We start from the raw sequence: 115,343 nt of genomic DNA on the forward strand, positions 1-115,343 counted from the left end.
AGACACATTGGCTTCAAAGATTACTAAAGATTTTGGTTCATTTTCCAATTTCAAAACCGTATTTAAAGAAACAGCAACTAAACAATTTGGATCAGGATGGGTTTGGCTGGTAGTTGACAAAACTGGAGTTCTGCAGTTATCAACTACTCAAAACCAAGACAATCCATTGATGACATATGCCCCAGTTGTAGGATTTCACGGAACACCTATTTTAGGAATTGATCTTTGGGAACATGCTTATTTTTTAGATTACCAATACAAAAAGAAAAATTACATCGAGCATTTTTTCAACATAATAGATTGGGAAAAAGTAAACGAAAATTACAAAGCTACTTTTAAAAGTAAGGAATAAAAAAAAGCTGATATCTAAAAAATATCAGCTTTTTCAGGACTAGACAATTAGCTGTTTTTATAACTGAAAAATAAACGATTCTAATGGCTTAACCGTAATTGACGCTTTACCTTCGCCATTTACAACCAGCAGTTGAACCACACTTTTTCCATACAATTGGTCTTTTATCGTATAACTTCCCTCTTTCAAATTCCATTTACTGATTATATCTGCCGGAATTTTCAAATTAAAACTATTAGTATTATCTGAAGAAAAATTAGTGACAACTATTAATTTTTCATAATCCGACCAGCGAACAAAAGAATATAAATAGTTAGGATCATATCCAAGTCCAGCCTGACGGTTTACCTCTTGAAGATCTTGAAACTGCCCCATCACTGCCGAACTTTTTGCAGAGAAATTAAGCAATCTCTTATAAAATTCACGCAAATCTTTTTCGCTTTGCGATAATTTTCCGCCATCAAATGCGCCGTCATTCATCCACCGCTGATGATTTGGCACTCCTACATAATCAAAAATGGATGTTCTGGAATGAGAACCAAATCCTCCATTTTCATTTCCAGCCTCCCCTACTTCCTGACCAAAATAAATCATAATAGGCGCTGCAGTAATCATGGCAGAAACTACCATCATTGGTTTTCCTTTTTCGGGAGATCCTGCAAATTCCGGACTTGCTAACCGCTGTTCATCATGATTATCCAAAAATTTTAGCATGTGAATATCGATATCAGCTAACCCGCTTTGGATGTATGACAATCCATCTGGAGGCGTTTTCCCCTGAATAATATCTTTTAATTTATCGTAAGTTTCTACTTTATCATACAGGTAATCCATTTTGCCCAAATGAATATAATTGCGGTATTCCTTCGGATTGTACACTTCAGCCATTAAAAAAGCATCCGGATTTACATTTTTTATCGCTGAGTTCATATAACTCCAAAATTCGTAAGGAACCATTTCGGCCATATCGTATCTAAAACCATCAACGCCTTTGGCTGTCCAATATAAAGCAATATCTCTGAACTTAATCCATGAATTAGGTACGCTTTTATCTTTCCAAAAATCAAAATGCTCTTTATAGGATAGTTTATCATAACCAGCAGGTAATTCAGGAAAATCTTTGATACCGTCAGGACGAACACCATAATTTACTTTAACGGTTTCATACCAGTCATTTTTATCCGGTTTTGCCAATCGGGAACCATTTCCTGTCCATTTAGCTGGGTTTTCTTCAAATTTCCCATCAATTAATGGATTGCTTTCCCCATTCAAAGGTTTGTCACCGTCAGGCAACTGAAAAGGCGTATTCGGAATATAATAAAAATTATTATCTCTTTTGTATTCCACAGCAACATCATCATCAGCTCCAAAATCTTTTACACCTTTCGGATTGCTTTTCCCTTCATATTTGCGGGCAATATGATTGGGAACAATATCAATAATTACCTTAAGGTTTGCCTTGTGGGTTCTTTTTATCAATGCTTCAAATTCTTCTAAACGCTTTTCTGGATTTACGGCCAAATCTGGATTGACATTATAATAATCTTTAACTGCATAAGGTGAACCTGCCCTGCCTTTTACCACCTCAGGGTCATCATTTGAAATTCCTATTGCGGTGTAATCACGTATCACTGCATGATGAGGGACGCCTGTGTACCAAATATGGGTAACACCAAGATCTTTTATTTCATGAAGCGCTTTATCTGTAAAATCATTGAATTTCCCGACTCCATTTTCTTCAATAGTTCCCCAAGGTTTATTGGTTGTATTTTTATTGCCAAATAATCTGGTGAAAACTTGGTAAACGACAGCCTTATTTTCTGAAACGGTTTCTTTTTTTTGTACACTCATTTTTACATCTTTAGTTTTACATGCAGCTGCCATAAGCAAAACACTTATTCCTGCCATTACTATTTTTTTTGTGATCATTTTTTTAAACTATAAAAAATTAAAAAATATACAATTGATACTATATTATACTCGCAATCAATCTATAAATTTAATGTTTTTTTCAAAAAATAATCACCCAAACCTGCCGATTCGGGTTATCTTACGGATTAAAAAATCACTACAACGTAATAGCTAATTCTTTTGTTTATAAATAATTTTTTCAGAAAAGGCCTTTATAATTCTAATGGCAAATTATTATAAATAAATCCTAATATATAAAGGGTTTACCTCATTTTTCATAAATTTACAAAAAAATTAAAACCATTGAAGAAATCTTTATATTTCATTATCTATAGTTTAGTATCACTTAGTGCAAATCTTATTTTGGCACAAGCTCCCAAAAAAATTCATGTTGAACAATCTGACTTTGCAGATATGGATAAGGATAAGTATCCAGGTGCTCTTTTACTCACAGGAAATGTAAAAGTAAGCCATGATGGTGTGGTTCTGACCTGCAATAAAGCTTATTTTTTTCAAAAGGAAAATTATTTAAAAGCTTTTGGAAATGTACAATTAGTACAAGGAGATACTTTGTATTTGAACAGTAATTATGCTGAATACAGTGGTGAATTAAAAAAAGCTTTTGCAACCGGTAATGCTGTTATGAGTTCTCCAGACGCCACATTGGCAACAGATACTATCAATTTTGACAGAAATGTTCAAGAAGTATTTTACAATACAAACGGAACAATTATCAACAAAGACAATACTTTAAAAAGTAAATCCGGAAGATATTACGTAAACCAGAAGAAATTTCAGTTTTTGACAGCGGTAACGCTTACCAATAAAACATACGAAATCAAATCCAACCACTTGGATTATTACAGCAATTCAGGTCATTCTTATCTTTTTGGCCCATCTACAATTACTAGTAAAACCAATTACATTTATACCGAGAAAGGGTTTTATGACACCAAAAAAAATCTGGCACATTTCTTAGACAAATCCTATATCAAGTATGATGATCGAGTCATAAAAGGAGACAGTTTGTATTATGACCGGAATAAAGAATTTGCATCGGCAACCCGAAATGTAAAAATAATCGATTCGATCAATCGTGGAGTAATTCGAGGACATTATGCCGAAATGTACAAAAAGAAAGACTCTATGTTTGTGACCAAAAGAGCCTTGGCAGTCAATTTTGTAGACAATGATTCTGTATATATTCATGGTAAAAAACTCATGGTTACCGGTAAAGAAGGCGACAGAATCATTCGGGCTTTCAACAATGTGCGCTTTTACAAAACTGATATGAGCGGAAAATGTGATTCTATTCATTCCAGTTCCAAAATTTCTTTGACAAAATTGATAGGAAACCCAATACTTTGGAATGGAGAAAGTCAGATTACCGGTGATGTGATGCATCTCATTGGAGATAAAAAAACACAAAAACTAGACTCTCTCAAAGTCCTCAACAATACTTTTCTGGTCTCGAAGGACACCCTTGGGACTGGCTATAATCAAGTAAAAGGACTAAACTTATTTGGAAAATTCCAAGACGGAAAAATTCATGAGGTTGATATTATCAAAAATGCGGAAGTGATTTATTACTCGCGCAATGAAGCCAAAGAACTCATCGGAATCGACAAAAGTGTAAGCAGTAAAATCAATATTCTTTTTGATAAAAACGCTATAGAAACCATCACGCGTTTCAAGCAAATAGATGGCATACTTTATCCCGAATCCGAATTGCCAGAAAATGCAAGAACACTCAGGGGACTTAAATGGCGGGGCGATGAAAGGATAAAATCCAAGGACGATGTTTTTAGCAAAGAAGAAAATACCGAAGAACTCAAAGTGATTGAAGAAACGCGAAAAGACAAAGCAAAAAAAAGTGTCCCAATGAAAGTGCGAAAAGAAACTCTGAATTATGACAAGAAGAACTCGGAGAAGTAATCAGAATGCAGTTTTCAGTCCTTATCTTAAACAATTAAACCTTTAAACGGTTAAACAATTTTAAACCCTTACAACAGTGAATCCTGATTTCATAAAATACCAAGCACAAACTTCGCCTTATCCATTAGGCATGGAAGTCTCGCATGCAATTGGCTCTTATATTTTTGACACTACTAACAAAAAATATTTAGACTTTGTAGCAGGAGTTTCGGCTTGTACGCTTGGGCATCAAAATAAAAGGGTAAATGACGCGATAAAAAATCAATTGGATAAATATTCGCATGTTATGGTTTATGGTGAATATTCACAAAGCCCGGCAGTTGAATACTGCAAATTAATGGCCTCTCTCCTGCCCGCTCCGTTAGACAAAACCTATTTGGTCAATTCAGGCACTGAAGCAATAGAAGGCGCTTTAAAACTTGCCAAAAGAGTTACAGGAAGAAGCCAGCTCATTTCCTGCCACAATGCCTATCATGGCAATACAATGGGATCGATGAGCGTAATGGGATTTGAAGAACGCAAACAGGCTTTCCGTCCATTACTTCCTGATATTGATTTTATAACTTTCAATAACGAAGCCGATTTACAAAAAATAACGCCAAAAACAGCAGGAATCTTACTCGAAACCATTCAAGGCGGAGCTGGTTTTATTGAACCTCACAATGATTTTTTAAAGAAAGTAAAAGCCAGATGCAACGAAGTGGGCGCTTTGATGATATTGGACGAAATTCAGCCAGGATTTGGAAGAACAGGTGCTCTTTTTGGATTTCAAAACTATGATGTTGTGCCTGATATTGTTGTCATGGGAAAAGGAATGGGAGGCGGAATGCCCGTAGGTGCCTTCACTGCCTCATCAGCAATGATGGATTTGTTAACTGTAAATCCAAAATTGGGGCATATTACCACTTTTGGGGGACACCCTGTCATTGCGTCAGCTTGTTTGGCTACTTTGAGAGAATTAACTGAAACCAATATCATTACAGATACTTTAGAAAAAGAAAAACTCTTCAGATCGCTTTTGGTACATCCTTTGATACAAGAAATAAGAGGAAGAGGATTAATGCTTGCCGCTATGACTGCAAGTGCAGACATAACAAATGAAGTGATTCTAAAATGCCAAGATCGGGGCTTAATTCTGTTCTGGCTGCTGTTTGAAGGCTGCGCCATCCGAATTACGCCTCCTTTGACTATTTCTGAAGATGAAATTCGAGAAGGCTGCGCCATAATTCTTGAAGTGATGGACGAAATGATGATTTAATTTTAGAAAATAAAGCATAGATTTTAGAATACAAAAACATTGCCTATTTAATTGATATTGACATTTTAATTGACATTGAGAAATCTGTTAATTAAATTGTTCACAACAAATAGAATTCTTCCTCTTTTAAACAATACGTTTCCTTAATTTTAATTTAGGATAATTTAAAAACACACAGTATGCAATTAAGCAACGAAGAAGAAGATTATAACTTATCCCTATCCAAATTTGAGTCCATGTTGAAGACCAACAAAGTGCTCTTTTTTGACTCCGAAGAATTTGAAGAAATTATTCTTCATTATCTCGACATGGGCAAGTCTGCATTGGCCAAAAAAGCATTAAAATTAGCTTTAGAACAACACCCAAGATCCAGTGGGCTCAAATTAGTTCAAGTGGAAATGCTAATTTATGATGACAAACTCGAAATAGCTGAGAAGCTATTGAATGAATTGTTTGCTATCGAACCCACAAACGAAGAAATATACATTCAGAAAGCCAATATTTGCTCCAAAAGGGATCAGCACGAAAAAGCTGTTGAAATGCTTAAAATAGCATTACAATACACAGATGACTATGCCGATGTTTACAACTTAATTGGCATGGAGTATCTTTTTATGGACAATCTCGAATTAGCCAAAGAAAGTTTCATTAAATGTCTTGAAGAAGATTTAGAAGACCAATCTGCTCTGTATAATGTCGTATATTGTTTTGAATTTTTAGACCAAAATCAAGAAGCAATTACTTATTTAAATAAATACATCAACAAAAACCCTTACAGCGAGATTGCATGGCATCAGCTGGGACGCTTATTTTATGGCATAAAAGAATATGAAAGCGCTATTCATGCATTTGAATATGCAACTCTTATTGATGAAGAATTCCTTGGTGCTTTTATGGAAAAAGCAAAGGCATTGGAACGCTTAAAAAAATACGATCTAGCTATTGAAAGCTACAATAGAACATTGGAACTGGACGACGCCACTTCATACGCATTGCTTCGAATAGGGAAATGCTATGAAAAATTAGGCAACAAAGTTTTAGCCCTTAAATATTTCAACAAAACAGTTCATGAAGACCCTTTGCTGGACAAAGGCTGGATCGCTATTACCGATTTTTATGTGCGACAAAAAAACTTCCAAAAAGCATTGTTTTTTGTCAATAAAGCTTTAGCGATAGACAATCAAAACAAATTATATTGGAAACGTTTTGCTGCTATTAATAAGCAAATGAACTTTTTTGAAGAAGCCGAATTTGGTTATCGAAAAGCGGTAGAATTTGGTGATTACCAGCTCGACACTTGGTTGTTTTGGGTTGATATTTTACAGTTTTTGGGAGAATTCGACAGCGCAATACAAACATTATTGCAGGCTTCAGAATATTTTCCTGAAGAAAATGAAGTCGAATACCGTTTGGCGGGATTGTACTTTATGCTTTCAGACAACATAAAAGCCAAATTTCATTTAAGTAACGCTTTGCGTCTGAATTATGACAATTACATTCTATTGGAAGATTTATTTCCTGTTGTTTGGGAGAAAAAAATGGTACGAAATTATATTGACAAACATAAAAAACAATAATGGTTGAAGTTTTAAGAAGACGTTTTGGTTTATTAGGCCGTAATATCAGCTATTCTTTTTCAAAAGGATATTTTACAGAAAAATTCAGTAAGGAACATTTTGAAGGCTGTACCTATGAAAATTTTGATATTCAGGAAATCAATGAGTTTACTGAATTAGTAAAAAACAATCCCGATCTTAATGGAATGAACGTTACTATTCCGTATAAAGAAGCTGTATTGCCATTTTTGGACAAATTATCTAAAAACGCAACCGAAATTGGAGCCGTAAATACCATTAAATTTACCAAAAAAGGAAAATTAAAAGGCTACAATACCGATTATTATGGTTTTCTAAAATCATTGGAACCTCTATTAAAACCTTATCATAAAAAAGCACTTATTCTCGGAACTGGCGGTGCGTCCAAAGGAGTTGCTTTCGCATTAGACCAATTGGACATCGCTTACACTTTTGTATCCCGCGAAGCCAAACAAAACTGCATTGATTACAGCCTGATTAACGCTACTACTTTTGATAACTATCAAATCATAATTAATTGCACGCCAGTTGGAACAAGTCCAAATGTGGATTTATTCCCGCTTATTCCTTACGAATACTTTACAGAGAAACACATTGCCTACGACTTGATTTACAATCCCGCAGAAACCCAATTCCTAAGCAAAGCAAAAGCTCAAGGCGCACAAATTAAAAACGGTTTGGACATGCTTATTTTTCAGGCAGAGAAAGCCTGGAAGATTTGGAATAAATAGGAAACATATTTTTTAAACAAACAGAAAACCCTCAAAAGGACAATTCCATTTGAGGGTTTTCTGCGTAAAAAAGTGATCCTTTTTGAGACTGCTTTGAATGTTTTTTAGTTCACTTTCTAATATTTTGTGTACGCTAAAAATTTGAATAAAATCCATAGAAAAAGGCGAGTCTCCCCGCCTTAAATGTTTTCACAACGGAATAATCCTTATTGTGAATTGCTTCAAAATTGTAATGCAATACTACAATAAAAAAATTATAATTAGGATACGGTTTTCCGTAAAATAATTAATTTTCTTTTGATTAAATTTCGAGAACAATTTAGATAACGAGAAAATCACTATAAAATATAGCACAAAATGAAGAGAATATTAGGATTGGATTTAGGGACTACATCAATTGGCTGGTCTTTTATCAACGAGGCAGAAAATGACAATGAAGCCTCATCTATAATAAATACTGGAGTTCGTATTGTTCCTCTTACAACAGATGAAGAAGCTGATTTTAAAAAAGGAAATACAATTTCTATCAATGCAGATAGAACTTTAAAACGTGGTGCAAGACGAGGTTTACAGCGTTTCAAACAAAGGAGAAATGCTTTAATAGAAATTTTCAATAAAATAAAATTCATTCCTATTAATTTTATTTATGCTGAAACAGGTTCTGCAACCACTTTTTCATCTTATCAATTAAGAGCTAAATCAGCAACTGATGCTGTTACAAAAGAAGAATTAGTTCAAGTTTTGTTAATGCTAAATAAAAAAAGAGGTTACAAAAGCAGTAGAAAAGCAAAAACTGCTGAAGAGGGCGATGCCATTGACGGAATGAAAATTGCCAAAGAAATTTTCGAGGACAATTTAACACCTGGTCAATGGGTTTATAATTCTTTGGTAAAAGGCGGAAAATTCATTCCTGATTTTTATCGTTCGGATTTGCAGAAAGAATTAGAAAGAATTGTTCATTTCCAAAAACAATTTCATTCAGAACAAATAAATGATAAATTATTGGAAGACATCCAAGGCAAACCAAGAACAGCAACTTCTCAGCATTTTTCAAAGACATTAAATATTCCTCTTGCAGAAAATAAAGGAACTAGAGAAGAAATCAAATTACAGCATTACAAATGGAGAAATGAGGCTTTGACAATTGAACTAGATTTAAAAGTTTTGGCATTTATTATTACTGAAATTAACAATCAAATTAATCAATCTAACGGCTATCTTGGTGCTATTAGCGACCGTAGCAAAGAATTGTATTTCAATCAGGAAACCGTCGGGCAATTTCAATACAAACAACTTGAGAAGAATGCACACGCCAAACTAAAAAATCAGGTTTTCTATCGTCAGGATTATTTGGATGAATTTGAAAAAATATGGGAAACACAGTCCAAATTTCATCCCGAATTGGATGAAAAACTCAAATCAGAAGTTCGGGACATTACTATTTTTTACCAACGAAAATTAAAATCTCAAAAACATTTAGTAAGTTTTTGCGAATTTGAAAAAGGGCACAAAGCGATTCCTAAATCATCTCCTTTATTTCAGGAGTTCCGAATTTGGCAGAATTTGAATAATATTATTGTTAAAAACGAAATCACAAAAGAGCCTTTTCTTTTGGATGAAGATTTGAAACAACTCATTGCTCAAGAGCTATTATTTAAAGAAAATATGACCGATTCGCAGTTAATCAGTTTTTGCGGACTTAAAAAAGCAGAATACTCGGTTAATTTCAAGAAAATTGAAGGTAATAGAACCAATACTTCAATTTACAAAGCTTTCGAAAAAATTTTAGTTTTAGAAGGTTACGACGAATTAGATTTTTCAAAATTAGATGCTCTAGATATTAAAAACATTTTCAAATCGGCTTTTTCTGATTTAGGAATCAATACAGCAATTTTGAATTTCGATTCAACGACTCAAGCCAATGATTTCGACAAACAGCCGTATTATCAATTTTGGCATTTATTATATTCAGCCGAAGATGATGATTTTTTGAAAAAAAGTTTGATACGTAAATTTGGTTTCAAAGAAAATCATCTTCCTTTTCTTTTAAACATCAATTTACAAGCCGATTATGGAAGTTTGAGTGCGAAAGCGATTAAAAAGATTTTGCCTCATTTGATGGATGGACAGATTTACGACAAAGCCTGTTTAATGGTAGGCTACAATCATTCGTCATCGTTAACAACAGAACAAAATAATGAACGTGTCCTAAAAGATACTTTAAAATTACTAAAGAAAAACAGTCTGCGAAATCCTGTGGTAGAGAAAATCCTCAATCAGATGATTAATGTGATTAATGCCATAATCAAAGACCCCGCAATGGAAAAACCTGATGAAATTCGAGTTGAATTGGCTCGCGAGTTGAAAAACAATAACGAACAGCGTAGCGAAATGACCAAGCAGATTAACAAAAGTACTGTAGAACACGAGCAAATCAGGAAACTTCTACATTCAGAATTTGGAATTCAGCGTGTAACCAGAAATGATATTATCCGCTATAAACTTTGGAAAGAATGTGATGGTATTTCACTTTACACAGGAAAACCAATAGAACCTTCAAAACTATTCACAAAGGACTACGATATTGAACATATTATTCCAAAATCACGTTTGTTTGATGATAGTTTTTCAAACAAAACTGTTTGTGAACGTCAATTAAACATCGACAAAAGCAACAAAACAGCTTATTCCTTTTTACAAGAAAAATTATCTCTTGAAGAATTTGACCAATACCAAAAAAGAGTGAAAGGTTTATTCGGTAAAATCAGCCGAACCAAACAAAACAAACTCTTGATGGCAGACAATGAAATTCCTGAAGGATTTATTGACCGTCAATTAAGAGAAACACAATACATTGCCAAAAAAGCCAAAGAAATTTTATTGGAAGTTTCTAGAAATGTAACCGCAACAATTGGAAGTGTAACCGATAAATTGCGTGAAGATTGGGAATTAGTTGATGTGATGAAAGAACTAAATTGGGAAAAATATGATAAATTAGGCTTAACACACATTGAAGAAGGCAAAAACGGAGAGCGTTTATATAAAATTAAAGATTGGACAAAACGAAACGACCATCGGCATCACGCTATGGACGCCATAACTGTTGCCTTTACAAAACCTGCTTATATACAATATTTAAATAATCTAAATGCAAAAACACAAGGAGAGAATAAAGCTCGTTCGATTGTTGGTATTGAAGATAAATATTTAAAAAGAGACAAGAACAATAAATTGCGTTTTATTGAGCCTATTCCAAACTTTAGAGAAGAAGCTAAAAAGCAACTCGAAAGTATTTTGATTTCTTATAAAGCCAAAAACAAAGTAGTCACTAAAAATAAAAACGTTACCAAAAAAAGCGGTGGAACTAATCAGAAAATTCAATTAACGCCGAGAGGACAGCTACACAAAGAAACTGTTTATGGAAAATTACAGCAATATGCAACCAAAGAAGAAAAAGTAAATGCGAGTTTTACCAAAGAATATATTCAAAAAGTAGCTAAAAAAGAGTATCGTGAAGCTTTATTAAAAAGATTAGAACAAAATGACAACGACCCAAAAAAAGCTTTTACAGGAAAAAATGCATTGAATAAAACACCTATCTATATCAGTTTAAAAGATAATATTGTTGTTCCCGATAAAGTTAAAATAGTTTGGTTAGAAGCCGATTACACCATTAGAAAAGACATTACTCCCGATTTAAAAATTGACAAAGTAATTGATATTGGTTTAAAAACGATTCTTCAAAAACGATTAGCCGAATTTGGTAATGACCCAAAAAAGGCATTCGTAAACCTTGACGAAAATCCAATTTGGCAAAACAAAGAGAAAGGAATTGCGATAAAACGAGTAACTATTAGCGGAGTTAGTAATGCACAAGCTCTGCATACTAAAAAAGATCATTTAGGCAATGAAATTTTAGACGAAAGCGGAAATCCAATTCCAGTAGATTTTGTAAGCACAGGAAACAATCATCACGTGGCTATTTACAGAGATGAAAAAGGCAATTTACAAGACGAAGTTATTTCTTTTTATGATGCTGTAATTCTTGCAAAGGAAGGTTTATCAGCAATTAATAAAAAGCATAAAAACGGCTGGGAATTCTTATTTACTATGAAACAAAATGAGTATTTTGTTTTTCCATCTGAAGACTTCGAACCAAAAGAAGTTGACTTGCAAAACCCTTTAAATAATGAATTAATAAGTAAAAATTTGTTTAGAGTTCAGAAATTTTCTAAAGTTGAATATGGAAATACTTCCGTTAGAGACTATGTGTTTAGACACCATTTAGAAACAACAATTAATGATGTAAAGGAATTAAAAGATAAAACTTACAAATCTATAAAAAGTCTTCCTTATTTTGAAGGAATAATAAAAGTCCGCATCAATCATTTAGGACAAATTGTTCAAATTGGAGAATATTAGTTATGATAAAGCGAACCCTTTTCTTCGGCAACCCTGCTTATTTAAGTACCAAAAATGAGCAAATTGTAATTTCTTATCCTGACAAGGATCAAGAAACCAAAACCGTGGCTATCGAAGATATTGGAGTCATTGTTCTGGAAAACCAGCAAATCACCATTACCAATGGTTTACTCGAAAAACTAACCAATAATAATGTAGCATTAATTAATTGTGATCAATTCCATTTACCTATTGGTTTATTAATGCCGCTCAATGGACATACGGAACAAACCGAACGTTTTAAAAATCAAATTAACGCTTCTGTCCCATTAAAAAAGAATTTGTGGCAACAAACCATTAGTGCCAAAATTATGAATCAGGCAGGACTACTCAAAGAAAAAGGAATCCCATGCCGAAAAATGGAACTGTGGGCAAAAGAAGTTACTTCGGGGGATGCTCTCAACCATGAATCCAGAGCAGCCGTTTTTTACTGGCAAAACCTCATCCCTATAGAAAATTTCACCCGAGGCCAAAAAGGAATTCCTCCAAACAACTTACTTAATTATGGATATGCTATTTTAAGAGCGATTACCGCAAGAGCCATTGTCAGTTCTGGAATGCTACCCACTTTAGGCATCTTTCATCGCAACAAATACAATGCCTATTGTTTAGCTGATGATATTATGGAACCCTATCGTCCATATGTCGATTTAATTGTATGCCACATCATGGAAACCGAAGATTCTTATGAAGAATTAACAACTGATTTTAAAAAACAGTTGTTGAATATTGCCAGCATCGATGTTTTTATAGATGGAAAAAACAGTCCGTTAATGGTCGCTATGAGTAGAACTACACATTCCTTACACGAATGTTTTGAAGGAACAGCAAGGAAAATTTTATATCCTGTTTATGTATGACGAACATTACACCCGTTTAAACCAATATAGAAGTTTGTGGATATTAGTTTTTTTTGATCTGCCCACCGAAACGCGGAAAGAGCGTAAAATCGCTAGTGGATTTCGCAAGAAATTATTGGACGATGGTTTTTCTATGTTCCAATTTTCAATCTATATGCGATTCTGTGCCAGCAAGGAAAACTCAGAAGTACACACTAAACGAATAAAAAACAACCTCCCCGAACATGGCAAAATTGGAGTGATGCAAATAACCGACAAACAATTTGGGATGATGGAGCTTTTTTATGGCAAAAAACCAATTGAACCAGAAAAACCTTCTCAACAATTGGAATTATTTTAATCAACAGGATTAAAAAAGAACATAACTACCTGAACACCAACACCTAAAACCTATTCTTTTTCGATTCCAAAACAAACTCATAACGACCAACATATCAAACGATTACATCGCAGTATGTTGGGAATTATAAGCTAAAATACAATTTTGAAAGCAATTCACAACGGGTCAATTGACAGGAATAAGGGCAAAACGGTTGGGAATTATAAGCTAAAATACAATTTTGAAAGCAATTCACAACCCACCCCTTTAGTTGCTGGATAATTTTGTAGTTGGGAATTATAAGCTAAAATACAATTTTGAAAGCAATTCACAACCGGTTTTAGATACAAAACACTCTACCCAAAGTTGGGAATTATAAGCTAAAATACAATTTTGAAAGCAATTCACAACTTGAACAAAACAATACAAATGTGGATATGAGTTGGGAATTATAAGCTAAAATACAATTTTGAAAGCAATTCACAACATCAGACAGCACAAAGATGCGAGGGCATCTGTTGGGAATTATAAGCTAAAATACAATTTTGAAAGCAATTCACAACTGTATCTATCTTTTTCCGTTGTAGCTTTTCGTTGGGAATTATAAGCTAAAATACAATTTTGAAAGCAATTCACAACCTTAATGAGATTCAAGAGTTAAAGTACAAAGTTGGGAATTATAAGCTAAAATACAATTTTGAAAGCAATTCACAACGTATTAAGTTATTTAAACAGTTGTAATATGGTTGGGAATTATAAGCTAAAATACAATTTTGAAAGCAATTCACAACCAGCAAGAGTAGTTTTCGCCAGAAAGTTGCGTTGGGAATTATAAGCTAAAATACAATTTTGAAAGCAATTCACAACCCTGAGATCGAATCAACAATTACTTTATCAGTTGGGAATTATAAGCTAAAATACAATTTTGAAAGCAATTCACAACTTAGCAAACAACTAAGGGTTTATATTTTTTGTTGGGAATTATAAGCTAAAATACAATTTTGAAAGCAATTCACAACATAAACAACAACATATTTCCCTTTACTCAAGTTGGGAATTATAAGCTAAAATACAATTTTGAAAGCAATTCACAACGAATTTGATGTTTTAAAAAATGGGTCGTTAGTTGGGAATTATAAGCTAAAATACAATTTTGAAAGCAATTCACAACCAGGAAGGTGTTATGGTTGAAATAAATAAAGTTGGGAATTATAAGCTAAAATACAATTTTGAAAGCAATTCACAACAATGCTCTTTAGTTGCTGGATTAAGAATCAGTTGGGAATTATAAGCTAAAATACAATTTTGAAAGCAATTCACAACTCAGGAGCAGTATCTAAAGAAGATAAAATAGTTGGGAATTATAAGCTAAAATACAATTTTGAAAGCAATTCACAACTTCGAAGATTGACTCCGAGAGAATGTATGCGTTGGGAATTATAAGCTAAAATACAATTTTGAAAGCAATTCACAACTACAAGTGCAAAACAAACTTTAAATTAATGTTGGGAATTATAAGCTAAAATACAATTTTGAAAGCAATTCACAACTAGTGGCGCAAACCTTAGTGGCGCAAAAAAGTTGGGAATTATAAGCTAAAATACAATTTTGAAAGCAATTCACAACTAGTGGCACAAACCTTAGTTACGCAGACCTGTTGGGAATTATAAGCTAAAATACAATTTTGAAAGCAATTCACAACTGCTCTTTACAATATCCATTAATATCCCCAGTTGGGAATTATAAGCTAAAATACAATTTTGAAAGCAATTCACAACTGTATGTTAAATATTCATAATGCTTTCCACGTTGGGAATTATAAGCTAAAATACAATTTTGAAAGCAATTCACAACTGCGGGAGTTAGTTTTTTACCCTCAAATAGGTTGGGAATTATAAGCTAAAATACAATTTTGAAAGCAATTCACAACGTAAGGGATGCAAGGTATTCGGAAAGCTCCGTTGGGAATTATAAGCTAAAATACAATTTTGAAAGCAATTCACAACTTTATGATGTTTGCTAATGCTGATTGCGACGTTGGGAATTATAAGCTAAAATACAATTTTGAAAGCAATTCACAACAAGGAAGCTGACCTTTTCTACCGCCAGAACGTTGGGAATTATAAGCTAAAATACAATTTTGAAAGCAATTCACAACACTAGAGATCCTTATGATAAGCAAAAGAAAGTTGGGAATTATAAGCTAAAATACAATTTTGAAAGCAATTCACAACAGGAGTTAAAGGCGATGATTGAAAAACTGCGTTGGGAATTATAAGCTAAAATACAATTTTGAAAGCAATTCACAACGTACTTGCCCTAACAACGCATATATGCTATGTTGGGAATTATAAGCTAAAATACAATTTTGAAAGCAATTCACAACAAAATTGTACAACAATAACAGATAAGTTTGGTTGGGAATTATAAGCTAAAATACAATTTTGAAAGCAATTCACAACGAGATGAACCATCGCAACCACTAAAAACTGGTTGGGAATTATAAGCTAAAATACAATTTTGAAAGCAATTCACAACGAATTAACTCCTGTTCTGTAATTCTTCCTTGTTGGGAATTATAAGCTAAAATACAATTTTGAAAGCAATTCACAACACTGCAGCTGGACAATCTTACTTTCTTTCAGTTGGGAATTATAAGCTAAAATACAATTTTGAAAGCAATTCACAACAGCTTGCATTAGCATTATATACTTTACAGAGTTGGGAATTATAAGCTAAAATACAATTTTGAAAGCAATTCACAACCAATTCAATGAAGTTATTAAAATCAAACGAGTTGGGAATTATAAGCTAAAATACAATTTTGAAAGCAATTCACAACACTCTATAAAAGTGGGTTTTTTTATGCCAAGTTGGGAATTATAAGCTAAAATACAATTTTGAAAGCAATTCACAACATGAGTTGACAACTTAAAGCGCAATCCTTTGTTGGGAATTATAAGCTAAAATACAATTTTGAAAGCAATTCACAACGGGTGGAGCGGTACTTTGGATTTTGTAATTGTTGGGAATTATAAGCTAAAATACAATTTTGAAAGCAATTCACAACAGGTAATTAGCAGCAGTAGGTACTTTTGTCGTTGGGAATTATAAGCTAAAATACAATTTTGAAAGCAATTCACAACGAAGAATTTGTGGATTTTCAAAGAGAATTGGTTGGGAATTATAAGCTAAAATACAATTTTGAAAGCAATTCACAATTTGTATCAAAACTTGAAAAAGCTAATCCACAAACTAGAATCAAATCAAATAATGTCTTTAAAGAAAGAATTTTCTGCATAACTGAGCTATAAACAAAACTTTTATTTTGTATTTTGGCGCACCTTTAGTATCTTTCGCATTCAAAAAATAAAAACCTTATACATTTACAAAATGTTAGAAGAAAAGAACGATAACCTGTCAATTCAAGAAAATTTGACAGATGGAAATACAGCTAATGAATTGCAGGAAACAGTTCAATCAAACGCGTCTGCAGTGACAGAAAGTGAAATCAGTGATGCGGTGGCAGAGGAAAACACTGTAAATCCTGTTTCTGAAACAGTTATTTCGAATGAAAACGGAATAGACGAAAAGCAAAATGTGATTGACGCCATAGCTGAAACAAATGCTGAAGAAAGTGAAGATGAAACGTTGAAAGAACGTCATGATATCCCAATGCTGGATTACGAAGCATTGCCTATGGATACGCTTGTAAATGAATTGAAAAATTTGGTTACTAATGAAAAAGTGATGTCTATTAAAGAGCATGTTGAGGAAATCCGAAAAGCTTTTTTAGCCAAATACAATCACCTTATCGAAGAAAAAAGAGAAGAATTCAACCAGGAAAATCAAGATCCTAATGAAGAGTTCCAATATCATTCTCCTTTAAAATCAAAGTTCGATCAATACTACACCATCTACAAAGACAATAAAAATGCTCATTTTAAAAGTCTGCAGTCAAATCTAAAAACTAATTTAGAAGTTAGATTGGCAATTGTAGAAGAGCTAAAAGAATTAATCAATCCGCAAGCCAACATCAAGGACACTTTAAATCATTTTAATGAATTAAGAGAGAGATGGAAAAATGCTGGATCTATCCCAAAAGACAAGTACAATCACGTTTGGAATAATTACCATTTTCATGTTGAGAATTTTTACGATTATCTGCACTTAGACAGAGAAGCAAGAGATATTGATTTCAAATACAATCTGGAACAAAAACAAAAAATCGTTGCCCGTGTTGAAGAACTGCTTAAAGAAGCTGATATCAGCAAAGCTTTCAGAGAACTTCAGGATTTACACCGCATCTGGAAAGAGGATATTGGTCCAGTTTCCAGAGAACATCGTGATGAAATCTGGAATCAATTCAGTGAACTGACAAAAAAAATGCACGATAAGCGTGAAATTTTGTTCGAAAACTTAAGAGGAACTGAACTTGAAAACCTAGAAAAGAAAAAAGAAATTATTGCCAAAATTGAAGTCTTGGCAACCGAAAAAGTAAATGCCCACTCTCAATGGCTTGCCCAAATCGAAAAAGTGGAAGCCTTACGTTCAGAATTTTTCTCTGCTGGAAAAGTGCCTTCAGATGTAAATGAAGCCACTTGGTCTGCTTTTAAAACAGCCGTTAGAAACTTCAACAGCTTTAAAAATTCTTTTTACAAGGACATCAAAAAAGATCAAAACGACAACCTGAACAAAAAAATCGCTTTGGTAAAAAAAGCCAAAGAATTACAGGAAAGTGTAGATTTTGCAAGCACGACTCCTATTATGAAGCAAATTCAGGAAGATTGGAAAAAAATAGGACATGTCCCAAGAAAATATTCCGACAAAATCTGGAACGAATTTAGAGAAGCCTGTAATTATTATTTTGACAAGTTAAAAGAACATAAAAACGTTGAAAATGTAGATGAAGTAGAAGCTTTTGATAAAAAGAAAGCCTACTTGGAAACGTTGAGAGAATTCCAATTAACAGGAGATCACAAAACTGATTTGGATGCCATCAAACTACATATAGAAACTTGGAAAAATTTTGGTAAAGTTCCGTTTCCAAGAAGACATATCGAAGGAAAATTCAATAAAATTCTGGATGCTTTATTTGAAAAATTAAGCCTAAGCAAAAAAGATACCGAAATGATGCGTTTCTCCAACAGAATGGAGAATCTTTCTGAAAGCAATGACACTAGAAAATTGGACAATGAGAAAATTTTCCTAATGCGCAAAATTGAAGAAGTACAAAACGAAATTTTCCAACTGGAAAATAACATTCAGTTTTTTACCAATACAAAAAATGCGAAAAAAGAAAATTCAATCGTATTGGAAGTTCGAAAAAACATCGCCATTCACAAAGAGAGCCTCGATGTTTGGAAAGAAAAACTAAAACAGTTGAGAAATTTAGGTCAAGAATAATAGATCCCAATAAAATTCTAAATGACTTAATGTCTTAGCCACTTAGAGTCTAAAAAAAACTAGCCTCAAACCATAATCCGTTTGAGGTTTTTTTATTTCAAACAAATAATTTTAACTTTCATTTACCATAATAGCCTCCCAAATCAAAAACCTATTCTCTATTTTTGCTTCATGAGGAATTTTTGGAAATTTATCGTATTTATTAGTCTGTTGATGCAGTTTGGTTTTGCATATAGTGCAAATAACGATGCTGTGATTTCTTTTCCAAAGGGAAATAATCCTGAAATTAATAAAGAAAGCCTAAACGTTTCTCATTTTGTTCAGCCCAGCATAGAAAGGAGCAATCCTGACCTTAAACACAATAACCGAATCCCTGCCGGTTTAGATGTAAACGCGTTACTTCCATCATTTTCAACTCTTAAAGAAGAAAATAACGTTAAAATAATTTTATCAGACCAAGACATCGACAGATGCACAAAAGTCTCGATTTTACTTTTTCCCTTCCACTATTTTTGGTGATTTAATATCATGATTTCGTTTTGCAAAAGCTAAAACGACTTTTAATCCCTTCTTGATTTCAACTGAATCAAGAAAATAAATCATTATATATAATTACAAAAAATAAAAAAAATGGACACATCCGTAACAATAATAGGTCTTATAATTACAATACTAATAGGCATTCCGCTAACTTTAGTCTTTCGTTCTAACATAACAAATAGAGCAAAAATAAAAGATATAAAGAAACAATACAGCCAAAACGATCATTATAACTTTGAATTAACCGAAACACAGAATAAAAAAATTCTGTCCATAGACAAAAAAAATAAAGGCTTCCTATTTATTGATTTCAGCTATAAAAAAGAAGACGTTTATTTTGTGGATTTGTCAAACATTCTTCTGTGCAGCTTATTAGAAACAACTCAAAGCAAGTTAGGCACAATTTCCAAAGTTGAAATAGAGCTGATTCATAAAGACACTATGAAAAAAGAAATGATTCCAATTTACAATATCAACAATCATTTTTTAGACTTTAATTGTTTATTTGAAGATCATAAACTGGCAAAAAAATGGGTTAGTTTAATCAATGAAAATATATAACAAATCTGCAAAGAGGCTTTTTTAGCCTCTTTTTCAGTATATAGCTACAAAAAAATATGACAATTATCATTTTAATCCATAAAAAGTCAGCCTAATTTTGTCATTTACATTAAATGCGAAATTATGAAAACCTCACTAATTCAAAAATACAATGTACCCGGCCCTCGTTATACAAGCTATCCTACAGTTCCTTATTGGGATGAGTCGGGATTTACCAATGAAATATGGCTTCAAACCCTCAAAAAATCATTTCTGGAAAGTAATGACAAAGAAGGTATTAGTTTATACATACATTTGCCTTTTTGCGAAAGCTTATGCACCTTTTGTGGCTGCAACAAACGCATCACCAAAAATCACAATGTTGAAAATCCATATATTGAGGCTGTTTTAAAAGAATGGACACTGTACCGCGATATCTTAGGCAAAAAACCCAAAATTAAAGAAATCCATTTGGGCGGAGGAACTCCAACTTTTTTCTCCATAGAAAATCTGGAATATTTAATAAACGGAATATTTTCGCTAGCCGAAAAAGCAGAGGGTTATGAATTCAGTTTTGAAGGACATCCCAATAACACAACGCTTGCCCATTTGCAGAAATTGTATGATTTGGGTTTCAGAAGAGTGAGTTTTGGCGTTCAGGATTATTCAGAAAAAGTACAAAAAGCCATCCATAGGATACAACCTTTTCACAATGTTGCCAAAGTTACTTTTTGGGCAAAAAAAATTGGCTATACTTCCATAGGCCATGACATTATCTTTGGCTTGCCATTTCAAGAAGTAGAAGATGTGATTGATACCATCGAAAAAACTAACTCCTTACAGCCCGACCGATTGGCGTTCTACAGTTATGCCCATGTGCCGTGGATAAAAGGCAATGGACAGCGCGGATTTCATGATGAAGACATTCCGAAAGACGATGCAAAAAGAAAACTGTACGAAGTTGGAAAAGAATTGCTTTTTGAAAATGAATATTACGAAATTGGCATGGATCATTTTGCATTAAAATCAGACAGTTTATACCATTCGTTTGAGGACAAAAAATTGCACCGAAACTTCATGGGCTATAGCTCATCAAAAACTCAATTAATGATTGGCTTGGGTGTTTCAGCGATAAGCGACAGCTGGTATAGTTTTGCCCAAAATGTCAAAACTCTGGAAGAATATTACAAAATATTAGAATCAGATAAATTACCAGTATATAGAGGTCATTTATTATCCGCTGAAGATCTGATTGTCAGAAAACACATTTTAAATCTAATGTGTCAATTTGAAACCAGTTGGGATAATTCTGATAATTACATTCCTGAGATTCCTGAAATTTTACTTCAGCTAAAAGAAATGGAAAAAGATGGTTTATTAATAATAAACGACAGCAAAATTATTGTCACCGAAAAAGGAAAACCCTATGTGCGCAACATTTGCATGGCATTTGACTTAAGGCTAAAAAGAAAAACGCCTGAAACGGCATTGTTTTCAATGACAATTTAAAAAGAAACAAGAACAGATTAATCCTTTAAAAACAACAGTATCTTAATTTAATTCATCTTTTTTAAAGCTCTTTGGGCGTGTCCCTCCGTCTCGTCCCAAAAGACGAGACTATGGGTCGTGCTGTACGTTCCCGCTTTTTTTAGAGAGGCAGACCCGATCGGTAGCGAACAGGCGGAGCAAAAAGCCTCTCTAAAAAAGAGCTCCACTGCCATCACTCACGCAAAACAAGAAACTTTTCAATAAATACTGCAAATCATAAAAAAGCCAATTAATGACAATTTGCTTTTTCCTGTATAAACAAACTCATATTAGAAGGAGAAACATAGGGAATTCCAAGTCCCAATCCTCTTAAAATAAATAATACACCTATAATAACGCCGACATAAGGAATAACTTTCTGAATTCGGTTTCGAATTGGAACAGTCAGAAAAGAATTGATATATACCACCAAACTCATCAATGGTACAGTTCCCAAACCAAAAAGCAGCATATACAGCAATCCAAAACCCGCACTCTGCATAGCAATTGCTCCAAATAAAGCGACATAAACCATTCCGCAGGGCAAAAAACCATTGAGCAAACCAATAATAAAAAGCGATTTGAAACTTTTATTTTTGAAATGACTGCCTAGATTTTGCTTAACTCTTGAAATCCATTTATAAACTGGTTTCGAAAAATTATATTGAGCCAAAATCTTTTCAGGAATCAAAATCACTAAAATCATAGCAATACCAATAAATATGGACAATTGTTGCTGAATCCCAGCCAAAAATAAGCCTTTTCCCAACAGTCCAAAAAGCAAACCAATACTTCCATAAGCCGTAAGCCGTCCTAAATGATAAGTACAAATTTGAATTACCTTTTTGGCTGGATTATTTCGTTCTACAGGCAGCATCATAGCAATGGGACCGCACATTCCTATGCAGTGAAAACTACTGATTAATCCGAACAAAAAAGCCGTGTAAAGCATTGTGAATTTAAATTTTAGATTGCAGATTTTAGATTAAAATGATTTAAAAACTAAATTTCATTTTCTCCAATTTATTTATTTCTATCCTCTTTTATCTATTTTCTCTATTCTATTTTCTTCTATTTTATATAAATCTTTTCTTTGGTCAGATATGACTTTCCTTTATATTTCCATTCCATATTGATATACCATTCGCCACTAATCAATTTATCTTTAGGAATAAACAATGAGGCCGAATCCGTAAACGAAAGTAGCACCTGAAAATCAAATTTCTTATTGGAAGCTCGATAAAAAGCAACAGTCCCTTTGATCTCCTTTGGCGAAAAATCAGCAGGAAAAACTATGCTAACTCCATTGGCATTAACCGTAATAACGGGTTTTTCTTTTAAATCATGAGCATTTTGAATACGTGCCATTTCGTCCTGAAAATGCACATCATGCTTGTAATATTCTTCGACAACCAAATCATTATCATACTTGCTATCTGACTGCACTTTTACAACAAAATACATAATAAAACCTATGAATAAAGCAAAAGCAATCACGATATAAGTTCCCCAATTAATTTTCATTTTATCTTTTTTATGTTATTATCCGACTATTAAAACTTTATGAAACAACAAAATTAGTCAAAACTTCGCGGGCTTAAAAAATTAGTATAGGTCGTCTCAATTTTTTTATTTCCTTCATAAAGATCAATTTCTAACTTAGTTCTGTCACTTTCCAACAAAAATCTATTAATTTCTATAAACATAGTTCCGCTGGACATTTCGTGTTTAGGTACTTTTAATTCCTGAACACCAACAACCTTTAGCGCACCTTTAATTCCAACCAATTTAAAATGCAGATTATTGATGTCATGATTCGTTTTATTAATGATTTTAAAAGTATAAATATTACTGATATTCTCCCCTTTGTGCTGGAATAATTGACCTGGCAACCTCAAAATGGTAGCTTCAACTTCTGTTCTTAAAAACAGTAAGCCTGTAAGTATACCGACTAATATAACTAATATTGCCGTGTAACCTTTCATCCTGGCTGTAAATTTAAACTTAGCCTTAGTTTCTATTTCATCTTCAGAGGCATAACGAATAAGCCCCAACGGCAGTCCAACGCTTTTCATTATCGTATCGCATTCATCAATACAGGCTGTACAATTTACACATTCCAGCTGCACTCCATTGCGAATGTCAATTCCTGTCGGACAAACATTTACACATTGTTTACAGTCAATACAATCTCCTTTTCCTGAAGCCTCCCTATCTTCCTGCTTGTTAAATTTAGCTCTGCCGAGTTCTTTTTCGCCACGAACAAAATCATAAGCAACATTAATTGATTTTTTGTCCAATAAAACGCCTTGAAGTCTCCCATAAGGGCAAGCTATAATACAAACTTGCTCCCTAAACCATSCAAAAACAAAATAAAAAACGCCAGTGAAAACCAACAATGACAAAAAACTGCTCGAATGAGCCAAAGGTCCGTCTTCAATCAAACGAAATAATTCATCACTGCCGATAAGATAAGCTAGAAAGACATTAGCGATAAGAAACGAAATCACAAGAAATACAAACCATTTTAAAGTTTTCTTTCTTATTTTCTCACCATTCCATTGTTGTTTTTCCAAACGAATTTGAGCTCCTCTATCCCCTTCTATCCAATATTCGACACGGCGAAAAACCATCTCCATAAAAATAGTCTGCGGGCAAATCCAGCCACAAAATATTCGCCCAAAAATAACCGTGAACAGAATAACAAATACAACCCCAATGACCATAAAGAGAACAAAAATGTAAAAATCCTGTGGCCAAAAAGGAAAGCTAAAAATATTAAAACGGCGTTCCAAAACATTGAACATCATAAACTGATTCCCGTTTATCTTTATAAAAGGATTGACAATAAGAACTATCAATAAAAAATAGCTGACCCATTTTCTATAATCATAAAACTTACCGGAAGGTTTTTTGGGATAAATATATTTTCTATGACCTTCTTTATCAATAGTCCCAATGGTATCTCTAAAAGATTCGTCTAGATTGTTTGACATTTTTTTATTTTTAAATACAAAAAAAGAGCTCTCTCAAAGTATTGAATTTTGACAAAGCTCTTCCTTTTTTTATTATAATTATTATTTTACTTGAGTACTGTCAACAGCAGGAGCTGTTGCTGTAGCTGGCGCACCATCTTCAACCCATATTTCACCATCTGGTGCTTTTGGATCTTTTGGATTACTTCCTCTCAAAGAGATAACATAACTTGCAACCGCCTGAATTTCTTTCGGTTTCAAAGTTCCTTTCCAGGCAATCATCCCTTTGCCATCACGTCCTCCATTGGTAATAGTGTGAAATAAATTTTTAATTCCTCCACCCAATATCCAATGGTCATCCGTCAAGTTAGGCCCAATTTGACCTCCGGCATCTGCCCTGTGACAAGCTACGCAATTTGTTGTGAAAATTGCTTTTCCAGCATCTAAATCAGCTGGATCTGTTAACAAAGTTACTGTTTTTTCATCCATCAAGTCGGGAGCTGTTTTCATATATTCTGCCACTTCGACTTTGGCTTGAGCCAATTCATTTTTCAATTCGGTTTCCTGGTCTGGAGCCCCCATGATTTCATAACGAACCAAATATATTGCAGAGAAAATGATACACGCATAGAATAAATAAACCCACCATGGCGGTAAATTGTTATCCAATTCTTTTATGCCATCGTAATCATGATCCATCAATAATTGTTTTTCATCTTCAATCGGCACTGTTCTCGTCAAGCGCTGCATAAGGTTTTTGTACCAGCTTTTATCTTTTAGGCTTAAACTCTCCTCATGGGCTAATTTTGCTTTCTCTTCCTCTGTCAACAATCTGTACGTAATGGCATTAACGGCATTCAAAGTTACTTCGATTGCAATCAAAAGAAAAAGCAGCACAAACAAAAAGACAGCAACCATAGGGTATTTTATAAATGCTGGCCTATTTCCAGAGTCAATTAGATATTCCAACAACCCAACGGCTGCAAAAAATATGAAGAGGACTCTTATATAAGATGGAATTAATTTTTTCATCATTTATGTTTTTTTGAAATTTTACAATTTAATCTTCTAACGGGATTTGACTTATTTCGTCTATTGTCTCTTTTTTATAGGAGTAAACCCAAAGCCCTAAGCCCAGAAAAAAGAAAAAGAAAATCAGCAATGATACTATTGGAAATATGGCAACACCGGCAATGGTTTCCATATTGTGTTTTATTTGTTCGAACATAACGTTTACTTTTGTTATTCTTTCACTTTAATATCAGTCCCCAATCTTTGTATATAAGCAATCAAAGCCACAATTTCCCTTTCATTCATCGGAATAAATTTCTCCCCTCTCGCCAATGCTTTTTTCTTGCTGTCWTCATAACTTTTTACAAAGTCAGGATCATTTTTAAGGCTCTCCTCAATGGCAATTGCTTGAGTTCGCAAATCCTTCAATCCGTTTGCAATTTGAGCATCGTTATAAGGAACTCCTAAAGTAACCATCGCTTTCATTTTCTTTTCGGTCATAGAAACATCCATCGGTTTATTATCAAAAAGCCATTTGTAGCTTGGCATAATAGAACCTGCCGATATACTTTGAGGACTCCAGAAGTGATTAAAATGCCAATTGTCATTATATTTCCCTCCAACTCTCAATAAATCTGGACCTGTACGTTTTGATCCCCATAAAAATGGATGATCATACACAAATTCTCCGGCTTTGGATTGTGGTCCATAACGTTCTACTTCACTTCTAAAAGGACGAACCGATTGAGAATGGCATCCCACGCAACCCTCGCGGATATATAAATCACGTCCTTCCAATTCCAAAGGAGAATACGGCTTAACACTCGAAATTGTCGGAATATTTGATTTCACCATAATCGTTGGGACAATTTGAATAATTCCTCCAATTAATATAGCGATTGTAGCAAATACAGCCATTTTTATTGGTTTTCTTTCCAACCAAGAGTGGTATTTCTCTCCTTTTAATCTTCCTTCGCTAATAGTTTGCAATGCTGGAGCTTCTGCCAATTCATCTTCTACTTCCTCACCAGCTCTCACTGTTTGAATAATGTTATAAACCAACGTTAACATTCCAAACAAATACATCGTTCCTCCAATGGCTCTCATCCAATACATTGGCATAATTTGAGTCACAGTCTCAAGAAAGTTACCGTATGTTAAGGTTCCGTCCGGATTAAATTGTTTCCACATAGAAGCCTGAAGGAAACCTGCCAAATACATTGGCAATGCATATAATATGATTCCTAGTGTTCCAACCCAAAAATGGAAATTGGCCAATTTAGTGGAATATAAAGTCGTTTTTGTCATTMTTGGAATCAGCCAATAAATAATACCAAAAGACATAAAACCATTCCAGGCTAATGCCCCAACGTGAACGTGAGCAATAATCCAATCCGTATAATGCGCTATTGCATTTACATTTTTAAGAGAAAGCATAGGTCCTTCAAAAGTAGCCATACCGTAACCTGTCATAGCAACAACGAAAAACTTCAACACAGGATCCACGCGCACTTTATCCCAAACACCTCTTAGTGTCAAAAGACCATTAATCATACCTCCCCAAGATGGAGCAATCAGCATCACAGAGAATACAACTCCTAAATTTTGAGCCCAGTTAGGCAAAGCTGAATACAATAAATGGTGAGGGCCAGCCCAGATATATAAAAATATTAATGACCAAAAGTGAATAATTGAAAGTCTATAAGAATATACAGGCCGATTGGCCACTTTCGGCACAAAATAATACATTAAACCTAAAAATGGAGTCGTCAAGAAAAAGGCAACTGCATTGTGACCGTACCACCATTGCACTAATGCATCTTGTACCCCTGCATATACAGAATAGCTTTTCATTCCTGAAATTGGCAATTCCAAACTATTAAAAATGTGTAAAACCGCCACCGTAATAAATGTTGCTAAATAAAACCAAATGGCAACATACAAATGGCGCTCTCTTCTTTTTAGCATCGTTCCAATCATGTTGATTCCGAAAGCTACCCATATTAAAGCTATGGCAATATCAATAGGCCATTCCAATTCGGCATATTCTTTTGAAGAAGTATATCCTAACGGAAGAGAAATTGCCGCCGCAACAATAATTAGCTGCCAACCCCAAAAATTCAGATTACTCAAGAAATCACTATACATTCTGGCTTTTAACAATCGCTGAAGCGAATAATAAACACCAGCAAACATAGCATTACCGACAAAGGCAAAAATTACTGCATTGGTATGTAAAGGCCTTAATCTTCCAAAACTTAACCATGAAATACCTTCGGTCATGTTTGGAAATAGGAACATAGTAGCCAAAATGAGCCCCACCAGCATTCCTACTACTCCAAACAGTATGGTAGCATAAATGAATTTCTTTACAATTTTGTTGTCATAATAAAATTGTTCCATTTCCATATTTATAATTATTTTTAAGGTTGTTTAAAATTGGTAAAATATTAAAAAGATTAAAGAGTAGTTTAACTCTTAATTTCTGATTTCTTTTGGGAAGATTTAATTAATTCATCGTCAAAAAGCATTCTGACTGATGGCGTATAATCATCATCATACTGACCGGATTTTACCGCAAAAACAAAAGCAATAAAAAATCCAATGGCAACGAAAATACTTATGGCAATCAATAAATAGATAACACTCATAATCTTAATTTTAGGTTAACAAAATTATAGGTATCACTTTTTACAAAAAATGACAATTATCATATTTAATTGAATATGTTAAAAATATAAAAAAAAAGGAAACTATTCCCTGTTAAATTATTTTATTTTCCTTGAATAATAATTACTCATTACCGTAACAAAACTCACTATCGTAATGGTACTCAGAGGCATAATAATCGCAGCAACCAGTGGCAAGAGGTTCCCGGTAATAGCAAACGATAATCCAACAACATTGTATAAAAGCGACAATGCAAAACTCATTTTTATAGTCAAAATGGATTTTTGGGATAATTTTAAAAAGTAATGCAGTTTTTTAAACTCCTTTGCATCCAAAATAGCATCGCAGGCGGGAGAAAAAACATTTACGTTTTCGGATATGGAAATGCCTGCGTTGCTTTGTGCCAAAGCTCCTGCATCATTAAGTCCATCGCCTACCATCATAACGTTTTTGCCTTGTTCCTGCAAAGCCTTTATGAACTCAAGCTTTTGTTCCGGTTTTTGATTAAAAATCATTTCGGTTCCCTTTGGCAGAATTGATTCCAGCTGGCTTCGTTCCCCATCATTGTCACCTGATAAAACTTTTAGTCGATACTGAGAGCTAAGCTTTGTAAACAAATCGGATAAGCCTTCTCGATATTGATTATTAAAAACATACTTTCCGAAATATACGCTGCCAATTTTTATGTATACAGCCGTTTGCTGAACCTCATCTTTAGCTTTTGCATCGATAAATTCCGCAGAACCTAATTCTATAGAAACACCGTCAGTTTCAGCCTTGATTCCTTTTCCCGTAATTTCTTCGAATACATCTAACTTCAATCTTTTTGTTTCTGGCAAAAAATCATACAGCATCCTGCTCAACGGATGATTAGAGGCTCGAAGCACACTTTTTAATATCGCCAAATTATTCTCTTCAAGGATTTCGCCTTCATAGGAAATATTCGTTTTTGCATTAGTAGTTATAGTCCCTGTTTTATCAAAAACAATGGTGTCAACTTTGGCTAATTGCTCAATCACCAAAGCGTTTTTGAGATAAAAATGTTTGTTGCCAAAAATCCGTAGCATATTTCCCATAGTGAAAGGAGCGGTCAATGCCAATGCGCAAGGACAGGCAACTATTAATACTGCCGTAAAAACATTGAAAGCTGTATTAGCATCAAAAAATATCCAATATCCAAATCCGGCAAATGCAATCAATAAAAGAATTGGCGTAAAATAACGGCTAATGCTGTCGGTTATCGTTTTGTGTTTTTGCTCTACCTTTTTCTGAAAAACATCATTGCTCCACAATTGAGTCAAATAACTTTGGGAAACCGAATGCAAGACTTCCATCTCGATAACTTTCCCTATTTGCTTTCCTCCCGCAAAAACTTTATCCCCAGATTTTTTAGTAATCGGAATAGCTTCACCGGTAACAAAACTATAATCAATTTCGGCTTTATCTGATATTAAAATTCCGTCAACAGGAATCAGTTCTTGGTTACGAATCAATAACCGGTCACCTTTTTCGATTTCATAAACGGGAATACTTTTCTCAGTAGAATCCGTATTTATTTTGGTAATGGCTATTGGGAAATAGGATTTAAAATCTCTTTCAAAACTAAGAAAACTGTAGGTTTTGATTTGGAACATTTTACCCAACAACATAAAGAAAATCAGTCCCGTTAAACTGTCAAAAAAACCAGAACCGTAATCCATCACAATGTCAAACGTGCTTCTTACAAACATCACAACAATTCCCAACGCAATAGGAATATCAATGTTGAGCATTTTGGACTTTATGCTTTTAATAGCCGAAACATAATACCCGCTTGCCGAATATAAAAAAGAAGGCAAAGACAAGGCAAAAATCAATCCTCTGAAAAAAGGACGGTAATTGTCCAGCCAAAACTCCTTTACTTCAAAATATTCTGGAAAAGACAACAGCATAATATTCCCGAAACAAAAGAATGCAACACCCAGTTTGTAAGTTAAGCTTCGGTCAACATTATTTTTTCCGGTTTCATAATTTTCCAAACTAATATAGGGTTCATAGCCTATGGAACTCAACAAATAGACGATGCTTTTTAGAGAAACAGCTTCGGGATTGTAATTGATTCGAACTTTCTTTTCGGGAAAATTAACCTGAGACGTGTTGATGCCTTTTTGAAGACGCTGTAAATTTTCTAAAATCCAAATACATGAACTGCAATGAATATGAGGAATGCTAAGTGAAATAATAGCGGTTGAATCTTCTTGAAATTCCAACAGCTTTGCAACGATACTTTCATTGTCCAGAAAATCATATTTTCCATTAATATCCTGCGGAGTTGCACCAGGTGATTTTTCAAAGTCATAATAACAGGTCAAATCATTTAGGCTGAAGATTTCATAAACGGTTTTGCATCCGTTGCAGCAAAACTCTTTTTCGTCAAAGAGTATTTCTTCTTCATTTATTATATCTAAACCACAATGAAAACAGTTGTTTTTCTTCATAAATAAAACCTAATTTTTCGAATGCAAATTTCACAAATTGATTGTGCTAAAAACAATGATATTTATCATATAAATGTATAACTTTGTAGTCGAAAATTCAATTTCATTATGAGCAAATGTGAACAATGTATCGTTAGAGAATTTAGTTCTTTAAAAGCGCTAAATAAAGATGAACTTATAAGAATTTCTGAATGCAAAACCTCTAAAACTATCAAAAAAGGGGAAAGCATTTTTGAAGAAGGAGAAAATGTAAATGGTATATTTTGCATTAAAGACGGCGTCTGCAAATTAACTAAACTGAGTCCAAACGGCAAAGACCATATTGTAAAATTGGTTACCAAAGGAGAATTATTAGGCCAACGCTCAATGATAAGCGACGAACCGGCCAATTTAAGCGCCGTTGCACTAGAAGATATGCAGGTTTGTTTTATACCAAAAAATGAAATACTGGGATTTTTCGACAAAAACAATCAGTTTTCTATGAATGTCATGAAAACGATCTGCGGTGATTTAAGATTAGCAGATGATCATATGGTTAACATGGCGCAAAAATCAGTAAAAGAACGATTAGCGGAAACCTTGATTTACCTCCATGAAACTTTTGGCACAAATAGCGACAAAACTTTAAAAATTCAATTATCAAGAGAAGAATTAGCCAGTATGATTGGGACTGCTACTGAAAGCTGTATCCGATTATTATCTGATTTTAATAAATTAGGACTAATTGAATTAGTGGGTAAAAAAATCGTTCTAAAAGACATCAATAAGCTAAAAAAGATTGCTGATTAACGTTTGAAAATTTTCTGAATACTTCTTTCTGATTACTGCCATCTGAAAGCTAAAGCTTCTTTGCTTCATTCCAGAAAATATCCATCTCAGCAAGGGTCATATCCATCAAAGGCTTTCCTAGCTGATCGGCTTTGCTTTCCAGATATTGAAAACGCTTAATAAATTTTTTATTGGTTCGTTCCAATGCATCTTCGGGGTTGATGTTCAAAAAACGGGCATAGTTTATCATTGAGAATAAAACATCTCCAAATTCGGATTCTATTTTATCTTGGTCACCAATTGCAACTTCAACTTGCAGTTCCTGCAATTCCTCTAGGACTTTATCCCAAACCTGATGCGGTTCTTCCCAATCAAATCCCACTCCTTTTACTTTATCCTGAATTCTGCTGGCTTTTACAAGTGCCGGCAAGCTTCGAGGAACTCCTTCTAAAACAGATTTTTTTCCTTCTTTTAATTTTAATTTTTCCCAATTCTGTTTTACTTCTTCTTCATCTTTAACCAAAACATCTCCGTAAATATGAGGATGTCTGTGAATGAGTTTTTCACAAATATCATTACACACATCCGCTATATCAAAATCATTCGTTTCACTGCCAATTTTTGCATAAAAAACAATATGCAGCAGCAAATCTCCTAATTCCTTTTTTACTTCGTTTAAATCATTGTCTAATATGGCGTCTCCTAATTCATAAGTTTCTTCAATAGTAAGATGACGAAGAGTTTGCAGAGTCTGTTTTTTATCCCAAGGGCATTTTTCCCGTAATTCGTCCATGATATTCAATAATCGTTCGAAGGCTTGGAGTTGATTTTGTTTTGGATTCATGGTATTTTGCTTTTTTGTAAAAATAAGAAATCCTGTCAGGAAAACATCATGACAGGATTTTTTTTAATAAATTAGTAAATAGCTTTTGGCTAATCACTATTCACTAGAAACTAATTACTCTTTTTTAGCTTTAGCTTTTTTGGCTGGTGCTTTTACTTTTTCAGCAACAACTACTTCTTCTTTCGCAGGAGTTGCTTCTTCTTCAACAACAGCTGGAGCTTCATCTGCTAATAATCCTTTTGCTTGAAGCGTATTGTACCAATTTACTATCTTTTTCACATCAGATGCATACACTCTTTCTTCATCATATTCCGGCAATACTTCTCTAAAGTAAGACAATAAAGCTGCGTTATCTTCTTTGTGTGAAATCGTTTGCCCTTTATTTTCTTTTTTAGCAATGTTCTGCATAATTTCAGCCAAAGGTTTTTCGCCTTCATATGTATAAATCGAAATTTCAGACAATAGGCTTACATTGCTTTTCAAACTTACCGTTACTTTTTTTCCATCCAATAATGACTCAGCAACAAAACCTGTACGTGTCTGTACTTTTAAAACATATAAACCTGGTTTTCCTGAAATGGATAATATTTTCTCTAAACTCATTTTGTTCTTATTACTTATTTTTTATTTTTCCTCATCTCAATTCTCTCCATACCAGCGATAGCAAACTGCCAAAGCAAGAGAGAAAAGCATTTTTATTATCTTCCCTTTTTGGCAAAAAACTTCATTCTGTAATCTTGAAATGTTTTTCCTTCGGTAATGTTTTTTAATTTATTCTGAATCAGGCGTTTTTTCAAAGATGATATTTTATCTGTAAATAAAATCCCCTCAATATGATCGTACTCATGCTGAATCACTCTAGCAATCAAACCGTCAAAAACTTCTGTTTTCATAACAAAGTCTTCTTCACAATATTCAATCGTAACTGTCGGTTTTCTGTATACGTCTTCACGTACATCCGGAATACTTAAACAGCCCTCATTAAAAGCCCATTCATCACCTTCCTCTTTTATTATTTTGGCATTTATAAAAGTCTTTTTGAAGCCTTTCAATTTTTTTTGTTCATTAGCTTCTAAATCATCGTCTTCACCAAATGGAGTTGTATCGATAATAAATAAACGTATTGCCAATCCCACTTGTTCTGCTGCTAAACCTACACCACTTGCAATATACATGGTTTCATACATGTTTGCAATAATTTCTTTCAGATTTGGATAATCTGGAGTCAGCTCCTCCCCTACTTTTCTTAAAACAGGGTCGCCATATCCTATAATTGGTAATATCATTTGATCAATTTTTTATTAATATCTTGCCTAAATATAGGAAAAAATACACTTAATTTAGGCTGACAAAAGTAGTAAAAAAAAAATAGAGAACAATTTATCTCTTTATAATAATTAGCTTTTTTTGTAATATTACACTACGCTAGATTAAATAAAAATGCACAAAGAAGTTTATAACGTACCTTTGTATCAAATTAAATTACATGATTACCAAAATAGAAAGATTCACCGACAGCACCTATTTTACAAACGCACTAAAAGCTACAATATCTGCGGTGATTCCTGTATTAATCTGTACTTATTTTGATCATTTTGAAATAGGTTTTACTATTGCTCTCGGAACTTTTTTGACGTATCCATCCGATATACCAAGCAGTTTAAAACATAAAATAAACGGAATTATTGTTACCGCTTTTTTGGTAGCAGGAGTCAATTTATTAATCAATCTTATCTATCCTTTCCCTTTTATTTTTTATCTTTTTTTCCCCATATTGATATTTATTTTAGCAATGCTGTCTGTATATGGGCAAAGGGCTACATTTACATCATTTTCGGCATTATTATCTGCATCATTATCATTTGCACATATGCATACCGGATTAGAAATGATTCAGTATTCCGGCTTAATACTTGCAGGAGGATTATTTTACTTATTTATCTCATTGCTTTTTCATTACATAAGACCATACCGCTATGCCGAATTACAAGTTGCAGAATGCATTAAATTAACATCCAAATACCTAAAATTAAGAGGAGATTTATGGAACAGCATTGCTGACAGAAAAGTGATACTTGAAAAACAATTGCATCTGCAGGTCGAACTCAATGACATTCATCATAATATTCGAAGAGTACTTATCGGAAAACAGATTAATTCTGTTTCTTCCAATCAAAATCGAAAAATGCTTATCGTATTTGTTTCTTTGGTAGAAATATTGGAATTAGCCTTATCTACTTCATTCGATCATAATAAATTACATCAAAAATTTGAAAAACACCCCAAGGTTTTGGCAACTTATCAAAACCTGGCCTATAACCTTGCCTCGACTTTAAAGCAATTATCCAAAAATATTGAGAAAAGAACAAAATATGTTCCAAAACATTTTTTATTTAAAGATCTCCAAACGCTAGAACTTGCCATCAACACATACGAAAATGAATTAGGAAAAACTGATGCTTCAGAGGGTGTTTTGATGCTAAAAACCATGCTTGAATATGCTGAAAAGCAAATAGAGAAAATAAAAATTATAGAACGTGCTTTTACATCAGTAACCAACAATTATGATTTTAAGGGAAAAGACAAAGATTTAGAGAAATTTTTAACTCCTCAATATTATCCTATAAGCACTTTTATTGAAAATATCAGTTTTTCATCAACAATATTCAGACATTCGTTACGATTGACTGTCGCGATTATTTTAGGAGGATTAGCTGGTAAATTTCTTCCTTTTCAAAATGTGTATTGGATTCTGATGACGATTATCATAATCATGAGACCGGGTTATGGACTGACCAAACAACGATCCATACAGCGTGTCATTGGAACGGTTATTGGCGGTATAATCGCATTCAGCATTTTATCCATAATACCAAACCATTTAATATTAAGCATTTTAGCAATCCTTTCGATGCTGCTTGGTTTTTCATTCGCACAGACCAATTATACAGTGAGCGCTACTTTTGTAACCATGTATATTGTATTTATATACGGCATATTGACTCCTGATTATCTGGATGTTATCCAGTTTAGAATAGTTGACACATTAACGGGAGCGCTATTAGCTTATTTTGCCAATCATTTTTTATGGCCTTCTTGGGAATATATCAAAGCGCCTGAATACTTAGAAAAATCGATTATCGCAAACAGAGATTATTTAAAAGAAATTTTTACTTATTACACCAAAAAAGGTGAAGTTACTACCTCATACCGCTTGGCCAGAAAAAATGCTTTTATTGAAATTGGGAATCTTATGGCTTCGTTCCAAAGAATGTCACAGGAACCAAAATCGAAACAAAAAAATATCGTATTGCTCTACAAATTAACAGAACTCAACCATTCTTTACTTTCATCGACAGCTTCATTAGGAACTTATACTCAATCACATAAAACCACACCTTCATCAAGAGCGCTTACAATTGTGGTCGAAAAAGTTCTTAAAAATCTTGAACAATCAATTGCGCTTTTAGAAAAAGAAATCATTCCTGATTCTAATGAAATCACTAATGAAGAACTCGCTAATCGATTTATCGAATTGAAAAACATTCGTCAGAATGAATTAAAAGAAAGAAATGAAATAGATGAAGAAGCTTTTGCTTTAAAAATGCAGGAAGCGCAATTGGTGATAGAACAATTAATTTGGCTAAACAATCTTTCAGAAGGGATTTTAAAAAACACCAAAAAACTAATGGAGGATTGAACAAAAACAGAATGACAGCTTTTGGGTTTCTGCTATTCAAATCCAAAAGCTGTCATTATGTATTTATTGGTACGAATTGTTCCTTACTGCAAATTCATTGCAAGTATGCCAAATCTTTATCTTTAGCCCCGATAGAAGTGGAAATCCTTTTTATTTTTTTCTTTAAAAATAAAAAGATTGCAACGAATAGCGGGAATCCTATTTCAAAAAATGCCTTATGTTTGCTTCCAAAAAAGCTATTGAAATAGACCTTAATTTAATTTCAAAACTTCAGCCGTATTGTTTCTAATAGCTGCCAGTAACTCTGGATTTTCATTCAAAGCCTGACCAAAAGAAGGTATCATAGCTTTCACTTTTTCCTGCCATTCTGAAGAATTAAACTGCTCCGGAAAACATTTGCTTACCAGCTCAACCATAATAGAAACCGCGGTTGAGGCTCCAGGAGAAGCTCCTAACAAAACCGCTAACGTTCCATCGTTTGTATTGATGATTTCTGTACCAAACTCTAATTTCCCAATTAGTTCTTCATCTCTTTTAATAACCTGAACTCTTTGCCCGGCTCTTTCCAGTTTCCAATCTTTGGTTCTGGCATTAGGAACGTATTCGCGCAAAGCATTGATTCTGTCTTTTGGAGACTGACGCACTTGCTCAATTAAATATTTGGTAAGCGGAATGTTTTTATACCCGGCAACAATCATCGGAATTACATTGTCTGGCTTTATAGACAAAGGCAAATCTGAATAAGATCCGTTTTTTAAGAAACGGGTAGAAAATCCTGCAAATGGGCCAAAAAGCAATGCTCTTTCTCCATCAATCATTCTGGTATCTACGTGAGGAACTGACATTGGCGGCGCACCAACACTCGCTTTTCCATATACTTTAGCCTGGTGTTTTGCGATTACTTCGGGATTTGTACATTTCAGCCATTGACCGCTAACAGGGAAACCTCCGTATCCTTTTCCTTCGGGCACATTTGCTTTCTCTAATAATGGCAATGAACCTCCTCCAGCACCAATGAAAACAAATTTGGTGTAAACTTTTTTCTTTTGATTTGAAGCTAAATCTGTGATTCTTATCCTCCAAGATTTATCTTCTCTCTGTTTTAATTTTTTAACTTCATGGCTGTAGTGAATAGCCACATTATCCAACTTTGTCAAATAGGCCAGCATATTTCTGGTCAATGTTCCAAAATTCACATCGGTACCAATTTTCATTGAAGTTGCTGCTACTTTTTCTTCTAAATTTCTGCCTTCCATTACTAAGGGCATCCATTTTTGAAGTTCGGAAATATCAGTACTAAAAATCATTTCAGCAAAAAGAGGATTTGACTGCAAAACTTGAAACCTATTTTTTAGAAAGTCAACATTTTTATCCCCCCATACGAAACTTATATGAGGAATACTTTTTATAAAATCTTCTGGAGATGTAAGTTTTCCGTCTTTGACCAAATAAGACCAAAATTGTCTGGAAACCTCAAATTGTTCAGCAATACTTATCGCTTTATTTGGATTTATTGTTCCATCTGCACTTTCAGGAGTATAATTTAACTCACAAAAAGCCGAATGTCCTGTTCCTGCATTATTCCAAGCATCAGAACTTTCTGCTGCTGCAACATCTAATCTTTCGTAAATATCAATCTTTAAATCAGGCTGTAATTCTTTTAAAATTAAACCTAGAGTAGCACTCATAATTCCTGCACCAATTAAAACTACATCTGAATTGGATCGTATTGTTGTATCGGACATTTTTGTGTTTTTTTAAGAAGTTGCAAAATTAGCTCTAAAAATCACAAAAAAAAATTATTTTTCAGTTACAAAACATTTAAAAACCATAACGGTTTGTTAAATTAATCATACTACTTCCGATTCAAATAATCCTGAAGCATAATAGTTGCCGAAATTTCATCGATAAGCGCTTTATTTTGGCGCTGTTTTTTATTGAGTCCGCTGTCAATCATGGTTTGAAAAGCCATTTTGGAAGTAAAACGCTCATCAACCCGAATGACTTTCATATCTGGAAAATGATTGGTAAAATGCGTTACAAAACCTTTGATTATCGAAGCGCTTTGAGAAGGCTCACCATTCATTTGCTTGGGTTCGCCAATAAGCACGACCTCAACTTTTTCTTTGGCAAAATAATCTTTTAAAAAACCTATCGCATCTGCAGAAGGAATGGTCGTCAGACCTGATGCAATAATTTGTAATTCATCGGTAACAGCTATTCCTGTTCGTTTTTGTCCGTAATCTATGGAGAGTATTCTTGGCATTTATTTTCGATTATTTTACAAATGTACGCAAGAAAAAAACAATAGATAAATTTTAAAAAGTGACATCTTGAGAATTCAACTATGTTATTGAAAATTAAAAAACATATATTGAACAAAAGAAGCAAAAATGTTAGTTTGTATGAACGAGGTTGTTTTCAAAAAAATAACCATTTATCTTTGCCAAAAAATTCTACAAAAATGAACGAATTACAATCCATAATAGAACAAGCTTGGGAAAACCGTGCTTTACTACAAGAAACAAAAACTACTGAGGCTATCAGAGAAGTTATTGAATTATTAGATTCAGGAAAATTGCGTGTTGCGGAACCAAAAGGTGACGGATGGCAAGTAAACGAATGGGTAAAGAAAGCCGTTGTAATGTATTTCCCAATTCAGAAAATGGAAACATTAGAAGCTGGAATCTTTGAATATAACGACAAAATGTTATTAAAAAGAGACTATGCTGAAAAAGGTGTTCGCGTAGTTCCTGGAGCTTCTGCCCGATATGGTTCTTATATCTCTAGTGGTGTAATTATGATGCCTAGTTATGTAAACATCGGTGCTTATGTTGATGCTGGAACAATGGTAGACACATGGGCAACTGTTGGTAGCTGTGCTCAAATTGGTAAAGACGTACACTTAAGCGGTGGTGTTGGAATTGGTGGTGTTCTTGAACCATTACAAGCTGCACCAGTTATCATCGAAGACGGTGTTTTCGTTGGATCAAGATGTATTGTTGTTGAAGGTGTTCACGTAGGTAAAGAAGCTGTTCTTGGAGCTAACGTTTGTTTGACTGCTTCTACTAAAATTATTGATGTTACTGGAGAAACTCCTGTTGAAATGAAAGGTTTTGTTCCAGCACGTTCAGTGGTTATTCCAGGAAGCTATACTAAAAAGTTTGCTGCTGGTGAATTCCAAGTTCCATGTGCATTGATTATTGGAACACGCAAGCCCTCAACTGATTTGAAAACATCATTAAATAATGCTTTACGCGAATATGATGTAGCGGTATAAATTCTAAATACCTAATATTTTAAATTCCAAATTCCAATTGATAATCCGATTGAAATTTGGAATTTTTTATTTATAATAAAATCAAATTTTTGATTTCAAAAGCAAAGAAAACTACCCTTTATTTTCCTTCTGAATTTTAATTAGTTTAGAATATTTCATATACGAAAAGAAGCCTTGAACCATAGAAATAGTCAATCCGTCCAGCCCATTCAAAAACCCTTTCTTAAAAAAATAACAACGTACAAATGCAACTGTTCCATTAAGAATTGGCTTATACCTTGACACTCTAACACCTTGATCAAAAATCTGCTGCGCATGCCAAGCTGAATATTGATTTTTTTTGGAAATAATTTGTTCCAAAGATTCCCAGCCATAATGCAATATATGAACGGCAATTTTCTTCTCATTGGCAGCAACCATCGTTTGATGCACTTTTGAATCAGATGGTTTTACTAACTTTTTATTAAAAAAACGCACTTTATAATCTGGATACCAACCTGCAAAATCAATTAATTTATTACCTAAAAAGTTTTTTACTCTAAAACTAAAAACATCATAATTTCCTTTTAGATATTTCTCTTTTAAAATAAAATCTTCAGCATCAGTGTCCAAAAACTCATCAGCATCCAGATTAAGAACCCAGTCGTTTTTACAAAAAAGCAAACCATGAGTACGTTGATGACCATCTCCTAAAAAGGGCTGTTCAATTACAACTGCTCCTTTCGCTTTAGCTATCTCAACCGTTCTATCTTTACTCAAAGAATCGACTATAATTACTTCGTCACAAACTCTAAAAAGTGCTTCAATGCACTTTCCAATCATTTTTTCTTCGTTAAAAGTAATAATCAAACCACTTATTGCCATTCTATTATTTGTTCTCTTAAAATATTCTTTTTAAAACTAAAAACTATCTTTATTATTGTCTTATGTCATTAAAGTTATTGCTGCTTAAACACTCCTTAGCAATAACATCCTTATCTTCGACTCAACATCTCACTCTAATAATCTGAAATAAAAAAACGCTTTGTTATTGGACTCAAATTCATTCTTTAGGTTTAATGCCGTATTGTTATTTAACAAAACCTTAACAACTAATTTGAAATAACATATAACATTACCATCCATTTCTAATTTCAACATCAAACTAAAAAAACCAAATCCCAATTGTAAACTATTGGGATTTGGTTTTTTATTTAAAACTTTTTATTAGGATAAAAGAGAGACCTATAAAACTAAAAACTTATTTTTTATTTTTAATCTGAATTTTAATGAGTTTAGCATATTTCAAATAGGAGAAAAAAGATTGAACCATCGAAATGGTTAATCCGTCAATTCCATTCAGAAAACCTTTTTTGAAAAAATAACATCGTATAAATGCAACTGTTCCATTAAGGATGGGCTTATATCCTGACACCCTTAAACCTTTATCATAAAGTTGTTGTGCGTTCCATGTCGAATACAAATTCTTTTTAGCAATAAATTGATTCAGATCTTTCCATGCATAATGATGGATATGAACATTTACTTTTGCTTTCTTAAGTCCGAAAACTTTTTGATGAACCATATCTTGTGATGGTGATGCTGTTTTTTTATTAAAAAAACGAGACGTTCTATCAGGATACCAACCAGAAAAATTGATTAGTTTATCATCCATATAATTATACAATCTGAAAGCATAAACATCATAATCGTCCTTTTCATACTTTCCTGACAAAATAAACTCCTCCGCATCGGTTGCTAAAATCTCATCAGCATCTAAGTTTAGAATCCAGTCATTTTTACAATAATCAAGCCCAAAAATTCTCTGAGGCCCATCACCCAAAAAAGCTTGCGAAATAACTTTAGCCCCTTTTTCTTGGACAATTTGAACTGTATTATCAGAACTTAGTGAATCTATAACAATTATTTCATCGCACACTCTATAAAGAGCATCTATACATTTCCCTATATGTTTCTCTTCATTATAAGTTATAACTAATCCACTAATTTTCATAATATCTTTTAAAACAATTTAAGCTTTCCTATTTTCAATTTTAATCTAAATCTAAACAAATTATCTTCTCCTTTTATATCTATCCTCTTTACTAAATAGTTATTTTTAAATGGAAAATCATTCACTCTGTTCCCAATTCGCAAACCATATTTTATGCCATTGTCACGCATTATTTTTTCAAAAACAGTAAACTCAGTATTTGATTTAGGATAATTACCAAAAGGATACGCTAAAACAGGTTTTATATCCAATTGATTCTCTTTAATAAAAGCATTGCATTTTACGAAATCAAGTTCCAGTTCTTCTTTAGGCAATGCCTCATATCGTTTATGCTCAAATGAATGATAGCCTAACTCTATAAGATTGCTATCTAATTTCTTTAATTGCTCTACACTCATTATTTTTTCTTTTCCCTCAATCCAATAATCGAAATTTCCAACGAAAGAGAATGGTATAAAAAAAGAAGCTTTTAATTGGTATTTTTCAAGTAAAGGCACCGCATATATAAGCTGGCACTCGGTAACATCATCAAAAGTAAGAATGACACTTTTTTTGGGTAATTCGTTTAAATTTTCTAAATCCTTAAAATGAAATGTTTTGTAATCATTATCATGCAAGAATTTAAATTGCGACTCTAGCTTTGATATGGAAATACTTAAATCTAAAGACTTAGAGTCATCTTCAACAACATTATGGTACATTAAAATGGGCAACTTAGACATTTAGTTTTTTTTTTGTAGTTTTGCTGAATCCCCAAAAGTAATTTTTTTTTTAGTAATTAACCTTAATCTATAATGAAGTTTTTAGTAATTCAACAAAAAAGAGTTGGAGACGTATTGACTAGTACAATCATCTGCAACAATTTGAAAAAAAAGTATCCTAATTCTACAATAGATTTCATGTGTTACCCAAATTGTGTTGATGTACTAATTGGAAACCCAAACATTGATAATGTAATTGTTTTGTCCCATAAAGTCAGAAAAAATTATTTTTCCCTATTTAAATTTATTTTTGAAATTAGAGCCAAGAAATATGATGCTGTAATTGATGTTTATAACAAATTAGAAACAAATTTAATCACCTTATTCTCAGGTGCCAATACAAAGATAGCCTATCATAAATGGTACACTGCTTCATTTTACACCCATAATTTAGAACGTTTTGACAATACAAAAGATACTAATTATGGTTTTGCAATTGAAAATCGTCTTTTATTATTGGATCCACTAAACCTAGATAAAAGCACAATAGATCCTTTTCCAAAATTATTTGTTAGCCCAAAAGAAAATGTGGATACAATTTCTCTTTTTGAACAACACAAAATAGATAAAAATAAAAAAATCATAATGATTAGCTTACTGGGAAGTGAGCAAAGCAAAACTTATCCATTAGAATATATGGCTAAAGTAGTTGAATACGCTGCAAACCATAAAGACGTAACAATACTTTTCAATTATTTTGAAAATCAAATAGAAGATGCCAAGAAAATATACAATTCTTGCTCAAAAAATACCCAAGAAAAAATACATTTTGATTTATTGGGTAGCGATTTAAGATCATTTATTGCCATAATGGATGGATGTGATGTAATTATAGGAAATGATGGCGGTGCAATTAATATGGCTAAAGCATTAAACAAACCTTCATTTACGATTTTCTCTCCTTTTATAGAAAAGAAAAATTGGGCCACTTTTGAGGACGGATTCAAAAACATATCTGTCCATCTTAATGATTACAAACCCGATTTAATTACGAATCTACATCATGATGAAATAAAGAAAAATGCATCTTTGTTATACCAACAATTTACACCTGAATTATTTAAAGACAAAATTGAGTTTTTTATGGATCAAAACTTATAAGCAATTTAGTTTTTATTGAATTCTTTTTTTAATAATTAATAAAAAAACATTGTTTCTATTTTTCTTTTATTCAAACCTATTAAAATCATAGCAAAAAACAGTTTCATCGTATATGGACATTTCAATAATTATAGTTAATTACCGTAGTTGGAAGCCATTACTTAACTGTTTAGAATCATTACTTTTAATAGATAAAACAAAAATAAATTTTGAAGTAATCGTTGTTGATAATTTCTCGAATGACGGAGAATTTGATATTTTTCAAAATAAATTTGAAGACTTTATTTTCATCAAAAACAATATTAATTCTGGTTTTGCGAATGGATGCAATCTAGGTTCAAGAGAAGCCAAAGGATATTACTTTTTATTTCTGAATCCAGACACCATAATTTCACCCGAAGCTCTTAACACACTTTATACAACTTACAAAAACCATTCAGAAATAGGAATATTATCTTGTCTACAGGTTGACAGAAAAAATCGTTTTTTTTATCAAAAAAACATTTTCCCATCACTAATGCATATTTTTGGGATAAGCAGGTTTTTTTACAGAAAAATAATTAAAAAAAGAATAGACACTATTTTCAACACCAAAACAGATTTATTTTATCCTGACTGGGTTACAGGAGCAGTAATTTTTATAAGTAAAGATTGGTTTAAAAAAGTGAATGGTTGGAACGAAGATTATTGGCTCTACTTTGAAGATGTAGAAATTTGCAGAAAAATAACTCAGAATAATGGTAAAATTGCCGTGACAAAAAACACAATTATTTTACATGAACACGGTGGCTCTTCAAGAAACGATTTTGAAACAGAACATATTAGCAAAACAGAAGTAATCATTTCAAAACATGTATATATAAACAATAATTTCAATCCATTAACCAAAGCATTAGCACATGTGCTTTTGATAGTCTTTATACTTATAGAAAAAACTTTTTTATCTCTTTTAAGCTTATTTTTGTTTTTTAATTTGAAATTGAAAACAAATAGATATATCCTCAAAAATCTTTGTTTCTATTACTTTAATGCTATACAGAAACAAACATGTTTAAGTAAAAGATCCGTAAACTATAAGAAATAATTTTGCCTTTATGAAAAATCGCAATACTGAAAAATTGTCTGTATTAATCATAACTTTAAATGAGGAAGAACATTTAAAATCGCTATTATCAGATTTAGATTTTGCAGATGAAATAGTAATTGTAGATTCGTTTAGTACAGATGGAACAGAAATTATTTCAAAATCTTTTCCTAAAGTAAAGTTTACGCAAAATAAATTTGAAAATTTTTCGGCACAAAGAAATTTTGCAATCTCACAAGCTAAAAATGACTGGATACTATTTCTAGACGCCGACGAGGTTTTGACGCCTGAATTAAAGCAAGAAATCATAGAAACACTGAAGAACAATCAAACCTATACAGCTTATTTTTTTGAAAGAATTTTTATGTTTGAAGATACTGTTTTAAAATATAGCGGTAATCAAACGGATAAAATATTTCGCCTTTTCGATAAAAAATCAGCAAGATATGATGATAAAAGACTGGTTCACGAAAAACTAATCGTTAATGGTGAAATTGGATTTTTAAAAAACAAACTAATTCACTATTCCTATTCGAGTTATGATGACTATAAAGAAAAAATTATTTTTTATGGCAGATTTAAAGCTCAGGAAAAGTTTATAAAAAAAGTAAAACCAACCTTTTTACATCAATTTTTCCATCCCATTTATAATTTTATTTACAACTATTTCATCAGATTAGGAATCCTTGATGGCAAAAAAGGAATAATTATTTGTTACCTAAATGCTTATTCTATTGTTGTTCGATACAAAGAATTAAAAAAACTATGGAAACAAAACGGAAATCTTACTTCCAAAACTTAAGTTTCTTTTTCAATCTTTTCTTTCTTTGAAATTTTTCTTGAAAATTTGATGTCAAATTCCAAAGTGTCTCAAATATCAAATCCTCAGGCTCGCCTGATGCTTTTGCATATTCATTACTCATTACCTCGACCATTTCCTTTACAGGAGTTAATCGTCGTAGATTATTCATTCGCTGTTCAAACGACATCTTTTCATGAAAATTCATTCTGTTTAAATCCACCAAAAAGAATTCATATTCTCCTTCGGCACTCTTTTTAATTAATGTATTTCCTGGCGAATGATCCTTGAATTCAATTCCTTTTTGATGCAAAGAATAAGAAAAACGGGTGAACTGGCGCAGAATATTCTCATGATCAGGATAATCCGGAATTTCAACCAATTCTCTATAAGTCAGGTCACATTGAAGGTGTTCGCTGGCATAATAACTATCTTTCAATCCTAACCAATTGTAATTTTCAAGATAAGCAATAGGTTGTGGCGTCCCAATTCCTTTTTCCAATAAAAGAGTGGCATATTCGAAAGAACGTCTGGCTTTAGATTTTCTAAAATACTTGTATGCTATTTTATTAACTAAATTAGGAATCTTAAAGGATTTAATATTTATCGTCTTCCCTTCTAATTCAAATAATTTAATAATGTTTCTTTCTCCATCGCCGAAGAGTGTTCCTGATGATTTGAAATTTTTAATAAAGTTTGACAAATTCGATTGAGAATTCTGAAATTTGGAATTAATATGTACATTCATCAATAGAAATAATTTTCGACAAAAGTATGTATTGCTTTTTGTTTTTCCAATTTAAGCAATACATTTACGCAAATTTGTGAAAATTTATGAAAAAAACCGTATTCCTCGAAACCCATAATATTAAGAATAGAGCATCCGGATTAGGAACTTTTAATTATGAATTAATTAAAGGGCTGTATCAATTGGAGTTAAAAAATATCGATTTGACACTTAATACTTGGAATCCGGAGTCTTTAGAAAGTGAATTTGGGGAAAAATTTAAATACAATAAATATACCCACTGGTCGAGGCACGCTATTTTTAGAAAACGAAAAAAGTATGACTTATGGCATTCTGTAAATCAAAACATTAAAGTAGAACCATATTATGCCAATAACTACTTACTTACAATACATGATGTTAATTTTGTGGAAGAAATTTCATCAGATTTAAATCATAAAATCAATAAGCTTTTTATCCAAAAATTAAAAAGAGCGACAGCAATAACGTATATATCAGAGTTCGCCAAAAAGCAAACTCATCAGTATTTTGATGTTCCGAATATTCCAGAATATATAATATACAATGGAAATCCAATTTCAAATTTATTAGACACTTCTTCATACATAACCGAGATACCTATGGATAAGCCTTTTTTTTATTCTATTGGCGATTTTCAAGAGCGCAAGAATTTTATCTCTATTGTTAATATGATGAAAATAATAAAGGACTACAATTTGATTATTTCTGGAAATAATGATAAAGAATACGGACAAGTGATAAAAAAAATGATTATCGATAACAACTTAGAAAATCAAGTTTTTTTGACTGGTAAAGTAGATGAATTGGGTAAGCAGTTTTTTATGAAAAATTGTTCAGCTTTCTTCTTTCCTTCCATAAGAGAAGGCTTCGGCTTACCTCCAATTGAAGCAATGCGTTTTGGGAAACCTGTTTTTTTGTCCGATAAAACATCTTTACCAGAAATCGGAGGGGATGCTGCATATTACTGGAATGATTTTGATGCTGACTACATGAAAAATATTGTTTTTGAAGGATTAAATAATTACGAAAACAACAAACAAATTTGTGAGCAAAAAATAATTGAGAGAGCCTTGTTTTTTGATTGGAAAAAAGCTGCTGGGGAATATTTAGATGTCTATAATAAGTGCCTATATTAAAATTACCAAATTCAGCAGTTATTAAAAATCTATCGAAACAGAAAAGCGAAATACTAAAACTTACTTTTATCAAAAAAGTATAAATCAATATTAATAATGACTCAAAAAAGATATGATGTTGCAGCGATTTTAATTAATTACAACTCAAGTACTTTTTCAAAAAACTGTATTGAAAGTATTCTTTCAAAAACAAACGATCTTTTGGATTATCAAATTATAATAATTGACAACTGTTCTGAGCAGGAAGATTATTTGAAAATTCAATTATTTGTAAACCAACTGTCTAATCCAAGAATCCAACTAATTAGAAATAATATTAATGTGGGTTTTGGAGCAGGAAATATGCTGGGTGTACATTATAGTAATGCGGAATACTTATCCTTTATAAATAATGATTCTCTTCTTGTAAATGACTGTCTGTCAATAATTATAGACGCAATGAAGAAAAATTCTGATTTTGGAATATGCGGACCGATCAACTTTAAAGAAAACGGAGATTTCCTATCTACCATTGATCATTTTGCCTCGCCTATAAAAGAAATTTTTGGAAGAAAAATTCTAGAAAAAATAAACCCTGCAAAATATCCAAACCGTAAAAAAATATATACGGCTCCTCAAAGAGCACAACTTATTTCAGGGAGTTTTATGGTTATAAAAACGGAAGATTTTAATGCTGTTGGCGGATTTGACACTAATCTTTTTTTGTACTTTGAAGAAACTGATTTATGCAAACGATTAGAAAAAAACTCAAAATATGCTTATTTAATTCCTGATGCCAAATTTATTCATTATCATGGAGCTAGCACTCCTCGCTGTATTCTTATAAAAAAAGAATTAAAAATCTCGTTACTTTATGTCATCCAAAAACATTATGGTTTTTTTGGACACAAAACCGTGATGCTTTTTCTAATTGTAAAATATTTTTTCAGCAGTATTCTTAAACCCAAAAACTGGTCATTATTTTTTTTAGTTTTAAGTGGAGCTCCTTTGTGTAAATCGTTGAAGGTTTCTCAGAAAATTTCTTCTTCAATATTTTAAATAAAAACCTACAAATGATACAACCTTGACGTACAGGTTTTGATAGACATTAACCGAGTAGGACAAAAAGGTCTAACTTTTAGAGTTTTTGAAAATATTAAATTAGAAAAAAACTAATCACTACCAATATTGATATCCAAAATTATCATTTTTACAGTCTAAGCAATATATTTKATTATTGACAAAAGAAAAGTGAACATTCCTAATTGTTTTTTCAGCAGCGAATGCAAAAAATTCATTAGGAAATTTTGAAAAAATACAATTGAAGATTGGATAATCAAGTTAATAAATTAAAATAAGTTTCTATATGAAATTATCTGTTGCATTATGTACTTATAATGGAGAAAAATATATTAAAAAGCAGTTAGACAGTATTTTTAATCAAACCATCCAAGTTGATGAAATCAACATTTGTGATGATGGCTCAAATGACAATACCATTGAAATTATTACTCAAATACAAAAAAAGTACCCATCAATAATAAATTTACATCAAAATACCAAAAATTTAGGTTGTTCTAAAAATTTTGAAAAAGCAATAAAATTGTGTCAAGGGGAGTTCATTTTTTTATCTGATCAAGATGACCTTTGGAGAAAAGATAAAATAGAAAAAACACTGACAATATTTGATCAAAATCCAGAAGCAGAAGGTGTTTTCTCTAATGCTGATTTAATTGATGAAAATGATGATCTAATTCCTTCTCTAACTATTTGGGATTCTGTATTTTTTTTAGAAAAAGAATTTCCAAAACCAATTGATTATTTCAATATAATTTCAAAAAACGGAAATATTGTAACAGGTGCAACCTTATGCATTCGAAAACAAGTAAAAGATTTCATGTTTTCTTTTACTGACAGCATAGTTTTACATGATGAAAAGATAGCTACTTTATTAATTTTAAGAGAATCTCTATATTATTCTACTGAAAATTTAATTTCCTATAGAATACATAATGAACAAAAAGTAGGAATGAAAAACATGAATAAAATCGAATCTAAAAATAATTTGAAAAGAATTATTCTTGATTTAGAAGAGCCATATACTTTTTTAGAATACAGGCATTTAATGAAAAAAAAGTATTTAAAATATCTTAACGCAAAAAAATACCAAACATTCTCAGTTTCTAAAATGGATATTAATTCTTTAATTAGTAAAAGTTTAGTTGAATATAATGACTTTAATCTTATTATAAAAAAGAAATTTTCAATTAAATACCATTTAACATCAATAATTGATAAATTGATAAACAAACGAAAACTTTAAATAAGAAAGTTTTCTACAACTTTCATAAAACAAGAATTTGTATCTTTTTTAATAATAAAACTTTTTTTTTAAAGTTATTCTTTTTACTTATTATAAGAATAGAGAAATAAGGTTTTAAAAATAAGACTACATTTGCATTTTTTCCCTAAAAAAATATTAAATATTAGCTAAACTTCAATATCTATGTGTATCCAATTTCGAATAATTTTTTTACTATTAATCAGCAATACTATACTTTCCCAAAATATCTCAGTAGGTTCTATAGATATGATTGAACAAAGAAGCAGAAACGAACAATTATTAGGCAACGGAAATCCTCTTATTTCACATACTTTAAGACCATTAGCTTTAGAACTTGCAGATACCACCCAAACAACTGAAATTGAATCCAAAAAATTCATTTCAAAAATTCTTCCAATTACATTAACGCAGCAATACAATACTTTTGCCCCTTATGGTTGGAATGATGGTTCTATGATTCCGGCCAAAGGATATCAAACATTTATCAGCGCTGGAATGTATGCACAATATGGAATTTTGAGTATGCAATTAAAACCAGAATATGTATATGCTCCCAATCCTAATTATGAAATTTTCCCTTTAACCGAATCAAGTGCTACCCGAATATCAAATGCCTATTATTTAAATTATACTGATATACCAGCTCCTTTTGGAGACAACCACTATAGTAAATTAAACTGGGGACAAAGTAACATTAAGGTTAATATAAACAAATTTTCCATTGGATTATCTACTGAGAACTTATGGTGGGGACCTGGAGTTAGGAACTCATTAATCATGAGTAATACTGCGCCAGGGTTTTTACATTTTACCTTAAATACTAGAAAACCTGTAGAAACCATAATAGGAAGCTTTGAAGGTCAAATCATCTCAGGAAAACTGGAAGGTTCGGGTTTAACCAGTCCAAAATCGCAGTTTATAATTGATGGTGTAGATTACGAAATACCTAAATCCAACGATTGGCGCTACATCAACGGTATTTCGATAAACTATCACCCTAAATGGGTGCCTGGGCTTTTTGTGGGATTGAACCGTGCTTTACAGGTATATCGCGATGATATGGGAAGCGGTTTTTCAGATTATATGCCAATTTTCACTCCATTTCAGAAAAATAATTTAAGTGGAGAAGATGCTAAAAGCAGAGATCAAGTAGCTTCTCTCTTTTTTAGATGGGCAATGAAAGAATCCAAATTCGAATTTTATGGTGAAAGCGGCTGGAACGACCATTCCTCAAATATTTGGGACTTATTTGATTCACCAGAGCATTCCAGAGCCAATCTTTTTGGATTCAATAAACTATTTATGCTTAACAAATATAAAAACAAGTATTTAAAAGTAAATTTTGAATCAACCCATTTGGAACAAAGCGCCGATCGCATTGTAAGACCTGCAGGTGCTTGGTATATGCATGGTATTATACTTCATGGATATACTAATCAAGGTCAAGTATTAGGAGCTGGAATTGGACCAGGAAGCAATTTACAAACATTAGATTTCAGTGTTTGGGAAAAGGACAAAGTATGGGGAATTCAAATTGAACGCTATGCTCATAATATGGATTTTTATTATGATGCCTATACTGACTCTTCCCAAAAATGGGTTGATTTAAGATTAAACACTTATGCATACCGTAAATTTGGCAACTTCGGTATCCAGACAAAACTTAACTTTGCCCACATGAGAAACTTTCAATATCAATACCACGATGAGAAACTCAACGTGCAATTTCAAATTTCATTACAATATCACTTATAAACTGTAAATTACTCCCATAAAAAGATTTTTTTCACTTCATTAAAAACAGCATATTATGAAATTATCTGTTGCCGTGTGTACATATAATGGAGAGAAATTCATTAAAGAACAACTAGAAAGTATTTTAAACCAAACCATTGCAATTGACGAAATAATCATTTGTGATGACGGCTCCAATGACAAAACCATTCAAATCATAGAGCTATTAAAATTAAAATATCCTAATAAAATTTCTTTATTTAAAAATCAGGTTACTTTAGGAAGTAATAAAAATTTTGAAAAAGCAATTACAATATGCTCAGGTGATTACATATTTCTAAGTGATCAAGATGATATTTGGAAAAACAATAAAGCAGAAAAAATCATTAATTGTTTTGAAACAAACCCATCACTAGAAGGCGTTTTTTCGAATGGTGATTTAATTAATGATAAAAGTGAAAACTTTACTAAAATTAGCCTTTGGAATTCCGTCTATTTTATGGAAGACCAATTAAAAAAAACAATTGATTTATTCTGCCTCATTGGATCCAATAGAAATATGGTAACTGGAGCTGCTCTTTGTTTTAAAAAAGAAGTGAAAAATTTAATTTTACCCATTCCTCACGGGAAAAAATTCTCTCATGATGAATGGATATCAATTATCATTGCTTCTCAAAATAAATTAGGCTATGTGACTGATAAATTAATTTCATACAGAATTCATTCTGAGCAGCAAATTGGCGTAAAATGCAGCTTCCAAAAAAATATAGTCAAAAAACATCTGAGATTCAGTAATTATATATTAGGGAATACTGTCCCGGAATCATATCAGGATTTCAAACAGTTAGCCAAAATTCACTACCGAAATTATTTAAAATATAAGAACGTAGCCGATAGTATTCACCATGGCTTTCATTTGGATTTTAAAGCAATTTCATTAGCTAATTTAGAGTTATTTATAAAATATAACGATTCTCAAAAAAAAGACAATCCTATTCTTTATGCTTTTAACAGCATAATAGACAAGATAAGAGGAAAAAGACAATTAAATTAAAACAAAATGGATATCAATCAAGAAATAATCAACGCATTCGAAGTGATAAAAGAAGGCGGAATCATTCTTTATCCTACTGATACTGTATGGGGAATTGGCTGTGACGCAACCAATCCTGAGGCCGTTGCTAAAATATACAAACTCAAACAGCGAGCCGAAACTCAAAGCATGATTTGCCTGATGAATGGCGAAAAAATGATTTACAATGTTTTCAAAGAAGTTCCTGAAGTAGCTTGGCAAATTATGGATTTGTCCGAAAATCCAACTACACTAGTTTTAGATAAGCCCCGAAATGTAGCTCCCAATTTAATTGCAACCGATAATACTTTGGCCATTCGCATCGTCAAAGAACCTTTTTGTTTTAAATTAATGGAACGCATGAAAAAACCATTAGTATCGACGTCGGCAAATATCTCTGGCCAGCCTACACCAAAAAGTTTCAAAGAAATTAGCCCTGAAATTATAAAAGGCGTTGACTATGTTGTAAATTTGCACCACGATAAAATTGCAGGAAAACCATCCACAATCATTAAATTGACTAATGATTCTCAGGTAAAAGTGATTCGCAAATAATTTAATTAGCCACGAATTCACAAATTTCTTTTAAATAAACATGCTTTCATGACACAAATTATTCACAAAGACGAAAGTTTTCAAATTATGGGAATTCTATTTGAAGTTCATAATAATTTGGGTGGAGGTTTTTCTGAGATTGTATATAAAGATGCGTTGGAATATGAATTTAAAAAACTAAATATTCCTTTCGAAAGAGAAAAGGAATATACTGTTCAATATAAAGACATTATATTAAATCATAAATTCTATGCTGATTTTGTGGTCTATAATACAATTGTTTTAGAACTAAAATCTTGCGAAAAATTAGACTCAAAACATATTGCACAATGCATTAACTACCTAAAAGTATCATCAAACAAACTAGCGATTTTAGCCAATTTCAATAATAAATCACTTGAATACAAAAGAATTGTTTTGTAAAAGTCAAGAATAAATTTGTGCCATTCAAAAAAGAAAATATTAAATTTTAATTCGTGAATTCGTGGCAAAAAAAATATGAACTACAAAGAAGCCTTAAACAATAAAATATTCGAAGTTATTTCGCAAGCATCCCAAGAACTTAATGTCGAAAGTTATGTTATTGGCGGTTTTGTGCGTGACTTACTTTTAAAAAGAGATTTTAAGAAAGACATTGATGTTGTCGCCGTTGGGAGCGGAATTGAATTGGCATTAAAAGTATCTGATTTACTTCCTAAAAAGCCAAAAGTACAGGTTTTTAAAACCTATGGCACCGCAATGCTGCGTTTTGAGGAAACCGAAATTGAATTTGTGGGCGCTCGAAAAGAATCCTACAATCTCGACAGCAGAAACCCTATTGTAGAAGACGGAACGCTTGAAGACGACCAAAACAGACGTGATTTCACCATAAATGCATTAGCATTATCCTTAAGTTCCAATAATTTTGGAGAGCTTTCGGATCCATTCAATGGTATTTCCGACTTGGAAAACAAAATCATAAAAACCCCTCTTGATCCAGACATCACTTTTTCTGATGATCCTTTGCGTATGCTTAGAGGAATTCGGTTTGCTACTCAATTGGGTTTTGAAATAGACCAAAATTCATTGGACTCCATTACCAAAAATGCCGAACGCATCAAAATTATTTCCGGAGAACGCATTGTAGAAGAATTGAATAAAATCCTTTCAACAGATAAGCCTTCCGTTGGATTTTTGTTATTGTTCAAAACTGGGCTTTTGGACATCATTCTTCCAGAGCTAACTGCTTTAAACCAAGTCGAAGAAATAGAAGGCCACACACACAAGAATAACTTTTACCATACTCTTGAGGTTGTGGATAACATTTGTCCAAACACAGACGATATTTGGCTGCGCTGGTCTGCTTTATTGCATGATATTGGAAAAGCGCCAACCAAACGCTTCGACAAAAAACAAGGCTGGACTTTTCACGGACACGAATTCCTTGGCGGAAAAATGGCTAAAAAAATATTTGAACGCCTGCACATGCCATTGAACCACAAAATGAAATTTGTCCAAAAAATGGTTATCATGAGTTCTCGTCCAATCGTTTTGGCTCAAGATATTGTAACCGATTCGGCTGTACGTCGCCTAGTTTTTGATGCTGGCGAAGATGTGGAAAATCTAATGACGCTCTGTGAAGCCGATATCACAACCAAAAACCCTAATAAATTCAGGAAATACCATAGCAATTTTGAAATTGTCCGCAAAAAAATTGTGGAAGTAGAAGAACGCGATCACATTCGCAATTTCCAACCGCCTATTTCTGGCGAGGAAATTATGGAAATCTTTGACTTAAAGCCTTCCCGCGAAATTGGTATGCTAAAAGAAGCAATCAAAGAAGCAATCTTGGAAGGTGAAATCGCCAATGATTATAATGCTGCTTATGAATTTATGATGAAAAGAGCAGAGAAGTTGGGATTGAAAAAAGCGGAAAAATAACAGAAAAAGATTAACATATTTAAAAATGAAAAATAACAAATCCGTAATTATCTGGCTGCTTTCAGGTTGCTTTTTAGTGTTTGTAATGGTTGTAGTGGGTGGCATCACCCGATTGACAAATTCTGGTTTATCCATGACTGATTGGCATTTGGTAACCGACACCCTTCCTCCTCTTACTGAAGCCAAATGGCAGGAAGCTTTCGACCAATACAAACAATTTCCTGAATACCAAAAAATCAACATCCACAATGATTTCACCCTGTCCGACTATAAGTTTATCTATTTTTGGGAATGGTTTCACCGCTTCATTGGACGAATTATCGGTTTAGTTTTCATTGTTCCGTTCTTTTATTTCTTACTGAAGAAAAAAATTGACAAAGCCACACTTAACAAATGTTTTATCCTTTTAGGAATGGGAGCTTTGCAGGGCTTTTTTGGATGGTTTATGGTAAAAAGCGGTTTAGTCGATAATCCCGATGTAAGCCATTTTCGCCTCTCATTACACCTTACATTCGCCTTTATCACTTTTGCATATACACTTTGGGTTGCATTAGATTTAATCTATCCAGATAAAAAAGATGCCATTGTCCCATTGCAAAAAATAGCCCGATTCGCATTAGCCTTTTTACTTCTGCAAATCATATACGGAGGTTTCGTAGCAGGACTAAATGCAGGCTTAATCCACAATCACTGGCCAATGATGAGCGACGGGCAGTTCATTCACGACAGTGTATTTATTGAGCAAAAAACGTTGCTTTTAAATCTTACCGAAGGGAAAAGCGGCGTTCAGTTAGTGCATAGAACATTAGCTTATGTAGTAGTAGGACTCATTTTATTCCTATACTTTAAAAGTAAAAAATACGGCCTTGACGCGCAACAGCAAAAAGGATTAAACGCTTTGATTCTAATTGTTTTTCTGCAATTCACTTTAGGCGTTTTCACACTTTTATATAGCGTTCCGCTGTGGTTAGGCTTAACACATCAAATCGTTGCTTTCTTTCTATTAACAGCAATGACTTACACCTTGCACCGATTGAGCAAATAGAAAATGTGGTTATAAATTTTAGCTCTATTATTTACTTTAGAAGCAATAACACCAAGCATTTCCAGTAAACATGGTACCCTCTATCCGTTACAAACGAAGTTCACTGAACACCCTTAAAATAAAAATTAAATGAAAAAATATTTTTATTTTTAAAGAAAAAACAAAAACGTTTTCTGCTTTATCGGAGGTAGAAGAAAACTATATTACTTCTTTGCCATCAGCTACAATTGGAGCAAAATTAAGCTCATAACAAAAACGCTTTTAGATATATATTAACTCTTATGAAGAGCTATTTCCAAAAGCGTTTGATGCCATTTCAAATTACAATTTAGCAAGATCCTCAAAATAACATTACTTTTGCAGTCTGGCTATATTGTCACATCTCATTGTTTTCAACTAAAAAAATGACTAAACTCGCTACACAAAATCAATTTCTCGACTTATCCGATTATGGCAGGCCGTTTGCGAGATATTTTGCAGATCAATTAAAAAATACTCGTTTTACCCCCATACACATAACGCTTATTTTTGGCGTTTCGGGGCTAATTGCGGTTTATTGCATCTTACAAAAACATTACTATTTAGCCTCTTTTTTTATCATTTTAAAATCAATAATTGATGCTGTTGACGGTGAACTCGCTCGTGCAAAAAACACGCCGTCTTATACCGGAAGATACCTCGATAGCATATTTGATATTATCCTGAATTTTTTGATTTTGATGTCCATTTGCTATGTCTCCAAAACTACATTTTGGATTACAATTTTAGCATTTATTGGAATACAATTACAAGGAACCCTGTATAATTATTACTATGTAATTCTAAGGCATAAATTAGATGGAGGAGACACAACCAGTAAAATTTTCGAAGACAAATCACCTTCTGCATTACCAGGTGAAAGTCAAAAAATTGTAGATATTTTTTTCCTGATATATACTTTCGTTTACGGAATCTTTGATACAATCATACATCGTTTGGACAAAGGAGCTCATAAAGTAAAATCTTTGCCAAACTGGTTTATGACACTTGTTTCGCTGTATGGATTAGGTTTTCAGCTATTATTAATTGCAATACTATTGCCTTTGGGCTGGATAGAAATGATTGCTCCATTTTTCATTTCTTATTCGATATTAATTTTTATTCTAATAGGGATTAGGAAAAATTATTTAACCTAAAAAGAGTTTTTTTACCACTTTTTTGCTCAAAAAACGTCATAAATAAAATCTATACACAAAGTTTAAACAACACAAATTCAGTATTTTAAAATAAATTATATAAATAATAATTTTAAGTCATTTTCAGCCGATCCAATTTTTGAAATCTGAAACCTTTTCCCGGCTTACAATCACCTCATCTTCTCTAAAAGTAGGCAAGATAATCCTTAATCTGGAGTTGCTGTACACTGTAATTTCCTTTATGGCCTTAAGTGGAATAATGAATTTTCGACTGATCCTATAAAATTCCGAAGTGTCTAATTCCTGATCCAAAACTTCCAAAGTTGAATCCAATAAATAATTTCTGTTATCGAAAGTATGAATGTAAGTTCCTTTATTTTCACTAAAAAAACATTCAATTTCATCMGTGGAAATGACCTTGAGGTGCTGTCCTATTTTGACTGTGAATCTTTTTTTAAATACTTTTTCAAAAGGGTTTGAAAACATTTTTCGGATCTGTTCAAAATCCAATTGCATAGGCTGATTTTCATTTGTTTTTGAAATCTGGAAACGGTCTTTAAATTTCAAAACTGCTGTCTCCAAATCATCCTCATCAATCGGTTTCAAAAGGTAATCGATACTGTTTAATTTGAATGCTTTTAGTGCATATTCATCATAAGCCGTCGTGAAAATTACAGCACTTTTTATATTTATTTTTTCGAATATCTCGAAGGACAAACCATCGGATAATTGTATGTCTAAAAAGATTAAATCTGGGTGCTCATTTTTTGAAAACCAGTCAATTGATTCTTCTACAGAATGCAGCATCACTTCCGTCTGAATATTAATTTTTTCCAGTTTGCGCTGTAGTAATCTCGCCGCCGGTTTTTCGTCTTCTATTATTAGTGTGGTCATTTTTTAGGTTAGAAGTTATAGGTTATAAATTAAAAAAAAGAGAATAGATTGTGGTGATTGTAATTTAGACTTTTAAAACATTTAAGCCCTTAAACTCATATTACAAAACTCTTTCTCACTCCCACTTATGATTTTTGTCTTTATCCATCAACTCTTTAATTTTCCTTTCCTCCCAGTCGGCACTAAAAAATATGTTTCTGCCAAAAACTGATAATCCATGCGCCAGCAGTCCTATTCCCCAAAAGAAAGCTGTCGCAAAAGTTTCCCATTTAAAAAAAACTTCGCTCCCTATTACACTTCTATTAAATGTGGATATAATTATAAACGCATTTACAAGTACATAAACTAACGCATGAATGTAAAAGCCTTTGACCCGTTTCACCCGTTTATAAGCCAATTCATATCTCATATCTGGATTGAAATTTTCATCCTGAAAATTTTCAAATAATTGTTTTCTATATCTTCCCATCGTTTTTTGTTATTATTATTAAACAGAAATTAAGATTCTAATTTACTAAGCTCTAAGATTAAAAAAAGATTCTCAGAAACTTAAAATTTCAGCAACTCTATTCCCACTTATTTGTTACTGGTTTTTCTTTTTCCATTAATTCTTTAACTTTCCCGCTTTCCCATTCTTTATTAAAAAACGGTGCAAAATTAAAAACCTCAAGTCCGTGTAAAACAATTGCCATTCCCCAGCCTAACAAGCTAAACCAAAAATACAAAAAGCCCGGTGAAGTCATAAGGTTAACAACTATTATAATTGGGGTACAAAGAAGATAAACCGTCAAATGCTGATAAAATTTTTTAATTTTTTCTACTCTTTTTTGAGCTCGATAATAACGTTCTTCTTCAATATAATTTGTTTCCATTTGCTGTTCTGTAAAGTTATTATTCCCATGTTTTTTTTGCCTGATCTTCTTTTTCCATAAATTCCTTCACTTTTCGTTCTTCCCAGTCTCTGCCAAAAAATGGCAGCCAATTAAACACTTTTAATCCGTGAAAGACCACACCTGCACCCCACCACAACAAAGGCCAGTAAAACCATAAATGATTCGGAGTCGTAATTAAATTTATTGCAATCAAAAGGATATTTACCATAATGTAGGATCTCAAGTTCTCATAAAAACCTTTAATTTCCTCCATTCTTTTTCTCGCTATGCCATAACGCTCTTCTTCTGTATATTGAGTTCTCATTTTCAGCTGTTATATTAAGTTACTCCCAAGTTTTTTTTATCTGTTCTTCTTTTTCCATGAATTTTTTAATTTTTCGCTCTTCCCATTCCTTATTAAAAAATGGTGAATAGTTAAAAACTTTTAATCCGTGAAAAAAAACTCCAATTCCCCATCCCAGTAAAGGCCAAAAGAACCATAAATACTCTGGCGATGTTGTTAAATTCAACACCATCAAAAAGCAGTTCACCACAATATAAGAAATTAGGTTCCCATAAAAACCTTTAATCTCCTCTACTCTCTTTTTCGCTTTATAATAACGTTCCTCTTCTGTATATTCATTTTCCATGACTATTGAAATTTTAGATTTTAAAATTATAAAACCACACTAAAAAACTGAACCTTCCAACACTATTTCCAATTCTGTTTACTTTCTTCTTTGTTTAATATTTCCTGTATTTTTCTTTCCTCCCAGCTGCTTCCATATCCAAATATCTTAAAAGCATGCATAATCAAACCAAATCCCCAACCACAAGCAGAAAACCAAAACCAATGAAATTGCGGCATATAAGTAAGATTGACAAATATTATTATCGGAATCACGCAGCAATAGGAAATCAGGTTACCGTAAAATCCTTTAAGTTCTTCCACTCGTTTTTTGGCTCTATAATAAGCCCCATTTTCCATAGTATTAAAAGTTGTTTCCATAACACTGATTTGTTTCGTTAAAATTGGAATCTTAACTGTAAATGTTTTTTCATTCTGCTCTATCAAAACCTTTCTTCCAGTTATAATTCCGTAGCGGTCGACAATATTCTGTAATCCTACTCCCTGACGGCTTTGTATCACTTCTTTCTTTTGAAAATCATTTTGAACGGCCAAATAATCACTCTCTATAAATATTCTGATATGCAGCGGTCTTTGTTCGCTTACAACATTGTGTTTAACCGTGTTCTCCAATAAAAGCTGCAGTGAAAGCGGTACCACTTTGGCATCAGGATTTATAACTGTTTCCGGTAATTCATAAAAAAGACTGTTCTCAAAACGCATTTTCAAAAGATTCATATACGTTTTGGCAAAAGACAGCTCTTCAGCAACCGAAACCAATTCTTTGTCTTTTTGTTCCAATACATACCGGTAAATCTTAGACAAAGAAGTGGTAAACCGTTGCGCATTTTCAGGATTTTCCTCAATCAATGAACTCAAAACATTCAAGCTGTTAAAAAGAAAATGCGGGTCAATTTGGTTCTTTAAGGTCTCAAACTTTGCATTGGCGGTTCCGGCTATAATTCTCTGTTGGGTTACTTCGGTTTTGGAAGCCTGTTTCCATTTGACCATAAAGCTTCTGGCCTGCATAAAAGTCGAAACTCCCAAAGATAAAATGATGTAAAAAAGATGTACCCAAATCATTCTTTCGCTAAAAAAATTTCCTAAAGGCTGATTTTGAATAACCACAAAAACAATATAATTCACACCTAAAACTGCAGGAACTGTGTACAAAACTGTAACCACGATTCCAAAATATACTCTTAAGTTAGTTTGCTCCAGCCAATCCCATTTTTTATCTAAAAGAATATTAAGAAAGCCATTCCCAAAACCAAGCCCAAAAGAATAAAGACAGCTTAAACAGAACGTCAATAAAACATTTTTTATAGTTAAATCAGCACCCAGAAAAGCTGAAAATATTAATGTAAAAACCATAGAAATCTTGAAACACATAATCGTTCCGCTTCTCAAATTTCCAAATGTATTTCTATGATCTTTCATAAGTAAGCTTAAGGAGTTTATTTACAGTTTTTTTGCGATTCCAGAGCTCTTTCCAATCCCCATTTTGGAGAGAAAGAAGTTTCAGGTTTAAAAGTACCAAAAAGTTCAACAGCTTTATCAATCTGAGCACATAATGGTTTTGTATCAACACCTGTCCATTTTGCTCCTCCCAGCTGATAATCCGCTTCACCAAAAACAACTCTTGGATTGTTAGGGTCTATCGCCTTTCCTTTTGCGTAAGCTTCCATTACTTTAGCCGAGTATTTTTGTCCATTTGTCATCGGGTCTGCTACCACATAAGCTGTGTAGATTAATGCCTGCATTGCATATAGTTCGGCATTGTTTTGGTCTTTTATCATTTCAATGTCTAAAGCATCTTGTGCTTTTGTCAGCATCAAATCGAGTTTTGTTTTATCTTTCTCAGTAAAAGCTGCAGTTGTGTTTACCAAGGCAATATAATAGTTTGGGAGCCAGCTGTTTTTTTCAGCAGAAGCAATTCTTTCGAACATTGCCGATGCTTCTGTATTTTTTCCTTCTTTCCAAAGCCCAAAAGCTTTACCCATTCCTTGTTCAAATYGTGTTTGTGCAGATAATAAACTGCAGATAAAAAAAGCGATTGTAGTGATAATTTTAGTCATAATTTCTAGTTTTTTTTTATTAATTACTAAGTTTTTGAGATACTACTCTCTAATTTTTTTGATGATTGAAACGTTTATAAATTTATACTTCAAAAGTATTTCAGTTCTAGCGGATTTAAAATTTAAAACTGCTCAACTGTAGATTTTTGAGGATGAATTGTTTTTTTTAAGCTTTTGAGTCTCTAAGTTATTCTTAAACAATTAAACCCATTTCTAAAGGTTCTTTAGCTGATTATCGTTTTTATTGTCACTGATTGTCCAGAAGAAACCAACGAAAAAGAATCTGTCTGCGGTTGGTGTAACGGCTTGCCTGTTATAAACTCCGTTTGCATCAGGTAATTTGGCATAATCGTATCCAAAAACATTTTGGCTTCCTAAAATATTTGAAACTGAAAAATAAAGAATTTTTTGTGTTGTCAATAAATATGCCCAGTTAAAACTCAAACTGTTATATGATTTTGTTTTTCCGTTCATGAATTTCGTTTCATTTGGATTATTATACGGTCTTCCTGTGCTGAAACTATTCGTGAACCCGATTTGTGATTTCCAGTCGGTGATGAAATATTTAGTCACTACAGACAAACTGTGATCTGCTATAAAACTTGGAGTTGCCATAGTCGGGAAATTTTTATAATCCCTTTCCGAATCGATATAAGAATAAGATATCCAATACTCTAAGTTTTTATACAAATTGCTGTCTCTCCAAAATAAATCCAATCCTTTTGCATAACCAGAACCATTATTACTGAAAAATGAATTATACTGAATGTCTTTCGTATCATATTGAACCAAATTGCTGTAATCTTTATAATAAGCTTCGGCTCTAAAAGTCTGTCCAGGTTTAGTAAATTGGTAATTCAAAATATAATGTCTTGCCTTTTCGCTCTCAAACTGATGGTATTTTGAATATTTGATGTAATCCGCCACAGGAGTTTGAGTAAAATCGCCATAAGCAAAAGAAAACTGACTGCTTTTTGAAACTTTATAGGCAATCGAGGCTCTTGGAGCAATATTGGTTTCCTCTAATAAACTATTATTTGAAAGTCGTAAACCAACCTTTAAAGCTAAATACTTAGAAAACAGAATATCACCTTCAGTATAAAAAGCGGCAATGTTCGAGTCGTAGCCATTTGAAGTTTTAAACGCAATATTGTCATCAAAATTTTCATTGAATTTTGTAATAAAGTAATCTGCTCCAAAAGACAATTTGAAATAATTTGAAACATTTTTTCGCAGCTTCAGTTTCAATTGCGCAGCATTTTCATCACTGTCAACATCATTTGCATTATACTTTACTTTATTAGTATTATAACCATAACTTATTCCAGAAATTAACTGCCAGCCTGTTCCAAAAGTTCCAGTGTAAGAAGCATTCAGATAGAAATTATTATTATTTAAATCAGTTCTGATTTTATCCTCGAAGTTTATATTTTTCTGATTCAAATCGAATTTCGATGAATCAAACGCAGCATATAATTTGAAGATTCCGTTTATAAAATGATAACGGTATACCGTTTCGCCGGATAATGACTGATACGGACTGTTCCAATCTACATTTTGAGGAATCAGTGCCTGATAAGGCGCAAGATTTATATAAGCAGTGTTTACGCTCAACGAACTTTTTTTCCATTTTTGCGTATTTCCTAAACCTAGCCCTACAGTCATAAAAGAAATATCAGTTTTATTTTGATCCGGTTCGTCTTGTGTATTCAAAAGCAGCACACTTGACAAAGCCTCACCATATTCAGCAGAATATCCTCCGGTAGAAAAAGCGATTCCGCTAAACAAAAAAGGAGAAAAGCGGCCACGTGTCGGCAAATTGTTAGTGGATGCTCCATAGGGCTGCGCTACCCGAATTCCGTCAACAAAAGTTTGGGTCTCGCTTGCTTCTCCCCCACGCACAAACAAACGGCCGTCTTCACCAACAGTTTGTGTTCCTGGCAAAGTCTGCAACGCTGCAATAATATTCCCTGCAGATCCTGCAGTAGTAACAATATCCAGTGGTTTAAGGACTGAAACTCTGGCTTTATTGCCAGATTCTAATGTCCCAGCCGTAACAACAACCGCATCAAGAGCATTTACATTTTCTCTTAATTTAACCGTTTGATTTTTAAAATTAGCAACATCTATTTCCTGTTTGTATGTATCATAAATTAAAAAACTCACTATCAGGAACTGATTCCCTTTTGCCGTTGTTTCAAAAGAAAATTCACCTGTTCCAGAACTTGTCGCCCCGTCATAAGTCCCTTCAATGTAAATACTGGCTCCTGCAATTGGTTTTCCTTTTTCATTGGTAATTTTGCCCGAAATAATGTTTTGTGAAAATAATGCTAAACTAAATAAAGAAGCTAATGCTAAAAAAATGGTTTTCATAAATATTGATTTTGATGAGGCAAATGTATTTTAACAGTTTTAGTTAAAAAACATTTAAAAACCCAATTGTAGAAATTCATGGATGAGTTGTAAATTACTTATTTGTATCTTGGCTATTGTTTAGAAATAATTAAAAAATACCGTTCGATGTAATTCTGTTTAAATAAAAAATGAATCACATAGGCACATAGATTTAATATCAAATCATTAAAAAATGAATAAAAATAGCACTATTTTTCACATAGATTGACTATGTAAAAAGTAAAACGTCTATCAAGCTCTTTTAAAACACCATAAATTCTATGTTTCTATGTGTTAAAATGCACCCAACAAATTAAAAAAACACAAATGAACATAAGCATTGCACAAATAAAACCAGTTAAAGGAGATATTCCGGCGAACATTGAAAAACACATTCAATTTATTGATCTTGCTGTTTCTCTAAAAGCTTCTTCTGTTTTTTTTCCTGAGCTTTCATTAACTGGGTATGAACCAGAACTTGCAAAGGAACTCGCTGTAGACCATAATGACAGCCGACTTGATAAATTACAGCAGATTAGTAACCGGAAAAAGATTACTATTGGGCTTGGAGTTCCTACCGTTCATCCAAAAGGAATCCGCATTAGTATGATTATTTTTCAGCCCGAAAAACCAAGGATCACGTATTCAAAACAACAGCTTCATGAAGATGAATTTCCGTATTTTGAAAGCGGAGATGAGCAAATTTTAATCACTATTGAAAATCAAAAGATTATACCGGCAATTTGTTTTGAAAGTTTACAAATCGATCATGCAGATAAAGCTGCTGAACTTGGAGGACAAATTTATATTGCCAGTGTTGCAAAATCACAAAATGGAATAAACAAAGCTTACGAACATTATCCTAAAGTGGCTAAAAAATACAAAATACCAGTTTTAATGTCAAATTGTATTGGCGAATGCGGCAATTTTATTAGCACAGGCTACAGTTCCATTTGGACAAAAGAAGGAAAACTAATCGCTCAATTAGAAAATCAGCATGAAGGCATTATCATTTTTAATACTGAGACAGAAAAAGTCACAAAACAAGTTATTTAGCTAAATCTATTTTTTATATCTTTAGAAAACAAACAGTTAAACAATACTACAATGTCAGAAAGCAAAAGAATTTCAAATCTGTATCAGTCCATTTACAATGGCAATCCGTGGCTTGAGGTCACTTTGGCAGACACTTTAAAAGATATAAATGCACAACAGGCATATAAGAAAATCAATCCCGATGTGAACACAATCTGGGAAATTGTCAATCACCTCATACAATGGAGAAGAAATATTTTGAGGCGCGTACAAGGAGAAGCAATCACCACTCCCGACCATAATTACTTTGTACCTGTTTTAGACCCATCTGAAGTGGCTTGGCATCAATCACTCCAGAATCTGGCGAAATCGCAGGAATCATGGAATACTTTTTTTGAGGGTTTTAACGACAAAGATTTCGAAAAAATATACGTCAACAACAATCACACCTATTACGAACATATCCACGGAATAATCCAGCATGATGTGTACCATCTTGGACAGATTGTTATTCTCAAAAAGTTAGTTTAATATACTAAAAAAAGAAATTTACATGAAGAAAAATATTCTCACTGTCCTATTTTTATGCATCGCAGCAATTGGATTTTCGCAGGAAACCGAATCTAAATATGACGAAAAACTAGCAAAATACCTAAACGCTGACGAACGCGGCATGAAGCAATACGTATTTTGCCTTTTGAAAACCGGAAGCAACACCACCGCAACTGCCGAAGAAAAAGACAATCTATTCAAAGGTCATATGGCGAATATTGGCCGATTGGCAAAAGAAGGAAAACTTGTCGTGGCCGGCCCTTTCATGAAAAACGACAGAAACTATCGGGGAATTTACATCTTTAATGTTACTACAATCGAAGACGCAAAAGCGCTCGTTGCCACTGATCCTGCTATACAATCAAACTTACTTGAAGCCGAATTGACTCCTTGGTACGGTACTGCAGCATTGCAGGAAATATTGAAGATTCACGAAAAAATAACGAAAAAATAGTTCTAGTTTTTTAATTTAAACCAAAGAATTCATTATCATTCAAGGAAGCACAAACTTTAAACTTAAAAATATGCCACATCTTTTAGCAACACTCAGAAATGTTCCTTTTGAAACCATAAAAGAAGTTTTGGAAAATGACAGAGCCTTTCATGCTTCGGAGGAAATGTATTTGGAACATATTTGGCAAAATGCCGACGATGAAAACGAAGTATTGTTCATTTTTAGAATCAATTCTATTGCCAACACAAAAAAACTTATTGAGAAGTTACATAACAAAGCATTAGAACAAGATCCAAATGCTAATTTACCTAATATGACATATCTAAAATGATTACATTAAACAAAATACACCATATAGCTTTAATTTGTTCGGATTACGCAAAATCAAAACATTTTTACACAGACGTTTTAGGATTGACCGTAATTCAGGAAATCTATCGTGAAGAACGAGAATCCTACAAACTTGATTTGGCTCTCAACGGAGATTACATCATCGAATTATTTTCATTTCCCAATCCGCCAAAACGCCCATCCAGACCAGAAGCCACAGGCTTAAGACATTTAGCTTTTGAGGTTTCAGATCTGGATGAAACAGTTGCTTTCCTAAACTCCAAAAATATCAAATCAGAACCCATTCGAATTGACGAAATGACTCAAAAACGCTTTACTTTTATCGCAGATCCTGATGAACTTCCCATTGAGTTTTATGAACTATAAATTTCCAATTCGATAATTTTAACATTTTAAATAACACCATTTTATCTTTAATTATGAATTTGAATGCCTAAATTTGCGAATCGCATAAAAAATGCGATTCAAAAAACTAAACTTCTGATGAATAAAACGGCGCAAATCAAAAAAAATCATCAATTCATAAAACTCCGAAAATTAGTTATCGTTTCCGTTTTAATAGGCTTTCTTTCAGCCTTTTTAGGAATTTCACTCAAAAAAATAACGGAGTATTACGAAGAAATCTTCTTTCATCAGGTTTCAGTTAATCCCCTTTTTTACATCTTATTTCCAGTTTTTGGCCTTTCGGTAATTTATTTTTTAAGACAATATCTTTTCAGAAAAAAAGAAAACAAAGGCATAAAAGAAGTTTTTGAAAGCACTCAGTCAGCATCAAAAAACTTACCCACTTACAAAATCCCATCACACTTTATAAATGGTTTACTAACTGTAATTTTTGGCGGTTCAACCGGAATTGAAGTATCAACGGTTGTTGCTTCGGCCACTATCGGTTCTGTAGCCCAACAAAAAGAAAATGTATTTCGCCAATACAAAACGGAGTTAATCTGCGCTGGAGTGGCTGCAGGAATCACTGCTTTGTTCAGCAGTCCTGTTGCTGGAATTTTATTTGCTGTCGAGGTTATCTCCAGAAAAGTAACCCGTGCTTTTATCATTTCAAATGTAATTGCGGTTTCCATTGCTTTTGGATTGCTTTCGATATTAAATGAAAAACCATTATTTACAGTTTCTATTACTACTTGGCATCTAAAAGCAATTCCTTATTTTATCCTTTTAGGAATTCTGGCAGGGATAAATTCGGTTTATCTTACAAGATGCGTGCTGTTTTTCAAATCCCAATTTTCAAAAATAGAAACCCATTATTACAAAATTATATTAGGTTCAGCAATTTTAAGCATTTCCTTATTTATTTTTCCGCAATTATATGGAGAGGGATATCACTCGATAAAAACAATTTTTGGCAATTCAGCCGAAATTCCGTTAACAATAACTTTGGCTCTGACTTTTATCGGAATCTTGATTCTCAAACCTATCGTAACTTCCATAACATTAGCCTCTGGCGGTGATGGAGGCGTATTTGCGCCCAGTCTTTTCATTGGTGCATTTTTAGGATTATTATTAGCTTCCGTTTTAAACACTTTTTTCAGCACACAGGTGATTCCGCTTAACTTCATGATTATCGGCATGGCCGCTGTCCTAAGCGCCAGTATTCACGCGCCTTTTACAGCCATTTTCTTGGTTTGCGGATTAACGAATGATTATACTTTATTCATCCCAATTTTGGCGGTTTGCCTAATTTCAAAATACACTGCAAAAATGATTTATCCATTTACGGTTTATTCCTACTCATCTAGTTTAGCAAAATAATATATTTTCCATGCCTGTTCAAAAAATAAAGCGAACGTACCGCAAAACGAAATACATCCTTTACAAAGAAACTTTAGTCGATTATAAAGAACAATTTTGGTCATTTTTAGGCTCGTTTGTCGGCATTGGAATTCTGGCATATATCCAGTCCATCCATTTCAAAGGAAACGATGCGGTGTATTTAATTGGTTCTTTCGGAGCTTCGAGCGTCTTGGTTTACGGCATCATCCAAAGTCCGTTTTCACAGCCCCGAAATCTCGTTGGAGGACATTTAATTTCAGCCTTAATAGGTGTTACCGTCCATAAATTAGTTCCCGATATTATTTGGATCGCTGCTCCCCTGGCCGTTTCCTTTGCTATAATTTTAATGCAGATCACTAAAACCCTGCATCCTCCGGGTGGAGCAACCGCGCTTATCGCCATCATCGGTTCCGACAAAATAAAAGCCTTAGGCTATATGTATGTGTTCTCGCCAGTGCTTATTGGCGTCCTTATTTTACTGCTCACGGCTTTAATCTTTAACAATATGACTCCAAGCCGAACCTATCCAAGCCATAGCACCTACCACAAACACTATCATAAAATCAGAAAAAGACTGAGCAGAAAATAGTAAATTCCATTTTAAACCGAGCTCAATTATTGCTTTTGGAGCAGAAAGATCTGTTTTTTTTGTGCCTGCATTGGTTCCGCTATCCGTTGCAATCTTATAAGCCGAACACCGGCTTATAAGGATTTTCACTGCTATCGGTGCTAAAGGGAAACATTTAGCATTTTTGCCATTATCCTAAAAATAGTCTCGCCCGAGATTCCTCAATAGGGATAAATTTCACGAAGATGCCCAAAGGAGACACAAAGATTCGCAAAGAAAAATTCTTGAGATTGACCTAAAAAACTTCGTGAAGCTTTGTATATTCTTCGCGTTCCTCTGTGAAATAAATTCTTTGCATCAATCAAATCAGCTCCCGTCAAAATCTTTTCAACAAATCCCAATTCATAAATTTAAAATCTAAAATTAAACTTTACATTTGCTCTTTCAAAAAACAAAGATTATGGTTTATAAATTCAGAGTCATTCTAGATGCCGAAGAAGACATTTTTAGAGACATAGCAATACTTGCTGAAGACACTTTAGAAGATTTACACAATGCTATTTTCAATTCATTTGGCTTTGACGGAATGGAAGTAGCCTCTTTTTATACTTGTGACGAAACTTGGAATCAAGAAGATGAAATTCCTATGTTTGATACAGGAGATGTTCCCGGTGAACAAAAAATCATGAGTGATTATAAGTTATCCGACATATTAGACGAACAAAATACCAAGATTATTTATGTTTACGATTTCATCAATATGTGGACTTTTCTAGTAGAATTGGCCGCAGTTGAAGAACAAGTTGTAGGGAATATTTACCCAGAAACTATATTCTCCCACGGAGAAATGCCAGACGAAGCCCTAGAAAAAAACTTTGAAGCCGATGATATGCACAACGACATCTACGGCGAATTTGAAGACGATTTGGACGAAGACGACCTAGACATGTTCGAAGGAGACGACAGCTTTGAAGACTATGGGTTTGAGGAGAATTGGAATTAGAACGAAACGACAATAAGAATCAAGAGCCAAGAGTAAAGACTTTAATTCTGTCTTTTTCTTGGCTCTTTCATCTATCATCTAAAAAACAAAAATAAATGATCAACCTGTACAACACGCACATTGAAACGTTATCCATACACCGTGTGGGAAACATGAGTCGCAACGAGCCTCTTTTTTTATCAGAAGAACCATTTAAATTGAACGATGAAATCGTGCCTTTGATGAAAGAGTTTTTCTTTAAGCCGTTTAAAGAAAAAGAAGAAAACTACTTTCAGTTTGCTCATGAAGTGGATTTGGACTACAATGACATGTTTAAATATGCTACCGAAATTTTCAGCAATCCAAATTCTTTGCATGAGGTTTCCAAAAAGATTACCAACCACCTTTTTGAGCAGTCCAACCACCCGCATATCAAAAATGGTGAGGTATATGTGACTTATTTGACCAATTTAAGCATTGACAATAATGTTGTGGATGCCATTGGTATTTTCAAAAGCGAAATCCAATCCGACTTTTTACAGTTTGAAGAAAAAGGAACGCAATTGGAAATGATTTTGCAGCACGGGGTAAGCTTAAACAAACTGGACAAAGGCTGTTTGATCTTTAATTATAAAAAAGAAGAAGGATACAAAATTCTTTCTGTTGACAGCAATCGTTATGATGCCAGATATTGGCTAGAACACTTCCTATCTGTTGATGCTTTTGAGGATGAAAATTTCATTACCAAAAAATACTTGAAATTTTGCCAAAACTTTGCCAAAGACGTTGTTTTCCCTGCCGAAGATAAAAAAGAAGAGGTAATGTTCATGAACCGTTCTGTGAATTATTTTGCAAAAAACGATCAATTTGAAGAAACTAATTTCTTAAATGAAGTACTTGATAATCCTGATTTGATTCCTGAATTTAAAAATTACAAAGTTGACAAAGGAGAGAAATATAGCATCGAAGATGTTACCTCTTTCCCAATTGCGAATGCTGCAGTAAGCGACGCAAGAAAATCAATCAAAAACGTAATCAACTTAGATACGCATATCCAAATCAAAATGGATTTTATCAATCCAGAAAGTGCTGAGAAATTTGTAGAAAAAGGCTGGGACGAAGAAAAACAAATGTATTATTATCTAGTTTATTTCAACAAAGAACAAAAATCCTAATTTTTTTGCTCTTGAAATAAGAGAAACTTCTAAATAGAAATTATAATTCATAATCCTCGACGGCTTAGGCAGTTGAGGATTATTTTTTTATAACAATAAATCATTCAGGCAAGACAAAAAAAACATTACTGTAAGATTTTGATTTCATTTAAATAAAAAAAGTGTTTTTTATCGGTTTTATTTGAAGAATAACAAAAAATAATTTATGTTTGTTAAAACATATATCCCCCACATTATGAGCTTCTTAGATTTAATGTCAAAATTTGTTGACAAAAAAACCGCATGTTCCATTTTTGGACATAAAATAGTGACTGTCAGAAACGTTACTAATCATTTTAAAGAATACAAATGCACAGTTTGTCAAATAGAATTAACAAACGATCTGCAGGATAAAAAAACATTTTTGACGCCGCGGTTAAAAGAAATAAATGAGACTTTATTAAATCATTATACAAGAAAGCATCTTTCTTCTATGTAATTTTTTCCGTTGTTAAAATCCCGGTTTGAATAAATTGGCGCTATTGAAGTTTCTGGTAACAAATTCAAAAGCGGCACTCAATACATTCCCCATCGATTTTGCATTTTTAAAATTCATGTCGTTTGTATAACGGTACAATTCCAGTTTTAACTGACTAAGATTTTCATCATTAGAAATAAAGTCATTACCCATAATTTTCATCAGAATCTTAATCCGGTTTTCAGCGGTATTGATTCTTTTGGCTAGAGCAGAACGCTCTTCATTTTTATATTGCTCAATAGATCTGTCTTGGAGTTTTTCTTTAACATTTTTAATCATAGGATAATTTTCCTTGAAAAATTGTGGCCGATACACTTTAAAATTTCCTTCAAAACATTGCTGATCAAAATCAATTGGTCTGATTTTATAGACCACCTGATCAAAATCGTGAATCGGGATCACTACATAATTATACGATCTCATATCGCCCAATAAACGAATCATACAGCGTTCGTTAAACTTTACAAATTCTTTTGCTATTTGAGCCTTTTCAGTTTCACTGCATTTATCCAATAGCGTCTGCATAAAAACATCGCCGGGGATTCCGGTAATATGCTCTTCGATCAAAGTATCTTTGAAAACTAAAAAATTAATTTTGTAGGGTGACAATAAATGCTCCAATTCCAATCCATACACTCTGGAAGCATCTGCCTTTTTGATATAAAAATAAGTATAATTGTCATTTAGAATGTTTCGCACTTTGATTCGGAATGGTTTTGAGTTTCCAAAAGTACAATAGTCAATTGCATCCACATTTAAGTACTGCAGAATATCGGTATTCCCGTCTGAATACAATAATGAATATACTTTCTTTAAATTTAAATCAATTTCATCCCTTTCAAATTCATTGTAATAAACCCTAATCCATAAAGTATCTTGGTCGTTTTTATCAAAAACATTAATTGAACCCGAAAACCGCAAAAGATCATCATAAATTATTGGTTCTTTTGATACAAGATCAAACCGTTCCAAGTAATTCAAAAGTGCATTATTGATAGGATAACAAGGTTTTTTAAAAAACATTAAGGGCTCGCTCATTTTGGATACATTTATTACAAATTTACATTAAAACCCTTGTATATTCAAGGCATGACGCTATAAAAATCATTAAAATTTGAATACAAAAAGCATAATTTCTAAAATAAACATATTATCTTATTCATCGGTAATTTTTGCGTGAGGGATTGAAGTGGAGCTCTTTTTATATTTAGCGATTTTTCTTCGCCAAATATAAAAAAGCGGGAACGGAAAGCCCGACCCGACTTTTTTGAGGGTCACGCACGCATGAACTTAAACGAACTAGTGAAATAAATCGAAATGTTGCTGTTTTAGAATTAAACAACAAAAAATCAACGGCATGAGTAACAAAAAACAAATTAGCTCGTCCTATACAAAAAACGATATACTTTGGAAACAATACTTTCAATTCAGAACCTCAACAAGCGTTATGGAGGCCTTCAAGCTTTAAAAAATGTTTCATTAGAAATAACAAAAGGCAATGTCTATGGTATTCTGGGGCCAAATGGAAGCGGAAAGTCAACCACTCTGGGCATTATTCTTAATGTAGTAAACAAAACTTCGGGAGAATACAGTTGGTTTGGCGGTAATCTTCAAACGCACGAGGCTTTGAAGAAAGTGGGAGCTATTATTGAAAGACCCAACTTTTATCCCTACATGACTGCTGAACAAAACCTGAAATTAGTTTGCAAAATAAAAAACATTGATTATTCCAAAGTTGATGAAAAGCTGGAATTAGTAGGTTTGACCGAAAGAAAAAACAGCAAATTTAGTACGTTCTCTTTGGGTATGAAACAGCGTTTAGCAATTGCTTCTGCCTTACTGAATGATCCTGAAATTTTAATTCTGGACGAACCAACAAACGGATTAGACCCACAAGGAATCCATCAAATTAGAGATATTATAAAACACATTGCTTCCAAAGGAACAACCATTTTATTGGCTTCCCACCTATTAGACGAAGTCGAAAAAGTATGTTCGCATGTATTGGTTTTAAGAAAAGGCCAGGTACTTTATTCTGGTCCTGTTGACGGCGTTTCGGCAAATGAGGGCTTCTTCGAACTGCAGGCTGATGATACCGAAAATTTAATCCGTGTTTTACACACACACCCTGCAATTGATAAAATTACAACTGCCGATGCTAAAGTTTTAGTGTATTTAAAAAGCAAATTAGAATCAAAAGATCTGAATCAGTATCTCTTTGCAAATAACATTTGCTTGAGTCTTTTGGTAAAACGCAAAAACAGCTTGGAAGAACAATTTTTAGAATTAACGAAGCAATAGCAAAAGTCAATTTCAATTTCAAAAAACAATAATAACGTGCTAAGTACTTTTGTACTAATCACTAAGTGCTATTCACTAATCACTCTCCAACATGAAACGATTACTCTCTATAGAATTACAAAAAATTTGGCTAAACAAAGCCAGCCGTGTATTGACTTTGACTTATTTTATACTGTTATCATTTATTGCTTTGATAGCCTCCATCAAATTTGAAATTGGGTCGCTTCATTTTCAGGTTGCCGAAATGGGTATTTTTAACTTTCCATACATCTGGCATTTCAATACCTATGCAGCAGCTGTCTTAAAACTCTTTTTGGCAATCGTAATTGTCTCGATGATGGCAAATGAATACAGTTATGGCACTTTAAAACAAAACCTGATTGATGGTTTGAGCAAAAAGGAATTCATACTTTCAAAATTTGTAACTATAGTTCTGTTTTCGCTATGTTCTACAGTTTTTGTTTTTATAATGACCTTAATTCTTGGCTATAGTTTTTCCTCTTATACAGAGCTAAGTATTGTTTTCTCCGATTTGGATTATCTTTTAGCTTTTTTTGTAAAACTGGTTGGTTTCTTCTCTTTCTGTTTGTTCTTGGGAATATTAGTAAAAAGATCTGCTTTTGCATTGGGCTTCCTTTTGGTTTGGAGCATAATAGAAGGAATTGCAAAAGCATTTTTGAACTTTCGTCTCTTCCCAGAAGGTAAAACCGCAGGTTACATCACCCAGTTTTTCCCTTTGGAAGCGATGTCAAACTTAATAGTAGAACCTATTTCCAGATTATCATTTATTAAATCAATTGGCACCCAAATGGGCGTTGAAAACATCAAAGATTACAGCGTTCACTTTTTTGATATTACAATCGTTTTAGGCTGGACAGCAATTTTTCTAATCCTATCTTATAGAATTTTAAAAAACAGAGATTTGTAGTATCTTTGTATACCATGAATTTTCCAAAATCATTAGTACTAGCTATTCTTTTGTTTAACTTGGATATTGCATATGCTCAAGTTATTACAGTAGATGACACCAAATCAGCTCAAGAATTAATTGAAAATGTTTTGGTAAAAAGTACTTGTGCCAATGTTTCTAATTTTAAAATTAATGGCGATACTTTTACTGCTGGACAAAACAGCTATGGTTATTTCAACGCCGGAAGCAGTAATTTCCCACTTAAAGAAGGCGTAATTTTATCTACTTCCAGCAGTAAAACTGCAATAGGTCCTTATGTAAGCAATCAAACTGGAGGCGGAAATAAATTATGGCTTGGTGATGCCGACCTTGATCAGGCATTGGGAACAAAAAGCGTAAATGCTACAGTGCTCGAATTTGATTTTGTACCCTTGACCAATTTTATCAGTTTCAATTATATTTTTGCTTCCAATGAATATCAGTCATATTTTCCTTGTGAATACTCAGATGGTTTTGCTTTTTTAATTAAAGAAGCAGGAAGCACTGACAATTATAAAAATATTGCAGTTATCCCAAACACTAGCATTCCTGTTTCTTCTAAGAATATTCATCCTATTATAAATTCGGTAATTGATTCACAAAATATTACCCACCCTGGCTGTAATTCAATTAACGAAACGTATTTTAATGGTTTTAACAACAGTACGAGTCCAGTCAATTATAGTGGCCAAACTATAAAACTGAATGCTCAGTCCGAAGTAACTGTCGGAAAAACCTATCATATAAAATTGGTAATTGCAGATGATGGCCCAGAATATTATGATTCAGCTGTTTTTCTGGAAGCGGGTAGTTTTTCTGCAAAAATGGATTTGGGATCAGACCGCACAGCTACAAACAACGATCCTATTTGTTTTGGCGAAAACTATATCATCAATACCAAACTATCTGCCAGTTATACATACGAATGGTACAAAGACGGTGCTATAAGTCCAATTCCAGGAGAAACAAAACCATCTCTTACTGTTACTGATACAGGAACTTATAAAGTAAAAGTCACTTTATCTCCTTCAGTTTGTACTGTCGAAGATGAAGTAAGAATTGAGTATGCTCCTCAAATTGTATTAAATAATGCTGCTTTATATCAATGTGATGATGATAATGACGGCATTACTGTTTTTGATTTAACCAAAATGGATAATCAGATTAAAAATAATAATCCAAAACTAACAAATTTGACTTATTATACTTCATTAGCAAATGCCCAAGCAAAAATTAACCCAATAGTAAATCCAGCCTCTTTTAAAAATACAACGATCAATCAAACATTATTTGCCCGTGTAAATAATGAATTTGGATGCGTCAATTATGCTCAGTTAGCTTTAGCAATATCCAATAACCCTATCGCTCCCCAAAATCCAATTGAAACTTGTGACACGGATGCAGTACAGGATGGAATAACTCAATTTGACTTAAACGCAAAAATTACTCCTCAAATCACTAATGGACTGCCTGCCGGCTTAACCGTCGAATATTACGCAACTCAAGCTGACGCTATTTTGCAAAAAAATCAATTACCCAATTTATTTACTAATACAGCTCCTAAACAGCAAATAATTTATGCCCGAATTGTAAACGGTACTGATTGTTACAAAATCACCCCAGAAACAATTATCGTTCATACATTTGAACCTCCAAATTTTGAAGAGACAGCATCTTTTTTATGTGATGGCTCTAGTGTGGTTTTAACTGTCGATAGCGGTTATGCTGACTATTTGTGGAGTAACGGAAACAAAACAAATACAACAGCTGTTACAGCTCCAGGTCAATATACAGTTACTGTTACAAATACAGAAAAATGTCAAAAGACCAAAGAATATATCGTAAAGCCTTCTGGAATTGCGACAATTACCGATGTAAAAGTTAATAATTTTGCTGGTGCCGAAAATATGGTTTCAATTCACTATATTGGCAATGGAAATTTTGAATTTTCATTAGACGGAAATTTTTATCAGGACAGCCCAATTTTCAATGGCTTGGAAGCAGGAACCTATTGGGCAGCTGCGAGAGACAAAAATGGTTGTGGCACATCCGCTTCATACAAAGTTTATGTACTTGATTACCCTCGTTTTTTTACTCCAAACAATGATGGTTACAATGATACTTGGAAAATAAAAAATTTAGATGTCTTTCCAAAATCTGTCATAACTATTTTTGATCGTTATGGAAAACTAATAAAACAGCTGGATCCTACTGGCAATGGCTGGAATGGCACATTTAATGGAAAAGAATTACCTGCTGATGATTATTGGTTTGTTATAAATTTTGATGATGGAAAAACAATGAAAGGACATTTCTCTTTAAAGAGGTAGATTAAAAATATTTATATCTGATGAAAAAAAAATTACACTTATTTTTTATTCTTTTAACTATAAACTGTTTTGCCCAATTTAGCAAAACCCACTACATTCCACCATTAGTCGCAGCTTCAGGATTAGCAGAAGACCATTATTTATACATATCAACACCTAGTCTCATAAATGTAAATTTTAAAATCATAGCCAATGGCGGCAATGTGATTTATGGAACTGTAAACAGCACTAATCCTTATCGGTATACTATTGGAACCGGTGATAATACCCAATTATTTACTCCAGCAACAATAACAGGGATTATAGCCAATAAAGGATATATAGTAGAAGCCGAAGATTTAATATATGTAAGCGTCAGGGTCAATTCCGGATTAATTAATGGAAATTACAACCACGCCGGAGGTTTGGTTTCTAAAGGAAATAGCGCACTGGGAACTACGTTTAGGCTAGGTGCAATGCTGAATCCTCTTCTTGATCCAACATTACTGAACTTTGCCTCAATACTTGCTACTGAAAACGGGACAAAAATTGTCATTTCAAATCTTCAAAACGGAACCAGGATTTTAAATAGACCAAGTGTTACTGGTCCAATTACTGTTACTCTTAATAAAAATGAAAGTTATGTCTTGGCTTTACAAAATTATTTTGATGATGGTCTCATTTCAAATAGTTCAAAAATAATTGGTGCATTAGTTCAATCAGACAAACCTGTTGTTGTAAACTCTGGTTCATTTGGAGGCAGTAACAGTAAAGAGGTAAGAATCCAAAATGGCGTTAGTCTGCCGGTAGGAAGAGATGTAGGTTTTGACCAAATTGTTCCCCTAGAAAAAACAGGAAAAGAATATATTTTTGTAAAAGGAATAGGAACAAATGAATTGGAACGTGTTTTATTGGTAGCCCATTCAGACCAAACGCAAATTTTTTTAAATGGAGACACAACAGTTCCAATTGCAACACTCAATAGTGGAGAATATCTTGCTCTAGACGGAAGCCAATACATAAATGGCAATATGTATATTACTTCAACCCAAAATTTATTTGCTTATCAAAGCATAGGAGGATCAACTTCTCCAGCCAATCAAAATTTATTTTTTGTACCTCCTATTAATTGTTCTACTCCCAATACAGTAGATAATATCCCAGAAATACAAGCTATCGGCAACACAACTCTAATGGGAGTTTTAAATATTGTAACCGAATCCGGAGCTACCGTTTTTTTAAACAACACCCTCATTACAGATTCCCCGGTTGCTATCACAGGGAATCCAAAATTTGTACGGTACATTATAAATAATTTATCTGGGAATATTGCTGTAAAATCAACTAAACAGGTATATGTTTCCTATTTTGGAACAAATGGCGCTGCAACTTACGGAGGTTATTATTCGGGTTTTGATCTAAAACCTGAAATCGCCTACAGCAAAATAGCACTTACCAGCTCCGCCTGTATTCCGAATGTTTCCTTGAAAATAAATACATTATCATCTTATGACACCTTTCAATGGTATAAAGATGATATTGCAATTCCTTCAGCTGCCAACAATACTTATACACCAGCTACACCTGGCTATTACCAAGTTAAAGGAAGCATATCCGGATGTTTAAGTGACGTGTACTCCGATAAAATTCCTGTCAGTGAATGTCCTTTAGACTCTGATAATGATGGAGCTAATAACAATATTGATATTGATTTAGACAACGATGGAATTTTAAATACCGTCGAAACTTATTTTTCATTAATAAACCAATCAAATCCCCTTGCTGGTACAGATTATACTGCAACAGCCACGGGAGATGGAACAATCTCCGGTAAACCAAATTTTGGTTTCATATCACAGCTTCCTGCTGGTAAAACTCAACAAAACACCTATACGATTAATTTCAACAGTAAAAGACAATTAACCTTTACCTATATATCTTTAGACGTACCGAATCCGCTTCCTTTGGGTGAATATATGAATAGTGACAGCGATTTTATTTTGAAAGTACCTGCCAATGAAACATTAACAATTTTAGATCCAAACGGCCAATTATTGATAGACACTAACTATGACGGTATTTATGAAAGCGGCGTTACACAGTTTTCCTCTTTCGAAATCCGTTTTCGTTTAAAAAGCGTAGCTACATTACCCTTATATACAGGAACTTTTAGCATTTCCACCGATTCATCAAACCAGCTGACTTTTATTCATCGCAATCTTTCCGAAACTAACCCAAATCAAAGCGCTTTCCAAATAAACACAAGAGAACAAGTTGATTCAGATAAGGATACAGTTCCCGATTTTCTTGATTTGGACAGTGATAATGACGGTATTCCCGACACTATTGAAGCACAAGGAAAAGGGTTTAAAACTTATTCCAGTATAGACACAAATAAAGATGGATTAGATAATGTTTTCGAACCGGGACTTCAGAAAATAAATACCGATAACGATGTCAACGGCACAGCATACTTTGTTACAGATGTTGTTGATCTTGACAGCGATAACGACGGAATTTACGATTTAACCGAATCTGGGAGTAATGCTCCAGATGCCAACAAAGATGGTGTCATCGATGGTCCGCCTGCTGCCTTCGGTCCAAATGGTTTATTCAATGCTATTGAAACAGCTCCCGAAAGCGGTAAATTGATTTACACGCTTGCTGATACTGATACAAAAGGTGATTTTAATTACATAGACTTAGACAGCGATGATGATTTATGCAGCGATGTCATTGAAGCTGGATTTACCGACTCCAATTTTGACGGACAGCTGGGAGCGAGTCCGATAACGGTAAACAGTAATGGAATTGTAAGTGGCACAACAGACGGTTATACAACACCAAATGGCAATTATATCATTGCAACTCCAATTCTTGTAACCAAACAGCCCGAAAATCAATCCAACTGTGAATTACAAAACGCCACTTTTAGTATTCAATCAAATGCTGATAAATTTCAATGGCAGTTATCAACTGACGGAGGAAGCAATTGGAGTCCATTAGTAAACAACGCTGTTTACTCAGGAACCAGCACAGCATCTTTAATTATTACCAAAGTGACTACTTTATTAAATGGTTACGAATACCGTGTCCTTTTAAGCAGAACCAATAACAGTTGTGGACTGACTTCTTCAAAAGCCACCTTATCTATTCTTAATTTACCCGTTGTAAACACACCTGTTTCTATTGTACAGTGTGATGATGACACAGACGGCATTTCTAATTTTAATATAACAGAGAAAAACAGCTTTATTTCTGCCAATTATGCTAATGAAACTTTTAGCTATTATACCACTTTGGCTGGTGCAAATACAAAAGATACAAATACACGTATTCCAAATCCAATTGCTTTTACGAGTACAAATAATACCGTTTGGGCAAGAGTAGAAAACTCAAATGGATGTTTTAGCGTTGCGGAGTTGAACCTAATTGTTTCCACTACACAAATCAACTCTTCGTTCAAAAAAATTATTGAAGTTTGTGATGATTTTATCGACACTGCAAATGATGATAAAGATGGTATAGCTACATTTGATTTTAGTGCTGCAGCTACAGATATTAAAAACTTACTGCCTTCGCCTTCCTCAAACTACACTATTAAATTCTATGCAAATGAAACCGATGCCTTAGCAGAAACTAATACTATTCAAAATCCATCCAATTATAGAAATACAACAGCAAACCAACAAGAAATTTGGGTACGGGTAGAAAGTAATTTAGATAATGCCTGTTTTGGGTTAGGTGCTTACATCACTCTTCTTGTAAACCCAAAACCCAATATTGACACCAACGACAATAAAGCAGAAAATCAATTAGTTTGTTCTAATTTACCAAATTTTTTTATCACTCTCGATGCCAGAATTATTGATGGCACACCAATTAGCAATTACAATTATATTTGGTCAAAAGATGGCATAACGATTCCTAACGAAAACAATTATACTCTTGATATCAATGAAGAAGGCAAATACGAAGTAACTGTACTCAACCAAAAAGGCTGCGACAGAACCCGAACAATTACAGTTACCGCTTCCGATATTGCCCATTTAAACTCTGTATCAATCTCAGATTTATCCGACTCTAATAGTGTAACTGCAAATATTTCGGGACAAGGTAATTACGGATACAGCCTTGATTTACCTAATGGCCCATTTCAGGAATCCAATTACTTCGATAATATTTCACCTGGAATTCATGATCTCTATATTAGCGACAAAAACGGATGCGGAACTATTAAAAAAACCATTGCTGTACTTGGTATCCCAAAGTTTTTCACTCCAAATAATGACGGTTATAATGATTACTGGAATATCAAAGGAGCAGATGAAACTTTCAATACTGGTGCACAAATTTTTATTTACGACCGATATGGTAAACTAATCAAACAAGTTGTATCCTCTGGCAGCGGTTGGGACGGAACTTACACAGGAAACCCAATGCCCGCCGACGATTATTGGTATACCATAAAACTGGAAGACGGACGCGAGGCCAAAGGACATTTTTCGCTAAAAAGATAATTAATCATTTTTTTAAATATCTAAATCAATAAAATAATCATGACAAAGTTTCTCATCATAGCCTTATTATCTATTTGCAGTTTGGGATTCGCTCAAAATTCAAGCCTTACCATCAATGTTTCGGGTTTAAAAAACACCGCTGGAATATTAACTGCTGAACTATACAGCTCTAAAGAAAAGTTTCTTAAAGCATATTATAAAAAAGGATCGGCTGCAATAAAATCAAATGCGTCTTCAGTAACTTTTTCTGATATTCCAAAAGGAGAATACACTGTTATGGTATATCATGATGAAAACAACAATGGCAAACTAGACAAAAACTTTATAGGAATGCCCAAAGAACCTGTTGCCTGTTCCAATAATGCCAAAGGATTCATGGGACCTCCAAAATATGAAGAGGCAAAATTCAAAATTACCTCTGATTCCAAAATTAACATCAAAATGAGTGATGCACATTAATCCAAAAAAAATCCCAAATTCCAGTGTTTAGGAATTTGGGACTTTTTAAATATTGAAATTTAAATCTTTTAGATTTTAAATCTTTTTCTGTCAGTTTCTGTCAAATAGATTTTTCTCAAACGTATAGATTTTGGAGTAACCTCTACGTATTCATCTTTTTGAATATACTCTAAAGCTTCCTCTAAAGAGAAAATAATTGGAGGGATAATTCTAGCTTTATCATCATTTCCAGACGAACGAACGTTAGATTGTTTTTTCTCTTTAGTTACGTTTACACACATATCATCACCACGAGAGTTTTCTCCAATTACCTGACCTTCGTAAATTTCGGCATTTGGTTCAACAAAAAACTTACCACGATCTTGCAATTTATCGATAGAATAAGGAATAGCTTTTCCTTTTTCCATAGAAATCAATGAACCTTTGTTACGTCCAGCAATTTCTCCTTTGTAAGGCTCATATCCTATAAAACGGTGTGCCATAATAGCCTCACCAGCAGTAGCAGTAAGCAATTGATTACGCAATCCAATAATTCCACGTGATGGAATATTAAATTTTACAATCATACGTTCACCTTTAGTTTCCATACTCAGCATTTCACCTTTACGCATAGTAACGAACTCAACAGCTCTACCTGAAAGAGTTTCTGGTAAATCGATTGTCAATTCTTCAATTGGCTCACATTTTTTACCATCAATTTCTTTGATGATAACTTGTGGCTGACCGATTTGCAACTCATACCCTTCTCTTCTCATTGTTTCAATAAGAACAGACAAGTGAAGTACACCACGACCGAAAACCATAAACTTATCAGCTGAATCAGTTTCACCCAATTTCATTGCTAAGTTTTTCTCTAATTCCTTTGTCAAACGCTCTCTAATATGACGAGAAGTTACAAATTTACCCTCTTTTCCAAAAAAAGGAGAATCGTTAATTGTAAACAACATACTCATTGTAGGCTCATCAATATCAATTGTTTTCAACGCTTCTGGGTTTTCAAAATCAGCGATAGTATCTCCAATTTCAAACCCTTCAACTCCAACAATCGCACAGATATCACCAGCAATTACTTCAAGCACTTTTTTACGTCCAAGACCTTCAAAAGTATGAAGCTCTTTAATTCTTGATTTCATTATTGTACCATCTCTTTTAACCAATGAGATTGGCATACCCTCTTTTAAAACTCCTCTTTCTAGACGACCAATAGCAATACGGCCTGTAAAAGCTGAGAAATCTAAAGATGTAATCAACATTTGTGGAGTTCCTTCAGATACTTTAGGAGCAGGTACATTTTCAACCACCATATCCAACAATGCTTCAACATTATCAGTTACGTTTTCCCAATGATCAGACATCCAGTTATTTTTAGCTGAACCATAAACGGTTGGGAAATCCAACTGCCATTCTTGAGCGCCCAATTCAAACATTAAGTCAAAAACTTTTTCATGAACTTCTTCAGGAGTACAGTTTTCTTTATCTACTTTATTGATTACAACACATGGTTTTAATCCTAAATCAATAGCTTTTTGCAATACAAAACGAGTTTGAGGCATTGGTCCCTCAAAAGCATCTACCAAAAGACAAACTCCATCAGCCATATTCAAAACACGCTCTACCTCACCGCCAAAATCGGCGTGACCTGGAGTATCAATAATATTAATTTTCGTACCTTTATATTGAACCGAAACATTCTTTGAAGTAATAGTAATACCTCTTTCGCGCTCTAGATCGTTGTTATCAAGGATTAAGTCACCTGTGTTTTCGTTGTCACGAAATAACTGACAGTGATACATAATTTTATCAACCAAAGTTGTTTTACCGTGATCGACGTGGGCAATAATTGCAATATTTCTAATAGCTTCCATCTGTGATTTTTAGGGTGCAAAGGTACACTTTATTTTGATATAAAAAATCTTTATGCAATAGTTTGCTATTTTGTTAACATATAGGCAATTAACTAAATACTAAACAAATAGTGTCAGAATTTATTTAAAATGAAGTTTTAAATTTTAACATTAAATTAATTATATTTGATTAATGAAAGACAGAGCCAATCAAACAACTTTAACTTATACACTCATTGCACTATTTATTGCTATTATTAGCTATAAATTAGCAAAACATTATTCCCTCTATTTAAATGCCTATACTTTTAGCTTTATTAAAGACATCTTTTTCATAATAACTACAGCTCTTCTTTTTAGATATATCTTATACAAAAACAGCAAAAGATACACAGAAATATACAAAAACCTCAAACATACCAACGGCAAACTAATAGAGTCTAACGAGAAATATGACATCGTTGCAAAAGCTACCAGCGATACAATTTGGGACTGGAAGATACCGGAAGACGATTTCACTTGGAACAAAGGAATCGAAGTAATATACGGTTACAATCAAAATCAAGTAACTAATAATTCCAAATGGTGGTTCGACAATATACATCCGGAAGACAGCATAAAAATGTCTATCAAACTCTATTCATTTCTTGAACAAAAGACTGAAAAATGGCAAGACCAGTACCGTTTTAAATGTGCAGACAATAAATACAAATATGTATTGGACAGAGGCTTTATTTTAAAAGACGAAAGCGGAAAAGCCATTCGGATGATCGGTGCCATTCAAGATATCACCAAACAAAAAGAGGAAGAAAACAGGCTAAAACTGCTTGAAACAGTCTTTACCGAAGCCCGCGATTCAATCATTATCACGCAAGCAACTTCTGATAACCACCAAATACCAAAAATAGTTTTTGCAAATCCTGCATTCAGCAAAATGTCAGGCTATGAACATTCCAAAATTATAGGAAAATCTCCTAATTTTTTCATGGGAAAAAATTCAGATCCCTGTCAAATCGAAAAACTAACACAAGCCATAAAAAACAGAGAAGAATGTTTTCTTGAAATTATACTCTATAAAAAAGACCATTCGGAATATTGGGTGAGCCTCTCATTCATTCCCGTATACAATCTGGAACAGGATCTGTCGCACTGGATTTCCATACAGAGAGACATCACTGAAGAAAAAAAATTAGAGAAAGAAAAAGAAATACTCATCCGGGAATTAACCCGTAACAATAAAGATTTAAAACAATTTTCATACATTACATCCCACAATTTAAGAGCTCCATTATCAAATTTAACAGGCTTATTAAATTTAATCGACCATGTCTTAATTGAGAATAAGGACTTAGAAGAAATCATAAACGGATTCAAAATATCCACTCACCTGCTAAATGAAACTGTCAATGATTTATCCAAAGCAATCACAATAAAAGACAGTCCCGCCATGCAAAATGAAGAATTGCTAATACAGGATATTTTCAAAAACATTCTCAGCCAGCTAAATTTAAGCATCGAAACGATAAAACCAAAACTAAACATCAGCTATGGAAACGTTACAAAAATAAATACTAATAAAGTCTATCTTGAAAGCATCTTACTCAACTTATTCACTAACTCTCTTAAGTTCAAATCAAAAAACAGAGATTTAATTATTGATATTGCCATTTCAGAAGCCGACCAAATAATTTCGATCAGTTTCAAAGATAATGGCATCGGAATAGACTTAAAAAGACACAAAAACAAAATATTTGGTCTCTATCAGAGATTTCACGATTACCCGGACAGTAAAGGGTTAGGGCTATTTTTAGTTAAGTCCCAAATAGAAACTATGGGCGGTACAATAGCTATTCGGAGTGAAGTCGAAAAAGGAACTGAATTCATACTAACGCTTAAATCTTTTTAAAATGTTAGACTTAATTATGTGCATCGATGACGACCCAATTACATTAATGCTATTTAAAAAAGTGGTACAAAGAGCTTCTTTTGCAAAAGAAATAATATACGCTTACAATGGTCAGGAAGCTATTGCATTTATTGACAATATCAAAAATGAAGACACAAAGCCCCAATTGCTCTTTTTAGACCTGAACATGCCAGTAATGGGAGGTTGGGAGTTTCTTGATTTATTTAATAACTCCAATTATTATCTTTCAAACAATACCAAAGTTATCATTTTAACTTCAACAATAGATCCCGAAGATATTAAAAAATCAAAATCATATCCTAATGTCATTGAATTCTTATCCAAACCCATCACAGTAGAAATGCTGCATTATTTAGAGTCAAGAATCTAATTACAATTCATCAAACATAGCCTCATAATTAAAAGAAATAAGGCATAAAAAAAAGCTCCTTAAAAAAGGAGCTTTTTTATATAAATTATATTACTTACAATTTAGCAACATGCTTAGTTAACTTAGACTTCAAGTTTGAAGCTTTGTTATCATGAATGATGTTTTTCTTTGCTAATTTATCAATCATTGATATTACACTTGACAATTTTGAAGTCGCATCAGCCTTATCAGTTGCAATTCTTAATGCTTTAATAGCATTACGAGTAGTTTTATGTTGGTATCTATTTAATACTCTTCTCTTTTCGTTACTTCTAATTCTTTTTAGAGCTGACTTATGATTTGCCATTGTGTTATCTTTTTATCTTAATTATTTCATTTTTTGTAGTCCGTAAGGGAATCGAACCCCTGTTACCAGAATGAAATTCTGGCGTCCTAACCCCTAGACGAACGGACCATTATCCCTCTAAGTTCTGGAATATTCTAGATCAAAAAAATTTGTAGTCCGTGGGGGAATCGAACCCCCCTTACCAGGATGAAAACCTGGCGTCCTAACCGATAGACGAACGGACCGTTGTTTTTTATTCTCAGAATTTTTTCAATCTAAATACTTCTTGTAGTCCGTGGGGGAATCGAACCCCCCTTACCAGGATGAAAACCTGGCGTCCTAACCGATAGACGAACGGACCCTACTTCTGTAATGCGGATGCAAAAATACAACTATTTTTGAGAAGCGCAATAGTAGAGGCAAAAAAAATTTATTTTTTTTAATATGCCTTCGCAAAAAGCACCCTTCCGACTGAAGGACTCCCAGTAAACACACAGCTTCCCGCCTGTTCTACTCTATCCAAAGGAATACATCTTATCGTTGCTTTTGTCAATTCTTTAATCTTCTCCTCGGTAGCCGCAGTTCCATCCCAATGTGCTGAAACAAAGCCTCCTTCACCTTCCAAAACCTCCTTAAATTCATCAAAACTATTTACTTCAGTAATATGAGTATTTCTATAATTTAATGCTTTTCCGAATAAATCTTTTTGAATTTGCTCCAATAAATCACTAATGTAAGTTGTGATTCCGTCTTTGGCCACTACTTCTTTTGTTAAAGTATCTCTTCTTGCTACTTCAAAAGTTCCGTTTTCTAAATCTTTTGGACCAACAGCAATTCGAACCGGAACTCCTTTTAATTCCCATTCAGCAAATTTAAATCCTGGTTTCTGAGTTGTTCTATTATCAAATTTCACAGAGATATTTAATTTTCTTAAAGCCATAACCAAAACATCCACTTCATTAGAAATCGCGTCTAATTGCTCATCACTCTTATATATAGGAACAATAACAACTTGGATCGGAGCCAAATTAGGCGGCAATACTAATCCCTGATCATCAGAATGAGTCATTACTAACGCTCCCATCAATCGTGTTGAAACTCCCCATGATGTCCCCCAAACATGTTCTTGCTTACCTTCGGCATTCGCAAACTTTACATCAAAAGCCTTAGCGAAATTTTGCCCTAAAAAATGTGAAGTCCCTGCCTGCAATGCTTTGCCATCCTGCATAAGGGCTTCAATACAATATGTTTCCTCAGCACCTGCAAAACGTTCTGTTTCTGTTTTCAATCCTTTTATAACGGGAATAGCCATGAAATTCTCAACAAAATCAGCATATACATTCATCATTTTCTCTGATTCTTCTATTGCTTCTGCTCTAGTTGCATGTGCTGTATGTCCTTCCTGCCATAAAAACTCAGCTGTTCTCAAGAACAAACGGGTTCTCATTTCCCAACGCACCACATTGGCCCATTGGTTTATTAACAAAGGTAAATCTCTATAGGATTGCACCCATCCTTTATATGTAGACCAAATAATAGCTTCACTTGTAGGACGTACAATTAATTCCTCTTCCAGTTTTGCATTTGGATCCACCATTAATTTCCCTGGTTTATCAGGATCATTCTTTAATCTGTAATGTGTAACTATAGCACATTCTTTTGCAAATCCTTCTGCATTTTTCTCTTCTGCCTCAAACATGCTTTTGGGAACAAATAAAGGAAAATAAGCATTTTGATGTCCTGTCTCTTTAAACATTCTATCAAGTTCAGCTTGCATTTTTTCCCATATAGCATACCCATAAGGTTTTATTACCATACAACCTCTAACCCCTGAATTCTCTGCTAAATCGGCCTTAACAACCAACTCATTGTACCATTTTGAATAATCTTCTGCTCTTGTTGTTAGGTTCTTGCTCATTTTGAATAATTTGGCATAATATTTGTTTCTTAATAATTTAACTAAATAATTACGCAAAACTAACTAATTTTGTATTGTCCAACAATAAAATAATCTGCCGAAATGAAAACAAATGCATTAATTACTCGGAAAACATCACTTAATTCCTTAATTGTATTTTTAGGCTTGATAATAACCTCCTGCGGTTCTTATCAAAACAGCTCCTATTATGATAGTGACGGTATTTATAGCACAAATGAGGGAAAAGTTGTTGTAAAAAATAATCAAGCCGCTCAATCTTCAGTTCAATATAAACAATATTTCAATTCATTACAAAACACCGGAGCATCTGACGAAATATTTACTGACGTAAACAGCTACAGCAGCGACTACAATACAGAAAACGATTCAATACAAGCGCCATCTACCGGATATGCTTCTTGGGGCAGTTCTCCTCAAGAAACCACTATAACAGTCTATCCAAACACTTCTTGGTATTTGGGCTATGGCTGGGGCTACCCATATTACGGCTATGGCTATGGTTACGGTTACCCATACTATGGTTATGGTTACCCATACTATGGATGGAGTTATCCTTATTATGGATGGGGTTACTCTGGGTACGGTTGTGGTTATCCTAACTACAGATATTCAGGTTATGGTTATGGTTACGGCCATGCTAATCCATATTCCTACAATTATAATTATAGCAGAAGAGGATCGTCTTACGGAGGAAACTACACCTATAACAGGACTAACGCTTACAACAACACAAGAAATAGTTTTACCAGCAGAAACAGTACTACTGGCAGAAACAGCATATACAATAACAATACCTACAATAGAAACAGCACTAATGATATAGTAAACAGAAGGGCTTCATCTTTTACAAACAGAAATGACTATACTAATTTTACAAACAGAAATAGCTATACTAATCCTGCTTCTAGAAATTACACACAAAATCAATCACAATACAGAAATAGCAATTACACACAAAGCAGAGCAAATACCTCAAATCAAACCACCCAAAGATCAAGCTACACTCCAAGTAACAACAGTTCATACAGAAGCAGCAGCAGCAATATGTCTAGCGGAGCTGGCAGAATGTCCAGTGGCGGTGGCAGTAGCAGTGGTAGTAGCAGTGGCGGAAGAATGGGTGGCGGAAGAAGATAAAAAACACTAATCAAAAAATTATAACTAACCTTAAGTTCAACCCCATGAAAAAGAACCTTTTGTTATTTTTAGCAGCAGGATTAACATTCTCTACAGTACACTCACAAGAAATGAAAGACGCGATGCGTTATGCTCAAAGCGAATTGCAAGGAACCGCTCGATTTACATCCATGAGCGGCGCTTTTGGAGCATTAGGAGGCGATTTATCATCCATAAATCTAAACCCTGCGGGATCAGCCGTTTTTAACAATAATCAATTTGCCGCGACAATGGGAAGTTATGATATTGATAATAACTCGAAATATTTTGGCGGTTCTACTTCATCTGGCCAGAATAATTTTGATATTAATCAAGCGGGAGGTGTTTTTGTTTTTAAGACTAGAGATCCTGATAATGATTTGAGAAAAATTTCTTTCTCTATTAATTATGAGAACACTAATAATTACGACAACTCATTATTCTCTGCAGGAGTAAATCCAATTCATTCTATAGACGAATATTTTTTAAGTTATGCCAATACCAACAATGTTTCGTTAGGACTTATAACAAATAATAATTATGCCGACCTAGATAATGGCCCACAACAAGCTTACCTAGGATACTACGGATTCGTTATAAATCCTGTTTCAGATACCGACTCTAATACTTTATACACTTCAAATGTTCGCTCAGGAGGAAATTATTATCAGGAAAACAGTGTTTACTCCAATGGACATAACGGAAAACTGATTTTTAACAGTGCTGTTCAGATTAAAGACTTCTTGTATATTGGATTAAACTTAAATTCTCATTTTACGGATTACGTTCAAAATTCGAATTTCTATGAATCCAACAACAATCCTTCAGATATAAATTATAAAATTAGTAATTTAAATTTTTCAAACAATCTTCATACTTACGGCTCAGGATTTTCGTTCCAAGCAGGAGCAATTGCAAAATTAACTAATGAAATACGTCTGGGTTTTGCTTATGAATCGCCAACATGGTACAATTTGAAAGATGAATTTTCACAAAGACTATCCGCTGTCAGCACCAACAATGCAAACTCATTACCGCCTGATGTAGTGGATCCTCTTACGACTAATTATTATGCACCTTATGATCTGCAGACTCCGGGCAGTCTGACTGGAAGTTTTTCTTATGTTTTTGGAAAAACGGGATTAATCAGTGTGGATTATAAATACAAAGATTATAGTCAAACTCAATTTGGCCCTGAAAACGACCCTTATTTTAGAGGTTTAAATAACACCATGCACAATGCCCTTGGAAGCTCAAACGAAGTAAGAGCTGGTGCCGAATACAGAATACAAAATTTAAAGCTGAGAGGCGGTTACCGATTTGAAGGAAGTCCTTATAATGACTCAGTAACAATAGGAGATTTGAACAGTTTTTCGGGTGGATTAGGTTATAGTTTCGGAGCTATAAAACTTGATTTTTCTTATGTTCATGCTCATTCTACATCTCAAGAACAGTTTTTCTCACAAGGATTTACAGAGAGAGCCAGAATTAATACGTATAAAAATAATTTTACTATGACTTTTACTTTTGAAATGTAAAATACACATAATGTAATAACAAAAACCACTTTTGAGATTGTTCAAAAGTGGTTTTGTTTTTTATACTAAGAATTTTAAGACTAGATATTACGAAACTTTTTTGGGAGATTTTTTTATAAAAACTAAACATCTTTAATCAGCCCCGATGGGAGCAAGTATCCTTTTATGCCGTCTCGTCCCAAAAGACGAGAGGTATAAAAGATACTGCAGACAGCGGGAGAAATGTTCTTAAAAAAATGAAATATACTGCTCCAAATCATTTTTATACAAACAAAACGTCCATTTTAAAAGGAAACAGACAGGGTTTCAGCAAAAAATTGTAATTTTGCAGATTCCTAAATTATCAGGAATATAATATTATGAGAACGAAGTCTTTAAAAAAGAACAAAATAAATGTAATCACCCTAGGGTGTTCTAAAAATGTATATGACAGTGAAGTGCTGATGGGACAGCTTAAAGCCAGTGGCAAAGATGTGACTCATGAGGCCAAAGCAGAGGATGAAGGGAATATTATCGTGATAAATACCTGTGGTTTTATTGATAATGCCAAGGCTGAATCGGTAAACATGATATTGGAATATGCTGATAAAAAAGAAAAAGGACTTGTAGACAAAGTTTTTGTAACCGGATGTTTATCTGAAAGATACAGGCCTGATTTAGAGAAAGAGATTCCAAATGTAGACCAATATTTTGGAACTACAGAATTGCCGGCTTTATTAAAAGCTTTGGGCGCCGATTATAAGCATGAATTACTAGGAGAACGCTTGACTACTACTCCAAAAAATTATGCCTATTTGAAAATTTCGGAAGGCTGTGACAGACCTTGCAGTTTTTGCGCCATTCCGTTAATGAGAGGAAAAAACGTTTCGCAGACTATTGAAAAACTAGTTAAAGAAGCTGAAGGATTAGCAAGAGACGGCGTAAAAGAATTGATTTTGATTGCTCAGGATTTAACCTATTATGGTCTTGACTTGTACAAAAAAAGAGCTCTTGGCGAATTATTGGAAGCTTTAGTAAAAGTTGAAGGCATTGAGTGGATTCGTCTGCACTACGCCTTTCCTACCGGATTTCCGATGGATGTGCTTGAAATCATGAAACGCGAACCTAAGATTTGTAATTATATTGATATTCCGCTACAGCACATTGCAGATTCTGTTTTGAAATCGATGCGACGCGGGACTACACAGGAAAAAACTACACAATTATTAAAAGACTTTAGGGCAGCGGTTCCTGGAATGGCTATCCGTACAACTTTGATTGTGGGTTATCCAGGAGAAACACAGGAAGATTTTAATATTTTGAAAGACTTTGTTCAGGAAATGAAGTTTGACAGAATGGGCTGTTTTGCCTATTCGCATGAAGAAAACACACACGCTTTTTTACTGGAAGATGATGTTCCTGCCGATGTAAAACAAGATCGTGCCAACGAAATTATGGAATTACAATCTCAAATTTCCTGGGATTTGAACCAAGAAAAAGTTGGAAAAACTTTCAGATGTATTATTGACAGAAAAGAAGGCGGTCATTTTGTAGGCAGAACCGAGTTTGACAGCCCTGATGTTGATAATGAAGTATTAATTGACGCTGCAAAACACTATGTAAAAACAGGTGATTTTGCAATGATCAAAATTATTGAAGCAACAGAATTTGATTTATACGGAGAACCAGTTTAAATTTTTTAATTTTCAACATTGTATTTTATGAAAACATTTAAAACAGCATTGTTAATAGCATTTTTACTTTTGTCAGCTAACACTATTTCGGCTCAATATAATAATGGTTACGGCGGCGGATACGGTGGCGGTTATGGCGGGAATGGTTATGGAAACGGCTACGGAAACGGCTATGGAAGATCCAACCAAATGAACCAAATGCAGGCCAGTCAGCCAAGTGCGCCAAAACCTGTACCTGTAGAGGAAACCGCTGGAAAAATAGTTGCCTATTATAAAAAAGAACTTAATCTGGACGCCCTTCAAGAGGTTGTTGTAAAAAATATTTACATCAAATCGTTAAAAAAAGAAGAAATTTTAATGAAAAAAGAAATTAACGATGATGATAAAAAAGAGGAGTTTAAAGTTCTAAGCGAAATGACTGAAATGGAAGTTAAAGAAATTTTAAACAAGGATCAAAAAGAGAAATTTAAGAATCTGATTGAGGAGAGAAACAGCAAAATGGAAGCTCGAAAACACTAAAACTCAAGATCAGATACTTTTGAAAATATTCCAAAATCATGACAAAAACCATTTACTGTCTCATTCTAGTCCTTTTAATCGCTTCGTGTGGCACAACAAACCCGCACAAATCAAGCGAAAAAGTCTATAATGAACAAATAAAATCCTTAAAAGAAACCATTGCCACAAAAGAAGCCATACCTCTAAAAAGCGAACCGTTTGTTGTCATTGACAGCATTGCTTATAGATACAATAACCAATTGCTCAATTATAAGGACACGCTTTCTAAAACTGATACTAAGATTTTACAAAACGGCATTGTCTCTGAATGGGTAGGTACGGTTAATTTCAATTTAAGAAAACCTAATTTTATTATTATCCATCATACTGCGCAAGACTCTGTTCAGCAAACTCTTAAAACTTTTACATTAAAACAAACCAATGTAAGCGCCCATTATGTGATTGCGAGAGACGGAAAAGTAATTCATATGCTTAATGATTATTTAAGAGCTTGGCATGCCGGGAATGGATCATGGGGTAAAAATACTGATATTAACTCCAGTTCTATTGGAATTGAATTGGACAATAATGGTACCGAGCCTTTTTCAGATTTACAAATCAATACCTTACTGGCTCTTTTGACCAAATTAAAAAAAGATTACAACATTCCTACACAAAACATAATCGGACATGCCGATATTGCACCTACAAGAAAGAAGGATCCAAGCGCTTTATTCCCTTGGAAACTTTTGGCTGTAAATGGTTTTGGCGTTTGGCCAGAAGATGAGCTTCCTTGTCCTCCGCCTGAATTCAATGTAAARCAAGGTTTGCAAGTGATAGGGTATAATACTGAAAATCTCTCTGCAGCTGTTATAGCTTTTAAACTTCATTTCATACAGACAGAAGTTAATGATATTTTGGACGAAAAAACAATTAGCACTATCTATTCAGTTTACAAAAAATAGAAATGTAATACCTTATAAAAAACGCTTTTTGATTTGACCAAAAAGCGTTTTTATGTTTATATTTATTAGGTTAAAAAAAAACGCATATTTATACCATTTAGAAATATTGAGCAAGAAAAGCATCAACCAAAATCATTTTTTGAATTATGCGATTTTAATGTCTTAAACAATGATCAAACCAAAAATATGGTTATCTTCTCCACACATGGGAGGTTCCGAACTTAGTTATGTACACGATGCTTTTGATTCAAATTGGATTGCTCCATTTGGAGCAAACATAACTGAATTCGAACATAATTTAGAAAAATATCTATCTAATGGAGTTTTTGTAACAGCGCTAAGTTCAGCCACTGCAGCTATTCATTTAGGATTGATACTCTTAGGTGTAAAATCTGGCGACGCAGTAATTTGTCAATCCTTGACATTCGCAGCATCAGCTAATCCTATTTTATATCAAGGAGCAATTCCCATTTTTATTGATAGTGAACAAGAAACCTGGAATCTTTGCCCCATAGCTTTAGAAAATGCTATTACGGATACAATTAACAAAGGTCAAATTCCAAAAGCAATAATCACGGTTCATTTGTATGGAGTTCCCTATAAAATAGATGAGATTAGAGCGGTAGCCAACAAATACAATATTCCAATCCTTGAAGACAGTGCCGAAGCTTTAGGAAGCAGCTACAAAGGACAAAAATGCGGTACTTTTGGGGATATCAGCGTTTTTTCATTTAATGGAAATAAAATTATAACAACCTCTGGTGGCGGAGCCATTGTAACTTCGAGCCAAAAACAAAAGAAAAAAATACAGTTCCTTGCCTCCCAAGCCAAAGACGAAGCACCGCATTACCAGCACAGCGAACTGGGTTTTAATTATCAGATGAGTAATATTTGTGCAGGTATTGGCCGCGGTCAAATGAAAGTCCTCGACGAACATATTTTACTGCGTAGAGCTATGCATGATTTTTATGTATCTCTTTTTGAAAATATTCCGGGAATTACCGTTTTTACAACAGAAAATCCAGACTATTTTTCCAATTATTGGCTTACTTCCATACTTGTAAATCCTGCTGAAACTAAAAACGGAATCGACAAAGAAACCATCCGATTGACTTTACTGGATTCTAATATAGAATGCAGACCTTTATGGAAGCCCATGCATCTTCAGCCATTATATAAAAATTATCCTTTTTATGGAGAAAAAATTGCCGAAACATTGTTTGAGAATGGACTGAGTCTGCCTTCAGGGTCTAATCTGACAGATTCTGACAAAGACCGTATCCGAACCTGCTTATTAAATTTATTAAGCTAATTACATTTTTTATACGTTGAAATAAAAAAGCTGCCAAAACCACAGAGGATTTTGACAGCCAAAAAAAAAATATCTTTTTATTGTTTTTTATCAATCTAAACCAAAGAAACCTCCTTGACTAGAATCCGTAAACCACAGCTAAAAGCACTTGAGTGGCAGAACTAGTTGGAGCCAAATTCGAATCAACGAACATAACATCATCCGAATTATTATCAAATCTAAACTCTGGAATAATAGTCAAACCGCTTACTTTATAGTTACCTGACAAAGTAAAAGCTGTTACATCCGTATCTAAAGAACCTTCTTTCGATTTAAAATATTCCGCACGTAATCCCAAAGCAAAAGCATCAGTAAGAGCATAAGAAGGATAAATAGCCGCTCCAGTATAACCTACATCTCCCTCATTTGAAAAATCAGCAACGTTTAAACCTAATTTGAATTTTTTAGAAAGCTGGAATGTTGCAGTCAAATCCACAATAGTACCGCTTACTGAACCATCCATGAAATTAAGGTAAGCACTAACTCCTTCTGTTGCAAAAGACAATTGGCCTCCTACTGCATTCAAACCTTTTACTGGATCGGCTTTATAAGAATTCCAAGAATCATTAAACACTCCTAGCATTGCCCCAAATTTGTCTGATATTTTATAATTTGCTTTAACACCCGCATTTTGGAATGGGCCGTTGGTAAACAAATAGGAAGTTGAATAGGCGAAATTACCTAATGGAGAAATCACCTCATAACCAATAAAAGTTCCCATATAACCAGCTGTAAAACTAAACTTATCTGAAACTGCATAAGTCGCATATAAATTTTGAATATGGAATGAATTTACATCAGTTCCGTCGCCGTTTGGTATTGATTGATATTGCCCTCTTGGCCCAAAAGAAACTTCACCAACAAAAGACACTTTCTTTATACTTTTCTTAAAAGCAATATCTAGCATCCCCAAAGAAACTGAATTCTGATCTGTTCCAAAGCTTGTTTTAATATTTTGTGTTTTTGCAAAATCATACTTATAATATAAATCTCCAGAACCTGTAATCTCTAATGGTGTAGATTCTGGTGCATCTTGTGCAAATGAAATACTCGTCGTTAAGGCTAACACTAAAACTGCTAATACTTTTTTCATGTTTTAATTTTTTTTAATTAGTAATCGATGAATGGCTTTCCAGCCAAATGTTGGTTATTTTTTTCTTTCTTAATAGCGAAATTATTAACTTTTCGTTAACATAAAAACTTTTTTAAAAGTTTCTGAAAAGAATTATTAATATCCGAAAATCATCACTAAAATATAATCAAATTACGTTTTTTTTGAACTTATTTTACAAATTCAATAATCAGTGTTTTTACAAATATACCCGTTTAAATTCACAGTATAAAATTGTTTTTAAATGCAAAAATAGCATTTTAATCCCTGAAAAATAAATTTAAAAAATTTAACCCCTATAAAAAACAGGGTTGTTCTGAAAAATATAATTTTACAGTCAAATATTTTATACAAAAATCAAAACAACGTTTTTATCATTTGAACTGAACAAAAAATCTTTAAACTCATTATCAAATGGCTTAAGGATTTCAGAAAAAAACATTTCAGAAAAAAAGCACTTAAGCAAGACTGCATGCTCTTCTATCCATTGCTCCCAGCAGATATTTAAAAACAGAAATAACAATACACATTAATCTTAAATAGTGCAAATTTTTTGATTTTTGAGTAAGAAAATAACACAAAATCAATTAAAACCGAAATAATATTAAAATACATGATTATTATTTTTGTATATTTAGTTTTCTAATTAACATAACCAGCTCAATATGACACGAAAAGCTAACATCCAAGACTTAGATCAATTAACAAATCTATTTGATCAATATGTTGTTTTTTACAAAGGTCCCTCCAACTATGAAAAACACCATGCCTTTCTAAAGGAAAGATTAGAAAATAATGAAGCCACAGTTTTTGTTGCCAGTGATGATGAAAATCCTGATAAAATTATTGGTTTTGCGCTCATATACGTCACTTTTTCTTCATTGGCACTCAATAAAATAGTAATCCTAAACGATCTTTTTGTAGATCCTTCGGCACGAAAAAAAGGAATAGGCGAAAAATTAATTTCACAAACGGAAGCATTTGCTAAAGAGATCGGTTCTCATACCATCCGTTTAAGAACGGCTAAAAGCAATAATGTTGCCCAAAAATTATATCATAAAATGGGCTTTGTAAGAGAGGACTATCTTTACAGCTATGATCTCACTGTCTCATAATTACAGCTTACAATACTGACCAAAGAGCAAATTATAGTCCCGTAAAGAATTTCGACAATTTTCATAACTGCCACAAGCCGCTGCAAGACTAGTGATAATAGAAAAAATGAAAAACCATCTAAACAAAAATGAGGGCTTTCTCTATCGAAAGCCCTCATTTTTTTGCTTAAAAAAACAAATCTAACCACTAACATTGTTTTGAAATACTTTGATAATTATTTCATAGATTTTTTCTTTATCCAAAGGTTTTGTAATATAGCCTGAAAACCCGGCTTTCATTATTCTTTCTTTCACTTCAGATGAAGAATGAGCTGTTTGAGCAATTACAATTAAATCAGGATTATCTTTTTTAATCATTTCAAAAGCCTCGTAACCATCCAAAACAGGCATTTTAATATCCATAAAAATCAAATCTATTGCTGGATTTGATCTGCTGATATCTACTACTTCCTGACCATTCCTTGCTCTTAAAACGATGTGTCCTTTTAATTCTAATATTGTTTTTAATAATAAGAAATTGATATTATCATCTTCAGCCACCAAAATAATTTTGGCATCAGCATTTTTATTTAGGCTTTCTTCATTGACTGCATTGTTTTCAACAATGTATTCTTCGTAAATTAACGGAATAGTAAATTTAAAAACAGATCCGCCTCCATAAACCGACTCAACATTAATTTCTCCTCCAAGCATTTCTACATAAGCCTTGGAAATGGACAAGCCCAATCCTAATCCGCTAAGTGACATTGAATAATCATCTTCGACTCTTCGAAAGCGGTCAAAAACAACTTTCAAATCATTCTTACTGATTCCAATACCTGTATCTTCAACTCTAAATTCTAATAACTGTTCCTCTTTATTTATTGAATAGCCAAACGCAACATGCCCATTATCAGTAAATTTTATTGCATTCGTAAGCAGATTAACAATTATCTGTTTCAGCTTCACCTCATCAGTTAAAATATTATTCTCTAATTTATCGGTGCTTTCGATAATATAAAAATCAATGCTTTTATCATCAGGCACAGTCACCTTTAGCGTATTATAAAGCTCTTTAACACATTTTTCAATATCCAGGCCTTTATAATTAGGAACTATTAATTTGGCATCAATTTTGGACATTTCTATTAAATCTTCAATAATAGACACTAAGCTTTTGCCACTGCTGTTGATGATTTTCAAATATTTCATTTTTAGATCTTCACTTAAATTTTCATTTAAAAGCAAATCTGAAAACCCGATAATAGCATTCATCGGCGTTCTAATTTCATGAGATAAATTAGCAAGGAAAGTCGACTTTAACTTATCGCTTTCTTCGGCTTTCTGTTTGGATTTTTCTAATTGAAATCGATTCCTTCTATGATCTTCAAACAAATTTCCGATGTGACCAAATTCGCCTGGTTCTCTTTTCAGCAGACTAATTGAAATCTCCCTGTCGGTCTCTAAGATATTGGTTACCAAACGCAATGGCCTGTAAACCCATTTTCTGGAATAATAAACCGCAGCTATAAGCCCTACCAATGTAGTAATAACAATGATTAACAATAACTCTTTGGTTCTTTCAAAATTAAGATAAGAAGACCTCTCAAACAATAATTGTCCGACTTCATGATTATTGTAATCTTTGAGTTTTATTAATGAAGTTACTTTTTTATCTCCAATCGTATCGGTAATTACATTATTTAAAAGCCGAACATCAGAACTGCAGATGTCTTCTAAATTTTTAAAATAAGCTTTATCCAATAACCGGGCCATGAACATATATCCAGCTGGTTTTGTTTTTATTTTTCTAGGATCGTTTGAACCATGAATTGTCCCGCCTAGCACTTCGACCACCCCCTCAGGGACTCTCATATAAAACCTGCAACCTTTAGTTTTATATAAATTTTTCATAGCCTGTCTTACTATAAAATCTTTGGATTTAAAATAAGGCTTTGCTACACATGCAATAAACTTTTTATCTAAACCATAAACTGAAATATAATCTACCTCATAAGTAGGAAATTCATTTTTGATATATTTTTTAAACCAAAGTGTATCTTTAGATTTTGTAAAATTGACTAAAGCATCCCAATAGGTAAGATCATTAATGGTAACTATCTGCGTTTTCGAATTAAAATCAAATAATCGGTTAATCTCCGTTTTATACTGATTAGAATTAGCTTTGAAAACATCATTTTCCTGCTGTACTGTATATAAATAAAGAGAAAGAAACAACAATATAAAGAGCGAACAAATACTAATGATTAACAGTACCAATTTAAAATAAGTCGTTAATTTTAATGTTAATTTCATATAGTTAATATCAATGTAGTCAGTCCAATGTGGCCAAAAAAGAGGCGCAATATACTTCTTTTTAGAACACAAAAAAAAACCAACTCATTGAAAAGTTGGTTTTTATGTTTTTTTCAAATCTAATTCTTACTATTGTATTTTCGTAGTAATTCCTTTGTTTTTAAACCTGATTCATTAAGATCTTCATTCTTCCAGTTGCCATCGGAATTGGCTGATTTTTTTAACATGGAACAAGTTTCAACCTTATCAGAAACAGACCAAACTATCCAGCTCAGTTTTTTCCCCTCCATCCAGTCGATATATTCCTGCCATGCAGCATAATTCATAGGACCATCTCCTGAAGCTTCCATTCCTGCAGATTCAGAGATAAAAATTGGCAAGCCGTTTTTAATAGCTTCATCCGTTCTGTCCCTAAGCTCTTTTTGATGCGTTGCTGCATAAAAATGCATGGTGTACATCAAATTATCATAGCCTTTTATAGGATCCTGAGCAGGCAGATGAACATCCTGATCCCATTTTGGACATCCTACTAAAATAATATTATCCGGATCATTTGCTCTAATGACTTTAATCACCTCTTCGGCATACATTTTTACTTCCTGCCAAGTTTCGTAGTCGGGCTCATTAAAAACCTCGTAGATTACATTTGGATACTTCCCATATTTCTTGGAGATTTTATCAAAATACTCTTTGGCTTCTTTCAAATTAACATTATGGCTGTGCCAATCTATTATGACATAAATATCGGATTTGATTGCTCCTTTAATAACAGATTCTATTTTTTCTTTGGAAAATTCAGGTTCTTTTACATAAGCATGCTCTCCTATTTCGATACCCATTGCTGCACGGACAATGTTGCAGTTGAAATCTTTTTTTAACCAGTCCACCGCCTTTTCATTATAAAATCTGGGCCACATACTATGCCAGCCAAAGCTTACGCCTCTTAAAACAATTGGAGTTTGATTTTTATCGACCAGCTGTGTACCTTTCACACTAAGCTGTCCGTGCTTTTTGACGAATTGCGCGTTTGCCATGCTACAGCTCAGTGCAAGCAGCAGCAAAATAATTTTAGATTTATAGTTCATGTTTATATATTTTTTTCTCCTGAAAAACCAGGAGGATATTTTATTTGATTGCGGTTTAATATATTTTAAAACCTGAGTTTCTACTGTTAATTTTGGAATAGAAATATTTGGTTGTTTTTATCAAAATTTAGCCACTTGACAATATGACCGTTGTAAGAGCATCATTATCTTCGTTTACTAAATTTTATAACTCTTTCTATTCTTGGCCGATTGTAACGCTGAAGGAAAATTGGATACAGGTTTAGTAGAACATTTAATGCCAGCAACCACAAAGATTTGAGAATTCCCAACTTGAATGCCACAAAAACATTAAATCCTAGGACTATAAAAAAGATAATTATGTGCCCTAATTCATCTTGTTTTGTTCGATAATGCAGATGTATTAAAGCTTTGGCATTCTTTTCTACTGGTTTAGATTTTTTATTCAGTTTTTCCCAACCAGTCCAAACCAATAGTTTCCTGTAAAAATTTATTCCTAAAGACTCATATATTTTTCCTCTCCGTTCCCATTCCCTTTCATTAAAGTAAGGAGAATTAAACTGGCTTTTTAGCGCTTGAGTAAAAGCAAGCACACCTATCATCAAAAGGAAGTTCAGAGTCCAGGCGAACGAAAAACCATCCATTCTAATATAACAAACCAAACCACAAATTGAGCCAATTGTAATTATTGCTATTAAAAATAAAATTAAGGTTTTTCTCATTGGTTATTTTCGTTTGGGTTATAGAATGTTATATAACTCGATGTTGGCCATTTCAGAAGATGATTTTAATGCAATAATGTTCAATCATTTATGTTTCTCGTGTTTTGTAATTGGCTATAATTCGTTAATAGACCTGATAAATTTATTCCAATCTATGCTAACTTAAGTAGATCGGCAAATACCAAATTGCATGTTTTCTCAAATATAGAAATTTAAAGTTATAATTCTGCAAAGTATGAAACCTAACCGGTTTTTAATTAAGGAATCAACCGCAGCGTAATTACATCGTGAGAGGCAATATCGGCAGTGAAATTCTTTTTGGTAGTTCCTGCTTCTTTGTTTTTCCAAAGATCTTTGATTTTGAAGATTGTTTTATTAAAATCTGTTTCAAAGCCAAAGTCAGGATCTTTGATTGGATTTTTTTTCCAATCGTAATTGATTTTTTTAGGGGCTTCAGTTCTGTTCAAGAAAGTAACTGCCCAATTCCCGTCGGACAAAGGTTTTACCCAAACTTCCAGTCCATCCTCGGCAGAAAGCTTGAATCCTTGGATTCCTAATTTATCCTGGTTTACTGCTATAAGTTCTTTGTTGGTTAGAATCGCCAATGTTTCTTTGGACATTTTTCTGAAATCATTTCCAGCAATCAAAGGAGAAGCCATCATACACCACATGGCAAAATGAGTTTTATCCTCGGTGTTGGTCATTCCGTCTCCTACTTCCATCATATCAAAATCGTTCCAATGGTCTGGGCCTGAAAATTTACGGATTTCTTTGCGCATTTCGGCAATTTTCATAAATCCCCATGACGACCAATTTCCTTCTTCGTGGTGGAACTCGCAATCAAAACATGGATAAATATCTCCCGAAATTCTCCAAAGATTTCCTATTGGTTTTCCCCAATCCCAAGGTTTGTTATCACCCCATTCACAAAGACTGAAAACGATGGGTCTTCCAGCTGTTTTTAACGCGTTGCTCATTGTTGCATACGCTTCTGGGGCGTTGATTCCTGCGGTGTTGCACCAATCGTATTTTAAGAAATCTATTCCTAAATTGGCATAAAAACGGGCATCTTGGTACTCATAACCTCGTGTGCCCGGGTAACCTGCACAAGTGTGCGTTCCGGCGCAATTGTACAAACCAAACTTTAATCCCTTTGAGTGTACATAATCGATTAAGGATTTCATTCCGCTTGGGAATTTTATTGGATCTGGAACTAAATTTCCATCGGCATCACGGTTTTTGGCCATCCAGCCATCGTCGAGAACAATATAGTTGTATCCTGCAGCTGCCATTCCAGTAGAAACCATAATATCGGCGGTTTCTTTTACGAGTTTTTCGTCAATGTTGGTCTCGAAAGTGTTCCAAGAGTTCCAACCCATTGGCGGGGTCATGGCTAAGCCTTCAAATTTTCCGGTTCCTTGTTTGTAAACATTTCCTTGTGAGAAACCTTGAAATGCTATACTGCTTAAAAATAAGCTGAGAAGTATTTTTTTCATTTTTTATATTGTTTTCTTTTTTGTTATTGACTTTTTTAAAATATTGTCACGCAGATCTTCCAGATTTTCTTAAAAAACGGAATGATCTTATTTTGCACAATTTGCGTGAGGGATGGCAGTGGAGCTCTTTTTATAACTGGCTTTTTTACCAGTTATAAAAAAGCGGGAACGTACAGCCCGACCCTTGTGGTCACGCCCAAAATTTATTAATTATGAACAGTATTTATTTTTATTTCGGCTTTTTTGAGTCCGTTACTGGTTGCGGTCAACGTAATTTCGCCCGCTTCACCAGTGGTTTGAATGATAACTTGAGCCAAGCCGTTAAATAATTTGCGCTTGTAATTTTCGGCTTTGGTAATAATCTGAATCGTTCCCGGGTTTTGATTCACCACATCCCATTTATATTTTTTTAATAAAGGCTGGGCAATCACTGCGATGGTGTTTTTCCCCGAATGCAGTATTTTTTTGTCCAGGACAAATGAATCTCCCTTTTTGTTTTCAGGAATTTCATTGCTGATTTTATGTCCATTGATAAAAATGGATTGTTTTTTTCCGAGACTATTGTAAAACAAACTAATTGCCGTTTCGTTATAGTTAGCTGGCAATTCGAACTCGGTTCTGTAAACGACTGCTTTTACTTTTTTGCCAAAAATAGTATCTCTATCGTCTGTAAAGGCTTTTTGCCAAGATTCGTCAGCAACATTTTCTTGAGTTACTTCTGAAACATTGAAATCGGCTACTATTTTTTCTTTTAGGTTTTCAATATTCAAAACAGTGTTTGTCTCTAAATATTGATCGGGTTCAAGTGAAGTTGGATTTCCGTTTCCAACACCGATAATTTTTCCTGGACCTGTGATTGAAAAGGTTACTTCATTATCCGCAATTGGTACAAAGAGTCCCGATTTATCTTTGGTACTGACCGTAATCATTGCAATATCATTTTTGGCAACCTCAATACTATTTTTATCGGATGCTAAATTTAAAACGACAGCTGCACCAGTAGTTTTCACGACATCGGTTATGATTTTCTTTCCGTTTTTGTATCCGATTGCCTCAAGCGTTCCGGGAGCATAATTGACATTCCATTCGAGATGTCCGTCTTTTTCCATTGTTTTTTTGCCTAAACTTTTCTTGTTTAAAAAAAGCTCAACTTCGTCACAATTACTGTACGCCCAAACTTCAATATTTTGATTCTCCATTCCAGCCCAGTTCCAATGCGGTAAAAGATGCAAAACTGGTTCATTTTGCCACCACGCTTTCAAGTACCACGCGGTATCTTTATAAAACCCGCATTGATCTACCATTCCGAAATAAGAACCTACAGAAGGATATTCGAATGGAGTTGGCTCCCCGCGATAATCAAATCCTGTCCAAACAAACATTCCAGACAGATACGGGCGGGAATTATAATGTTTCCAACCGTTTTCTATACTGATAAAACTGGAACTTGGCGCTTTGTCATAAGCCGGCATAATGTGTTTTTGATTGTCGCGATAATACTCGCCCCGAGTGGCATTAGTGCTTCCTTCTTCGGTTCCCCAAATGGATTGATTTGGGAATAATTTATGCTGTTCATCAGTGTTTTTATTCACGATATAATTAATTCCCAGCAGATCCATCACCGTTGTAATTCCGTTACTGCCAATACCTCCGCTAAAAGCGGCAGTTGCAGGTCTGGAAGCATCTATAGATTTCACATAGGACTGCATGGAACTGGCAATTCGAGCGCCTACAATATCATTTTCTATTCCCCATTCTTCGTTTCCGATGCTCCAACTAATAACTGAGGGATGGTTTCTATCACGTTCAATCATTTTTTTCACATCATCCAATTGGATTTGGGTACTTCCCATCAAACGATTTTCGTCAATAACCAGCATTCCTAAACGGTCACAAGCTTCAAGCAATTCTGGAGTTGGCGGATTATGAGAACAGCGATAGGCATTGCTCCCAAAGGATTTTAAGGTTTTGATTCTGAAATCCTGTAAAGCATCTGGCATGGCGGCTCCAACTCCAGCATGGTCCTGATGATTGTTTGTTCCTTTTATTTTGACATGTTTTTCGTTAAGAAAAAAACCTTCATTGGCATCAAAACGGATAGTTCGGATTCCGAAAGAAGTCTGGAAAGTATCCACTAATTTATCCTCTTCATAAACCGAAGTAATCATTTTATACAAATAAGGATTTTCAAGCGACCAAAGTGTAGCATTCTGTACACTTAAATCTGCAGAAAAATCTTTTGTTTCTCTTGGGTTTAAAGTACAGGTATTGATTGTTTTTTCGGAAACGCTTTTCCCAGTTGCATCCAAAACCTTTTGGTTAATTTCGAATGATTTTGAAGTCTTGCCTTCGTTTGTAACTGTTACTAATGCATTAATGGCTGTTGTATTATCCTTTGTTTTCGTTTGCACAAAAGTGCCGTTATCCGGTACATGAAGTTCATTGGTTTTATTAAGCCAAACATGACGATAGATTCCCGCTCCTTCATAAAACCAGCCTTCTTCCATAGTCGCATCAACACGAACGGCGATTGTATTTTCTCCTCCATAATTAATATAATCAGTGATATCATATTCAAAACCCAAATAACCGCTGTCGTGATTTCCTAAATAATGACCGTTTACCCAAACAACCGAATTGCGAAAAACACCATCAAATGCGATATGAATTCGGCGACCTAAATCACTCTCGGGAATGGTTATTTTTTTGCGGTACCAGCCGATGCTTTTGTCTGGAAAATTTCGCCCAATGGTTTTGAATCCGTGGCTAAAACTAGCTTCATTACTAAAGCCTTGTTCTGCAGCCCAATCATGAGGAAGATCCAGCTTTCGCCAAGAGCGGTCATCAAAAGAAGCATTGGATGCACCATCACCAAAACCCGCTTTGGCCAAATAGGAAAAATAAGCCGTTCCTGTATTATAATCTTTCTTGGTATCGGATGGATGACCAAAAGCAAATTTCCAATCTTTGTCTAACGAAATATGTTCTCTAGGAGAAGTATTCAAAGCTGATTGTGAAAAAACAGGAAAGCTAAAAGAAATCAGTACTAAAAAAAGTGATGTTTTAAAATTTTTCATTAACATTTATAAAAGGTTTGTCAAAAGTTTAATTCTCAAAAATAATGAATAGAAGTCAAGTATATTGATACTTTTTTTTCATAATCCATTTAAAAAAGGCACAATAGAGAATTAGAGTATTTCAAATTTAAGCTAACAAAAACTGTTGTAAAAAAAATATTCCCTAATTTTTACACCAGGGAATATTTTAACTAACTCAAAATAATAATTTTATTTTAATACAAATCCCATCTCATCCATTAATATGGTATTACCTCCAAAATTACCGGATTCTTGAAATGTCAATTGATCAAAAGTTGTAGGATTTCCTATTTCTGAAAAAGGAATCTCAATAGTGGTCCAATTTGAATTTATCGATTTTACTATTTGATAAGCCCATCCTCCAAAAACAAATTTTAACTTTGCATCAGGGTTTTCAGAGATACTTTTAATTTTAACTCTAAATGCTTTATATTTTGAAACATCTCTAGAATTAAACTTCAAATCTGCACCATCCCAACCTCCAAAAACGATTTTTAAAGATGCATTGCCTTGCGCTTTATCTACAGTATAATTTGTATTAAACTCATTACCACTCCAAGTCCAATGTCCTGCGTCACCTTGTATTGCATCGTCATAAAGTGCCGCACCAACTGCCAGAGCAGAAGCTGCAGTACCTGTAATGTTAGAAACAGTCACTAATTTATCAGCAGAATTGGCTGGCATCTTAAACTTAATCTCTGTCAATGTAGAAGAAATTATAGTAGCTTGCTGTGTTCCAACTGTTACAACAGGATTTAAAAAATACTTTCCATCGATTGTAACTACATCTCCTGTTGCGGCATTTATTGAATTGAACCAATTAAAAGTTGGAGGTGGCGGCGCAGTGACAAAGTCATAAAGAACAGTGCCATAACTGGTAACTACTTTCAATTTATTAGAAGCATTAGCATAAGGCGTATTTTCATCAATCAATATAACTATATCTGTATCAGTTACAAAAGTTGGTCTAAAATAAGTGTCATAATCATTAAAGTATACTTTCTGTGTTGTAAGCAATCCTGTACCATGAATAATGTAATAACTTTTAGGATCTCCCTTAGTAACTGGAGCCAAAGGCAAAACATTACCATCTTTAGTATAACCTGATGGCATTACCGATTCTATAACTGGAGGTCCAGCACTATCTGAAGTATTAGCATCATCGGAGCATGAACTAAAAAGCATTAAAGATAACATCAATGCAATACATGCTGTTAACGTAACAATTTTTATATTTTTCATATTTTTCATTTTGAAATTATTTAAAAGTATACGGAGCTACTTCTGTCAATTTTGGATTTTTAATCAAATCATCTGCTGGATAAGGCAATAAAAGACTTGTAGCAGTGATTACAATATGTTTTGGAGCATCTTTATCACCTCTGTCCTGAGCCTCTAATATTGCTTTAGCTTTTGCAAATGGTAAACGTCCCAGATCAAAATAGTAATCTCCTTCACAAGCTAATTCTGCACGTCTTTCTCTAAATACATCATCAAAAGTAATTGATGTTTTTATTGGCAAACCAGCTCTTTTACGAACTGCATTATACGATTTAAGTGCCAATGCATCTGTAGTGCTTCCTGTTTGTGAACCAATAACAGCCTCTGCATGAATCAATAATAACTCTGCATAACGCATTTGATAAGTGTTCATACTGCTTTCGCCATTAAAAGGCTTGTTAAACTTCCCTGTAACCGGTAAATTTTCTTTTCCTATTACGTATTTTTTTAATCCTGCTCCAGAATTTTGAACTCCATTAAGTGTAGGATTAGCTGTTTTTCCATCAGGTAAAGTTGCTGATAATGCATCAAATGTATATCCCAAAATATAAGGAGCATCAACAGTAAGATCTTTAGCATAAGTTAAATTTGGATAATAATCACCCGTAAGCATAAATGTCTCTTTTCTTCTTCGGTCTCCATTCTCAAAACCGTTCTTAATTAAATCCTGTGATGGTGCAATCTGAGCAGAATAAGTAGTTTCTACTAATCTATTTTCTGGAGCGAATGTTGTATTAGAGAAGTTACCATCAAAATAAGTTGCTGTCCCTGTCCATTGCCATGCAAAGATTGACTCTTCATTATTATTGTTCATTTGCAAAAATAAATCAGCAAAAGATTTTGAAGGCAATTCATCTCCACCTAATAATTTAAACTCTCCACTATTAATTACTTCCAGTGCTTTAGCTTTAGCTAGGTCATATTTTTTCTCATATAAATATACTTTTGCTAGAAAAGCCTTAGCAGAACCGCTTGATACATGCGCATTAGCAGAATAGTTGGACCCTCTAACTTTAGTATGCAAATTTGCTTCAGCAAATTTTAAATCATTTTCAATAAATTTATAAACATCTGCAACTGGATTACTTGGAGTGACAAAATTCGCAGAATAATCAGCAGTGTTTTCAATAATAGGCACATTACCCCATAATCTCACTAAGAAAAAATAAGAAAAGGCTCTGATAAAATGTGCTTCTCCTAGTGCATTATTTAATGCTTCTTTACTAACTTCTGGACCAACACCTGTAGGCAAACCATTGATAAAGGCATTAGAATTTGCAATAGCACCATAACATGATCTCCATGAATCTGAAATATATGATGCCGTATTGGTAAAACTCAAATCGGTAAATTTACCAAAATCATTATACGGAGCGGCATACATATTACCCGAAATCACATCAGTAATACCATAATAACCCGCTTTGTTCATATTAAACCACACTAGACCATATAATCCATTAGCGGCATTATCTAATTTCAAATCTGAGTCATAATAGTTCGTTAAAGTAGGTGTTCCCTGTGCTGGCACATCTATAAAATCCTGAGAACAAGAAGATGAAACCAATAACATTAATGTCATGGCAACAACACTGCTTCTTTTTATTATATTTTTCATATTAATATGTATTAAAATTCAACATTAAAACCAAAAGTTATCTGTCTAGGCGTAGGATAACGTCCATTATCAATACCAGATAATAATGCATCTTGGTTATAAGAACCTACTTCAGGATCATAACCTTTGTATTTGGTAAAAGTATATAGGTTTTGCGCAGAGGCATAAAATCTCAATCTTGATAATTTAATTTTAGAAATAATATCAGAAGGTAAAGAATATCCTAAAGTTACATTTTGAATTCTCAAATAAGATCCATCCTCAATAAAACGAGACGATACCGCATTATTTATATGATCATAAGCTGAAGGTCTTGGTAAAGCAGCATCTAAATTATCAGCTGAATAAAAATCTGCCGCATCAGTTAAATAATTTGTTCCAACACCATTGTTCATTGTACCAGATGCACGGGTTAAATTCATTAATTTATTCCCGGCAGTTCCTTGAAGGAAAATAGACAAATCAACATTTTTATATTTAAAATTATTAGTAAATCCGTAAGTTAATTTTGGATTTGGATTTCCAATCGGAACTAAATCTTTCGAATCGATAATACCATCATCATTTACATCTTTGTAAATTACATCTCCTTTTTGAAAATTTGGCAATAACGAATTTGTTCCATTTTTCAAAGGCACTTTAGTACCGCCATTATTATGTCCATAAGTTAATAAATCATCATCTGTTCTATAAATGCCTTCAGCCTGATAACCTACAAATGACCCTATTGGCAAACCTTCCATTGTTCTAGAAACTGTAACTGTACTATAAGCAAGCGTATTCATTGTTTTAACAATGTTTAATCCAGCCATATCAGTTACCTCATTTACATACTTAGATAAATTCAAACTAGCATTCCATGAAAAGTTTTCAGAAAAGTTATGAGAATAACCAAGTGCAACCTCAATTCCTCTATTTTGCATGCTTCCAAGATTAAAATATGGAGGATTTACGCCACCTTCATAATCTCCACCACCAGAAAGGAAGTTTGGCAAAGGAACTTGATACAAGAAGTTTTTAGAAACTTTATTATAAACATCCACAGAAGCGGTAAGTTTAGAATCAAACATTGTAAAATCTAAACCTAAATTAGTTTGCTCCTGAGTTTCCCATTTTAAATTTGCATTATTCGTGTTTGACGGTAAATAAGAATTCCCCATTGAGCTATTAACCAAATGTAAGTTAGAATCATATAAATTATTAGGAATTTGATTGTTACCAGTTTGTCCCCAACCAAATCTAAATTTTATATTATCAACATACTTTTTAGTACCTTCCATGAAGGTCTCATTAGAAAGTTTCCAAGAAGCCCCAAATGAACCAAAAACGCCCCATTTTTTACCTATGTCAAACTTTGAAGATCCATCTGCTCTAACTGCTCCAGAAATCCCATATTTATCTGCATAATCATAAACAACCCTTCCTAAATAAGAAGATAATGTTTGTACTCCTTCGTATGGACTGCTTATGATTGCTTTGGACAAATCAGAATAAGCCAATTCATGATGACTATTGTCTTTAAAACCAGTAGCATTAATAGAATACCCTTCCCAATGCGCTCTATTAGATTCTTGTACTGCCAAAACTGTAAAATTGTGTTTGCCAATAGTATTTCTATAGGTAAGCATGTTTTTTAAGTTCCATGAGTTACCTGAAGATGGATTATAATATAAATTAGCATAGCTTTTTACAGCATTCCCTAAAGAATACATTGGGTCATAATTCTGTCCTAAGTTGTCATAGATATATCCACCCGCCTCAAAACGATAATCCAATCCTTTGAACAAATCAATTTGAGTATAAAAATTTCCAGAATAATTTTTTCTAACCAATGTATTAGATCCTAATAAAGAAGTTGCTACAGGGTTTACAAATGAAGTTGCTCCTCCTGCCGGCGGCCCTGCAAAAGATCCTGACAATTCCCTAACTGCAACATCCGGAGTCGATAATAAAGAAGTAGCAACAACTCCATTAAACTGACCATTTAAAGTTAATTTTTCATCTGTTATTGACCCACTAACATTAGCACCTACTTTTATAAACTTATTAAGTTTGGCATCAATATTAGATCTAAAATTATATCGTTTGAAACCTGATTCAATTACAATACCTTCTTGGTTTAATGCACCTCCAGATATATAATAATTCACGCCGTCTTTTCCTCCCGAAAAAGATAATTGATTCGATTTCATAATCCCTGTTTGATAAATTTCTTTCTGCCAGTCTGTACCTTTCCCTAAAAACTCTGGATGAGCAAATTCAGGTCGAAGGCCAATACCATATACAGCTGCTAAAGCATTTTGATGAGCTGCATATTGCTGCAAATTCATAGAAGGCAATTGTTTAGGTAAATTACTGATAGAATAAGAATTCTCAAAAGTTAATTTCCCTGTTCCTTTTTTACCGCTTTTTGTAGTTACAATAACAACACCATTTGCACCGCGTGAACCATAAATAGCAGTAGCAGAAGCATCCTTAAGAATATCAATTGATTCTATATCACTAGGATTAATCAGTGATAAAGGGCTATATGTAATATTTCCTGCATTAGAAAAATTAGAATTTCCAGATGCATTTCTTCCAGATGTAGATGAATTTCTGGCATCTCCAGAAATTGGCACTCCATCGATTACATACAAAGGCTCATTTGTTCCTGTTAAAGATGATGCCCCTCTAATTTTTACGGAAACATTTCCTCCTGGCTCACCAGAATTATTATTTACAACAACACCAGCGGCTTTACCTTGCATCATTTGATCAAAAGAAGCGACTTTTATATTTTCGATATCTTTTGAGCTAATACTGGAAATAGAACTGTTTACATCTTTTCTTTTTACAGTTCCATAACCAATTACTACTACATCCTTTAAATCTTCAGCACTAGATTTTAAGATTACGTTTATAGTTGTTCTCCCGTCAACAGCAATTTTTTGCGTATTAAATCCAATAAAAGAGAACGACAATGTAGCATTTGAAGGAGCATCTACAGCGAATTTCCCATCAAAGTCAGTTGAAACTGATTTTCCCGAACCTACAACTGTAATATTTACTCCAGGAATAGTAATCCCTTTATCATCTTTTACAATTCCTTGCACTTTAGTTTGTGCCGCAATGTAATTGCATGATAACAATAAAAACAAAATCAAAGGAATCGTTCTGTGATTGACTTTCCAATGAATTAAATTAGACAATAGTTTTTTCATAATAAAAATTTGTTAGTTAAGTTCGATAATTCCCTAAAGGGTTATTCGGCAATTATCTTTGGTATTAATAAATATGATTTATAATTAACAAATTTATAACAGTAGTTAACATCAAATTAATATTATTATATCATTTAATGATAATATATTTTCAAAATGAAAAATATAATTACATATAATAAAAATTAGACAGTATTTTTTTATGTAATTACTATTTAAACCTTAAAATATGAGTGATATATATAATTACCAAAAACAAAAAGCGCTTTGAAGCAATACATCAAAGCGCTTTCCTAACAGAAGATCGCAAACTTGTTACAAAATTCGTTTTAATCCCGAAAAATCGTCACGATATTGACTTGGAGTACATTTTTTAAACGCTTTAAAACTTCTATTAAAATTTGCAATATTATTAAACCCAGATTTGAACGCAACCTCAGATATACTAAGGTCTTTCTCTACTAACCACCTAGCCGCATAACCAATCCGGATGTCATTAATATAATTGACAAACGTCTTACCGGTACGCTTTTTTATGAATCGATTAAAAGAAATGGTAGTCATACTAGCCACACCTGCAACTTCTTCCAATGATAATTTCTCAGCAAAATTCTTTTGAATATAATCATAGATTAATTTCATTTTATCATACTCCTCAAAAGTATCACTTTCAACAGTAAACGTAGACAAAAGCCTTTGATTACGTGAGTTTGCGAGATCATAAAGTATAGATATAATTTCAAGAAAATAATCCATCCCATCCAGCTTGGATATCTTTATTATTCGAGAAGTGAGCATTTGGGCTACTTGTTTTGAAAATAAAATACCATGTACAGACCGGTTAAACATCTCCTTTATAGGTGTCATAATCCGTCTGGACAGCAAAAATTCATGAAAAAGATCATTATGAAATTGAATTGTTATTTCGTGAATATCTTTATTTTTACACTTATATTGTTCCCAGCCATGATACAAATTAGGCCCTACCAATACCAGCTCAACATCGTCAATCTCTTCTATATTGTCGCCTACCACGCGTTTAACCCCTTTTCCGTTCAATATAAAATTGATCTCAAATTCGGGATGATAATGCACTGGATAGTCAAATTCATCTTTAACTCTATCAAAAACCAAAAAGCTATCTTGAGCTGCAAGTGGCACTATTTCTCTTTGAAAACTTTTAAAATTGCTCATAATTTGTTTTTTTATTTGCAATAATAAGATATAAAATTGATAAAATAATATTAATTCAAAAGATGTTATTACTTTATCTTTKAAAAATGAATTTATGTATTTGAATGTAAAAATATCCTTAAAAAATATAAATCATTTTAAAACCATATTTTTTTTAACATTCTATCAAAAAATTAATATAAATATAAAATCACAGCTTTCAAAACACAACTCTTTAATACTTAATTCATACTGATTGAACTTTGATTAAAACTATCCAAAACCTTATAATATAAATTATGGCAAAAACAAACTACATACTGTCTTTTTTATTCACTTTCAGTATATTTTGCTCATCTCAATCTCAGAACAATGATACTAAATTATCATTATCTGACAAGAAAGCAACAAAAAACACTATTCTATTATACCAAAACTTATACAAAACAGCCAATAAAGGAATCCTTTTTGGTCATCAGGATGATTTGGCGTATGGCGTAAACTGGAAATATGAAGAAGGACGAAGTGATGTTAAAGACGTCGTTGGAGATTATCCTGCCGTTTACGGATGGGATTTGGGCGGTCTTGAAAACAAATCAGACAAAAACATCGACGGCATTCCTTTTGACAAAATGAGGCAATACATCATTGACGGTTACAAAAGAGGCGGTGTTATCACCCTCAGCTGGCATTCGAACAATCCTCTAACTGGAGGAAATGCATGGGACACAACTCCAAAATCATTGGCTTCGGCTTTACCGGGAGGCGTAAGCCATGAAAAATTCAAAACTTGGCTGGATGAAGCAGTAAAATACATTTTAACATTAAAGGATGATAAAGGAAATTTAATTCCAATATTATACCGTCCTTATCATGAACTTACCGGAACTTGGTTTTGGTGGTGCAAAAACAACGGAAGCCCGGAAGAGTTTAAAAAACTTTGGAAATTTACTATTGATTATTTTCAGAAAAAAGGGGTTCATAATTTAATTTATGTGTACAACACCGCTGATTTTACTTCTAAAGAAGATTTTCTGCAATACTATCCAGGGTCCGAATACGTTGATGTTTTAAGTTTTGACAAATACATTTTTAATGACCCTCTGAAAGACAATTCCTTTGTAGAAAACTGCCAAAAACAATTTGGAATAATAGATCAAATTGCCAAAGAGCAACACAAAATTATTGCTTTTGCCGAAACAGGTTATGAAGCTATTCCTTATGACAAATGGTGGACAGACACTTTAATGAAGGCAATGGGAGCGTATAAAATATCGTATGTACTGGTTTGGAGAAATCACGGCTGGCAGGAAAAAGAACAAAAAATGCATTATTATGCTCCGTTCAAAGGACAAGTCAGTGAAAAAAATTTTGTGCAATTTTACAATCTGGACAACATTCTTTTTGAAAGAGATGCGGCCAAAATAAATTTATATAAAAAATAACCCCCATAAAATGGAAGAAAAAATTAAATTGAAAGAAAAAATCGGTTACGGATTAGGAGATGCCGCTTCCTCAATGTTCTGGAAAATTTTCAGCATGTATCTAATGTTTTTTTACACAGATGTATTTGGAATAGCGCCTGCTGTAGTTGGAACTATGTTCTTAATTACCCGTATCTGGGATTCCTGCTTTGATCCTTTGGTAGGTATTATTGCAGACCGTACCAAAAGCCGTTGGGGAAAATTCAGGCCTTATTTATTGTGGACAGCAATTCCTTTTGCAATAATCGGAGTACTTACTTTTTACACACCTGATTTTGACGAAAAAGGAAAAATAATCTATGCATACGTTACTTATTCCTTAATGATGATGATCTATTCGGTAATTAATGTACCATATGCATCCTTGCTTGGCGTAATGTCTGGTGACCGTAAAGAACGCACCACTCTATCCTCATATCGCATGGTTTTTGCCTTTGGCGGCAGTTTACTGGCACTTTGGTTAATAGAACCTTTGGTTAATCATTTTGGAGGAAGCTTAAATTCTAAAACAGGCTGGTTATATACCATCATTGTTTTTGGAATGATCACTACAATTTTCTTTTGGGGTTGCTTTTTCCTTACTAAAGAAAGAGTACAGCCTATAAATGGTGAAAAACCTAACTTAAAAGAAGATTTAAATGATCTCCTTAA

General features: G+C 33.4%; 93 protein-coding genes, 3 tRNA genes and 1 CRISPR repeat array (2 of these 97 cut by a window edge). Of the genes, 53 read left to right on the plus strand and 43 right to left on the minus strand.

The genetic code is table 11. From position 1 onward, the window contains the following. Positions 1–352, plus strand: the 3' portion of a protein-coding gene (locus AC1DVP_RS07890; RefSeq protein ID WP_477182952.1) for a superoxide dismutase. It extends 431 nt beyond the left edge of the window; only the last 352 of its 783 coding nucleotides appear in the window; its start codon lies off the left edge, out of view; it ends in the stop codon at positions 350–352. 57 nt (positions 353–409) lie between these two features. Here the strand turns inward: AC1DVP_RS07890 and AC1DVP_RS07895 are convergent, their stop codons facing one another. Then, entirely contained in the window at positions 410–2,281 is a 1,872-nt protein-coding gene (locus AC1DVP_RS07895) for an alpha-amylase family glycosyl hydrolase (protein WP_477182953.1), read from the minus strand. A 285-nt stretch (positions 2,282–2,566) separates the two neighbouring features. On the opposite strand from AC1DVP_RS07895, the gene AC1DVP_RS07900 reads away from it, so the two are divergent. The 11 genes from AC1DVP_RS07900 (at position 2,567) to hemN (ending at position 21,417) form a co-directional block, all read left to right on the plus strand. Further along, on the plus strand, positions 2,567–4,198 hold the full coding sequence (locus AC1DVP_RS07900) for an OstA-like protein (RefSeq protein WP_477182954.1): 1,632 nt from the start codon (positions 2,567–2,569) through the stop codon (positions 4,196–4,198). Between the two features lie 76 nt (positions 4,199–4,274). Continuing rightward, positions 4,275–5,456: an aspartate aminotransferase family protein gene (locus tag AC1DVP_RS07905; protein WP_477182955.1), complete on the plus strand. Its 1,182-nt coding sequence runs from the start codon at positions 4,275–4,277 to the stop codon at positions 5,454–5,456. Between the two features lie 179 nt (positions 5,457–5,635). Further along, positions 5,636–7,033, plus strand: coding sequence for a tetratricopeptide repeat protein (locus tag AC1DVP_RS07910; protein ID WP_477182956.1), 1,398 nt, complete (start codon positions 5,636–5,638; stop codon positions 7,031–7,033). Beyond that, positions 7,033–7,782 (plus strand): shikimate dehydrogenase family protein, encoded by a 750-nt coding sequence (locus tag AC1DVP_RS07915; RefSeq protein WP_477182957.1) that lies wholly within the window; start codon positions 7,033–7,035, stop codon positions 7,780–7,782. Before AC1DVP_RS07910 ends, AC1DVP_RS07915 begins: the two co-directional genes overlap by 1 nt. Positions 7,783–8,139: 357 nt before the next feature. Further along, the gene (gene cas9 / locus AC1DVP_RS07920) at positions 8,140–12,204 is read left to right on the plus strand and encodes a type II CRISPR RNA-guided endonuclease Cas9 (RefSeq protein ID WP_477182958.1); all 4,065 of its coding nucleotides are present in this window, start codon (positions 8,140–8,142) and stop codon (positions 12,202–12,204) included. A gap of 2 nt (positions 12,205–12,206) precedes the next feature. Continuing rightward, complete coding sequence (gene cas1 / locus AC1DVP_RS07925) at positions 12,207–13,103, plus strand: type II CRISPR-associated endonuclease Cas1 (protein WP_477182959.1); 897 nt, start codon at positions 12,207–12,209, stop codon at positions 13,101–13,103. Further along, a complete protein-coding gene (gene cas2 / locus AC1DVP_RS07930) occupies positions 13,096–13,443 on the plus strand; it encodes a CRISPR-associated endonuclease Cas2 (RefSeq protein ID WP_477182960.1) in 348 nt (115 codons plus the stop codon). The genes cas1 and cas2 overlap by 8 nt, the downstream gene beginning before the upstream one ends. Positions 13,444–13,559: 116 nt before the next feature. Continuing rightward, positions 13,560–16,644: direct repeats of the CRISPR family, unit length 46 nt; unit sequence GTTGGGAATTATAAGCTAAAATACAATTTTGAAAGCAATTCACAAC. A gap of 171 nt (positions 16,645–16,815) precedes the next feature. Then, a complete protein-coding gene (locus AC1DVP_RS07935; RefSeq protein ID WP_477182961.1) occupies positions 16,816–18,828 on the plus strand; it encodes a DUF349 domain-containing protein in 2,013 nt (670 codons plus the stop codon). A gap of 171 nt (positions 18,829–18,999) precedes the next feature. After that, positions 19,000–19,347 carry a hypothetical protein gene (locus AC1DVP_RS07940; protein ID WP_477182962.1) on the plus strand — a complete coding sequence of 116 codons (348 nt, stop codon included), beginning with the start codon at positions 19,000–19,002 and terminating at the stop codon, positions 19,345–19,347. Positions 19,348–19,458: 111 nt separating this feature from the next. After that, the gene (locus AC1DVP_RS07945) at positions 19,459–19,929 is read left to right on the plus strand and encodes a hypothetical protein (RefSeq protein ID WP_477182963.1); all 471 of its coding nucleotides are present in this window, start codon (positions 19,459–19,461) and stop codon (positions 19,927–19,929) included. Between the two features lie 123 nt (positions 19,930–20,052). Continuing rightward, the gene (hemN, locus tag AC1DVP_RS07950) at positions 20,053–21,417 is read left to right on the plus strand and encodes an oxygen-independent coproporphyrinogen III oxidase (RefSeq protein WP_477182964.1); all 1,365 of its coding nucleotides are present in this window, start codon (positions 20,053–20,055) and stop codon (positions 21,415–21,417) included. A 268-nt stretch (positions 21,418–21,685) separates the two neighbouring features. Here the strand turns inward: hemN and AC1DVP_RS07955 are convergent, their stop codons facing one another. The 8 genes from AC1DVP_RS07955 to AC1DVP_RS07990 form a co-directional block, all read right to left on the minus strand. Continuing rightward, complete coding sequence (locus AC1DVP_RS07955) at positions 21,686–22,387, minus strand: sulfite exporter TauE/SafE family protein (protein ID WP_477182965.1); 702 nt, start codon at positions 22,385–22,387, stop codon at positions 21,686–21,688. A gap of 119 nt (positions 22,388–22,506) precedes the next feature. Continuing rightward, positions 22,507–22,959 carry a FixH family protein gene (locus AC1DVP_RS07960; RefSeq protein ID WP_477182966.1) on the minus strand — a complete coding sequence of 151 codons (453 nt, stop codon included), beginning with the start codon at positions 22,957–22,959 and terminating at the stop codon, positions 22,507–22,509. Positions 22,960–23,012: 53 nt separating this feature from the next. Beyond that, a complete protein-coding gene (gene ccoG, locus AC1DVP_RS07965; RefSeq protein WP_477182967.1) occupies positions 23,013–24,431 on the minus strand; it encodes a cytochrome c oxidase accessory protein CcoG in 1,419 nt (472 codons plus the stop codon). A gap of 81 nt (positions 24,432–24,512) precedes the next feature. Then, positions 24,513–25,442, minus strand: coding sequence for a cbb3-type cytochrome c oxidase N-terminal domain-containing protein (locus AC1DVP_RS07970; protein WP_477183117.1), 930 nt, complete (start codon positions 25,440–25,442; stop codon positions 24,513–24,515). A gap of 28 nt (positions 25,443–25,470) precedes the next feature. Then, on the minus strand, positions 25,471–25,638 hold the full coding sequence (locus AC1DVP_RS07975) for a CcoQ/FixQ family Cbb3-type cytochrome c oxidase assembly chaperone (protein ID WP_116797649.1): 168 nt from the start codon (positions 25,636–25,638) through the stop codon (positions 25,471–25,473). A 14-nt stretch (positions 25,639–25,652) separates the two neighbouring features. After that, complete coding sequence (ccoN, locus tag AC1DVP_RS07980) at positions 25,653–27,830, minus strand: cytochrome-c oxidase, cbb3-type subunit I (protein ID WP_477182968.1); 2,178 nt, start codon at positions 27,828–27,830, stop codon at positions 25,653–25,655. A gap of 62 nt (positions 27,831–27,892) precedes the next feature. Then, positions 27,893–28,072 (minus strand): cbb3-type cytochrome oxidase assembly protein CcoS, encoded by a 180-nt coding sequence (ccoS, locus tag AC1DVP_RS07985; protein WP_100430019.1) that lies wholly within the window; start codon positions 28,070–28,072, stop codon positions 27,893–27,895. Positions 28,073–28,189: 117 nt separating this feature from the next. Beyond that, positions 28,190–30,568: a heavy metal translocating P-type ATPase gene (locus AC1DVP_RS07990; RefSeq protein WP_477182969.1), complete on the minus strand. Its 2,379-nt coding sequence runs from the start codon at positions 30,566–30,568 to the stop codon at positions 28,190–28,192. A gap of 108 nt (positions 30,569–30,676) precedes the next feature. Here AC1DVP_RS07990 and AC1DVP_RS07995 point away from each other — a divergent pair, with 108 nt between their 5' ends. After that, entirely contained in the window at positions 30,677–31,357 is a 681-nt protein-coding gene (locus AC1DVP_RS07995; RefSeq protein WP_477182970.1) for a Crp/Fnr family transcriptional regulator, read from the plus strand. 49 nt (positions 31,358–31,406) lie between these two features. Here AC1DVP_RS07995 and mazG read toward each other — a convergent pair whose 3' ends face one another. From mazG to def, 3 genes are all read right to left on the minus strand, one after another. Next, positions 31,407–32,180: a nucleoside triphosphate pyrophosphohydrolase gene (gene mazG, locus AC1DVP_RS08000; protein WP_477182971.1), complete on the minus strand. Its 774-nt coding sequence runs from the start codon at positions 32,178–32,180 to the stop codon at positions 31,407–31,409. Positions 32,181–32,294: 114 nt separating this feature from the next. Then, positions 32,295–32,783, minus strand: a complete 489-nt coding sequence (locus tag AC1DVP_RS08005; protein WP_477182972.1) for a DUF5606 family protein — start codon at positions 32,781–32,783, stop codon at positions 32,295–32,297. Positions 32,784–32,878: 95 nt separating this feature from the next. After that, a complete protein-coding gene (gene def, locus AC1DVP_RS08010) occupies positions 32,879–33,466 on the minus strand; it encodes a peptide deformylase (protein ID WP_100430014.1) in 588 nt (195 codons plus the stop codon). Between the two features lie 200 nt (positions 33,467–33,666). Here def and AC1DVP_RS08015 point away from each other — a divergent pair, with 200 nt between their 5' ends. Then, on the plus strand, positions 33,667–35,880 hold the full coding sequence (locus AC1DVP_RS08015) for an FUSC family protein (RefSeq protein ID WP_477182973.1): 2,214 nt from the start codon (positions 33,667–33,669) through the stop codon (positions 35,878–35,880). Positions 35,881–36,131: 251 nt separating this feature from the next. On the opposite strand, the gene AC1DVP_RS08020 is transcribed toward AC1DVP_RS08015, so the two are convergent. Beyond that, positions 36,132–37,625, minus strand: a complete 1,494-nt coding sequence (locus AC1DVP_RS08020; RefSeq protein ID WP_477182974.1) for a malate:quinone oxidoreductase — start codon at positions 37,623–37,625, stop codon at positions 36,132–36,134. A 110-nt stretch (positions 37,626–37,735) separates the two neighbouring features. Then, on the minus strand, positions 37,736–38,146 hold the full coding sequence (ruvX, locus tag AC1DVP_RS08025; RefSeq protein ID WP_477182975.1) for a Holliday junction resolvase RuvX: 411 nt from the start codon (positions 38,144–38,146) through the stop codon (positions 37,736–37,738). 198 nt (positions 38,147–38,344) lie between these two features. Here ruvX and AC1DVP_RS08030 point away from each other — a divergent pair, with 198 nt between their 5' ends. Beyond that, positions 38,345–39,160, plus strand: a complete 816-nt coding sequence (locus AC1DVP_RS08030) for a 2,3,4,5-tetrahydropyridine-2,6-dicarboxylate N-succinyltransferase (RefSeq protein ID WP_477182976.1) — start codon at positions 38,345–38,347, stop codon at positions 39,158–39,160. Positions 39,161–39,271: 111 nt separating this feature from the next. On the opposite strand, the gene AC1DVP_RS08035 is transcribed toward AC1DVP_RS08030, so the two are convergent. The 3 genes from AC1DVP_RS08035 to AC1DVP_RS08045 all read right to left on the minus strand — a co-directional run bounded on the left by AC1DVP_RS08035 (position 39,272) and on the right by AC1DVP_RS08045 (position 41,854). Beyond that, positions 39,272–40,024 (minus strand): glycosyltransferase family 2 protein, encoded by a 753-nt coding sequence (locus AC1DVP_RS08035; protein ID WP_477182977.1) that lies wholly within the window; start codon positions 40,022–40,024, stop codon positions 39,272–39,274. 376 nt (positions 40,025–40,400) lie between these two features. After that, entirely contained in the window at positions 40,401–41,153 is a 753-nt protein-coding gene (locus tag AC1DVP_RS08040) for a glycosyltransferase family 2 protein (protein WP_477182978.1), read from the minus strand. An 8-nt stretch (positions 41,154–41,161) separates the two neighbouring features. Next, the gene (locus AC1DVP_RS08045; RefSeq protein ID WP_477182979.1) at positions 41,162–41,854 is read right to left on the minus strand and encodes a polysaccharide deacetylase family protein; all 693 of its coding nucleotides are present in this window, start codon (positions 41,852–41,854) and stop codon (positions 41,162–41,164) included. Between the two features lie 93 nt (positions 41,855–41,947). On the opposite strand from AC1DVP_RS08045, the gene AC1DVP_RS08050 reads away from it, so the two are divergent. From AC1DVP_RS08050 to AC1DVP_RS08060, 3 genes are all read left to right on the plus strand, one after another. Next, complete coding sequence (locus AC1DVP_RS08050) at positions 41,948–43,015, plus strand: glycosyltransferase family 9 protein (protein WP_477182980.1); 1,068 nt, start codon at positions 41,948–41,950, stop codon at positions 43,013–43,015. Between the two features lie 112 nt (positions 43,016–43,127). Next, positions 43,128–44,099 (plus strand): glycosyltransferase family 2 protein, encoded by a 972-nt coding sequence (locus tag AC1DVP_RS08055; protein ID WP_477182981.1) that lies wholly within the window; start codon positions 43,128–43,130, stop codon positions 44,097–44,099. 10 nt (positions 44,100–44,109) lie between these two features. Then, positions 44,110–44,901, plus strand: a complete 792-nt coding sequence (locus AC1DVP_RS08060; protein ID WP_477182982.1) for a glycosyltransferase family 2 protein — start codon at positions 44,110–44,112, stop codon at positions 44,899–44,901. Here the strand turns inward: AC1DVP_RS08060 and AC1DVP_RS08065 are convergent. Beyond that, positions 44,885–45,646, minus strand: coding sequence for a lipopolysaccharide kinase InaA family protein (locus AC1DVP_RS08065; protein ID WP_477182983.1), 762 nt, complete (start codon positions 45,644–45,646; stop codon positions 44,885–44,887). The genes AC1DVP_RS08060 and AC1DVP_RS08065 overlap by 17 nt on opposite strands. Positions 45,647–45,732: 86 nt before the next feature. On the opposite strand from AC1DVP_RS08065, the gene AC1DVP_RS08070 reads away from it, so the two are divergent. The 10 genes from AC1DVP_RS08070 to AC1DVP_RS08115 all read left to right on the plus strand — a co-directional run bounded on the left by AC1DVP_RS08070 (position 45,733) and on the right by AC1DVP_RS08115 (position 56,627). Next, positions 45,733–46,803 (plus strand): glycosyltransferase family 4 protein, encoded by a 1,071-nt coding sequence (locus AC1DVP_RS08070; protein WP_477182984.1) that lies wholly within the window; start codon positions 45,733–45,735, stop codon positions 46,801–46,803. A gap of 96 nt (positions 46,804–46,899) precedes the next feature. Further along, positions 46,900–47,841, plus strand: coding sequence for a glycosyltransferase family 2 protein (locus AC1DVP_RS08075; RefSeq protein WP_477182985.1), 942 nt, complete (start codon positions 46,900–46,902; stop codon positions 47,839–47,841). A 307-nt stretch (positions 47,842–48,148) separates the two neighbouring features. Then, complete coding sequence (locus AC1DVP_RS08080) at positions 48,149–49,105, plus strand: glycosyltransferase (protein ID WP_477182986.1); 957 nt, start codon at positions 48,149–48,151, stop codon at positions 49,103–49,105. Between the two features lie 183 nt (positions 49,106–49,288). After that, positions 49,289–50,881 carry a capsule assembly Wzi family protein gene (locus tag AC1DVP_RS08085; protein ID WP_477182987.1) on the plus strand — a complete coding sequence of 531 codons (1,593 nt, stop codon included), beginning with the start codon at positions 49,289–49,291 and terminating at the stop codon, positions 50,879–50,881. Positions 50,882–50,936: 55 nt separating this feature from the next. After that, the gene (locus tag AC1DVP_RS08090) at positions 50,937–51,914 is read left to right on the plus strand and encodes a glycosyltransferase (protein ID WP_477182988.1); all 978 of its coding nucleotides are present in this window, start codon (positions 50,937–50,939) and stop codon (positions 51,912–51,914) included. A 6-nt stretch (positions 51,915–51,920) separates the two neighbouring features. Next, complete coding sequence (locus AC1DVP_RS08095) at positions 51,921–52,487, plus strand: L-threonylcarbamoyladenylate synthase (RefSeq protein ID WP_477182989.1); 567 nt, start codon at positions 51,921–51,923, stop codon at positions 52,485–52,487. A gap of 48 nt (positions 52,488–52,535) precedes the next feature. Beyond that, positions 52,536–52,910 (plus strand): GxxExxY protein, encoded by a 375-nt coding sequence (locus AC1DVP_RS08100; protein WP_477182990.1) that lies wholly within the window; start codon positions 52,536–52,538, stop codon positions 52,908–52,910. Between the two features lie 75 nt (positions 52,911–52,985). Beyond that, entirely contained in the window at positions 52,986–54,407 is a 1,422-nt protein-coding gene (locus AC1DVP_RS08105) for a CCA tRNA nucleotidyltransferase (RefSeq protein ID WP_477182991.1), read from the plus strand. A 25-nt stretch (positions 54,408–54,432) separates the two neighbouring features. After that, complete coding sequence (locus AC1DVP_RS08110) at positions 54,433–55,452, plus strand: COX15/CtaA family protein (protein ID WP_477182992.1); 1,020 nt, start codon at positions 54,433–54,435, stop codon at positions 55,450–55,452. 404 nt (positions 55,453–55,856) lie between these two features. After that, on the plus strand, positions 55,857–56,627 hold the full coding sequence (locus AC1DVP_RS08115) for a CDP-alcohol phosphatidyltransferase family protein (RefSeq protein ID WP_477182993.1): 771 nt from the start codon (positions 55,857–55,859) through the stop codon (positions 56,625–56,627). Positions 56,628–56,750: 123 nt separating this feature from the next. Here AC1DVP_RS08115 and AC1DVP_RS08120 read toward each other — a convergent pair whose 3' ends face one another. From AC1DVP_RS08120 to AC1DVP_RS08155, 8 genes are all read right to left on the minus strand, one after another. Then, positions 56,751–57,521: a LytR/AlgR family response regulator transcription factor gene (locus AC1DVP_RS08120; RefSeq protein WP_477182994.1), complete on the minus strand. Its 771-nt coding sequence runs from the start codon at positions 57,519–57,521 to the stop codon at positions 56,751–56,753. 115 nt (positions 57,522–57,636) lie between these two features. Then, the gene (locus AC1DVP_RS08125) at positions 57,637–57,990 is read right to left on the minus strand and encodes a 2TM domain-containing protein (RefSeq protein WP_477182995.1); all 354 of its coding nucleotides are present in this window, start codon (positions 57,988–57,990) and stop codon (positions 57,637–57,639) included. Between the two features lie 97 nt (positions 57,991–58,087). Beyond that, positions 58,088–58,393 (minus strand): 2TM domain-containing protein, encoded by a 306-nt coding sequence (locus tag AC1DVP_RS08130; RefSeq protein WP_477182996.1) that lies wholly within the window; start codon positions 58,391–58,393, stop codon positions 58,088–58,090. A 19-nt stretch (positions 58,394–58,412) separates the two neighbouring features. Beyond that, entirely contained in the window at positions 58,413–58,718 is a 306-nt protein-coding gene (locus AC1DVP_RS08135; RefSeq protein ID WP_477182997.1) for a 2TM domain-containing protein, read from the minus strand. A 19-nt stretch (positions 58,719–58,737) separates the two neighbouring features. Then, complete coding sequence (locus AC1DVP_RS08140) at positions 58,738–59,043, minus strand: 2TM domain-containing protein (RefSeq protein ID WP_477182998.1); 306 nt, start codon at positions 59,041–59,043, stop codon at positions 58,738–58,740. A gap of 62 nt (positions 59,044–59,105) precedes the next feature. Continuing rightward, entirely contained in the window at positions 59,106–60,461 is a 1,356-nt protein-coding gene (locus AC1DVP_RS08145; protein ID WP_477182999.1) for a histidine kinase, read from the minus strand. Between the two features lie 17 nt (positions 60,462–60,478). Then, complete coding sequence (locus AC1DVP_RS08150; RefSeq protein ID WP_477183000.1) at positions 60,479–61,099, minus strand: hypothetical protein; 621 nt, start codon at positions 61,097–61,099, stop codon at positions 60,479–60,481. A 213-nt stretch (positions 61,100–61,312) separates the two neighbouring features. Then, positions 61,313–63,472 (minus strand): TonB-dependent receptor, encoded by a 2,160-nt coding sequence (locus AC1DVP_RS08155; protein WP_477183001.1) that lies wholly within the window; start codon positions 63,470–63,472, stop codon positions 61,313–61,315. A gap of 348 nt (positions 63,473–63,820) precedes the next feature. Here AC1DVP_RS08155 and AC1DVP_RS08160 point away from each other — a divergent pair, with 348 nt between their 5' ends. The 9 genes from AC1DVP_RS08160 (at position 63,821) to AC1DVP_RS08200 (ending at position 70,395) form a co-directional block, all read left to right on the plus strand. After that, positions 63,821–64,549: a carbon-nitrogen hydrolase family protein gene (locus AC1DVP_RS08160; protein ID WP_477183002.1), complete on the plus strand. Its 729-nt coding sequence runs from the start codon at positions 63,821–63,823 to the stop codon at positions 64,547–64,549. Positions 64,550–64,600: 51 nt separating this feature from the next. Beyond that, positions 64,601–65,059, plus strand: coding sequence for a DinB family protein (locus AC1DVP_RS08165; protein WP_477183003.1), 459 nt, complete (start codon positions 64,601–64,603; stop codon positions 65,057–65,059). 22 nt (positions 65,060–65,081) lie between these two features. Further along, complete coding sequence (locus AC1DVP_RS08170; protein WP_477183004.1) at positions 65,082–65,534, plus strand: YciI family protein; 453 nt, start codon at positions 65,082–65,084, stop codon at positions 65,532–65,534. A gap of 70 nt (positions 65,535–65,604) precedes the next feature. Further along, complete coding sequence (locus tag AC1DVP_RS08175) at positions 65,605–65,865, plus strand: hypothetical protein (RefSeq protein WP_477183005.1); 261 nt, start codon at positions 65,605–65,607, stop codon at positions 65,863–65,865. Then, positions 65,862–66,251 (plus strand): SMU1112c/YaeR family gloxylase I-like metalloprotein, encoded by a 390-nt coding sequence (gene gloA2, locus AC1DVP_RS08180; protein ID WP_477183006.1) that lies wholly within the window; start codon positions 65,862–65,864, stop codon positions 66,249–66,251. Before AC1DVP_RS08175 ends, gloA2 begins: the two co-directional genes overlap by 4 nt. A 117-nt stretch (positions 66,252–66,368) precedes the next feature. Next, positions 66,369–67,649, plus strand: coding sequence for a chloride channel protein (locus tag AC1DVP_RS08185; protein WP_477183007.1), 1,281 nt, complete (start codon positions 66,369–66,371; stop codon positions 67,647–67,649). A gap of 10 nt (positions 67,650–67,659) precedes the next feature. Continuing rightward, positions 67,660–68,259 carry an HPP family protein gene (locus AC1DVP_RS08190; protein ID WP_477183008.1) on the plus strand — a complete coding sequence of 200 codons (600 nt, stop codon included), beginning with the start codon at positions 67,660–67,662 and terminating at the stop codon, positions 68,257–68,259. A gap of 439 nt (positions 68,260–68,698) precedes the next feature. Then, complete coding sequence (locus AC1DVP_RS08195) at positions 68,699–69,241, plus strand: IS1096 element passenger TnpR family protein (protein ID WP_477183009.1); 543 nt, start codon at positions 68,699–68,701, stop codon at positions 69,239–69,241. 95 nt (positions 69,242–69,336) lie between these two features. After that, positions 69,337–70,395: a nucleoid-associated protein gene (locus AC1DVP_RS08200; RefSeq protein ID WP_477183010.1), complete on the plus strand. Its 1,059-nt coding sequence runs from the start codon at positions 69,337–69,339 to the stop codon at positions 70,393–70,395. 490 nt (positions 70,396–70,885) lie between these two features. Here the strand turns inward: AC1DVP_RS08200 and AC1DVP_RS08205 are convergent, their stop codons facing one another. Further along, positions 70,886–71,950: a hypothetical protein gene (locus tag AC1DVP_RS08205; RefSeq protein WP_477183011.1), complete on the minus strand. Its 1,065-nt coding sequence runs from the start codon at positions 71,948–71,950 to the stop codon at positions 70,886–70,888. 369 nt (positions 71,951–72,319) lie between these two features. Between AC1DVP_RS08205 and AC1DVP_RS08210 the strand changes: the two genes are divergently transcribed. The 5 genes from AC1DVP_RS08210 (at position 72,320) to AC1DVP_RS08230 (ending at position 81,450) form a co-directional block, all read left to right on the plus strand. Further along, positions 72,320–73,213, plus strand: coding sequence for an ABC transporter ATP-binding protein (locus AC1DVP_RS08210; RefSeq protein ID WP_477183012.1), 894 nt, complete (start codon positions 72,320–72,322; stop codon positions 73,211–73,213). A gap of 91 nt (positions 73,214–73,304) precedes the next feature. Continuing rightward, positions 73,305–74,141 carry an ABC transporter permease gene (locus AC1DVP_RS08215; RefSeq protein ID WP_477183013.1) on the plus strand — a complete coding sequence of 279 codons (837 nt, stop codon included), beginning with the start codon at positions 73,305–73,307 and terminating at the stop codon, positions 74,139–74,141. Positions 74,142–74,155: 14 nt separating this feature from the next. Next, the gene (locus AC1DVP_RS08220) at positions 74,156–76,492 is read left to right on the plus strand and encodes a choice-of-anchor L domain-containing protein (RefSeq protein WP_477183014.1); all 2,337 of its coding nucleotides are present in this window, start codon (positions 74,156–74,158) and stop codon (positions 76,490–76,492) included. Between the two features lie 20 nt (positions 76,493–76,512). Continuing rightward, on the plus strand, positions 76,513–80,991 hold the full coding sequence (locus AC1DVP_RS08225; RefSeq protein WP_477183015.1) for a T9SS type B sorting domain-containing protein: 4,479 nt from the start codon (positions 76,513–76,515) through the stop codon (positions 80,989–80,991). Between the two features lie 39 nt (positions 80,992–81,030). Next, positions 81,031–81,450: a DUF2141 domain-containing protein gene (locus tag AC1DVP_RS08230; protein ID WP_477183016.1), complete on the plus strand. Its 420-nt coding sequence runs from the start codon at positions 81,031–81,033 to the stop codon at positions 81,448–81,450. 68 nt (positions 81,451–81,518) lie between these two features. Here AC1DVP_RS08230 and typA read toward each other — a convergent pair whose 3' ends face one another. Then, positions 81,519–83,315 carry a translational GTPase TypA gene (gene typA / locus AC1DVP_RS08235; protein ID WP_477183017.1) on the minus strand — a complete coding sequence of 599 codons (1,797 nt, stop codon included), beginning with the start codon at positions 83,313–83,315 and terminating at the stop codon, positions 81,519–81,521. Between the two features lie 172 nt (positions 83,316–83,487). Here typA and AC1DVP_RS08240 point away from each other — a divergent pair, with 172 nt between their 5' ends. Together AC1DVP_RS08240 and AC1DVP_RS08245 are read left to right on the plus strand one after the other, a co-directional pair. After that, entirely contained in the window at positions 83,488–85,200 is a 1,713-nt protein-coding gene (locus AC1DVP_RS08240) for a PAS domain-containing sensor histidine kinase (RefSeq protein ID WP_477183018.1), read from the plus strand. Between the two features lies 1 nt (position 85,201). Further along, positions 85,202–85,591 carry a response regulator gene (locus AC1DVP_RS08245; RefSeq protein ID WP_477183019.1) on the plus strand — a complete coding sequence of 130 codons (390 nt, stop codon included), beginning with the start codon at positions 85,202–85,204 and terminating at the stop codon, positions 85,589–85,591. Positions 85,592–85,685: 94 nt separating this feature from the next. On the opposite strand, the gene rpsT is transcribed toward AC1DVP_RS08245, so the two are convergent. The 5 genes from rpsT to proS all read right to left on the minus strand — a co-directional run bounded on the left by rpsT (position 85,686) and on the right by proS (position 87,834). Then, positions 85,686–85,937 carry a 30S ribosomal protein S20 gene (rpsT, locus tag AC1DVP_RS08250; protein WP_073371796.1) on the minus strand — a complete coding sequence of 84 codons (252 nt, stop codon included), beginning with the start codon at positions 85,935–85,937 and terminating at the stop codon, positions 85,686–85,688. Between the two features lie 36 nt (positions 85,938–85,973). Further along, positions 85,974–86,045 (minus strand) — tRNA-Glu (locus AC1DVP_RS08255). A gap of 44 nt (positions 86,046–86,089) precedes the next feature. Further along, positions 86,090–86,161, minus strand: a tRNA-Glu gene (locus tag AC1DVP_RS08260). 44 nt (positions 86,162–86,205) lie between these two features. Beyond that, positions 86,206–86,277, minus strand: a tRNA-Glu gene (locus AC1DVP_RS08265). A gap of 78 nt (positions 86,278–86,355) precedes the next feature. Beyond that, positions 86,356–87,834: a proline--tRNA ligase gene (proS, locus tag AC1DVP_RS08270; protein ID WP_477183020.1), complete on the minus strand. Its 1,479-nt coding sequence runs from the start codon at positions 87,832–87,834 to the stop codon at positions 86,356–86,358. 102 nt (positions 87,835–87,936) lie between these two features. Here proS and AC1DVP_RS08275 point away from each other — a divergent pair, with 102 nt between their 5' ends. The 6 genes from AC1DVP_RS08275 to AC1DVP_RS08300 all read left to right on the plus strand — a co-directional run bounded on the left by AC1DVP_RS08275 (position 87,937) and on the right by AC1DVP_RS08300 (position 94,993). Beyond that, complete coding sequence (locus AC1DVP_RS08275; RefSeq protein ID WP_477183021.1) at positions 87,937–88,989, plus strand: hypothetical protein; 1,053 nt, start codon at positions 87,937–87,939, stop codon at positions 88,987–88,989. 44 nt (positions 88,990–89,033) lie between these two features. After that, positions 89,034–90,545 carry an OmpP1/FadL family transporter gene (locus tag AC1DVP_RS08280; protein ID WP_477183022.1) on the plus strand — a complete coding sequence of 504 codons (1,512 nt, stop codon included), beginning with the start codon at positions 89,034–89,036 and terminating at the stop codon, positions 90,543–90,545. Between the two features lie 359 nt (positions 90,546–90,904). Next, positions 90,905–92,218 carry a 30S ribosomal protein S12 methylthiotransferase RimO gene (gene rimO, locus AC1DVP_RS08285; RefSeq protein WP_100429965.1) on the plus strand — a complete coding sequence of 438 codons (1,314 nt, stop codon included), beginning with the start codon at positions 90,905–90,907 and terminating at the stop codon, positions 92,216–92,218. Between the two features lie 27 nt (positions 92,219–92,245). Beyond that, entirely contained in the window at positions 92,246–92,737 is a 492-nt protein-coding gene (locus AC1DVP_RS08290; protein ID WP_477183023.1) for a hypothetical protein, read from the plus strand. Between the two features lie 38 nt (positions 92,738–92,775). Next, positions 92,776–93,681, plus strand: coding sequence for an N-acetylmuramoyl-L-alanine amidase (locus tag AC1DVP_RS08295; RefSeq protein WP_477183024.1), 906 nt, complete (start codon positions 92,776–92,778; stop codon positions 93,679–93,681). A gap of 169 nt (positions 93,682–93,850) precedes the next feature. Next, positions 93,851–94,993: a DegT/DnrJ/EryC1/StrS family aminotransferase gene (locus tag AC1DVP_RS08300; RefSeq protein WP_477183025.1), complete on the plus strand. Its 1,143-nt coding sequence runs from the start codon at positions 93,851–93,853 to the stop codon at positions 94,991–94,993. Between the two features lie 118 nt (positions 94,994–95,111). Here the strand turns inward: AC1DVP_RS08300 and AC1DVP_RS08305 are convergent, their stop codons facing one another. After that, positions 95,112–96,125 carry an outer membrane beta-barrel protein gene (locus AC1DVP_RS08305; RefSeq protein ID WP_477183026.1) on the minus strand — a complete coding sequence of 338 codons (1,014 nt, stop codon included), beginning with the start codon at positions 96,123–96,125 and terminating at the stop codon, positions 95,112–95,114. A 683-nt stretch (positions 96,126–96,808) separates the two neighbouring features. Between AC1DVP_RS08305 and AC1DVP_RS08310 the strand changes: the two genes are divergently transcribed. Next, complete coding sequence (locus tag AC1DVP_RS08310; RefSeq protein ID WP_477183027.1) at positions 96,809–97,258, plus strand: N-acetyltransferase family protein; 450 nt, start codon at positions 96,809–96,811, stop codon at positions 97,256–97,258. 180 nt (positions 97,259–97,438) lie between these two features. On the opposite strand, the gene AC1DVP_RS08315 is transcribed toward AC1DVP_RS08310, so the two are convergent. From AC1DVP_RS08315 to AC1DVP_RS08355, 9 genes are all read right to left on the minus strand, one after another. Further along, positions 97,439–99,553 carry an ATP-binding protein gene (locus AC1DVP_RS08315; RefSeq protein ID WP_477183028.1) on the minus strand — a complete coding sequence of 705 codons (2,115 nt, stop codon included), beginning with the start codon at positions 99,551–99,553 and terminating at the stop codon, positions 97,439–97,441. Between the two features lie 119 nt (positions 99,554–99,672). Next, complete coding sequence (locus AC1DVP_RS08320; protein WP_477183029.1) at positions 99,673–100,638, minus strand: glycoside hydrolase family 5 protein; 966 nt, start codon at positions 100,636–100,638, stop codon at positions 99,673–99,675. A gap of 164 nt (positions 100,639–100,802) precedes the next feature. Then, positions 100,803–101,339, minus strand: a complete 537-nt coding sequence (locus tag AC1DVP_RS08325) for a glycosyl-4,4'-diaponeurosporenoate acyltransferase CrtO family protein (protein WP_477183030.1) — start codon at positions 101,337–101,339, stop codon at positions 100,803–100,805. Between the two features lie 257 nt (positions 101,340–101,596). Then, positions 101,597–102,835 carry a glycoside hydrolase family 27 protein gene (locus AC1DVP_RS08330; RefSeq protein WP_477183031.1) on the minus strand — a complete coding sequence of 413 codons (1,239 nt, stop codon included), beginning with the start codon at positions 102,833–102,835 and terminating at the stop codon, positions 101,597–101,599. A 206-nt stretch (positions 102,836–103,041) separates the two neighbouring features. Next, on the minus strand, positions 103,042–105,912 hold the full coding sequence (galA, locus tag AC1DVP_RS08335) for a beta-galactosidase GalA (protein ID WP_477183032.1): 2,871 nt from the start codon (positions 105,910–105,912) through the stop codon (positions 103,042–103,044). A gap of 210 nt (positions 105,913–106,122) precedes the next feature. After that, a complete protein-coding gene (locus AC1DVP_RS08340) occupies positions 106,123–107,175 on the minus strand; it encodes an IPT/TIG domain-containing protein (RefSeq protein ID WP_477183033.1) in 1,053 nt (350 codons plus the stop codon). A gap of 16 nt (positions 107,176–107,191) precedes the next feature. Then, on the minus strand, positions 107,192–108,832 hold the full coding sequence (locus AC1DVP_RS08345) for a RagB/SusD family nutrient uptake outer membrane protein (protein WP_477183034.1): 1,641 nt from the start codon (positions 108,830–108,832) through the stop codon (positions 107,192–107,194). Positions 108,833–108,843: 11 nt separating this feature from the next. After that, complete coding sequence (locus AC1DVP_RS08350) at positions 108,844–112,035, minus strand: SusC/RagA family TonB-linked outer membrane protein (RefSeq protein ID WP_477183035.1); 3,192 nt, start codon at positions 112,033–112,035, stop codon at positions 108,844–108,846. 315 nt (positions 112,036–112,350) lie between these two features. Further along, on the minus strand, positions 112,351–113,229 hold the full coding sequence (locus AC1DVP_RS08355) for a helix-turn-helix domain-containing protein (protein WP_477183036.1): 879 nt from the start codon (positions 113,227–113,229) through the stop codon (positions 112,351–112,353). 278 nt (positions 113,230–113,507) lie between these two features. On the opposite strand from AC1DVP_RS08355, the gene AC1DVP_RS08360 reads away from it, so the two are divergent. Both AC1DVP_RS08360 and AC1DVP_RS08365 read left to right on the plus strand, forming a co-directional pair. Continuing rightward, complete coding sequence (locus tag AC1DVP_RS08360; RefSeq protein ID WP_477183037.1) at positions 113,508–114,653, plus strand: glycoside hydrolase family 26 protein; 1,146 nt, start codon at positions 113,508–113,510, stop codon at positions 114,651–114,653. 10 nt (positions 114,654–114,663) lie between these two features. Then, a protein-coding gene (locus tag AC1DVP_RS08365; protein ID WP_477183038.1) for an MFS transporter crosses the window boundary here: on the plus strand, positions 114,664–115,343 show its beginning. Its footprint extends 712 nt past the window's final position; 680 of the gene's 1,392 nt are visible here — the first part of the coding sequence; the start codon lies at positions 114,664–114,666; the stop codon falls past the right edge of the window.

It is taken from the genome of Flavobacterium sp. P3_A6 (assembly GCF_056403035.1).

What these genes read in the sequence shown, in the direction of transcription:
- AC1DVP_RS07895 (WP_477182953.1), bottom strand. Translation starts at nt 2,281, where the DNA reads ATGATCACAAAAAAAATAGTAATGGCAGGAATAAGTGTTTTGCTTATG.
- AC1DVP_RS07910 (WP_477182956.1), top strand. Translation starts at nt 5,636, where the DNA reads ATGCAATTAAGCAACGAAGAAGAAGATTATAACTTATCCCTATCCAAA.
- AC1DVP_RS07915 (WP_477182957.1), top strand. Translation starts at nt 7,033, where the DNA reads ATGGTTGAAGTTTTAAGAAGACGTTTTGGTTTATTAGGCCGTAATATC.
- cas9 (WP_477182958.1), top strand. Translation starts at nt 8,140, where the DNA reads ATGAAGAGAATATTAGGATTGGATTTAGGGACTACATCAATTGGCTGG.
- cas1 (WP_477182959.1), top strand. Translation starts at nt 12,207, where the DNA reads ATGATAAAGCGAACCCTTTTCTTCGGCAACCCTGCTTATTTAAGTACC.
- cas2 (WP_477182960.1), top strand. Translation starts at nt 13,096, where the DNA reads ATGTATGACGAACATTACACCCGTTTAAACCAATATAGAAGTTTGTGG.
- AC1DVP_RS07935 (WP_477182961.1), top strand. Translation starts at nt 16,816, where the DNA reads ATGTTAGAAGAAAAGAACGATAACCTGTCAATTCAAGAAAATTTGACA.
- AC1DVP_RS07940 (WP_477182962.1), top strand. Translation starts at nt 19,000, where the DNA reads ATGAGGAATTTTTGGAAATTTATCGTATTTATTAGTCTGTTGATGCAG.
- AC1DVP_RS07945 (WP_477182963.1), top strand. Translation starts at nt 19,459, where the DNA reads ATGGACACATCCGTAACAATAATAGGTCTTATAATTACAATACTAATA.
- hemN (WP_477182964.1), top strand. Translation starts at nt 20,053, where the DNA reads ATGAAAACCTCACTAATTCAAAAATACAATGTACCCGGCCCTCGTTAT.
- AC1DVP_RS07955 (WP_477182965.1), bottom strand. Translation starts at nt 22,387, where the DNA reads ATGCTTTACACGGCTTTTTTGTTCGGATTAATCAGTAGTTTTCACTGC.
- AC1DVP_RS07960 (WP_477182966.1), bottom strand. Translation starts at nt 22,959, where the DNA reads ATGAAAATTAATTGGGGAACTTATATCGTGATTGCTTTTGCTTTATTC.
- AC1DVP_RS07970 (WP_477183117.1), bottom strand. Translation starts at nt 25,442, where the DNA reads ATGAAAAAATTAATTCCATCTTATATAAGAGTCCTCTTCATATTTTTT.
- AC1DVP_RS07975 (WP_116797649.1), bottom strand. Translation starts at nt 25,638, where the DNA reads ATGTTCGAACAAATAAAACACAATATGGAAACCATTGCCGGTGTTGCC.
- ccoS (WP_100430019.1), bottom strand. Translation starts at nt 28,072, where the DNA reads ATGAGTGTTATCTATTTATTGATTGCCATAAGTATTTTCGTTGCCATT.
- AC1DVP_RS07990 (WP_477182969.1), bottom strand. Translation starts at nt 30,568, where the DNA reads ATGAAGAAAAACAACTGTTTTCATTGTGGTTTAGATATAATAAATGAA.
- AC1DVP_RS07995 (WP_477182970.1), top strand. Translation starts at nt 30,677, where the DNA reads ATGAGCAAATGTGAACAATGTATCGTTAGAGAATTTAGTTCTTTAAAA.
- mazG (WP_477182971.1), bottom strand. Translation starts at nt 32,180, where the DNA reads ATGAATCCAAAACAAAATCAACTCCAAGCCTTCGAACGATTATTGAAT.
- AC1DVP_RS08005 (WP_477182972.1), bottom strand. Translation starts at nt 32,783, where the DNA reads ATGAGTTTAGAGAAAATATTATCCATTTCAGGAAAACCAGGTTTATAT.
- def (WP_100430014.1), bottom strand. Translation starts at nt 33,466, where the DNA reads ATGATATTACCAATTATAGGATATGGCGACCCTGTTTTAAGAAAAGTA.
- AC1DVP_RS08015 (WP_477182973.1), top strand. Translation starts at nt 33,667, where the DNA reads ATGATTACCAAAATAGAAAGATTCACCGACAGCACCTATTTTACAAAC.
- AC1DVP_RS08020 (WP_477182974.1), bottom strand. Translation starts at nt 37,625, where the DNA reads ATGTCCGATACAACAATACGATCCAATTCAGATGTAGTTTTAATTGGT.
- ruvX (WP_477182975.1), bottom strand. Translation starts at nt 38,146, where the DNA reads ATGCCAAGAATACTCTCCATAGATTACGGACAAAAACGAACAGGAATA.
- AC1DVP_RS08030 (WP_477182976.1), top strand. Translation starts at nt 38,345, where the DNA reads ATGAACGAATTACAATCCATAATAGAACAAGCTTGGGAAAACCGTGCT.
- AC1DVP_RS08035 (WP_477182977.1), bottom strand. Translation starts at nt 40,024, where the DNA reads ATGGCAATAAGTGGTTTGATTATTACTTTTAACGAAGAAAAAATGATT.
- AC1DVP_RS08040 (WP_477182978.1), bottom strand. Translation starts at nt 41,153, where the DNA reads ATGAAAATTAGTGGATTAGTTATAACTTATAATGAAGAGAAACATATA.
- AC1DVP_RS08045 (WP_477182979.1), bottom strand. Translation starts at nt 41,854, where the DNA reads ATGTACCATAATGTTGTTGAAGATGACTCTAAGTCTTTAGATTTAAGT.
- AC1DVP_RS08050 (WP_477182980.1), top strand. Translation starts at nt 41,948, where the DNA reads ATGAAGTTTTTAGTAATTCAACAAAAAAGAGTTGGAGACGTATTGACT.
- AC1DVP_RS08055 (WP_477182981.1), top strand. Translation starts at nt 43,128, where the DNA reads ATGGACATTTCAATAATTATAGTTAATTACCGTAGTTGGAAGCCATTA.
- AC1DVP_RS08060 (WP_477182982.1), top strand. Translation starts at nt 44,110, where the DNA reads ATGAAAAATCGCAATACTGAAAAATTGTCTGTATTAATCATAACTTTA.
- AC1DVP_RS08065 (WP_477182983.1), bottom strand. Translation starts at nt 45,646, where the DNA reads ATGAATGTACATATTAATTCCAAATTTCAGAATTCTCAATCGAATTTG.
- AC1DVP_RS08070 (WP_477182984.1), top strand. Translation starts at nt 45,733, where the DNA reads ATGAAAAAAACCGTATTCCTCGAAACCCATAATATTAAGAATAGAGCA.
- AC1DVP_RS08075 (WP_477182985.1), top strand. Translation starts at nt 46,900, where the DNA reads ATGACTCAAAAAAGATATGATGTTGCAGCGATTTTAATTAATTACAAC.
- AC1DVP_RS08080 (WP_477182986.1), top strand. Translation starts at nt 48,149, where the DNA reads ATGAAATTATCTGTTGCATTATGTACTTATAATGGAGAAAAATATATT.
- AC1DVP_RS08085 (WP_477182987.1), top strand. Translation starts at nt 49,289, where the DNA reads ATGTGTATCCAATTTCGAATAATTTTTTTACTATTAATCAGCAATACT.
- AC1DVP_RS08090 (WP_477182988.1), top strand. Translation starts at nt 50,937, where the DNA reads ATGAAATTATCTGTTGCCGTGTGTACATATAATGGAGAGAAATTCATT.
- AC1DVP_RS08095 (WP_477182989.1), top strand. Translation starts at nt 51,921, where the DNA reads ATGGATATCAATCAAGAAATAATCAACGCATTCGAAGTGATAAAAGAA.
- AC1DVP_RS08100 (WP_477182990.1), top strand. Translation starts at nt 52,536, where the DNA reads ATGACACAAATTATTCACAAAGACGAAAGTTTTCAAATTATGGGAATT.
- AC1DVP_RS08105 (WP_477182991.1), top strand. Translation starts at nt 52,986, where the DNA reads ATGAACTACAAAGAAGCCTTAAACAATAAAATATTCGAAGTTATTTCG.
- AC1DVP_RS08110 (WP_477182992.1), top strand. Translation starts at nt 54,433, where the DNA reads ATGAAAAATAACAAATCCGTAATTATCTGGCTGCTTTCAGGTTGCTTT.
- AC1DVP_RS08115 (WP_477182993.1), top strand. Translation starts at nt 55,857, where the DNA reads ATGACTAAACTCGCTACACAAAATCAATTTCTCGACTTATCCGATTAT.
- AC1DVP_RS08125 (WP_477182995.1), bottom strand. Translation starts at nt 57,990, where the DNA reads ATGGGAAGATATAGAAAACAATTATTTGAAAATTTTCAGGATGAAAAT.
- AC1DVP_RS08130 (WP_477182996.1), bottom strand. Translation starts at nt 58,393, where the DNA reads ATGGAAACAAATTATATTGAAGAAGAACGTTATTATCGAGCTCAAAAA.
- AC1DVP_RS08135 (WP_477182997.1), bottom strand. Translation starts at nt 58,718, where the DNA reads ATGAGAACTCAATATACAGAAGAAGAGCGTTATGGCATAGCGAGAAAA.
- AC1DVP_RS08140 (WP_477182998.1), bottom strand. Translation starts at nt 59,043, where the DNA reads ATGGAAAATGAATATACAGAAGAGGAACGTTATTATAAAGCGAAAAAG.
- AC1DVP_RS08145 (WP_477182999.1), bottom strand. Translation starts at nt 60,461, where the DNA reads ATGAAAGATCATAGAAATACATTTGGAAATTTGAGAAGCGGAACGATT.
- AC1DVP_RS08155 (WP_477183001.1), bottom strand. Translation starts at nt 63,472, where the DNA reads ATGAAAACCATTTTTTTAGCATTAGCTTCTTTATTTAGTTTAGCATTA.
- AC1DVP_RS08160 (WP_477183002.1), top strand. Translation starts at nt 63,821, where the DNA reads ATGAACATAAGCATTGCACAAATAAAACCAGTTAAAGGAGATATTCCG.
- AC1DVP_RS08165 (WP_477183003.1), top strand. Translation starts at nt 64,601, where the DNA reads ATGTCAGAAAGCAAAAGAATTTCAAATCTGTATCAGTCCATTTACAAT.
- AC1DVP_RS08170 (WP_477183004.1), top strand. Translation starts at nt 65,082, where the DNA reads ATGAAGAAAAATATTCTCACTGTCCTATTTTTATGCATCGCAGCAATT.
- AC1DVP_RS08175 (WP_477183005.1), top strand. Translation starts at nt 65,605, where the DNA reads ATGCCACATCTTTTAGCAACACTCAGAAATGTTCCTTTTGAAACCATA.
- gloA2 (WP_477183006.1), top strand. Translation starts at nt 65,862, where the DNA reads ATGATTACATTAAACAAAATACACCATATAGCTTTAATTTGTTCGGAT.
- AC1DVP_RS08185 (WP_477183007.1), top strand. Translation starts at nt 66,369, where the DNA reads ATGAATAAAACGGCGCAAATCAAAAAAAATCATCAATTCATAAAACTC.
- AC1DVP_RS08190 (WP_477183008.1), top strand. Translation starts at nt 67,660, where the DNA reads ATGCCTGTTCAAAAAATAAAGCGAACGTACCGCAAAACGAAATACATC.
- AC1DVP_RS08195 (WP_477183009.1), top strand. Translation starts at nt 68,699, where the DNA reads ATGGTTTATAAATTCAGAGTCATTCTAGATGCCGAAGAAGACATTTTT.
- AC1DVP_RS08200 (WP_477183010.1), top strand. Translation starts at nt 69,337, where the DNA reads ATGATCAACCTGTACAACACGCACATTGAAACGTTATCCATACACCGT.
- AC1DVP_RS08205 (WP_477183011.1), bottom strand. Translation starts at nt 71,950, where the DNA reads ATGAGCGAGCCCTTAATGTTTTTTAAAAAACCTTGTTATCCTATCAAT.
- AC1DVP_RS08215 (WP_477183013.1), top strand. Translation starts at nt 73,305, where the DNA reads ATGAAACGATTACTCTCTATAGAATTACAAAAAATTTGGCTAAACAAA.
- AC1DVP_RS08220 (WP_477183014.1), top strand. Translation starts at nt 74,156, where the DNA reads ATGAATTTTCCAAAATCATTAGTACTAGCTATTCTTTTGTTTAACTTG.
- AC1DVP_RS08225 (WP_477183015.1), top strand. Translation starts at nt 76,513, where the DNA reads ATGAAAAAAAAATTACACTTATTTTTTATTCTTTTAACTATAAACTGT.
- AC1DVP_RS08230 (WP_477183016.1), top strand. Translation starts at nt 81,031, where the DNA reads ATGACAAAGTTTCTCATCATAGCCTTATTATCTATTTGCAGTTTGGGA.
- typA (WP_477183017.1), bottom strand. Translation starts at nt 83,315, where the DNA reads ATGGAAGCTATTAGAAATATTGCAATTATTGCCCACGTCGATCACGGT.
- AC1DVP_RS08240 (WP_477183018.1), top strand. Translation starts at nt 83,488, where the DNA reads ATGAAAGACAGAGCCAATCAAACAACTTTAACTTATACACTCATTGCA.
- AC1DVP_RS08245 (WP_477183019.1), top strand. Translation starts at nt 85,202, where the DNA reads ATGTTAGACTTAATTATGTGCATCGATGACGACCCAATTACATTAATG.
- rpsT (WP_073371796.1), bottom strand. Translation starts at nt 85,937, where the DNA reads ATGGCAAATCATAAGTCAGCTCTAAAAAGAATTAGAAGTAACGAAAAG.
- proS (WP_477183020.1), bottom strand. Translation starts at nt 87,834, where the DNA reads ATGAGCAAGAACCTAACAACAAGAGCAGAAGATTATTCAAAATGGTAC.
- AC1DVP_RS08275 (WP_477183021.1), top strand. Translation starts at nt 87,937, where the DNA reads ATGAAAACAAATGCATTAATTACTCGGAAAACATCACTTAATTCCTTA.
- AC1DVP_RS08280 (WP_477183022.1), top strand. Translation starts at nt 89,034, where the DNA reads ATGAAAAAGAACCTTTTGTTATTTTTAGCAGCAGGATTAACATTCTCT.
- rimO (WP_100429965.1), top strand. Translation starts at nt 90,905, where the DNA reads ATGAGAACGAAGTCTTTAAAAAAGAACAAAATAAATGTAATCACCCTA.
- AC1DVP_RS08290 (WP_477183023.1), top strand. Translation starts at nt 92,246, where the DNA reads ATGAAAACATTTAAAACAGCATTGTTAATAGCATTTTTACTTTTGTCA.
- AC1DVP_RS08300 (WP_477183025.1), top strand. Translation starts at nt 93,851, where the DNA reads ATGATCAAACCAAAAATATGGTTATCTTCTCCACACATGGGAGGTTCC.
- AC1DVP_RS08305 (WP_477183026.1), bottom strand. Translation starts at nt 96,125, where the DNA reads ATGAAAAAAGTATTAGCAGTTTTAGTGTTAGCCTTAACGACGAGTATT.
- AC1DVP_RS08310 (WP_477183027.1), top strand. Translation starts at nt 96,809, where the DNA reads ATGACACGAAAAGCTAACATCCAAGACTTAGATCAATTAACAAATCTA.
- AC1DVP_RS08315 (WP_477183028.1), bottom strand. Translation starts at nt 99,553, where the DNA reads ATGAAATTAACATTAAAATTAACGACTTATTTTAAATTGGTACTGTTA.
- AC1DVP_RS08320 (WP_477183029.1), bottom strand. Translation starts at nt 100,638, where the DNA reads ATGAACTATAAATCTAAAATTATTTTGCTGCTGCTTGCACTGAGCTGT.
- AC1DVP_RS08325 (WP_477183030.1), bottom strand. Translation starts at nt 101,339, where the DNA reads ATGAGAAAAACCTTAATTTTATTTTTAATAGCAATAATTACAATTGGC.
- AC1DVP_RS08330 (WP_477183031.1), bottom strand. Translation starts at nt 102,835, where the DNA reads ATGAAAAAAATACTTCTCAGCTTATTTTTAAGCAGTATAGCATTTCAA.
- galA (WP_477183032.1), bottom strand. Translation starts at nt 105,912, where the DNA reads ATGAAAAATTTTAAAACATCACTTTTTTTAGTACTGATTTCTTTTAGC.
- AC1DVP_RS08340 (WP_477183033.1), bottom strand. Translation starts at nt 107,175, where the DNA reads ATGAAAAATATAAAAATTGTTACGTTAACAGCATGTATTGCATTGATG.
- AC1DVP_RS08345 (WP_477183034.1), bottom strand. Translation starts at nt 108,832, where the DNA reads ATGAAAAATATAATAAAAAGAAGCAGTGTTGTTGCCATGACATTAATG.
- AC1DVP_RS08350 (WP_477183035.1), bottom strand. Translation starts at nt 112,035, where the DNA reads ATGAAAAAACTATTGTCTAATTTAATTCATTGGAAAGTCAATCACAGA.
- AC1DVP_RS08355 (WP_477183036.1), bottom strand. Translation starts at nt 113,229, where the DNA reads ATGAGCAATTTTAAAAGTTTTCAAAGAGAAATAGTGCCACTTGCAGCT.
- AC1DVP_RS08360 (WP_477183037.1), top strand. Translation starts at nt 113,508, where the DNA reads ATGGCAAAAACAAACTACATACTGTCTTTTTTATTCACTTTCAGTATA.